The following is an 86,145-nucleotide window of genomic DNA, read 5'->3' as shown; positions in this document are numbered from 1 at the left end:
AAGAGAGGTGCTTACGAAATACGATTACAAAAATGTCAAAGAACTTAAAAATAAACAATTAATAATCAGTGGGTTTTAAGCGCCCACCAATGATATCCAATATTAAAACTAAGCGATTATGGAAAAGTATACTTTGTGGATGGAATTAACATATTTTAATCAAAATTCACACTTATTGCTTAAAAATAAAACCAAAATTTTATGAAAAAAAGAAATCTCATTTTGCTTCTTTTTTTGTTTGTAGGCTTTACTGTGTTTGCCCAAAAAAAGGTGAGCGGGACTGTTTACGACAATGAGAACATGCCCATTCCTGGGGTAACAGTTCTTGAAAAGGGAACCTCCAACGGAATCATTACTGATATGGATGGTAATTATTTAATAACAGTTCCTGGAGACGATGCCGTATTAGTATTCTCTTTCATAGGAATGAAAACTCAAGAAATCACAGTTGGCACTCAAACTACCATTATAGTGAACATGGTACCTGATATGGCCGACCTGGACGAAGTGGTGGTGGTTGGTTATGGTGTACAAAAGAAGAAACTAGTGACAGGAGCTAACCTCTCCCTTGGATCAGATGATCTACAACGTCAGAACTCGACTCAGGCATTAGATGCTATTCAGACGATGTCTCCAGGGGTGAACATTACTCAAGGATCGGGTATGCCAGGTGAAGGTTATAAAGTCAATATTCGTGGTTTGGGTACCATTGGTGATTCAAATCCACTATATGTGATTGATGGTGTTGCTGGTGGAGATATCAATACGCTCAACCCTTCAGATATTCAATCGATCGACGTATTGAAGGATGCGGCTTCTGCTGCTATTTATGGATCCAGAGCTGCCAACGGTGTAATTTTGGTAACCACAAAAAGTGGTAAATCAGGACGCACAGTGGTAACATACGATGGTTTTTACGGTGTTCAGAATGTTTATAAAATGCCTGAATTATTGAATGCTGAACAGTTTATAGAAATTTACAACGAGGAGCGTGTGATTTCAGGAAAAGATCCTCTTGATTTCGCTTCCATGATTCCTGGTATATACCAGGATATTCAAAATGGATGGCAAGGAACAGACTGGATGAAAGAAACCGAGAATAAGAATGCTCCCATCCAAAACCATTCTATTAATATAACCGGAGGATCTGAAAATTCGGTGTTCGCAATGGGATTTTCTTATTCGTCACAAGAAGGTACTTTGGGAAAACCTGTTCAACCCATAAGCGACAGATATACTTTGCGTTTGAACAGCGACCATGTTTTATATGAGAAAAACGGACTGGACATCATTAAAATGGGTCAAACATTAAATTACAGCTATCGCGAAAGAAGTGGTATTGCCATTGGTGGTATGTATTCTAACGACGTTCGTAACATGATGACAGGAAATCCTTTGGTACCTGTATACAATGATAAAGGTGAGTATTATGCTAGACAAGATCTTCAGGCTTCAGGTCTTGAAGGATTATCATCTCGAATATATAATCCATTGGCTTTGATGGATTTAAATCGTGGTCAGAATGAGACCATAAATTATAACCTGAATAGTAATGCCTATCTTCAAATACAACCAATAAATGGCTTGGTTTGGAAAACTAACTTTGGATACAGAATGCATGCAGATTCTTATCGTAGCTACCAACCTGAATATTTTTTGGCTGGTGATGCATTTATGACACCGGGTAGAATTACACAAAATGCAGGTAGCGGATACCGTTGGACTCTTGAAAATACATTGAATTACAGCTTTAAAGTGAATTTGCATAATTTTGATGTGTTGGTAGGACAATCTGCGGAAAAATGGGGATATGGAACCAATATGAGTGCCACCAACGCCAATCCAACTTTTATTGGTTATGAATACGCTTATCTTGACAATACTGATGGGTTAACATCCGGTATAACTAGTATTGGGGGGGCACCCAATGGAAGAGGAGCTCTTGCTTCTTACTTTGGAAGAGTTAATTACGACTTCAAAGAAAAGTATTTGCTTACTTTGGTAATGCGTGCTGACGGATCTTCTAATTTTGCACAAGGTAATCGTTGGGGTTATTTTCCATCAATTTCCGGCGGTTGGGTAATGACCGAAGAAAGTTTTCTGGACGACAATGGCGTGGTTGATTTCTTGAAGTTAAGAGCCAGTTGGGGACAAAACGGTAATGCCAATGTTGATTCTTATCAGTTTTTGAGCCTCATTGGTTTTGATGCTGAAAATAACTACAGATTTGGAAACGATCGCTCTAAAATGCAATTAGGTGGTTATCCAGCTGTACTCCCAAATCCTGCCATTACTTGGGAAACTTCTGAGCAATTGGATATTGGTATGGATGTTCATTTCTTAAGTTCAAGACTTCAGGGATCGTTCGATTATTATGTCAAGACCACCATAGATTGGTTGGTTCGTCCTAATGTTTCGGATATTATGGGTCCTGTAGCTGCGTTTGCCAATGCTGGTGATATCGAAAACAAAGGATTTGAACTGGCATTACGCTGGAATGACAATGTGGGCGAATTTACTTATGGAGCCCAATTCAATATCTCTAAAAATAAAAATGTAGTTACCAAATTTGGTGACAATACTGGTTTTTATGCAAGTGATCCGAGTGTTATTTCACAAGGTACCGACCCGGTTTGGCGAGTTGAAAAAGGAATGCCTGCAGGTTATTTTTATGGATACAAAACAGAAGGAATTTTCCAGAATGAACAACAAATTGCCAACTGGACTCATGGCTTCCTACAGGCTAATCCTCAGCCAGGGGATGTTATTTTCTCTGACGTAAATGGTGACGGTGAAGTGACCACAGCTGATAAAACCATGATTGGTAATCCTCATCCCGATGTTAGAATTGGTTTCAGCGTTAATTTTGCCTACAAAGGATTTGATTTCTCAATGAGTGGTAATGGTGCTTTTGGCCATCAAATACTGAAGTCGTATCGTTCATTTGGTGACAACGAGTTCCATAACTATACCACCGATATATTGGGTCGTTGGCATGGTGAAGGAACTTCCAATAAAATTCCTCGCATGACTGCAGGTAATGGTACCAACCGTTTGAATATATCTGAGCTATACATTGAAGATGGTGACTTTGTTAAAATTCAGAATATAACCCTTGGTTATGACTTTAAGAAGTTATTGCCTGAATTGCCACTGTCGCAGGCTCGCATGTTTGTCGCAGGACGTAACTTATTTACTTTTACCGACTATTCTGGCTTAGATCCTGAAGTAGGTTATGGAGACGGACAAAGTTTTGTACAAGGTATTGATCTTGGTTTTTATCCTGCTCCAAAAACTTATATGGTGGGATTTAATTTGAAATTCTAATAAACTTATTTGAGATGATTATGAAAAAAATAGCATATTTAATCATTGCTGCTGCGATGTTGAGTAGTTGCTCAGAGGATTTTCTGCAATTGGAGCCACTCACTCAAAAAACTTCGGATAACTTTCCTCAGACAGCTGATGATGCCAAACAAATGATGGCAGGTATATACACCACCATGAATAACGAACAGCGTAATGTTGATCAAAGTTACCTGTTTGTTTGTGAAGTAGCCAGTGACGAGAAATTAGGCGGTGGTGGTCTTAACGATATTAAGGCTCAATCGTACGAAGCCATGATGTATTCCGATAACGAAATGTTGTCTCATACATGGGAAGTAACTTACGAAGGAATTCACCGCGCAAATTTTGCCCTTGAAAATATGGATCTGCTCAGTGACAATGTTGTAAGTGCCAATCTGAAAAAACAATACAAGGGAGAAGCCCTTTTCTTAAGAGCTTTCTTTTTTTACCGATTGACAACTCTTTTTGGAAATGTGCCGCTAAAAATTACTACAGAAGCAGTTAACTTGCCAGCTGCCAGCACGGAAGAGATTTACGGACAAATTACATTAGACTTAAAAACAGCCATCGAGCTATTACCGAAAGTGCCTTATTCTTCAACAGAAGAAGGTCGTGTTACTGTTTGGGCAGCTCAAGCCTTGATGGCTCGTGTATGGCTTTTTTATACCGGATTTTACCAAGAGGCTACACTCCCTGGTGTTACCAAGGCTGAAGTTATTGCCTGGTTGGGAGAATGTATCAGTGCCAGTGGTCATCATTTAGTAGATGATTTTCACGAACTTTGGCCTTACACAAATTCATTGACAATTAATGATTATCCTTACATGGTTGATTATATGAACAAGACAGGAAAAGAGCTTCTGTATGCTGCTGACAATGGAGCCGTAAGCCCTGAGACTGTTTTTGCGCTTAAGTTTTCGAACTTTGCCAATTGGGATATACGACGAGGTTATAGTAATACATTTCAATTATTCTTCGGTTTGAGAGGATTGCAATCAGTAGCTAATACTTTTCCTTTCTCAGGAGGTTGGGGACAAGGTAACTCTATCCCTAAACATATTATTGATCAATGGCAGATTGATGAACCTAGCGACATCCGTCTTTGGGCTTCTGTAATTGATATTGAATCTGAGCTTCCTAATTATGCAAAAGGTCAATGGGATTTTGTAATGGAAAGTAATTATTGGGGTAAGAAATACAATGGCGTTACTGCAAAATCTCCTGATGACGGCAGTATTAAGAATGATTATAGTGTTATCATGTATGGTAATCAAGACAATAATCAGTTATCGCATGGTGATGATTTGATTTTCATTCGTTTTGCCGATGTGTTGCTGATGATGTCTGAGTTAACCGAAGATGCCTCATACATGAATGAGGTACGTGGTCGCGTGGGCCTTGGTCCAGTATCTTATTCGTTGGAGAATATTCAAAAGGAACGTCAGCATGAGCTTGCTTTTGAAGGTTTGCGTTGGAACGATATGCGTCGTTGGGGTGCTGCTTATACCAAAACAGCCCTTGAGACTCAGGTGGGAACACCAGTATACAACTTTGGTAATCCTGCTGTATTTAACGGACTTAATAACAAAGGTTATAGTGCTCGTTATGATGAGACCAAAGGTTTCTTCCCTATTCCACAGAGACAAATCGATCTTTCAAATGGATTATTGGAACAAACTCCCGGATTTACAAGTGGTGATCTGTATCCTGGATTTACTAATTAATCTACCCTAACAGTATCCTGTATTCAGGACAAAAACCGGAAGAAGACATGATCCTTTCTTCCGGTTTTCTTTTTGTCATCTTTTGATTCAGCAAATCAGAGTCTCAATTTCCATCGTTCAAAAAGGTAGGGTTCGATTTTAATCTTAAAAATCAGATTGAAAATAAAGATGATTTACATAGTGAAATTTTGAAGCTTGCAGAATTATTTGTGAAGTATTTCTATAGTAAGTTGACTCACATTAAATTAGCTATTGAATAATTTGTAATGTGATTTCCGCTATATCATATCCGGTTCGAAATCTAAAATCAAATATCTAAAATCAAAAAACTCAATGAGTCAAAATCTTTAAGTTTGATTAATGCTGTTAGAATGAAATGCCACAATATTCAAACGCGGTTAAGTTTTTCCTCAAACACCAGGAAGCAATCTGCAAGATAACTCTTGAGGCATCAACCATAATAATTAATGGACAAATAATTGGTTTGTTAAAGGAGTTGCGGATCGGTCATTTTTAATGTGCAAAAAAAGAAACAATGGAGGTGGTAATTGTTAGAAAATCAAAATGTTTTATGGAAAAATTATGACATGTTTCAATTCTAAATATTAAAAACTGCCTAATTGAATGAAATGAATACTATTAGAGTTGGCTTTTATTAAATTACTAATAGATTAAATACAGTCGTATCAGAATATTCCAGATAGTTAATGTAAATTGATAAATAAGAAGATAAATACAAGACCAATGGATCAGCTAACTCGGTTGCTACTTCTACTTCTGGTTGCTCTTTTTTTTACACAAACAAAAGCTCAGAAGATTATTAAACTATACAACAATGAAATAGAAATTCATAAGGTTGGTGAGAAACTAAACTCTGAGAATGAGAATCCGGATGGCCTGATCCGAAAGGTGATATCTCCAAGCATAGAAATGTATTCTCCTGAAGGAAATGTCACTCTTTGTCCTGCTGTAATTATATGTCCGGGTGGAGGTTATAGTGTAATTGTTTACCAGGGAGAAGGGATTACTACTGCAAAAAAGCTAGCTGCAAACGGAGTTGTCGCATTTGTCCTTAAGTACCGACTGCCCGACCCCTCTTCAGATGATAGCGCTATGATACCTCTGCAGGATGCGCAGAAAGCGCTAAAAATAGTTAGGGAAAACGCGTCAGAATGGAATATAAACCCTGAAAAAATTGGGATTATGGGTTTTTCTGCCGGTGGACACCTGGCTTCCACATTAGCTACGCATTATGATCCCGTAATCAATAATCCCGAAGGCACAAATCTGCGTCCCGATTTTCAAATATTAGTTTATCCAGTCATTAGTATGAGCGACAGTCTCACCCATTTGGGATCCAGAACCAAGCTACTTGGAGAAAATCCAGATCCTGATGAAATTATTCAATATTCATCGGAATGGCAGGTAACTAAAGATACTCCACCAGCTTATATTACTCACGCTGCTGATGACAATGTGGTAGATGTTGACAATAGCATCTTCTATTTCGAACAATTAAGACACCATCAGGTACCTGTTGAAATGCATATCTACCCCAAAGGAAATCATGGGTTTATCTTTAAGCAAGAATCCTGGATTGATCCTCTTTTTCTGTGGATGAAGAGTTCAGAAATTCTCTAATTCTACTATTATGAAACCGTTGTTTATGGACCCTAAAAGCAAGTATAAGACTATGAAATTGCAATTCAAAAAAACAGTTACCTTTTTAATGTTTACCTTTTCGTTAATGCAAATCCCACTTTTTGCTCAGAACCACTCATTAGGAAGTTACCGAAATCTCTTTCTTGAAGCCGGGTACAGTCAGAACGAAATTGACAAGAAGGTTGAAAAAGCTTATTTCGATCTGTTTGAAGGACCTGATCGCATCTATTTCGAAGTTGGTGATTCATTGGGGTATGTTTCTGATATAAAAAATAAGGATGTACGCACCGAAGGTGTTTCATATGGTATGATGGTTGCCGTTCAGTTGGATAAAAAAGATGTTTTTGATCGCATTTGGCGTTGGTCAAAAAAGTATCTACAACATCAGGATGGTCCTGGAAAAGGCTATTTTGCATGGAGCTTTGATCCTGAAAAAATGAAGATGAATTCTCCCGGAAGTGCTTCCGACGGAGAATTATATTTTGTCACAACTCTGTTGCTTGCATCTAACCGTTGGGGTAATGACACCGGAATCGACTATTATGCAGAAGCCAGATACATACTCGATGCCATGTGGGAAAAAGACGGGGCTGAATATGTGCAACCTTTTATAAATCTTGAACACAAGCAAATTTCTTTTGTTCCGGGAGGACACGGATACAATTGGACCGACCCCTCTTACCATGTCCCAGCGTTTTATGAATTATGGGCTGAGTATGCCAATGACGGTCACGAACGATTTTATCGTGATTGTGCCGATACGTCGAGGGTTTTTCTGCACCGTGCATGTCACCCTGTTACCGGTCTTAATTCTGACTATACTGAGTTCAATGGTGAACCTCATCCTACTCCGTGGATGAAACCCGGATTTCGTTACGATTCCTGGCGTGTACCAATGAATATAGCAATGGATTATTTGTGGTACGGAAAAGATAAAGAATGGCAGGAAAGTTATGCGGAGCGATTTCAAAACTTCCTCAGATCGAAAGGAATGAATTCGTTTAAAGATCAGTACAATTTAGATGGTTCTGAACCCGAATGGATACTTCCGGCAGGTGATTATGAACCCAAATTAAGACATTCGTTGGGGTTAATATCTACTGCAGCCACAGCTTCACTGATTAATATTAACAACAACGATACTAGTATGGATTTTGTCCATAAACTCTGGGATGCAAAATTGGAACCTTACGATGATGGGTATTTTGATCCCTATTATGATGGGCTGCTATACTTGTTCAGTCTTATGCATCTGAGTGGAAAATATCAGATCATCCTTCCTGATCAGAATTAAAAGCCTTTCAAATGTGCGCAATATTCTAACCGAGAATTAATGATGGCAAAGTTTTATGAAACCGACTCCAATTATACCTGTTTTGCTTATCCAGGAGGCCAAGAATGGCCGAGCTGGTGCAATTACCTTTATCATTTCCTCTTAATTATTTTACCCTTCAAATACCTAAATCTATAACAATGGTTTTAAAAAACATATTCAATCCTTATAAGTTCCTGTTAAGCTTATTGTTCTTAATTAGCACTTCGTCTTTTGCACAAAAACTAACGCTCAACGAAAAAGAGTATTTCGAGACAAAGGGTCTAAACGTCCTGGTTTTTAACAACCAATACAATGGTTTCTTTTTTGATGAAAAAACAGCCGGTATAGAGCTCATCCATCATGGAGTAAGAACATTTACCGGAGGAGCAGTAAGGCTGCAAAATACACCCGAACAATGGGATTTAATCCCAACCCTCATCGAAAAAAGTATTGACAAAGCCAGTAAAAGTATTGAGTTTACGCTCCGATATGAAGATTATGATTTTGATTCAAAGATCACAGTATCTCCTGAAGGAAATGGTTTTCAAATCGTAGTCTCTTTAGATCAACCGGTGCCTGAATCATTGAAAGGTAGGGCCGGATTCAACCTGGAATTTCTACCTTCTGCCTACTTCGAAAAAAGCTATCTGGTTGATGGCAAACCATCCTATTTCCCCCTTTACCCTTCTGGAGATACAACCATTCAATCATCAAAAAGCAAAACTCCTCAGTTTGGAGGGCACAACACCTTTGATGATCGGGGACTTGATGAATTTATTATACCCAAACCACTTGCGCAAGGAAAGACTCTGGTATTGGCACCCGAAGATCCTGAGAGATATGTGAAAATAGAATCAGAATCGGAAATTATGCTTTTCGACGGTCGCAATCTGGCACAAAATGGTTGGTTTATAGCTCGAAGTATTTTACCCTCGAACCAAACCGGAGAAGTCCTTGAATGGCATGTTGAACCCAATGCCATTGAAAACTGGGTGCGTAAACCCAATATTGGTTTCTCACAAGTAGGGTACCATCCTGATCAAAAGAAAGTTGCTGTCATCGAACTTGACAGGAATGACGTTCCACAGAAAGAAGCCTTCATCTACGAAGTAACTGTATCAGGAAAGAAAATAAAACAGCTATCGGTAAACACTGAAGAATGGGGAAATTATTTGCGCTACAACTATCTGAAGGTGGACTTCAGCTCAATCACTAAACCCGGATTGTACTGCATTCAGTATGGCGATCAAACTACAAGTCCTTTCTCAATTGACCCCAATACAATTAAAAATGTCTGGCATCCTACATTAGATGTCTTCCTGCCCGTGCAGATGGATCACATGAAAGTAAACGAAGCTTACCGTACCTGGCATGGCGAACCTTTTAAGGACGATGCATTGCAGGCTCCTGTTAATATCGATTTTTTTGATGGTTACAACATGGATTCAGTAACTGATACCAAGTATAAGCCTCTGGAGCGCATACCCGGATTGGCCGTTGGCGGCTGGTTTGATGCGGGTGACTATGATATCCAAACCGGCACTCACTGCCGTACCATTCAAAGCCTGGTTGATTCATGGGAATACTTCAAAGTTAACAGAGACCAGACTTTTATCAATCAGGAAACTCGCTACGTTGATATCCATCGTCCTGATGGCGATGCGGATATTCTTCAACAAATTGAACACGGTATACTAAATCTGGTAGCACAAATTGAGAATATTGGACATCCTGTACGCGGTATCATTGTTCCCAGGTTGCATCAATACCATCATTTAGGAGATGCTTCAACCGAAACGGATAATTTGCCATACAACCCCAATCTGAAACCATACGAAAGCGATGGAGTTAGCTCTGGTACCTTGGATGATCGATGGGCTTTTACCAACCGAAATTATAGTCTCGACTTTTCAACAGTTGCTGCCCTATCTGCTGCCAACAGAGCATTAACAGAGTACAACAGTGAACTGGCAGATAAATGCCTTAGCCTGGCAAAAACTCTTTATACCGAAGCCAGGGAGATTATGAAAACAGCCAAAACCGACAGATTTTCACGATGGGGACGTTTTAATGAAATACCGGCAACACTTCAGTTGTATATTTCTTCGGGAGACAAGGCCTATGCAGAACGCTATGAAGAATTGATATGGCCTGCTTTGGATGAATCATCCGAATGGACACTATCTATGGCTCTTCGCGCAATTCCTCACATGGAGGATGAATTTAAAGAGAAACTTAAAAAACACGTAATTAAACACAAAACTGAGATTGAACAATTAGAAGCCGAGAACCCTTACGGAGTGCCTATTTCAACCAGAGGATGGGCTGGAAATGCAGGGGTTATAGAATGGGCAAGTACCAACTATATGGCTTACAAAGCATACCCGGGAATCATCGAAAAGGAAGATGTGTACAAAGGGTTAAATTACTTGTTTGGATGTCATCCAGATTCTAACATCTCCTTTGTTTCGGCAGTGGGAACTCGTTCGAAGAAAGTGGCGTATGGAAGCAACAGAGCCGATTTTAGTTTTATCGCCGGAGGAATAGTTCCCGGTGTGCTGATATTGAATCCGGATTTTCCAGAGAACAAGGAGGATTGGCCTTTTTTCTGGGGAGAGAATGAGTACATTATCGATATTGGTGCAGCCTATATTTACCTTGCTAATGCAGTCAATGAACTTTTAATAAAAGAATAGAGATCACTCTTATTTCATCAAAACTAAAAACCAAGTTTAAAATGAATTACAAAATCAAATCGCTTTTAGCAATATTTCTGATTGTTGGTAACTATTGTGTTGCCCAATCGAATGATCAAATAGTGGAAGATTTTGAATCTTCGTCGGTAAACCAACCAGGCCATGTATACCCCATGGTCAATTCCGAGGGACGTGTACGCACACAAGTTTTTGCTCCCGATGCCAAATATGTAAAACTCGACATTGGTGGTGTTAAATACGACATGGTTAAGGATGCAGAAGGAATGTGGACCGGAGAATCGGCTCCGCAGGATGTCGGTTTCCATTACTATCAACTTAATATTGACGGAGCGTCGGTTCCCGATCCGGGAACATTGTTGTATTTTGGTGCTTGTCGCTGGGGAAGTGGTATCGAAATTCCTTCAGATGACCAGGATATTTTTGCTGTAAAAGATGTTCCTCATGGTCATGTTCATGAAATTCTTTTCCCATCAGAAAGTACTAAGACATGCCGTACGGCATTTGTTTATACACCACCCGGGTATGAAAATGAAACTTCAAAAAGTTATCCTGTTTTGTATCTTCAACACGGTTACTGCGAAAATGAAACATCCTGGCCCGAGCAGGGAAAGGCCAATTTAATCATGGACAATCTAATTGCCGAAGGAAAAGCCAAACCTTTCATCATTGTAATGACATATGGCATGACCAATGATATTGAATTCGGAAAATTGCGTGAATTCGATATCATTCCTTTTCAAACTGTTTTGGTTGATGAATTAGTTTCTTATGTTGATGAGAATTATCGAACGCTTTCCAATCAGGAAAGCCGTGCCATGGCCGGACTTTCCATGGGATCGATGGAAACAAAAGCCATTACAACCAACAGGCCTGATGTGTTTTCGCACATTGGTCTTTTTAGCGGTGCTCTTTATGCTCCAGAGGAAGTTAAAGACCAAAGTAATGTGAAACTTATTTTTCAAAGTTGCGGAAGCAAAGAGCGTCCTGAAGCAGTACAAAAATCCACCGAAGCATTGAAAGAAGCCGGTATCAATGCTGTTTGGTATGTGTCGGAAGGCACAGCTCATGAATTCCATACCTGGAGAAGAAGCTTGCATGAATTTGCTCAATTACTGTTTAAGTAATCAGATATATTGTCATTTGTAGTCAACTTCAATGGTGCACTGCCGATGAAGTTGACTAAATTTATGGGTAAAGAGGCATCGAGTATGCTGAATGCTTTTTCAATCACCGATGTCATTTCAACGGATTGACTTTTTCATTTTTTTTGGGGGCAATCCCCAAAGCACAACAATGAATAAATTAAAAATTGGTTGCTGATTTTATCAGTAGCCCATCATAAACCCACTTAACAATGAAAAATTTAAAAACCTTATTATTTCTGCTTTTTGTTTTGGGGATGATCTCATGCAATAGTAAACTTCAACCAGGCCAGTTAAAGGTTGAGGGCAGCATCATCCAGGGAACAGTCATGGAATACATGACCATTTATAAAGGTATCCCATTTGCCGCTGCTCCTGTAGGAGATTTACGCTGGAAAGCCCCACAACCCGTTAAAGCATGGGAAGGAGTTAAACAAACCACTGAGTATGCTCCAGCTCCAATGCAGGGAGGTAATCCTCCTTCAGGCAAAAGCGAAGATTGCTTATATCTGAATGTTTGGACACCGGCAAAGTCAGCAGATGAAAAACTACCTGTTATGGTTTGGATTTACGGTGGGGGCTTTAGTTTTGGCTCAACATCGGAACCTGTATCTGATGGACAAGCCTTGGCTGACAAAGGAGTTGTTTTAGTAAGTATTGCTTATCGTGTGGGGCAACTTGGATTTCTGGCTCATCCTGAATTAAGTGCCGAAAGTCCGGAAGGCGTATCAGGAAACTATGGTTTGCTGGATCAGATAGCAGCATTGAAATGGATTCAAAAGAACATTGCTGCTTTTGGAGGTGATCCGGACAGAGTGACCATTTTCGGCGAATCAGCAGGGGGAATATCAGTAAGTATGTTGTGTGCATCGCCATTGGCGAAAGGGCTTTTTCATGGTGCTATATCTCAGAGTGGAGGCTCGTTTGGACCATCGCGTCCGACTACTTATCCAGGAGAAAATATGAAAACTTTAAAACAAGCTGAATCAGATGGTATTGAATATGTGAAACAACAAGGAGGTACATCAATTGCCGATTTGCGCAAGATGGAAGCTGAAAAATTTATTCCTGCCGGGTGGACCATGCCTGGAGGATGGCCAATTGTAGATGGTGTTGTTATTCCAGATGATCAATATAAGTTATATGAAAAAGGTCAATACAATGATGTACCTGTCCTGATTGGTTATAATTCCGACGAAGGCGCCAGTTTTATGTGGGAGAAGAATCCTGAAAAGGTTAGAAATAGTGTGAATCAACGTTTCGGGAAGCATGCTGATGCTTTGTTGGAAGCTTATCCGCTTGCCGAAAATAGTGTACCAAAAACAGCCCGCGACCTTATGCGCGATGCAGCCTTTGGCTGGCAAACTTGGATTTGGGCAAGGCTACAATCTCAAACAGGCAAGTCAAATGTATACTATTACTATTTCGATCAACATCCTGAATTTCCAGAAGGTTCGCCAATGTATGGATATGGCTCACCACATGGGCAGGATGTGGCTTTTGTTTTTCAACATTTAGATCCGAATAATTCTTCGCAATCGGATATTGATATTTCTGAGGCGATGGGTACTTATTGGACAAATTTTGCAAAATATGGTAATCCCAATGGAGAAAGTATTCCTGAGTGGCCAGCCTTTAGCGATGATAAGCCGGAAGTAATGTATTTGCAGCAAAAGCCTCATGTAGGTCCCGTACCAAGTGAAGAATCATTAAAAGTTCTTGATGAGTATTTTAAATGGAGAAGAACAGAAGAAGGAGCAGAATGGGCTAAGTGATAAATAGTTGTTGTTTAGAGAGCGAAGCGTTGTAAACTCTTGATGAATAATTGAAAACGATGAAATTAATTGTTTTTAAAAAACTCATTAATTCATCTACCCATGAGAATATTGAAAAACGACTTATTCGTTACCAGGTCTTCGATTTGTATTGGAAGATTGAATCTATAAAATAATATCAATCCAGAAATTACAATAATGCATAGAAAAGTAATATTATCAATTATAACTGTTTTTTTATTGGGGATGTCGGTTTATTCGCAAAACCCCATTGTCCAAACCTACTTTACTGCCGATCCGGCACCCATGGTTTATAATGATACAGTCTATGTTTATACCTCTCATGATGAGGATAGTACAAAGGCTAATTTCTTTACCATGTACGATTGGCGTTGTTACTCAACAGCCGATATGGTTAACTGGACGGATCATGGCGCAGTTGCCTCATTAAAATCTTTTAAATGGCTTGAAAAGGATAACGGGGCTTGGGCGCCTCAATGTATTGAACGCAATGGCAAATTTTACCTTTATGTTCCTATTCATGGAACCGGGATTTGTGTTTTGGTGGCCGATTCGCCTTATGGTCCTTTTACCGACCCTTTGGGTAAAAAACTAGTAGAGAGCGATCATTTATGGCAAGATATTGACCCTACTGTTTTTGTCGACGACGACGGGCAGGCATACCTGTATTGGGGTAACCCTAGTGTATGGTATGTGAAATTAAACGAAGATATGATTTCGTATGACAAGAGCATTGGTAAAAATGGAGTTGTATCGGTTGATATGCTTGCTGAATCGTTTGGCGAAAGAGTTAAAAAAGATGGTACTCCTGGCACCAAATATGTTGAAGGTCCGTGGTTTTATAAGCGCAACAACCTGTATTACCTGCTTTATGCTGTCAATGGAATCCCTGAAAGCATTGGCTATTCAACGTCGCATTCGCCAACAGGGCCGTGGGAATACAAAGGTTTAATTATGGAACGTCATCCAAAACTTGCGTTTACCAATCATTCAGGAGTTATTGATTTTAAAGGCAATTCCTATTTCTTTTATCATAACGAAGCACTACCAAACGGTGGTGGTTTCAGACGCTCTACTTGTGTGGAACAATTTGAATATAATGCTGACGGTTCTATTCCCTCAATAGCATCAACGGTTGAAGGTATTAAAACTGGTGTTGCTTACTTAAACCCTTTTAAACGAAATGAGGCTGAAACAATAGCCTGGTCCGAAGGTGTAAAGACTACAGGAGATAGTAAAAATGGGGTATATGTCTCACAAATCAATAACGGTGATTATATAAAAGTCATAAGTGTAGATTTTGCCAAAGGAGCTAAAATGTTCCAAGCAACAGTCGCTTCAATTGAAGGTGGAAAAATTGAAATTCGTTTGGATACTAAAGATGGCCAGTTGATGGGTGTTTGTGAAATTGCAAATACTGGCAGTGTAGATAACTGGAAAAAAATTAGCACAAAGGTAGAAAAGGTAAAGGGCATACACGATTTGTATTTCGTCTTTAAAGGCAAAGAGGGTGAACTTTTCAATTTTGACGCCTGGCAGTTTAGTGAATAATTAGACAATACGAATGAAACGGGTAGTAAGCGGGATCTGGCCAAGTTCGCTTGCTAGTTTCATTTCTTCCGATAGGCGCCTGGTCATTGGAGGAAATTTAAAATGAAATATCTCTATGTTTAATCAATTAGCTTTTATAGTTTATGAAATATAGTTTTTGGAGTTTACTTACATTGGTATTTATTTTTTTTGAAGTATTGGTAGTACAGGCACAGGATGTTGGGCTTATTGAAGATTTTAAGCCGTCTACTGTAAATCAACCCGGCAAGCTTTACCCGCAGGTTAATTCTGAAGGCCGTGTAAGGGTGCAAGTTTCAGCACCTGATGCAAAGATGGTTCAGCTTGATATTGGTGGTGTAAAGTATAATCTGGTAAAAGATAGAGAAGGCATTTGGACGGGAGAATCAGCTCCTCAAGACGAAGGCTTTCATTATTATCAGTTAAATATCGATGGAGCCTCGGTTCCGGATCCTGGAACAAAATACTATTATGGTGCCGGTCGTTGGGGAAGTGCCATAGAAATCCCGGCTGTTGACAAGGAATTTTATGCTTTAAAAGATGTGCCACATGGTTTAGTTACTCAGGTTCAGTATTACTCTGAAATAACCGAGGCATGGCGAAGATGTATTATATACACTCCTCCTGGCTATGAGGAAGATACGCAAAATCGTTATCCGGTATTGTATCTTCAGCACGGAAGCTTTGAAGATGAAACAGGCTGGTCGTCACAAGGAAAAGCGAACCTAATACTGGATAACCTGATTGCCGATAAGAAAGCGAAGGAGATGATTATTGTAATGGATAACGGCTATGCTTTTAGACCTCAAGATCATGAAACTGCCGGTAAAAGGCCTCAAATGGTTTTTGAAGAAATGATTGTTAATGAGGTAATACCAATGGTTGATGGCCGTTTTCGCACTATTGCTGACAGGAAAGCCCGTGCAATTGCCGGGTTGTCAATGGGAGCAAATCAAACTGTGCGGATTATTATGAATCATCTGGATAAGTTTGCGTATTACGGAGGTTTCAGCGGTACGGCTAATTATCCAAATTCCAACGAAATAGATCCTGCGAAATTCCTTGATGGTAAGTTTAAAGATGCTGATGCATTAAATAAGCAACTAAAAGTGTTATGGTTGGGGTTAGGAACTACTGAGCCTGCACCTTTCCCGGGTTCAGTTGGGGCATTTTGTAAGATGTTAGACAAGCAAAAAATCAATTATATATACTACGAGTCTGAAGGAACAGCTCATGAATGGTTAACCTGGCGAAGGTGTTTATATCAGTATGCTCAACAGTTGTTTCTGGAGGATTAAACCTCTGCAGCAACCGTAAAAATAAACTGAGTAAATATTTTCCGGATGATAGGATAATCCCTATTGTTAACTTTGAAATAGAAAGAAAATGAAATTAAAAAAACATAGTAGTGATAGCTATAAGCTTTATTCTACGTGTGTTGATATTCAAGTAGAAACTTTGTTGCATTGTTCCTGCGAATGATATACACTATAATAAAAGAATCCCTTTTTTATGGGATTTATTTAGCTTAAATATCTATCTTTTAACTTCTATGTGTTCAATGTTTGATAAAATTAAATCATATCTAAAATGAAAACAACAGCTTTTTTTATTTGCCTGATACTTGCGGGGAATATTCTCGCGCAAAACAAGTTAATTCTCAAAACAGATTCAACGGGCATTAAGATCAATAAAGAAATTTACGGACATTTTTCTGAACATCTGGGAACTTGTATTTACGAAGGAATTTATGTCGGCGAAAATTCAGACATACCAAACATTAACGGCTATAGAACCGATGTGGTTGAAGCTCTTAAAGCATTAAAGATTCCTGTTTTAAGATGGCCTGGCGGCTGTTTTGCAGACACCTATCATTGGAAAGATGGAATTGGCCCCAAGGAAGATCGTCCGTCGATTGTTAATGTTTTTTGGGGTGGTGTAACCGAAGATAACAGCTTTGGGACACATGAATTTCTGGATTTTTGTGAATTAATAGGTACCGAACCTTATTTAAGCATAAATGTTGGTTCAGGAACTGTTGAGGAAGCAATAGATTGGGTTGAATATGTTACTTCCTCTAATGAAAGTCCGATGACAGAGTTACGTAAAAAGAACGGAAGAGAAGACCCATGGGATGTTAAGTTTTGGGGTATCGGCAATGAAAACTGGGGATGCGGAGGTGATATGAGAGCAGAATATTATGCTGACGTGTTTAGAAATTTTTCATCTTACATAAGAGGAGATGGTTTTCAAAAAGTCATTTGCGGTCCAAGTGCAGACGATTTGGAATGGACAGAAAATATTCTTGAGGTGATAAAAGATAAGCTAAATCTGGCACAAGGTCTGTCAATGCATTATTACACCTTACCAACAGCAAATTGGGAAGGGTCAAAAGGTTCTTCCATTGATTTTGATGAAGAAATGTGGTTTGCAACCATACGAAATACAATGTATGTAGAAGATTACATTCAGTCTCATTTGGCGATTATGAACAAGTATGATCCTGATGGTGGTATCAAACTTATTGTTGACGAATGGGGAACATGGTACGATAAATTAGAAGGTACACAAGAAGGTTTTTTACAACAGCAAAATACTTTACGCGATGCATTGGTAGCTGGTATCAATCTGAATATTTTTAATAACCATGCCGACAGAATCAGTATGGCCAATATTGCGCAGATCGTTAACGTATTGCAATCTGTAATCATGACAAGAGGCGCCCAAATGGTAAAAACACCAACTTATTATGTTTTTCAAATGTATAATGTTCATCAAGATGCTGAACTGATTCCAATTGAATTGATATCAGAGGATTATGATTATAATGGTGAGCATATCCCGGCAATTACAGCTTCAGCATCGAATAAAAATGGAGTGACCAATATAACCATTACCAACTCAAACCCTAATCAATCTTTACCTGTTGATTTGCAACTTGGCAAGGATTATAAAAACGTTAGAGGGAAGATAATAAATGCGAAAGCCATAACCGATTATAATGATTTCGGTAAAGATGAAAAAGTTGTAATAACCGATTACTCAATAGGCAAAGTAAAAAAAGGAGAATTACATGTTACTATGCCTGCACATTCTGTAGTCTTAATCCAGTTGGAAGATTAAATGTAGTTCAAGATGTTTGATATTTGGTTAGTGAGCAAGATTCTGATTCTTTAAATTATTGAAAAATTTTGTGATTATTTAAGCAATAAATTGATCAGCAATTTAGTTCTTTTTTATACTTGTCGAACAATTATTTTGCGGATAGGTTTTTTATAAGGTGTTGAAAAAAAGGAGTTTGTTTATAATGATCACATGGTTTAAAGTTTATGTAATTAACAACCGACTTGAGCATTAGAAGATATTTTAAAATTTGACAAAAGTGCAAATTGCACACTAAATAAGGATGAAGAGGTACTAAATAAAGACCAATTAAGTTTTGGTCAAAATTGGTCTTTGTATAGTATAAAATACTGTTGTTTAATTGGCTTATTTTGATTGGCTTTTAACTTGTTATTGTGACCAATATATGATCGAGAAGAGTAAATTAAGGAAAAATAAATTGGTTTACAGAAATACAAATATGAACAAGCAAAAGCAATGGCAAATTAACCGCATACCTATGAATGAGTTAACTCTTTAATTAAAATTTGAAAGTCATGTGTTTTTTTAGGTGTTGTCGATATCTTTGTTCCTTTATGCCAATTAAGCGCCCCTACAGTAGAAAATTAATGCGAATTTATATGTGTAGAAAAGGAGTAAGATCTTGATAAAGAGGTTTATGTCTTTAATTATTGATATTTAATTTATAATATACTCTATATATGTGCTATAAATATTATTTTTCTTGATAGTCCTTCCCCTTAATGAATTTGTTGCTATGCTCTATTAAGACAGTGACTGTTAATGTTATATTTAAATTCATTCACCGCTAATTTTATTAAGAGTCAATGTTTACTTCTTACTTTAACGAACTATTGTAATTTGGTAGCTTATTAAAAATGTGAAGGTATTTGCTCTTTCGGAATTATGCCTGAATGTGATAATTGCAACTAATTAAAAAATATATAAGTTTGAATGTATGTCTTGCTTAAAACAGTTGTTTAATGAATTATGATTTGAGTCGTTATTTTTTATCTGATTAAAGAAATTGATTGATAGAGCCAAATGAAAAAATTAGGGAATACGGGTTTGATTTGTCCTCCGATAGTATACGGAACCAGTTACCTCGGGAATTTGTACCAAGAGCTTACTGAGGAGGAGAAGTTGGCCTTGATAAAGGAATGGTTCAATGTGTCGTATGGGAATGTAACTATAGACAGTGCAGGTAAATATGGTGCTGGTCTAGCCTTGGAAGTTATCGCGCATGGTTTGAAGAAGTTGGGTTTTTCGCCAAAAGATATAACTATTAGTATCAAGTTGGGATGGTATCGCGTCCCCCTTGAATCATCAGAGCCAACATTTGAGCCGGGAGCCTGGGTTAACTTGCAGTATGATGCTGTCCAAAAAATCAGTTATAGTGGTATTTTAGAATGTTGGGAACAGGGCTGTCGTCTCTTGGATGGTTTTAAACCTTTATTGGTTTCAGTTCACGATCCTGATGAATATTTACAGAGTGCTCACAATGAAGAGGATAGATTATTAAGGATGGATAATATTTTGGGCGCATACAAAGCATTGTTTGAACTGAAGGAGAAAGGAGAGGTAAAGGCTGTGGGTATTGGTTCTAAAGACTGGTTAGTAATTAAGGAACTTTATGATAAAGTGCATTTTGATTGGGTGATGTTTGCCAATAAATTTACCCTTTATCATCACCCGGCAGAAATCCTTCATTTCTTTGAACAACTGCATAAAGATGGCGTTGTGATTATCAATTCTGCCATATTTAATGGTGGTTTTTTAACGGGAGGGCAATATTTCGATTATCGTAAAGTTGAAGAATCGGATCTCAATAATCTTCATTTGTTCGAATGGAGAAAACGTTTTTTTAAAGTGTGTAAATACTTTTTTGTAGATCCGGGTGATGCTTGCCTAAAATTTGCCTTATCTGCACCACAAGTAAATGCCGTGGCTTTAAATCCGAGTAAACCACATAGGATGCTACATAATAAGCATGTAGTGGATTCTGAATTTACTGGTGAATTCTGGAATGCATTAAAAGCTGAGGCTATTATTTTAAATTATTATCCATATGTATAGATACTCTTTATTATTTTAATTAATACATATCGTGATTTCTGGAATTGTTATCCAAATAATTTGAATAGATTGATGAGGAATTGACTTTTATTAAATAATGTTTAGGCCTGAAGATCTTAAAGAGGTGGTAGATCAGGTGGGGGATGACAGTGTTATTTGTGTTCTCGAAAGGCATACAGTTGAAGAAGCGGAGTGGTTGCTATCCTTGAAAGCAGACCATGATTTTTAAGAGGTTTAGTTGGGTGGTGAATTTTGGAGACAGGGAAAACATGATAAAGCCGGTATTCTTACCTCATTAAGGTCTTTTACTGAGTGGTTGTTTGTTTGCAGTAAAACAACCCTAATGACATTGATTTCTCAGTTTTCTCGAAGTTTGAAGCAATACGCTATGGTATCGGCCAGATCACTAAGTCTGCGTTTTGCCATTGAAGGTTATGGAGTAATCAGCCAGTACAGTACTCAGTCTTTTAAATATACATCAGGAGGCTATTTGCCAAACGTTTATTGCTTTGATGATGTGGGGACAGAAAGACCAATGCAATACTATGGCAATGATTGCAATGTTATGGGAGAGATTTTATTGGGACGTTATGATCATTTTGTCAAAAAAGGCATGCTGACCCATATTACCACCAACCTGTCGGCTTCAAAGCTGGAAGAACTGTATGGCAACCGTTTAAGAAGCCGGATGAGGGAGATGTTCAACCTGGTGGCTTTTTCGGTTGATTCCAATGATAAAAGACAATGAATAACCCTTAAAAATGTTTGTATTTTTACCCCATGAGTAAGACAAAAAAAGACATTAGTGAGCTTGTAAGGGAATATATTCAGTCCATTGATCCTAATGCAGAAATCGTGCTGTTATTCCCCCAGGGTAAGAATATGCATGAAGAAGTGCAGGTATTTGTGCTATTGCCTAAAAAAGTTGATTATGCCACAGAACAGGAATATATAGAAACAAAATATAAGGTAGAACTGGAATCAGGTCTGTCATTATTTATTTATGTTTATAACAAAGAGAACTGGAATAAGCAGTTTAAAAATACCCCCATATATAAGAAAATTCAGAGTGAAGGAATTGTCTTATAAGACTTCCCTCCGGCACATTTGCCAAACACAAGATACTTAAAGACTATTACAGGAAACACAGGATAACAGTTTGCCAAAAAAGCCATCAACGCACCACCTTCCCTTAAAAGCCTTACAAAACAGATCATCCCAAATATCCTGGCCCGGAGCCCCACCAAGCCGTTGATATTTGGGCTTCCTGTTTTACAAGGCTGGTTTTATAAGCTATTTTTCAATTCTTCTACTATACCGTAATAGCTATCAATAATTTGCAGATAAGGCTTTTTCAGTTACGCTTAAGCCAAGATATAGCCGGTCTGTCAGGGCGCAAAAGTGTTCGGCATAAACCCGCTGATTGATGCGCATTGATCCGGTTTTTGACCAAAACACATGTGCTTTTATTCATACCTATTTACAGATTAAAAACAATGATTTAAAGCCCGCAAAAAGCACATAAGTTTGTAAGTCAAATAAGTAATGCCCATCAATCATTGGCCTGCCCACAGTCCATTTATTCCCCTTCCTTTTGCATCCTGACAGCCCTTAAATGAAAGGTGGCTTAAGCGAACAAAAAAGCCGACAAATGTACCTGAAATATGTTTTGATGACAGATCATATCAAAGCGAACTATTTAGTTAATAACCTTAAAATGGAAAAATCACAACGAACTAAATCCATCTGAATAGCTCTGGAATAGACCAAATCAACACAAATACTATCGATTTTTCATATGGATCGAATATCAAATCTATACAAATCACACCCTAAAAATTAATCTATATCAACTTGGGAACAGGTTGGAAGAGGTACCACTGGATAAACTCGAAAAGGTGGCGATCAAAAAGGATTTTATTGAAAAGATGGATCAGCGAGAACTGAATGATTTTCTGAACGGATTCCGGTCTCAGAAACTCTATACCGTCAATGCCAGCATCAATGATGAAAACTATCGTATACCTGCCAAGATTCGTTTACAGCAGGAAGGCGATGAGATCAAAGTCAGATTGCATCCTATTCAGCGTCTTCATATCCCGGATCAGTTTATGGGGCATACTTTCAACAATGACGAAAAAGCAGCTTTGCTGAATGACCGCAATATTGGTAACGTGATTGAGCTGCAGGATCTGAACGGTAAGAAAGACAATTATTTTATTGGTGTCGATACTAAGACCAACGAGATCATTCCATTAAAGCAAAAGAATATTACCCTTTCAGATTCTATTAAAGGGGTTAGTTTGAGTGAATCGCAAAAGAAAACCCTGATGGAAGGGGGTAAAGTCAGCCTGGATGGTATGACCGGAAAGAACGATAAAAAATTCTCAGCTACACTCCAGGTTGATCCTGCCGGACGTACCATCTCGTTTTCTGATTTTAAACAAGAGAAAGCACAAAATCAGAAACAGGACAAAACCGAAACGGTAAAAAAAAAGTAAAGGGGTCAAAGTAGGTTGAAAACCATTCAACCTTCAGCTAAAAAGGGAAAAGTTAAGGGATGACTTTTCCTTTTTTTATCCACTGAAAAGGATGGCATATTGACAGCTAAGAAGTAAATGCAAGATGTGTTTTTCAGTACCTGAAAAACGGATGTCTTGCTCTTCGAGGTGAATTAATATTTTGAAGCGAATAATACATCTTAGATCTATTAAAACATACTTTTCAACTTTTTCATATCCTTACTTATTTTAGAGTCTATTATTTTACCGTAAATCTGTGTAGTTTTTAGCGAGGTATGCCCTAACATTTTAGAAACAGTTTCGATAGGAACTCCATTGGCAAGCGTAACAGTAGTTGCAAAAGTGTGCCTAGCTATATGCATTGTAAGATCCTTATTAATTTCGCAAATGTCAGCTATTTCTTTAAGATAAGTATTCATTCTTTGGTTTGAGTTTATAGGTAGAAGTTTACCTTTGTTTTCGTTCTTTGGATAGTTTTCGTATTTGTAAAGAATAGCTTTTGCTTTGGGTAAAAGAGGTATTCTGCAACGACTTAATGTTTTAGTTCTATCAATTATTATCCACTCTTCACCGTCATCACCTTTAAATATATGTGATTTAGTTAGCTTTTAGATATCAGAATAGGATAAGCCGGTATAACATGCAAATATAAAAATGTCCCTAACAGTTCGTATTCTTTCAATTTCAATTTTCTTGTTTTCAACCTTCTTAATCTCATTAAGAGAGAGGAAATCTCTATTGGGTTGATAACGTTTAACCTTAAAATTTATGTATGGATTCTTATTGATTAAACCTAAGGCAATTGAATCATTTAATACTTTTTTCAATTTTTTATGATAGTGCCCAATTGTATTAGGACCGACTCCATGATGTATTTTTAAGAATGAGTCAAATGAGGCTATAAACTTGTAATTGATGCCTGATAAAGGGATATCTGTTTTTTTATAGGTTACTTTAATAAATTCCTTGAGTCTCCCAAAAATGGTTTTATAATGTTTGTAGGTCCCATAAGAATAGTCATATCCAACACGCCTATGAATATCATCAAGAATGGTTTGAAAGGTAACAACAATGAAATGTTGGGGAGTGTTGGTTAAACATTCTTTTAGGCTGTTGATGTCATATGGATTTCCAAGAGATTCTAATTGGTAATATTTATCAAAAATGGTATTTGAAAAATTATTTAGTTTTTTGTTCAAATTCCTTGAATTCTCAGCTAGAGGTGCAACCTTCTGAGCTAAATTATCCCAATCGCATGAATTTAAATACACACCTGTTGACAATTCTATCCTTTTTAAATCAATTGTACATCGAATGTAAACAGGATATTTACCATCTTTTCTGCGTTTTGATTTTTTTAATAAAAAGTTAGTAATGAGCCTCATAATTCAATATTTTAAAATTATTTATCAATAATTGGTCTCGATAGGTCTCGGCAAATTCGAATTTACACACTTGAATTATCGAAATAAAACCCAAAATGACCTAAATTGAACCAATATAAATTTCAAAATATCAGAAGGTTATGATTTGCTGAGACCTGTTTTTTAAAAAAATGAATAGGTCTCGGTAAAGTCTCTTTTAAGAGGGTATTTTAAGCGATTTTTTGGTATTTGAGGGAAAAACAAAAGCGCTTAAAACCTTCATTTTAAGCGCTTTTTGTTGTTTATGATGTTCTTTTCAGTGATTCCGACGGGATTCGAACCCATGACCCACAGCTTAGAAGGCTGTTGCTCTATCCAGCTGAGCTACGGAACCATCCTTGAATGCCTTTTTCTAAAAGCGATGCAAAGATAATCATTCAAGTCAATCTGTCAAAAGTATTTTCTTAAAAAATAACGATAGAAATAGTTTTGTGTTGGTATAAGTGATGTAGTTGTTTGGTAACTAGGATGATTGTGTTGTTTGGGTAAAATCAATATTTATTAACCTTTATTGATTTTGCTTTTAGTAGCTTTGCACCAAAATTGAGAGGAATGTCTGAAAGGAATGTAAGAGAGCTGGAAAGTGAGAAAATATCAAAACTACTTTATAAATACTTTATGCCTGCTTTTGCAGGAGTAATTATCAGTTCGCTTTATAATATAGTCGATCGTATATTTATTGGTCAGGGAGTAGGCTCATTGGCTCTTTCGGGATTAAGTGCCATTTTTCCAATTATGGTTATTATGGTTGCCTTTGGCATGCTAATAGGCGTTGGTGCAGGTGTAAGGGTGTCATTTAATCTAGGGAAAAAGGATTTCGACAGGGCAGAGAAGGTGTTGGGAAATGCATTTGTGTTAATGGTGCTTGTGTCTTTATTTATTACCCTTATTGGGTTCCTTATTAAACATCCGTTATTAACGTTCTTTGGAGTAAATGACGAGACATATGATTATGCCAACGATTACCTTGATATTATATTATCGGGAACGGTTTTTCATATCGTTGGTTATTCGCTGAATAATCTTATTCGATCAGAAGGAAGTGCCAAAATAGCCATGTTTTCAATGCTCATTGCGGCCGGGCTAAATATTATTCTGGACCCTATCTTTATTTTCTGGTTTGATATGGGAGTGAAGGGAGCAGCTTATGCTACAGTTATTTCACAAATAGTATTGTGTTTTTGGGTACTGGCTCATTTTCGTAGCGAAAGAGCAGTGATTCGTTTACACTCCAGAAATTTCAGGATAAAAAGAGATATTGTATGGTATATTATTACCATTGGTTTTTCTCCTTTTGCCATGCAGCTGGCTTCCAGTCTGGTATTTGTACTTTTAACGTGCAATTAGTTGAGTATGGAGGTGATATTGCTGTAGGAGCCATGGGTATTATTTTAAGTATTGCCATGCTGATGGTGATGACTGTTATTGCCATTAATATGGCAGCACAACCAATAATCAGTTTTAATTTTGGAGGTAAAAACTTCATCAGGGTGAAAGAAACACTGGTGATTAGTTTAATTGCAGCTACTATCATATCGGTTATCGGATTTCTGGCAGGTGAATTATTCCCGCGAGCTATCATTAAGCTCTTTAATACTGACGATAGCCAGTTGTTGGAGATAGGTGTTAAAGGTTTGCGAATATTTCTTCTGGCTTTGCCTCTCGTAGGATTTCAGATTATTACGGGTAATTATTTTCAATCGACAGGAAAAGCCGGTTTAGCAGCATTAATTTCCTTACTTCGTCAGGTAATTGTTTTATTGCCTGTTTTGCTTATTTTACCCAAATATTATGGTCTGGAGGGTGTATGGTTTGCAGGTCCTATAGCAGATACCATTTCAGCTTTTGTAACATTCTTCTTTTTACTTAGAGAGATGCGTAAGCTTAATGCACAAATTGCTGTTTACAATTAATAAGTTTTGGATGTTTAAATACAAAAGCCGAACATTAAAAAAAAATGTCCGGCTTTGCTTTTATCACTATTATACTGTGGTAGGAATCTTCTAATGTTCCAGTTTATCCAGATTCTTTTGTATTTTTTTGATGGCTGTTTCAATTGATTTCTCAGGTTCTATAACATTGTATTTTCCCCAGAAATTATCATCTGCAAAACCCAGTTGAGCATCAGTCATAACAATATTCATTTTCATTCTGTCTGATGATTTGAAAGGTTTTTCATTTGTTGCTTTCCAGTCGGTTACTGCCATCTCAATTCCGGTGTGATATACAGAGTTGAATAAACGCTTATTCCATTTTACTTTAAAGGTTAATTCGCCTCTTGAATAACCATAGATCCATTTACCATCTTTTTCACGATAGGATACCATATAGCTGGCTTCGGTAGGATAGACTTGTGCTCCGGCAGGTTTACGCTTAATGAACATGCGCGCAACAGCAGCCTGATCTTCGGTGTTAATGTTGTATGTTGCATTTACAATCGCCAGACTTTCGGCATCGATATATAATTTACCATAGAATAATGGTTCTTGTACCCATTCGCGTTGAGCAAATTCAAGAACATAAAGTAATCGGTTATCCTCACGGGTAATATTGGCAATACTAAAAGTATAATCTTCAAGTACATCATAATCCAGAATCATATACGGATTTTTCATTATATCCAGCATTATGGTTGAGTATGGGCCTCCCTGAAGCTTAAAAACAAGAGTGTCAAGTTTCGAATAATCGGCACTTTTTCGACCTTTCATCAGTCTGATTACATCTTGTCGATCGTTACCATACGAATGCTTGTAAACTTCAACTACTGCTTCTGAAAGGGATGCATATTGTCGTCTGTTTTTGATGGTTTCTCTATAGAAGGCTGTCATAAGACTTTCCTCCTGGATGTAGTTCTCATTACGGCGCTGAATAACAGCCTGTATTAATAAGTATGGGTCTTTAGGAAAAACATTAATAGCATCAAGAGATACTGTTAATAGTTCGAGTTTAATTTTGTTTTTATCACCCTTTAAATCTTTTATGTCGACCATTTTGCTTTTGTAACCAATGTAAGAAACGGTCAGTTTTTTGTTAAGCATTTCTTTAGGAATCTTCAAACTGAAATCGCCCTCCGAATTGGATACGGTTGCAATGTTGGTATCTTCAACGGTTAGGTTGGCAAATATTAATGGAGATCCATTGTCTGAATCCATTATAGTTCCTTTAACAAGCTTATAAGATAGCGTATCATTCTGATCCTGTTTTTTCAGAAATGTACTTCCCAGTATATTTCCCGAAATAAAAAGAGCAATAATTAATAGTGTAAACACACGATTAATTTGGGCTGAGAAAAAAGGATTTGCTTTCATGGTATATAGCATTAATTGATTTTACTTGTGCTTTCGGATTAAGGACAAGCAATCAATTAAAATACCCTTACTCAGAATTGATTTTTTTTACAGAATTGAATTGGGATAGTTTAGTTTTATAGTCTGATACCCATTACCAATATGTCATCTATCTGATCATTGGATCCTTTCCAATCAATAAAATGTTTTTCCAGTTGGTCTTTTTGCTCTTCCATAGGAAGCGGATGTAGCTCTGAAATTATCTGACGAAAGCCTTTTTGCATCAGTTTCTTATCGTTCGGACCTCCAAATTGAGAAGCATATCCATCAGAATACATGTAAAGGCAATCACCATTCTCATAATTGATTGTATGATTACGGAAAGACCGGTCAACTTCACCATATGATACAGGCATATGATCAGCCGGATAAATATTCAGGAAATTATTTCTGATGAGAATAATTGGATTAAAAGCACCTGCAAATTGTAGCTCTTTCTTTGTTTTATCTATGGTTACGATGCTAATATCCATTCCATCCTTAATCTCACTTTTTTCGTCCTGCTGTAATGAGTCTATCACTATTTCTCTCAGGCGATCGAGAATTTTGGCGGGTTCTGTTTCTCCTCTGTTATTAATTATTTCGTGAAGGTAAGCAACGCCAAACATACTCATGATGGCCCCCGGAACTCCATGGCCTGTACAGTCTGCTGCAACAATAATCACTTTGCTATCAATTTCACTGACCCAATAAAAGTCACCACTTACAATATCTCGTGGTTTTAGCATGACAAAATATTCAGGTAGCAAACGATCCATATCTTCTTTTTTTGGAAGGCTTGCATTCTGAATCTTCTTTGCGTATTCGATGCTGTCGGTCAGTTTTTTATTGATCGCCTCAATTTTCTGTATCAACCGCTTGTTCTGATCACGTGCCATTTTAATAGCAACCTGCGTTTTAACACGAGCTTTGAGCTCCAGTATATTAAATGGTTTTGAAATAAAATCAACTGCTCCGGCTTCAAAACCTTTTATGATACTGTCCATATCGTTCTGGCCGGTTATAAAGATGACAGGAATTTCTCTGGTTGCTTCGTTACTCTTCAGAATTTTGCAGACTTCAAATCCATCAATCCCAGGCATGATAATATCCAATAATATCAGGTCCGGTTTTTCTCTTGATAAAGCCAACTCCAAAGCCGAGTCACCATCCATTGCCGAATAAGTGACATACTTTGATAACGCATCTTTTAATATCTCAAGATTAACCTGAGAGTCGTCAACAAGTAATATTGTTGGTTTTGTATTTATCATAGATGTATAATGGATATATACAAGTTACGGAAAATGTTAGGGAAAAGTTTGATGTTATGATAAAATGTTAAAATTTATTTTATTTGAGTTTTGACGCAGCTTCTGAATCAAGCAACCAGGTTGTTTGTTTATTACTGACGAGCGAGGCAGGATAGTTTTTATAATTGCCTGATTGATTTATTATTTCTTCAGCTTTTTCAGCCTTGTTAGCCCCTGTAACTAAAAAGAAAATCTTTTCCGAATTATTGATGGTTTTGCCTGTAAGACTAACTCTTACCTGACCACTTAACGGATGCTGAGCCAAAGTGCAGATCTCATCTGATTTCCATAGTTCGATTTGATGTGGAAAAATAGAAGCTGTATGCCCGTCGTCTCCCATTCCCAGTAACATAATGTCAAATTGCGGCAGGTGATTTGAGTAAGGAACATTTTCTTCAATACATGAGATATAATCTTCTAAAGCCTGCTGATTAGTTAATTCTCCTTTAACCCTGAAGATATTAATACCCTTGGTGCCTACATGATCAAAAAGGTATTCTTTGGTCATGCCAAAGTTGCTTTCAATATCATCTGGGGGCACGCAACGTTCATCGCCCCAAAAAAACTTAATGGAAGCCCAATCTATGCTTTTGGCATATTCTTGTGCCCAAATTTTAAAGATGGTTTTGGGTGTGCTTCCACCTGAGAGAGCAATGTAAAGTTCACTCTTTTGTTGCTGTTGTTTTTTTATATAATCGGCAAGATAGTGAGCAATGGCATCTTTGCTATCAAAAATTTCAATGTTTGCTTTCATGGCATAAAAACAAAGTGTTTAATTAATTACCCATTACAATTAAACGGGGTAAATACTAAAAAGAATCGCTATAATTCACAGTAATTTCCATCATTGGCAAGATTCTTACATGGGTATCGCCAGGTAATGTTATCACCATCTATCAAATCATCTGATATATCTGGTCCCCATGTTCCAGCCGGATAACCATGTACTTTTATATCGTTATTGTTTTTCCAGGCTTTCAGAATCGGATCAACAAACCTCCAGGCTGCTTCAACGGCATCACCCCTGTGGTACAGGGTGCTGTCACCTAACATACAATCCAGCAATAATCTTTCGTATGCACTTGGTAAATGAACACTGTCCAGATCACTGTAATGAAAATCCATATTTACATTCTGTACTTTAAATCCGGCTCCGGGTACTTTCATTCCAAATTTAAACAGCAGACCTTCATCAGGCTGTATGCGAATTACCAATTGATTATGGTTATTGACAATGCTTTCGTTATTGAGAAAAAGGTGATGAGGCGTTGATTTAAAATGTATTACAATTTCGGTTACTCTTGTTGGCAGCATTTTACCACTTCTAATGTAGAAAGGCACATCAGCCCAGCGCCAGTTATCGATGTAACATTTCATTGCCACAAAGGTCTCAGTCCTTGAATTAGGATCAACTCCTTTTTCATCACGATAGCCTTTAACTTTCTCACCTTTAATATTCGATGCAATATATTGACCTCTTATTACATATTTCGAAACTTCTTCTTCTTTAATAGGACGAAGTGAATGGAAGACTTTTGCAATTTCGTTTCTTATATTGGTTGAATCAATAATTGTTGGAGGTTCCATGGCAACAAGCCCAACCAGCAATAATAAATGATTCTGAATCATATCCCGCATGGCACCAGATCCCTCATAATAGCCTCCCCGGTTACCTACGCCAATGTTCTCAGCAGAAGTAATTTCAACATGGTGAATGTAATTTCTATTCCATAGTGGTTCGAAAATACCATTGGAGAAACGAGTCACCAATAGATTTTGAACAGTCTCTTTTCCAAGGTAATGATCAATCCTATATATCTGTTCTTCAGCAAAGTGTTGCAATAATTCTTTGTTGAGCTTTTGAGCTGTTTCCAGATCATAACCAAATGGTTTTTCAACAATAAGTCTTTTAAAACCATCGGTTTCGGAACTTAATCCTTGTTTGGCCAGTTGAGCTGGAATAACGTTATACATGCTTGGTGGAGTCGCCATGTAGTAAATCAGGTTGCCATCAGTACCACATTTTTCATCCAATTCGCGCAATTGCCATTTTAGCAAGGCATATTCATCGGGTGATTGAGTGTCAAAAGAAAAATAATAAAGTTTCTCTACAAATGTTTCAATGGCATCTTTACCGGCAGGCTTAGTCACAGAAAATTGTTCTATTCCTTCCATCATTTTATTTCGGAAGTCTTCGTTTTCCATTTCTGTTCGACCTATACCTAAGACTGCAAATTTTTGAGGTAACAGATCTTGATTAAATAAATCAAATACGGCTGGAATCAACTTGCGATAAGTCAAATCGCCTGAAGCTCCGAATATAACTAAGATATGGTTTTTAGGTTTTTTCACGGCAAATATGTTTCAATAATAAACTCCTGAAATGCTTTATTGTTCTATAGCAGTTCGTTTAAAGAAATGTTTTGAATCACCCCACTCATCATAGCCAATTTTTCGATCGGCCATCTCTACTCTGATGCTTAAACAATTTGAGCAATCATCAGCACCTTCGTCAGTGCAGGGCTTATTCTGATATAGTGTATAGTCTTTTCGATGGATGGTTGGCGTTATGTTTGGCATTATCACATTAGCTCCGAATTTAAGGGCTTTTTCTCGTCCCATTGGATCGATAGCCTGTAGTGCGGTTGCTGCAGCTATGTTAATATTTGGAAGCAAGAGACGCAACGCAGCAATCATATTAATAGCCACTTCAAATCTTCGTTGAAGTGACCATAACTGATCCTTGTATTGATATAAAGGTGTTTCTGTGTGTTCAATAAATGGTCCCATACCAACCATGTCAATGTTCATGTCTTTAAAAAACAACAGATCATCGGCCAGATCTTCGTAGGTTTGAAATGGAAGTCCAATCATTACGCCGGTACCTGTTTGGTATCCTGTCTTTTGTAGTAAATTCAAACAATTGATTCGGGTTTCAAAGTCATGATGTGAGTCATTGGGATGTATCTTCTGATACAATGATTTATTTGAACTCTCTATTCTTAACAGATACCTGTGAGCACCTGCATCAAACCACTTCTGATAAGTATCTTCAGTTTGCTCTCCAAGAGAAATTGTAATGCCCAGTTTTCCGTCAGTTACCTCTTTGATTTTCTTTAATAACTCGGTTATCCGGTCAATGAATCTTTTGTCGTCACGCTCGCCGGATTGCAGCACTATTGAACCGTAATGATTGTCGTAAGCAAATTTGGCCGCTTTTAAAATCTCAGCATCATCAATGTCGTATCGTTCAGATGAGGTGTTACTTTTTCGGATTCCACAATAGAGACAATCTTTGGTGCAGTAATTCGAGAACTCAACCAATCCTCTGAAATAGACTTTGTTCCCAAGGTTCTGAATATATTTATTACTGGTTTCTTTCAAAAAGAAATCTCTTTCTTCTCCTTCAAGTGAAATGAGATGAACAAGATCTTCTTTCGAAAATGTTGATTGATGAACTATTTTGTATGTTTTTTCAAACACTTTGAATGGCTTTTTTAGAAAGGGTAAAAATAAGAAAAAAAGAATATTTGTCAGTTTGAAAGTACAATCATTCGTTTATTTTTATGTCGTTACAATTTGTTATTAAAATGTATTTTAATTTGTTATTATTGGGTTGTAAATAACAGAATATTAAATTAATGGTATTTGTTATAAATTGAAAGAAGAAATGAATCTATAATAAACTGGTATGATAAACGAACAGCTGATTAACCCGAAAAGTATAGTTGTGGTCGGAGGATCTGATAATATTCAGAAACCGGGAGGTAAGATTCTTAAAAATATTATTGATGGAGGATTTGGGGGTAAATTGTATGTTACCAATTTGAATAGTGCTTCAGTTCAGGGGGTTAGTGCTTTTGGTGATGTTACTGATCTTCCTGAAAAAATAGATTTGGCCGTTATTGCTGTGGCAGCCAAATATTGTCTTCATACGGTTGAGGTTTTGGCTTATCAGAAAAGGGTAAAAGCTTTTATTATTATATCTGCAGGGTTTGGAGAAGAGAACGAGGTAGGTGCCGCATTGGAAAAGCAGATTGTAAAAGTGGTTAATGAGGTTGGTGGATGCTTGATAGGGCCTAATTGTATTGGTGTTCTAACCACGCACCATAATAGTGTTTTCACTACGCCTATTCCGCCATTAGAGAAAGAAGGGGCTGACTTTATCTCAGGTTCAGGAGCAACCGCAGTATTTATTATGGAGGCTGGTGTTTCAAAAGGCCTGAAGTTTAACAGTGTTTTTTCGGTAGGAAACAGTGCTCAGATAGGTGTTGAAGAGGTATTGGAATATTTGGATATAACTTTTGATCAGGAGAAAAGTTCCAAAATAAAATTACTTTATCTCGAAAGTATAAGTAATCCAAAGAAGCTATTGAAGCATGCTTCATCTTTAATCAGAAAAGGCTGTAAGATAGCTGCAATCAAAGCAGGTGCATCAGAAGCGGGTAGTCGGGCAGCTTCCAGTCATACGGGAGCCATGGCAAATAGTGACCTGGCAGTAGATACCTTGTTTCGAAAAGCAGGTATTGTTCGATGCTATGGACGTGAAGAACTGGCCAATGTAGCTGCTGTTTTTATGGGGAAGCCATTGGTGGGCAAAAATATTGCAGTAATTACACATGCTGGTGGACCTGCGGTTATGTTAACGGATACTCTTTCAAACGGAGGGTTGATGGTTCCAACAATCGAAGGAGATAGAGCAGATGTGTTATTAACAAAGCTGTTTCCGGGTTCCAGTATTTCAAATCCCATTGATTTTTTAGCTACCGGAACAGCTGAGCAACTGGGGTATATCATCGATGCATGTGAGCTGGATTTTGATCATATTGATGCAATGGTAGTTGTATTTGGAAGTCCGGGTTTGTTTCCAATAAATGAAGTGTATGATGTGCTTCATCAGAAAATGAGCACATGTAAAAAGCCTATTTATCCGGTTTTGCCATCTGTTGTTAATGCAAAAGATGCTATTGATGAGTTTTTATCCAAAGGAAATTTTGGCTTTTCAGATGAGGTGAATCTTGGGCAGGCTTTGGTGAAAGTTTATAATACCACTTTTTCTCAAGAAATAATTGATCATCAGCAATATGTAAATTGCTATGATGTTCGTCAGATAATTGAAAATCAGGTTTCAGGATATGCAGCTCCTGAAGTTGTTCAGGCATTATTAGATGCAGCAGGTGTTTCAAGGGTTCAGGAAATAGTAAGTGATGATGTTGATCAACTTTTGAGTGCTGTCAGTGAAATTGGCTTTCCGATTGTGATGAAAGTTGTGGGGCCAGTTCATAAATCAGATGTGGGTGGTGTTGTATTAAATGTTGAAAACGAAGCGCAATTAATAGCTGAGTTTAGACGCATGATGCAAATAAATGAGGCCGTAGGCGTAATGATTCAGCCAATGTTAAAGGGTACTGAATTATTTGTAGGGGCAAGTTATGAGCCCGGGTTTGGACACATTGTTTTATGTGGTTTGGGTGGTATTTTTGTTGAGGTTTTAAAAGATGTTAGCTCTGGTTTGTGCCCTGTTTCGCACACAGAGGCTCTTGCAATGATTCAAAAACTAAGAGGTTATAAGATAATACAAGGAGTAAGGGGTAATATAGGAGTTGATGAAGAGGTTTTTGCTGATATCATCGTTCGAATATCTCAAATGTTAGAGTGTGCACCTGAAATAAAAGAGATGGATATAAATCCTTTACTAGGAGAAGATGAACGGATTGTTGCGGTTGATGCACGGATCAGGATAGAAAGATGATTTGATGGCTTTTATGGACTGACTTTAGTTGGGCTATGTTTGGTGGATAAACGAAAATTAATTCAGAAAAGATTGAAAACTTGATTTATATCATCCGGTATAATGCTGTTAAGTTTTAAAATCCTCTTAAATTTGTTTGTACTTACAAATCGAAAATTGGGAATACCCAACATTTGAAAAGGAATTCTCTGGAAAATAATTCAGTTAACCTGGAGAAGACCCAATTCTTTAAAAGTTCTTGATTGAACTCTATTAAGTGAGTTATTGGTTGTTGTATGCTTAATGAATATTGCAGACTTAGGTGTAAGTTGCATATCTCACATAAAAAAAGCATATTTGAATTAACAGAATTAGTAAAAACGCAAACTATGTCTCAGATTGGAATCTTTTATGGTCCGCAACTTGGAAGTGTTGAAAAAGTTGCCAATTTAATTGCGGAACGTCTTGGAAAAGATCGGGTTGAACTTATTCCTGTAAAGAATTGTGAGGCCGAAGTCATTAATAAATTCGACAATATTATTTTTGGTGCCTCTACGATTGGAAAAACTAATTGGGATTCAGAATATAAAGATACGGATTGGGATGTTTTTGCAACCAAACTTGAAAACGCCAATTGGCAAGGAAAGAAAGTTGCAATTTATAGTCTGGGTGACCATATACAATACGCAGAACACTTTGTTGATGCCATTGGCTGGATCTATGAAAGATTGGAAAAGCTGAATGTTGAGGTGGTTGGTTTTTGTCCTGCTGAAGATTATGATTTTATTGAATCAGAAGGTGTTCGCAATGGTCAGTTTATGGGGCTTCCTGTAGATGAAGATACTGAACCAGAAATGACTGATCTCAGAGTGAAAAATTGGGTGAAACGACTCATTAATGAGTTTGGTTTCTAAAATATAAAATTGGGTGGTGTACTGTATGCCACCTTTTTTGTGTCATTATTCCTGATTTAGTAATTGGGTCTGATGAATTAATCGTAAAGCAATGCAACAAAATAGTAACACACCAATAGCCAGGTCAATAGTTGACAGGGTGTTGGAAAAATATCAAATAGAGGACCTTAATAGAGCCACTATTCGTGAAATTGTTTCTGTTGTAAACGATATTGAAGAAGAATCGGGTCAGAAATACATTCGGATGGAGATGGGGGTTCCCGGATTACTTCCGTCTGAAATAGGAACACGAGCTGAAATTGAAGCACTTAAAAGAGGTGTGGCATCAAAATATCCAATGCTTGAGGGGATAAAACCTTTGAAGATGGAAGCCAGTCGCTTTGTGAAAGCGTTTGTTGATTTAGATGTTTCTGCAGAGTGTTGCGTGCCTACCGTTGGTTCGATGCAAGGTTCGTATGCCAATTTTCTGGTTACCGGACAGTTATTTGCAGAAAAAGATACGATTCTGTTTATTGATCCGGGATTTCCGGTGCAAAAACAGCAGCTGGATGTACTAGGATACAAATATGAGTCGTTTGATGTATATGATTACAGAGGTGAGGCTTTGCGCGAAAAACTGGAGTCGTATTTTGTTACAGGAAAGATTGCATCTGTTATCTATTCAAATCCTAATAATCCAACGTGGATTTGTTTTACAGATAAGGAGTTACAGATAATTGGAGAGTTGGCAACAAAATATGATGTGGTAGTTATCGAAGATCTCGCTTACTTTGCAATGGATTTCCGAGAGGATTTATCTAAACCTTTTGAGGCTCCGTTTCAATCGAGTGTCGGGCGTTTTACCGATAATTACGTTTTATTGATCTCGAGCTCAAAAGCCTTTAGTTATGCTGGTCAACGGACTGGTTTAATGTGTGTTTCGGATAAATTGTTTCATCGTAAATATGATCATTTGCAGAAACGATTTGGATTACCTAAATACGGACAGGTTTTGGTGTCCCGGGTATTATACAGCTTGTCATCCGGCGCCAGTCACTCTGCTCAATATGCTTTAGCTGCCATGTTAAAAGCTGCTTCTGATGGAGAATTTAAGTTTCTGGATGAAGTAAAAGAGTATGGAAGAAGAGGACATTGGATGAAAGAGTTGTTTTTAAATAATGGATTTGAGTTGATATACGATAAGGATATGGATGAGCCCTTGGCTGATGGGTTTTATTTTACTATCCGATATGGCCAAATGAGTGGTGGTGAATTATTGAAAGAGCTGTTGTATTATGGTGTAAGTGCCATAACACTTGGTAAAACAGGTAGTAAACAAGAAGGGTTAAGAGCTTGTGTATCACAAACCGGCAAAGAACGCTTTGTTGAGTTAAAAGAGAGATTAGAGTTGTTCAGAAATAATCATACATAAAAGGCAAAGTGTGTGACGATTTGTAAGTTGTCTTTATGTGTTTAAAAACAAGTGGATAGTGATACTAATCATGTTGTTTTTAGTGAGTGATGTGTAAATTTGAAATTAAACTAAAAGACTCAAAAATTATGGCAAAAGCGAAAGGTGCAATAGTTGTTGACACAAAGGCCTGTAAGGGTTGCGGAGTGTGTGTAACTGCTTGCCCTACAAAAGTAATTGAATTGGCTGCCGAAGTAAACGGTAAGGGGTATCATTACGCCTACATGGCCAACCCCGATTCGTGTATCGGTTGTGCCAATTGTGGGATTGTTTGTCCCGACACATGTATTACTGTTTATCGAGCTAAAGCAGATGCTACTGCTTAAAAATTAAAATTGAATGGAAATTTAGTCACACATGAGAGAACTAAAATTAATGAAAGGTAATGAGGCAATAGCCGAAGCTGCTATCCGCTGTGGAGTAGATGGATATTTCGGATATCCTATTACACCTCAGTCGGAAGTAATGGAAACCCTCATGGACCAGGCGCCTTGGAAAACAACCGGAATGGTTGTGTTGCAGGCCGAAAGTGAAATAGCTTCAATTAATATGGTATATGGCGGTGCCGGTTGTGGTAAGCGCGTAATGACTTCTTCATCCAGTCCGGGTATCAGTTTGATGCAGGAAGGAATAACTTATCTGGCCGGGTCAGAGTTGCCTTGTGTCGTTGTTAATGTTGTTAGAGGAGGACCTGGATTGGGTACAATTCAACCTGCTCAATCCGATTATTTTCAATCTGTTAAGGGTGGTGGTCATGGCGATTATAAATTAATCACATTAGCGCCAGCTTCAGTACAGGAAATGGCTGATTTTGTTGAGTTAGCATTTGACTTAGCTTTTAAATATCGAAATCCGGCATTGATTCTGTCAGATGGTGTAATTGGCCAGATGATGGAAAAAGTTGAGCTGGGAGAGTACAAGCCTCGATGGACCAATGAGTATATTGAGGAGAATTATCCGTGGGCTACCATGGGTAAAAAGAATCGCGAACGTAATATTATTACTTCTGTGCAGTTGGAACCAAGTGTTCAGGAGGCATTCAATCACAAGCTTCAGAAAAAATACAGAGAGTGTGAAGAGAATGAGGTTCGCTATGAAGAATATATGTGCGAGGATGCAGAATATTTGTTTGTTGCCTATGGCTCCAGTGCCCGTATCTGTCAAAAATCTGTGGAGATAGCACGATCTAAAGGAATTAAAGTAGGATTACTTCGTCCGATTACCTTATGGCCGTTCCCAACCAAGCAAATTGCACATTATGCTGATAAAGTGAAAGGTATGTTATCGGTTGAAATGAGTGCCGGTCAAATGGTGGAGGATGTTCGCCTATCGGTTTGCGGTAAAGTGCCGGTTGAGCATTATGGACGTTTCGGAGGTGCTATTCACTCACCAGGTGAGGTAGTAGAGGCATTGGAAAATAAACTCTTAAAAGTGTAAGACATGTCAGAAATAAATTCTATTATATCTCCTGAAAACATTGTTTATCAAAAAACACCTCTTTTAACGGATGCAACCATGCACTATTGTCCTGGTTGTAGCCATGGAACAGTTCATAAGTTACTGGCTGAGGTTTTGGAGGATTTAGGTCTTCAGGAAACAGCAATTGGAGTAGCTCCGGTTGGGTGTTCAGTATTGCTCTATAACTATATTGATATTGACTGGCAGGAAGCAGCTCACGGAAGAGCACCTGCTGTGGCTACAGGAATTAAGCGTCTTTTGCCCGATAAAGTAGTGTTTTCATATCAGGGTGATGGTGATTTGGCGGCTATTGGTACTGCAGAAACCATACATGCCTGCAACCGTGGTGAAAATATTGTAATTATTTTCATTAACAACGGTATCTATGGAATGACAGGTGGGCAGATGGCTCCGACAACTTTGCCTGGAATGAAAGCAGCAACCTGTCCGCAAGGGCGTGATGTAAGTCATGATGGTATGCCAATAAAAATTTCTGATTTATTGGCTCAATTACCAGGTACTTGTTATGTAACCCGTCAGGCAGTTCATACACCTGCCAACGTGCGTAAAACGAAGAAAGCTTTGCGTAAGGCGTTTGAAAATCAAATGGCGAATAAAGGAACCTCGTTGATTGAGGTTGTTGCAACCTGTAACTCGGGCTGGAAAATGAGTCCTGTACAGTCCAATCAGTGGATGGAAGAGAATATGTTTCCAATGTATCCGTTGGGAGATTTAAAAGACGAATAGTAACCTTGATTAAAAATTAATAAAATGAAAGAAGAAATAATCATAGCCGGTTTCGGTGGTCAGGGTGTACTTTCAATGGGTAAGATTTTAGCTTACTCAGGCGTAATGCAAGGTCAGGAAGTAAGCTGGATGCCATCATACGGTCCTGAAATGCGCGGAGGAACAGCGAATGTAACTGTTATTCTCAGCGATGAAAGAATTAGTTCACCTATTCTTCATGAATTTGATACAGCTATCATTCTGAATCAGCAGTCGATGGATAAATTCGAAAAGGATGTAAAACCAGGTGGAACATTAATATATGATGGTAATGGTATTACCCGTCATCCAGAGCGCACTGATATAAATGTTTACAGAGTTGACGCCACAGAAGAGGCTGCCCGCATGCATTCGGTTAAAACATTTAACATGATTGTACTGGGTGGTTTTTTGAAGGTTAAGCCGGTTGTTGATATGAATAATGTTATCGAGGGTTTAAAAAAATCATTACCTGAGCGTCACCATCATCTTATTCCAATGAATGAGAAAGCTATTGAGCGTGGAACTCAGATTATAAAAGACGTTTCATTGGTGGTTTAATCAAAGAGATAAGCATATAAATCCAATAGTCATAGCTGGCAATGGATCGACAGCATTAAAAAAAGCGCGACTACATAAAAGTTGCGCTTTTTTAATGAAATAAAACCGGAAGAGTCTTTTTACAATTGGGAATTTAGTAACTCTTCCGGTTTGTTGCTAAAACTTGATTTTGTAACCTATATCTATGATATGTCGGTTTCTGGCTTCGTTTAAATAGTAATCCAAATTATAGGATAAGCTTATGCTGTTCTTTTTAAATAGCTTATAACTAAATCCTAATCCGTATCTTATTTTGTACCAATCAGAGTTGGTTAGGTCGTGATAGGCCTGAATGCTTGCCTCGGGTGTAAGTTTACTGTTCTTTATATTATATTCTAACGAACCTTTATACCTGAAAAAAGCCGATCCATCGTTGTCGTCATTATAATCAGTATAACTTAATCGAAAACCAGGTGTCCAGCGATCAAAGCTCTTCTTGTATGAGGCACTCAACATGTACCGTGGTAAATACTCCGTATCTTTATTATCTCTGTAATTGATAATGTACTGGTATCGTGCAGCAAATGAGATATTTTTAAAGGCCTTGTATTCTAATTCGGCTTCCAGTTGAGTACGATCGAGTTTAAACTGGTCTTCAAAGCGAAATTCAGGAGAAAGCTCCAGCTTTAATTTCTTAGCCAGTTTAAATTGAGCAGTAAAGGCAGTGCGGGTTTGCCATTCGTTTTCAGCATTCTGCGCAGATAATGGTAGTACCATCAACAATAGAAGAATGACCGAAAAGTATCTGAATATAAATAATTTAAACTTCATTAATTTCCTGTTATAATGATTAATCGTTACCATTTACGTTATAAAACAGTGTGATTTCAGCAATGTCTCTCAGGAAGTCTATCTTCTGAATCTCGTAGCGTTTGATTGCAATTCCTGTTCTTTCTTGTAAGTCTGCTAACAATTCACTTTTTCTCATGGTATTAATATTCTCAATCTTCTCATAAATTAAAGTGATGCTATTTTCCTGTTTCAGGCTTAAGCGTTTTTCGAGAAACCATAACCCTAGTAAGATGATGCCGTTTGTGAACATCAATTCAGTATAACTTACTTTTTTATTGGCCAAAGCGTTGATAACGGAGATTCCGATAACGATGAACAAGTAAGTCATTTCCTTAATTGGAATAGCGTCTGTTCGATAGCGTATAATACCAAAAATGGCGAAGAGCCCCATCGCAAATCCTAATTCGAGTTTTACACTACTTAGTAGAAAACACATTAAGAATACAATTACACCTATTGATAAATAGCTGAAATAAAAATCTTTGCGTTTGCTGTTTCGGGCGTACATGAAATGTACAATGATAAAAATGAGCAGTAAGTTAAGTGCAAAGCGAACTACCAATTCGGTGAAGTCACCAATGTTTATCAGTTTAATATCTAAAAAACGGATATCCTCCTCCCATGAAAATGTTTTTAATAATTGAGAAAACATGGATGTGATGATTGCAAAATATGTATTCATTAATTCGATGTTAATTGATGAGTTAAAAATGATATTCTTGAAAGTTTGTAAAGATTACGTAATTGAGGTCTGATGGCATTCGACTTAATTTGTTCATCAACGAGAGATCTGCCCATTGCGTATTTGCTGAAACCAGAAGGTCTTATACGAAGTTCACGCAAAGCCAGGCCCAATTCAGATTGATTATTTCTGTCACCAGTCTTCAATTCAATAATGGCCAGATCCTTCAATAAAACAGTTTCGTCTTTTCCTGTAAATTGAAGATTAAAATCAATGGTACACCTTTCTTTAAAGTTCTTATTTACCAATGTGATTCTAAGAAAACTGTTCTGTAATCCTGGTTTTAGATAAGTTGGATCAAAAGGTGTGTTCTGAGATAAAAAGTTTTGTTCATTACCACTTAATTTATCAAATGCAACGGGTGTAGAAATTCTTTCCTTGATTGTTCTACCCTTGTTGTTTTTAAATTTGATTTCCAGGAAATGAATCCCTGTTGACAAGTAGGTTCTGCGTCGTATTTTATATCGATTCTTCTTACCTCTAACATGATTGGAATACATGTTTGCAGAAGGAGTATCAAAATAGGTTGTTTCGTATGGAAGTTGATTTTCACCATCCATCGTCAGGGCATAATAATGTGGCTGGATTTTTTGAAACAACTCGTTAAGCTGGTCCATGGTGGCACAGAATTTTGTATCGGTGCGACTCATTAACTTTACTCCATCCATTTGTTCGAGAGATATGGGACGGAAACATGAAGTGTCCAATATTTTCATTGCTCCTGCTTAATTTTATATTCAGTTTTAACCGAACAGATTTATACTTATTTACCTGTGTGTGGAATGAGCGAAATACTCATTTCTTTAATCTCTTTCCATTGCGATTTTACCCTAAATGAAGGAAAAAGTATAAGCCTTTGACTATTAAGCAACCAATTTGGCAGGTGAACTAGGAATTTTCAGGAGCTTAAAAATGGAGTTAATTTTGCATCAACCATTTTTTAAATGAGGATACCCTTGCTTTACTAATTATAATTCGTTCTTGAGTAGCAACTGTAAGTATGGCAGAAAGACGATTGCCAAACCATACTGCAACTTCTTTTATAGCCTGGTGAGCAATGATAAATTGCCGGTTGGCTCTAAAGAAGTTTTCCGGATCAAGTTTACTCATTAACGTGTCTAATGATTTATCCATTGGGAAGGTTCTGCCGTCAAGGGTTGTGACTGAAACAGCTTCGTTAGTAGTATAAAAATAGGCTATCTGTGAGGTTGGAACCGGAATTAATTTGTCTTTATGTGGAATAAGAAAAGTTTTGGTATAGTTGGTGCGATTAGAGATGAAAGTTTCCAGCCGATTGGCATACTCATCTTTATCGGCATTGGTCAGCTGTTTTAACTTCTTGATGGCCCGACTGACATCTTCAGGTTCGATCGGTTTTAAAAGATAATCAATGCTATTTACTTTAAATGCCTCCAGAGCATACTCATCATAAGCTGTGGTGAAAATTACCGGACAGGTTAATTCGACTTGTTCAAAAATTAAAAAAGATTGTCCGTCAGCAAGGTGGATATCCATAAATACGATATCCGGCATATCATTATTATTGATGTATTCAACGGAAGCCTGAATGCTATCCAGAACGCCTATAAGTTCAATGTCGGGTTCAACTTCATGCACGATGGCTTTCAGGTTTTCTGCAGCCGTGTGTTCATCCTCAATTATCAGTGCCTTCATGATGTTCTTGATTCACGTGTGTTAAAGGTAATTCTACAACAAATATTTCATTTGAAATATTTGTACTTATATCCTTTGAAGAGAGTAATTTATATCGATTGCTAAGGTTGCTTAAGCCAATGCCGGTGCCGGGTTCGGTTTCAATTTTACTTTGAATGGGATTGGAAACCACCAGTGTATCTTCGTTTTTTATATTTATTTTGATTGTCATCGGATGAGTACTGCTAATAGTGTTATGTTTAATAACATTTTCAATTAAGGGTTGAAGAGAAAGATAGGGCAGACGGTATTTGCTATAATCGTCACTATTAACATCAATGTCAAAATCAAGTCGATCGCCATACCTGATTTGAAGTAGGTAGCGGTATGCACATAAAAAGTTCATCTCATCCTGAAGAGGAACCAATTCTTTCCAGTTACCCTTTAATACATATCTAAAGATGAGTGATAATTCGTTGATGTATTTAAGTGCATTAGTATTGTCTTTAATCCTTACAAGGCCAGATAAAGCATTAAGAGAATTAAAAAAGAAATGCGGATTAATTTGTGAGGTTAATGCATCAAAACGGTTACGCAGATTTTCAGAACGTAATCGTTCCATTTCAAGTCTTATTTCCTGTTGTTTGAATAATACCTGTATTAATTGACTGAAAATAACTGTGATGATACCTACGAAAAAGCATTTAAACATCACCATGCCATTGAATATTCCCAAATCAGGTCCCCCTCCGGGCATGCTGTTAAACCCTTTTAATCCGGCATACAGAAACTGAGCCAATATGCATATAATCAGCGTTAATACTATAAAAATTGTTAATCGGTGGCGTGTAAAAAAAGGAAAATAATTTAGATACAATGCTCCACCATTGTTAACATAGAGTAGTATTAACGCGAGAAAGAAAAAATAGATGAATTCTATTAAAATTTTTGCTAATGAATGTTTAGAGCCCGGCATCTGAAGACTGAAATCCATGTCTCGGGGAGGCATCTCAAATGAATGATCATTGGGCGAGATATGATCAGGATTCTGACCGGGAGGCGGAATTCTGAATTGTTCCATGCGTTCAGGTATGATATCATCATTTTCAAGGTTTCTTACTACATCAGGAAAAATGATGAACAGGCCAATAATTACAGCTGCCAGCCAATTTATTGATTTAGTATTGAGTTTAAAAGGTGAATCTGTCACTTGGTATTAATTATTAGAATAGTAAATATATGATTTTTAACTATCCTTTTGCTTAGGTTAGTAAGAAATAACATAGCCCCTTGCACTTATGCAAGAGACTATGTTCAGTATGAAAGAAAAACAGTTAACGTCCTGGACCACCCCCTCCACTTGAACTACCTATTGTGGTTGTTATGCTGGAGGCTGTAAAACTTGTATATTGACTTCCTGATGTGTATGTACCATTTGTATATAAGCCTTCGTTTTCGGTTCCGCTATGAGAACCATTTATATAGGCCTGATATGTTGATCCAACTGAAAGATTTGGAGAAGAAACTACAATTGACTGAAAAGTCTTACCTGGTTTAAAGGTTACAATCTCTTCACCTGAACTGGTTTGCAGATTAAATAGCGTGCCAGCCGAATAACTTGAAGTGAATTTAATAAGTACTGATGGTTGTGATGAGGATGAGCTAGGAGCCTCAGCCATGCCTGAACTTCCTGCCGCTACCAGAATACCTCCTGTTATTTTGAAGGTACCGTCATAGTCGAGAGCACCATTGCCGCTGCTGATTGGACCATGAACAAGAACTGTTCCATTTGTCATTGTAACAGATCCGTTAGAGTCAAGCCCGTCGCCTGATGCATATACAGCTATAAATCCACCATTGATTGCCAGTAGAGAGTTTGTTGCAGACATACTTCCTGATCCGTTAGAAGCATTGAATCCATCATCGCTTGAATGAAGAATTACAGTACCACCATTCATGGTTATACTATTACTCTCAACACCTTCATAGCACTTGGTAATTTCTATATAACCATCCTCTATTTCTATTGAATTATCAGCATGTAACCCATCATCTCCTGCTGATATGGTTGCTGTACCCCCAATGATTGTTAATGCATCATCGGAATGAATTGCGTCATCTGGGGTGTTAATGTTGAATGTACCTGCATTAATTTGTAAGGTAGAACCAGCTTTTAAAGCTTTGGCTGATGCACCAGAACTCAAATAACCAGATGAACCACCTGCACAGGTAATGGTAAAGTATCCTTCTGAAATGGTAAGATCACTGTAGGCCTGAATACCATCGCCATCGGCAACAATATTACAATCGCAATAATCAATTTCGATATAGCCTGTACCTGAATCTTCATTATCTGATTTAAATCCGTCTCCTCCGGCATCAAGATCGAAAACACCATCCTTAATAATCAGGTAATCCTTACCTCTGATGGCGTCGTCTACAGAAGTTATATTATAATTGCCACTTGAGATGATTAATCCATCTTTACTGGCTATACCGTCGTTGTACTTTGCATTTATGATTAATGTACCGTTACCATATAATGTCAGGTCTGATTTGCTATACAAGGCAGCATTGGCTTCTGCTTCACTTCCATAAGATGAACCATCGGTTAAACTGTTGGAGGTGTCATCAGCCAGCATTATTACTGTTTTTTCTGAATCTTCGATGTAGATAGCTGCATTGTTTGAGCAATTGATGTTCGCTCCATTCAGTTGAATATGAACGCTCTCGCTATCGGAAGAATTTACTCTCAACTGACCATCATTTAGTGTGCCTGTTACTGTGTAATAGCCACTGCTATCAATGGTTGCAACGGTTCCGGAAACAGTAACGCCTGTGCCTTCCACATGAATAGATGTTCCTTCAAGGGCAATTAGGGTACCGTCAGATTCATCCCAATTATAGTCAATTTCTTCATCATGACTATCACCGCTTGCTGTGTCATCATCATCCTCAATGGATTCGATATCTGAAGATCGATCGCAGCTATATTGAACAGCTCCAAATGCCAGCAGTATTAAGATATAAAATAAAAATTTTTTCATATTTTCCTCCTATTGTAATTCATCACGATTTTACTTATAAAATAAGAATGGTGTGTCGCTTTGAATTGCCAATGGGAAAAAATGAGAGGTGAAGTGGGTTTTTATTTAGAAGATTAAATTATAAATTGAATTATTTCAGTTGTCTTATTGATTTATCCAGTCAATATCTTTTTTTAGTAAAGCCTGTGTTTCTGCCTCTTTTGAGCCTTCTTCGGGCATGTGCATATATTCCCATGAAGCATCGGGTGGCATACTCAAAAGAATGGCTTCTGTATTTCCTCCGGAAACCAAACCGAATTTGGTTCCACGGTCATGAACAAGGTTAAATTCTACATATCTTCCTCTGCGTAATAATTGCCATTTTCGTTCTTGTTCTGTAACTGATTTATCACCATGTAGTTTAATTAACTCAGAATAGACCTCAGGATATAATTTGCCCAGATTCAGACAAAAAGTGAGCAAATCATTTATATTGAGGTATTCTCCTGGTTTAATCCTGTCGAAAAATATTCCGCCAACACCACGTGTTTCATTTCTATGACTTAAGAAGAAATAGTCATCAGCCCATGGTTTAAATTTGCTGTAGAAATCAGGATGAGCGTTATCGCAAACCTGTTTTAATTCTTTATGAAACCATTTCGCATCTTCTTTTATAATATAGTGTGGTGTCAGGTCAATACCTCCACCAAACCAACTAATGCCATTGTCGAGTTCAAAATAGCGAACATTCATATGTATAATGGGCACATGAACATTAACAGGGTGCAGAATGGAAGAAACTCCTGTTGCAGTGTAATGGTTTGCATCTTCACCTAATAGCCCGGCCATTTGTTTCGTGTATTTGCCACTAACTTTAGAAAAATTAACAGCAGCTTTTTCAATGTATTTGCCATCCTGCATCACACCTGAAATACCATGACCAATATCTTTTTGCCAGGAGTTCATTTCAAATAATGCTTTACCATCTGCTACGTTTAGAACCTGGCAAATATGTTGTTGAAGATTTTCGAATTGTTCTGATATATATTTGGCGTCTGTCATTTTCAATTGTTTTTCGGATAAAACGATTAAAAGAGAAGGATGTTTAAATAAAGGTGATCAAGAAGGTAATTCTGCGTTGCAAATGCTTTGAAAAGTTTTCTTTTTTGATTACATTCCATGTGTATAACTTCTAATGCCAGTGTTATGAGAAACGGAAAGATAAATCTGGTGGATCTTGATTTTGAATACAAGATGTGGAAAAACAGATTGACCCTATTTGTTCAGGAGATTGACATTTTGAAAAACAGGAATGAAGAAGTAAAATCGGAAAAATACATTGATGAATTAAATACTGTTGAATTGATGGTGCTCGATCAGCATGTTGATCAGCTAAATAAGCTGCTCAATCTTATTAAAGTTCAGGAGAATGAAATGCAGTTTTACAATAAGGATTTTCCGATAACGATGGATCATAAGTACTTTAAAGAACATGAGACTCTGCGCAAACAAATGGTCAGTATCTCTAAAGTGCATTTATCGAGGGTGGCAGATTTGATTGATGCTTTAGGTATTTAAGAAATATATCAGAAACTGGTTTTTGGATTTTGGTCTTGTCAATTGGGGCAAGGCCATTTTTTTCGTTTCTTTGCAAAAATATTCAAATATGCCTAAGGATTTTAAAACACGCGTTAAGATAAAAGCTGAGTTGGAAGATGTATTTGCTGCTTTCACCAATCCTTTTACCATTGAGTTATGGAGTGGTTACCCTGCAGTTATGAGTACAGTTCCGGGATCGGAGTTTTCACTTTGGGAAGGAGATATTGCCGGCCATATTCTAGAAGTTGAAGACCAGCAGCGAATTGTACAGGAGTGGTATTTTGGTCCGCAGGAAGAGCAATCGATCGTTACCATTAAGCTTTTCCCGCAGGGAGGAAATAAAGTGCAGGTAGATGTTTTTCATACCAACATTCCCGACGAAGCTTTTGATGAAATAGTAGAAGGGTGGAACGAATATTATCTTGGGCCAATAAAAGAATTTCTAGAGATAGAATAGGCTATCAGCCCATTCTACCTTTATAATCTTCATATCCGAATTCGCGAACAATGTTCAGTCCCTTTGTATCATTCCATATAGCTATGGCAGGATGAGGTACACCATTAAACATGGTTGTCTTTACCATAGTATAATGTATCATATCTTCGAAAATTAGCTGATCACCTGTTTTCAATTCCTCATCGAACGACCAAAGGCCCATAAAATCACCGGCAAGACAACTGTTGCCACCTAAACGGTAAGTCGGTTTATCTTTTTGAGGCTCGTGATAAGCACCTGTTATTCGAGGCTTGTATGGCATTTCAAGACAGTCGGGCATGTGTGCTGTAAAAGAAACATCCAGAATAGCAGTTCTTATTCCGTGATCCAGAACAATGTCAACAACAGATGCAACAAGATCACCTGTTTGCCACATAAAAGCACTTCCCGGTTCAAGGATAACCTTTACATTCCACTTATCTTTAAATGCTTTCAGTATTTTAATCAGATGTTCGGTGTCATAGTCTTTGCGAGTCATTAAATGACCACCGCCCATATTAATCCATTTGGCCTTTTGCAGGTATGAAGCGAACCTTTTTTCAATTGCCTGCAGCGTTTTTTCCAGATCATAAGAAGATGATTCGCATAACGAATGAAAATGCAGGCCTTCAATTTCAGATGGAAGTTCAGCTGGAAGATTGCTGGCTGCAACACCTAAACGTGTTCCCGGAGCACATGGATTGTACAGGTCTGTTTCAACATCACTGAATTCAGGATTGATGCGTAAACCTGCAGAAATTGCTGTTGGGTGTGCAGCTAGCGCATCTTTATGCATTTCAAATTGAGTGATAGAATTAAAGGTAATATGGCTGCTGTATTTTAAAATTTCAGCAATATCCTTCTGAGTAAATGCCGGAGAATAAGTATGAGCCTTGGTTCCCATTTCTTCAAAGGCCAAACGAGCTTCATGAATAGAGCTGGCAGCTGCTCTTGGAATGTATTCGTTAATGATTGGGAATGCACTCCACATGGCACAGGCTTTAAAAGCCATTATTATTTCTATTCCGGCTTTGTCCTGAACTGTTTTTATTAGTTCAAGATTCTTTCTTAAACGTGTTTCATCTAAAACGTAACAGGGAGAAGGTACTTGCTTGTAGTCAATAGCCATTGTTTCTATTTTTTTGCAAATAAAAATAAAAAAGCCGAAATGCTCAATGCATTCCGGCTTTTTCGTGGTTAATGTATTTTATGGCTAATGTTTTGCTAAGTATATTTTAGCTGCCGCTTGCACCGTAGTTTGGTAATACACGTGCACTAGGATCGTTAACATCACAATTTTCCCAAGTCTTGTTTGGCATCCAGAAGTCAACAACAGTTTCACTTCGTCCAGGGAAATGAGATTCAAATATTTCGCGATACATTAATGATTCTTTTGAGATTGGAGTAGCATGTTTGTATTTAAACTGTGCTTTCTGCAAATCTTCATCAGAATACATTTCTTCAGCGTAAGCCTTTAAATAGTCAACACAGCTATGTCCAACTGCATCAGAGAAGGCAGCCTTTTCGCGGTATAAAATATCATGTGGTAAATAATCACCTTCAAAAGCTTTTCGTAACAAGTATTTACCTACACCAGTGAAATTCATCTTCTTTTTAGGGTCGATACTCATTACATATTCAACAAAGTCAAGATCACCGAAAGGTACACGAGCTTCTAACCCGTTACATGATATGCTCCTGTCGGCTCTCAATACGTCATACATGAATATTTCCTTGATTCTTTTTTCTGCTTCTTCCTGGAAAGCTTCAGGTGATGGAGCATAATCGGTGTATTTATATCCGAAAATTTCATCACTGATTTCACCGGTCATCAATACTTTGATATCGGTGTTTTCAGCTACGTATTTCGTTACCATATACATACCCATCGATGCACGAATTGTGGTGATATCGTATGTTTCGATGCAATATATAAGGTGACTTAATGAGTCGAAAATATCCTGACGTTTAAATAATACTTCTGTATGATCTGCTCCCAGGTAATCTGCAACCTGACGGGCATATTTAGTATCAATAGGATCGTCTTCGATACCAACAGCAAAGGTTCTGATTGGTTTATTAAGCATTTTAGCACCAACGGCACATACAATACTTGAATCCAAACCACCGCTTAATAGGAATCCTACCGGTACATCGGCATGAAGTCTTTTTTCGATACCTACTGTAAGTTTTTCGTTGATGTTTTTGTAAATCTCTTCTAAATCATGATCAACAAAAGCTTCAACTTTTGAAATGTCGCGATATTGTTTGATGCTCTCACCATCGTAGTAGTGTCCCGGAGGGAATGGCTTTACATCATCACACAATTCTGTTAAACTCTTCATTTCGCTGGCGAACATGATGTTGCCATCTTTTGAATATCCGTAAAACAAAGGACGTATTCCGATAGGATCACGTGCTGCGAAATATTTTTTAGCTACTGAATCATAAATAACAAATACGTACTCTGCATCCAGGGCCTTGGCAGTTTCTTCAATTCCTTTTTCCAGGAATAATGGAATAATTACCTCGCAATCGCTGCTTGATTTAAATTCGAAAGATGATTCGTATGTTGCTTTAAGCTCATTATAATTGTATACTTCTCCATTACATACCAAATTAATGTGCTTATAAACTAGCGGTTGATTACCGGCTGCTGAAACATCCATAATGCTTAAACGATGGAATCCCATCCATCCATCATCATCAAAATCTCGGGTAATTGAATTATCTGGTCCACGGTACTGGATCTTTTTAAACTCTCTGGCAAACTTAAGTTTGTCCATCATGTCACTTCCTGTATACACTGCAAATCCACACATGTCGTTCTACTTTTATAATTGTAATGGAGTAATTTGATTTAAATTTCTAATTCAAAAGTAATGAATTAATATTTAAAAGCAATAAAAACTATCAAAAAATAAGATAAAGGCTATTTAAACTATCAAATCAACACAAATTAAAAGTGGGGGTATGTCTGTTGAAAGTCTCAAAAAATGAGTTGGTTTGGTTCTGGTTTTGGGGGTGGTCAAGCATTTTGATTAAAAAAAATATTTATTGAAGTGATAAATGGGGGAGGTGTTGAAAAAAATAAAAAATGATGATTTATTAGAAAAAAAATCAATAAAGTTTCGATTTGAAAATATAAGAGTGTTTACCTTGTAAAAGGGAAATTAATAAAAGAAAAAAACCGCTAATGTAAGTATTAGCGGTTTCAGATTATAAAATGGTTATTTTTTACAATTCAAGATCAACATTGTGTAGTTCGTGCCAAGGTAATCCCAATTTATTTAATTGTTCCATAAATGGATCCGGATCAAATTCCTCAACGTTGAATACACCTGGTTTTTTCCAGATACCTTGTAAGTACATCATTGCTCCAATGGTAGCAGGAACGCCAGTAGTGTAACTAACTCCTTGTGTGCCTGTTTCATTAAATGCATCCTGATGTTTACAGTTGTTATAAACGTAATAGGTTTTTTCCTGACCGTCTTTCAAACCTTTAATGCGACAACCAATTGATGTTTCACCTGTATAATTTTCACCCAGATCTCCAGGATTAGGCAAAACAGCTTTCAGGAACTGGATAGGTACAATCTCTTTTCCTTCGTACATGATAGGCTCAATACCGGCCATTCCAATATTTTGAATTACTCTAAGGTGAGTAAGATACTCTTGTCCGAAAGTCATCCAGAAACGGGCACGTTTAATACTTGGATAATTTTTCACCAACGATTCCAGTTCTTCGTGATAGATGACGTATGATTCCCGATCGCCAATATTTGGATAGTTTAATGGCTTATGAATTTCGTGTGGTTCTGTTTCAACCCATTGTCCGTTTTCCCAATATTTACCTTTTTGGGTAACCTCTCTGATATTAATCTCAGGGTTAAAGTTAGTAGCGAATGCTTTACCATGATCACCACCATTACAATCTACAATATCAAGATACTGAATCTCATCGAAGTGATGTTTAGCTGCATAAGCTGTATAAATACTTGTTACTCCCGGATCGAAGCCACATCCCAAAATAGCAGTAATACCAGCCTCTTTGTAACGATCCTGGTACGCCCATTGCCATTTGTATTCAAATTTAGCTTCATCAATAGGTTCGTAGTTAGCTGTGTCGAGATAAGCTGTTTTAGTCTCCAGACAGGCATCCATAATGGTCAAATCCTGGTAAGGAAGAGCTACGTTAACCACGATATCAGGCTTATAAGAGTTGATCAATTCAACCAACTCAGGTACATTGTCTGCATCAACCTGTGCAGTTTGTACCCTGTTATTTCCAATTTTATTGGCAATGGCATCGCATTTATTTTTTGTACGGCTTGCCAACATTATTTCAGTAAACACCTCCGGCAAGGATGCCATTTTATGGGCTACAACGGTTCCTACACCGCCAGCGCCAATAATCAGAACTTTACCCATTCTTCTTTTTAAATTTATAATCTGTTAAAAGTATTAAGGTGCAAATAGACAAAAAAATAGCATGATGTCAAATGGATAGGTTCATAATTAATGATTTTTTGGTAATTTTTTTTCAGTTGAGATTATTATTACTGTAAATAGCATTTTGAAGTCTAAATATGGAAGATGTCAAATGACTTTAAATGAGGATCCGATCTGATTAATGAACATTGTTAATCAGATCGGATACTTCTTTCAGAGATGATAAAGATTAAAAAGGCCGCGCTCTGTAATTAGAACACGGCCTTTTGATTTATTGGTTGGAAAAATTATTTCTCAAAACAATTAATGTTATCAACTTGCCAGGTTGTTGTTTGGCTTGTGCTTCCTGAATATTTAAATGCAATATGTATTGTTCCTGAATATGATGATAAATCAATATCACCTGAATTTTCGAAAGTTGCATAATTGCCTGATGGCACGGTAGGTAGTGCAACGTCAAGTTTAGTTGCCGTTGCATCCCAAGGATTTGAACTGCCATCGTAATCTGTTAATACATATACTTCCAATGTAGCACCGTTATCATAACCGCCGTTAATATCGCAGTTGAAGTTTGGATTGGTTTTACCATCCAAACTAATTGAAGGAGTTACTAGCCAGATGTCGTTTGTAGCATCACTTGAACTATATGCTGTGGCTTGTGCATATTTGTTATTGTTATAAGTTTTACCTTGCCATAAACGTTCTCCGGTTTCTGCATAGTTGCTCATGCCAGTAATAAAGATATCCATACCATCTGCTGCATTTTCGAAATTTTCATAGTAGAAGCTACCAGCAGGATAATCAGCTTCAGCTGTAGGATCATCTTCTGAACGATTGTCTGGATCTATTCCAGCTCCATCAATCCAGTATCCGGTTAAGCTTTTAACACCTTTAAATCCATAATAATATTCCAATGAACCCAAAACTAATACTTCTTTACCAAGATTAGACCCATTGTCAACCAGGTTAAGAGCTGTTCTTATATCACCACTTGGTAATTGAACAGAAACCATATTTGCAACGTTAGTTTCGCTGGCAGATTCTGCTATCAACATGTTGGTTGCCACGTCAAAAGGACCAGTAAGAGTAGCTTCACTGGTATTAGGAATAGTACCAATAATATAACCTTTAACCCATCCTGTAATGGATCCATCATCAGCTGCTGATAAAACATAACTAACATCGTATGGATCTTCTTTGGTACCGGTACCACTGCCAGAGCCACCTCCATTTGAACAACGTTCTCCTGTCATATCTAATTCTGAAGGATCGCGTAATAATATTTGTGCACTGTTGTAGTAAGAAGCAATACCAATTAAAGTGCCATTACCTTCTGGTAAAGATTCACTGGCAAAACCAGATGCGCTTCTTGTATAAACTGCAATACTATTAGTACAATCAGTTATAGTTTGAGATCCACTGAAAGTGCCAGGAACATTTGAAAATTGTACGTCACTAATTTGGACTAATTCCGACTGATAAGTTCCATCGGTGATGTCTGCAATAGTAACAGTCCTTGGAGTTACTTCAGAACCTGTTGGAAGCAGAACCTCTACCATAGTAGAATAATCCACGCTTCCAAACTGAAGCAGACCATTGTATTCGGTCAAAGTTAATCCCTGACAGTTTATTTTTATTTTGCTGCCTTCAGTGAAGGAATTTGTACCTGATTCAGTTAAAGTGATGGCAGCGGTTTCATCTTGTATATATGCTACAAAATCAGGAATGTTTCCCTGGCTGGGAGTAAATGTGACAGTCCCTTCGATGTAAACATCATCTGAAACACTGATGTCAGAACCGGTATATAAAGCCCGAAGCTGACTGATTGTTAATTTTGTACCTTCCGGAGTTTCCGGAGCTGAAGGATCTTCAGTACAACTAAATGTTGCAAAAGCAATTAAAAGCAGATAAAGACCAGATTTAAATAATTTCATAGTGTTCTTCTTATGGTTAGTTTATAACAATATTATCAATACGCATAGATGTACTCTCAGTGTTTGAGCCATTATATATAAAGGCAATAACTATAGGATTGTTCGATGTTGGTAATGCAATTGCTCCTGATTCAACCCAGGTATTTTGCGCATCCACTCCATCTGTAGCCATAGTTGCGTCTAACTCAGTCCAGGTTGCAGAGTTAACATCTCCACCTGTATAATTGGTAGAATAAACCACTTTCATCGGCTTGTTTCCTGAAAGATGTTCCCAGTAGGCAAATTGTGATTCAAACGATAATGTTTTCGCTGAATTAGCAGTAACTGGTGGCAGCATTAACCATGATTCAATAGATGCTTCTCCTGAATTATAACCAGTTGCCTGTGCGTAAATCTCTGTATTGTAAGTTTTTCCTCTCCAGGTTCTGCTTCCGGCAGTTACAAAGTTATTCCAACCTGTCAGATTAATATCGGCATTATTAGTTTGAGAACTGAAATCCTCATTAATTGTATCCACCGGATCACCTAATGTAATATCAATTTCATTGCTGCAACGATCACCCGACAGATCGATTTCATCAAAGCTACGAATTACAATTTGTGTGGTAGTGGTTGAGCCACTTGTAAATTTGGTAACAATTCCTACAAATGTTCCCTTCCCTTCTGGTAGCAAAGTGCCGGCAAACGAAGAGTAACCACTGGAACGAACAATGATTGAATTACCATCGCAGTCGACAAGTGTTCTGTTGGCTGATGCTGCGTCCTGAGTATCTGTTTCAGGAATAGCATAAGTTAAACCTAACTGACTATCGGCGAATTGAACATCATTAAATTGTACCAGCATGCCCATGTAATTTTCATCAGCCTGATCAATAGTTATGATGGCAGGCTCCTGAACCTGACCTTCTACATAAGTACGTTTGATGTAATCGTGTTTGTCGATTCCGGTTAAACGATAGTTGTTACTGTCATCAAAATAGGGTACTCCGCCTAATTGAATAAAATCACCATAATCGCTTAAGTATAATCCTTTAAGATTAATAGTAACTGAATCGTTTTTGTAAATGCCTCCGGTCGACAGAAATGTTATACGTAAACCTCCTGTTTCATCCTGAACATAAGCTTCTTTGTATAAATTGCCGTTTGATGTTTTGTCATCGCCTATGATAATTCCTTTGATACAGATATCTTCTGTAATTTCAACCGGAACTCTTTCTGTCCAATATTTGGCCAGCTCTTCAGCATATAATGATTTTACATATGAGATTGTACTTAATTCACCTTCTACAAATTCTTCGTAAGGGGGAGCATCTTCGTTATTGAAGTCACAGGCAACAAATAACGATGAGGTAAGTACGGATAAAATGATAAATATGGTGTTAAATCTTTTCATCATATCGAGTTCTTAGAAGCTAACGCTTAGGTTTAGGAAATAGTTAAAGCCATAGTAGTAATAATATTTAGGTGCGAACAATTCAGGACGTTCCGGATTGTATCGTAATTGCTCATAACCACCTGTTATAAAACTTTGGTTATTGGTTATATTACTTAAATTGGCACTTAATGAAATATAGTAACCGTCAATTCTCCAGCTTTTACCTGCAAATGCATCTATTGTATAGGCTGCATCCAATTGTTCTGGAGTACTCCAGTACAAATAAGATGTTCGGGGAATTGGGTTGTAATCCATGTAAATCTGATCGAAATACGAAGCTGTAACACCAGCCCACCAATATTGAGGAGAGTTATATTTTACTCCAACCGAATAAGCTGTTTGAGGCGTTCCGCTTATTTTAAATCCTTGAGAGTAAACAGTATTGGTTTCTAAAACTTCCTGACTGTTGTCCTGAGAAATGATAACACCAGGATTTGACTGGTAAGTATACTCACCAATTGATGCCACAGCATTAACGGTAATGGTATTGGTTAGTTTATACTCAGTACCAAATTCAAAACCAATGTATTGTTTATCTATGTCGTACATTGAATAGTTTACAAATGTACGTAGCTCTTCATGATAGAAATTCATGTTTTTAACCTGGTCATCAATACGGGTAAAGTAACCGGTTGCTCTCAGTGTTAGGTTAGGAGAACTGAAATAATATCCTCCGTCAACAGACATGTGTTTTTCTTCTTTCAGGTTCGAAACAAGATTATCTCGGGTGCGAGGCGAAACGTAAGCATTCCTGAAAACGGGAGGTTGAGTACTGTAGCTGGCATTAGCCTTAACAATATGTCTTCCGGTAAATCTATAATCTCCACCTATTTTAAAACCATAGGTGTTAAATTGTTGCTTTTCAGAGTCTCCATATGAATTATCAGGGAATAAACCTTTTCTCATTAATCCTTCACGCCAAAATTCATTGTATTTATAATGACCTCCTAGGTATACTGAGTAATTGTTTCCTGAATAATGAGTAATCAACCAGGCGTTGTAACTGTTAATATGCGGTTTATAATGATGTGAGTAGATATCACCTTCTTTCACAATTCGGTTTGGGTTATTCAAATCGTTTTGGATCACATTGTTATCATCCGGAAAATCGCGTTCAGCAAACTGATCAATATCCAGCCAGTAATCACCACCCAATAAGTCATCTACTACATTATAAATGTCTCCGGTGTACATATCTAAATTAATACCTCCGTTTACTTTCCAATTGTCGTTAAATGTATGTTCTAAGTTAGAGTTGAATTGGAATTGTGATATATCGTTTCTTCTATCTTCTACAATATAGAATGAGCGGTTGCCACTATATGATTGAGTGCTGCCGTTTGCGTTTTCAACAACAAAGTATCCGTTGTTACGGTTGGCACGGTAGAGCGCATCCCAGTCTATTTGTCTGACAGAAGGATCTGTTTTCCACATTTCAGTTATTCTTTCCTGATCAACTGAGTTGGTATAATAGCTTGGTAAATATCTGTAATAGTCTGGTCGGGGATCTTTTGCATTATTCCAGTTTAAAGAGGTATAACCACCTTTACCAAACCAATAACCGGCTGTTGATTTTATTTTAGTTGATGGGGTAGGTGTCCAGGTATGCTGTAAGGTAAATAATGGTTTGTTACCACTTCTAACTCTTGAATTACGCTTTTGACCATTTTGATAACCCCAGTAAGGATTATAGTAATTATCATCAACCAGATCATATACCTCCTGCATGGCCCCTCCACCAACTCCGCGCTCGTACATGGCAGTCAAAGCAGTAAAATTTAATCGATGTTTTTGATTAATAATTTTCTCAGCTGATATAAAAAAACTATTGGCATCATAAAATGTAGCTTCTTTATATCCTTCCTCGCTCCATCTTCGTGATCCGGATACGGTAAAAGCCCAGTTATTATCCATTAAGCCTGTTGAAGCTGTTACCATAGCTCTGTTTCGGTATGAGCGGTTGGAATTAGAATAAACTACTTTTACACCGGGACGGTATTGAGAAGCGGCAGTAATAACCTGAGTTAATCCTCCAAGAGGTTCGTTCATAGCGCCTGTGGGAGCAGCATCGGTTGTAATAACTGTATTTCGCATTACATCATTTAGTCCACCCCAATTACTCCAATACGGTTGGCCGCTTTCTGCTTCATTCATGATGAAGCCGTTGATCATCACTTTTTGCTGATCAGAATCGTATCCTCTCATTCTAAAACGTGCAGGTCCGAATGTATAAGCAGCAGCTGATACAAAAACATCACGCGATGAGCTTAACAAACCGTGAATAGTTTGTGATTCCAGAGAATTTTCACTATCAGAATCGGTAATGGTTATGGTTGGTACATCCTGATTGGCTGTTGTAAGATTAACTAGGAAAACATTACCCAAATCAGTTATTTTATCCTGAAGTACCGAAGCGTACATAGTTAAACTACGGTAGCCTTCTTTTGAAAATGTAACCTGATAATCGTTACCTGTGGCAATTTTTAGGGTGAACTGGCCTTGCAGATCAGAGTTTGTTGTGGTGTTGGCGATTTCAACCATTACACCTTCGAGAGGTTGGTTCGAATCGGCATCTTTCACTACACCTTGAATGGCCGAGTTCTGGCTTAATGCGTTGAATGCAAGTAATAACAAGCTCAGAAGCCATGCGAATTTAAGTTGCATAAGTAGATGGTTTTTTACAGATTTTAAGTCAGTATTAAATATCGGTTTTAATATTCAATGCTACAAATTAAATAAAAATAATTGTACAGACCGGACGGTCTGGCTTTAAATTTGATGAACTTAACATCTTATTAAAATTGATAGTTGATGCTTAATCAAAATTTAACTGTGTTTAGTCATGTTATAGGTTGGTGAGATGAGTGTGTTTTGATTAAAAAATACTAACTTGCTCACAAAAATTCAATAGTAGTATGTTAAATAGAATAATTTGGAGCTTTCTAGTACTGTTTGCTTTTGGCTTTTCACAGGTAGAAGCACAAACGTACAAGGCGGGAGTAATAGCTTTTTATAATCTTGAAAACTTATTTGATACGATAGATACTCCGGATGTAAGAGATACTGAATTTACACCAGAAGGAGATAAGAAATGGGATGACACCAAATATTGGAAGAAAATCAGTAATATGGCCGAGATTATTTCTGAACTGGGACAAGAAAAAGGTTTGGGAGCTCCGGCAGTTGTTGGCTTGTGTGAAATGGAAAATAAGGCAGTAATTGAGGATCTTATTAATGATCCGAAATTAAAGCCATATAATTACCAGATTGTACATTATGATTCTCCTGATAAAAGGGGAGTGGATGTGTGTTTGATTTATCGACCTAAATTTTTCCAGGTTACAAATTCCAAATCAATTCCATTAATGATTTTTGACGAAAATTCTAAAGAAAGAATTTTTACACGCGATCAGTTAATGGTCTCTGGTATTTTCGATGGTGAACCGATGCATTTTATCGTTAATCACTGGCCATCGCGTTATGGAGGAGAGGCACGAAGTGCACCCTTGCGCAATGCTGCCGCAAAGCTTAGTCGCTCTATAGTCGATTCAATTCAATCAGTGGATGCAAAAGCAAAGGTTATTCTAATGGGCGATTTAAATGATGATCCAATAAATGAAAGTGTTGGTTTGTATTTACGCGCCATGGGTAAAAAGAATAAAATGCGTGAAGGTGACATGTTTAATACTATGTATAAACATTATAAAAATGGTATAGGTACACTGGCATATCGCGATAAATGGAATCTCTTCGATCAGGTAATGATTACCGAATCATTATTGGGTAATAATTACTCTACTTACCAATTTAAATCATCGCATATTTACAATAATCCTAAGATGTTAGTGCCTGAAGGACAATATAAGGGGTATCCATTGCGTACCTATGTTGGTAATCGTTATCAGGGAGGTTATAGCGACCACTTTCCGGTTTATATTATTTTATTAAAGAAGATATAGTTATTTGATATTTGTTTGAACCTTACTTTTCCTTAATCAAAAGACCAGTCATTCGATTGGTCTTTTTTATTGATAAAGCTTATTTAGTTCGATGTATTCCAATACAACAGGAGTAATGAAGTAAGGCAATTGTTTGCCTTCTTTTAGCCAGGTTCTTATTTTCGTTGACGAAATTTCAATAACTGGGGCGTCTGTATATTTTACGCTAAGAGGAACCTCAAGATTTTCTGTTGAGTAACCAGTTCGAGGATAAACCAGAATACAATAATCAGAAAGGATGCGATCACCATCTTTCCAACGCTGGATGTTCTGAATGTTATCGGCACCCATTATTAAATTGAAGATGCAGTTCTTATGACGCTTGTGTAATTCTGTTAAGGTGTCAATAGTGTATGATGGAATTGGTAATTGCGTTTCAATATCCACTACTTTAAACTTACTGTATTCCGAAGTTGCCAGTTGGGTCATGTTTAAGCGGTGGTTGGTATCAATTAAATCAGCTTTTGATTTGAAAGGATTTTGAGGGCTGACCACAAACCAGACTTCGTCCATTTCCTCAAATTCACACATGTAATTCGCCAATGCCAGATGGCCTGCATGAATTGGGTTGAATGATCCGAAGAAAAGTCCGATCTGCATCATCTTATTGTAAGAAATTAGTTAATAAGTTCTCAGCTTCTTTGATAGCTTCTTCCAGATTGTCGTTGATAACAATCTTATCAAATTTAGAAGCGAATCCTAACTCATATTCAGCTTTTGCCAATCGTTCCTGTATTTTTTCAGGTGAATCGGTAGCACGATTAATCAATCTTTCTTTTAGAGCCTCAATGGATGGTGGCTGAACAAAAATGCTTAAGGCAGTATTGCCAAACTCTTTTTTAATATTTACCCCACCAACCACATCAACATCAAAAACTACATTATTTCCCGCATTGGTAATGCGTTCCACCTCGCTTCGTAAGCTTCCGTAATAAGTATCAGTGTATACTTCTTCCCATTCCAGGAAAGCATTTTCTTTAATCTTTTGCCTGAACTCCTCAGGTGTTAAAAAGTAATATTCTTTGCTGTGCTGTTCTTCTCCTCTGGGAGCCCGACTGGTGGCTGAAATAGAGAATTCGAGGTTAAAATTCTTTTTTAATAACGCCTGAACAATGGTACTCTTACCCGATCCTGAAGGAGCAGAAAAAATAATTAATTTGCCTTTTTTTGTCATATTACCTTCTTTGATGGTTAAAGAATATTTAGGATTTGCTCCTTTATTTTCTCTAATTCATCTTTCATTCTAATTACAATCTTTTGTAAATCAGCATCATTAGCTTTAGATCCCAACGTATTAATTTCTCTTCCTATTTCCTGACTTATGAAACCAAGTTTTTTACCAACGGCTTCACCAGCTTCCATGGTTTCGATAAAATACTTCAGGTGATTGGCCAAACGAACTTTTTCTTCTGTGATATCCAGTTTCTCGAGATAAAAAATAATCTCCTGTTCAAAGCGGTTTTCATCAACCTGAGTTTGCATTGAAAGCTCTTCCAGATTTTCTTTTATACGATTACGAATCTTTTCAATACGTTGAGTTTCGTAATTTGGAACTTGCTGAAGTAGTTCGTCAATGGTAGCTATGCGTTCTCGAACATCAGCCTCTAACGCTTTACCTTCTCTTATCCTGAATGAAATAATGTCTTCAATTGCAGCATCAATGGCTTTGGCGATGGCTACCCATTCTTTTTCGTCCAATTCTGCCAGTTCAATCTTTACAGTGTCTGGTAGAGGCATAATTACCTTCAAAAAATCTGTATTTTCCGAAAAGCCCAAATCTGCCGATACCTCTTTTAGCTGCGCATAATAATCTTTAATAACCTGCTGATTAACCTTGGTTATTTTATCAGAAGAAGCAGCTTCAACAAAGAAACTTACATCCACTTTACCACGAGTAAGTTTTTTTCCTACGGTATTACGTATTTCTATTTCTTTTTCGCGATATAAATTAGGGATACGTGTATTTAAATCAAGCTGTTTGCTGTTGAGTGATTTGATTTCGATGTTGATTTTTTTATTGGGAAGTTCGCAAACCCCTTTCCCAAAACCTGTCATTGAATGAACCATGCAAATATTTTTACTTTGAATGCAAAGTTAAGCTTTTTATTTAACTATGGTTTAGTCACTTTAAAGAGATATGGTTTAATGAAATATTAAAAAAGATGAACAAAACAATAAGAGTGTAATTGGCAGATATTCAGCATTTAACTTATTGCTTGCTAAATAAATGTTTAATAATAATTAAAAAACATTAAACAAAAAATTCAACATGCGGTTTACCTACTAAAGATTTAATTATTAATCAAAATTTGAAATCATGAAAGCATTAAAAATGAATTATTGGGTACTGGCACTTTTTGTGGGTTTAATGTTTGTAACAGTTTCATGTGATGATGAAGATGATAAAACAATGGAAGACAATCCTATTGAATCGTCACAGTCTATTACTGCTATAGCAGCTTCTAACAATGATTTTAGTATTCTGGTATCAGCATTACAAAAAGTGGGATTGGATGATGATTTAGATCAAAGTGGAGATTTCACAGTATTTGCACCTACTAACTCAGCATTTAATTCTTTACTGGATGAATTGGGCGTCTCCAGTTTGGATGATATTTCAGATGAAGTGTTAACTGAAGTTCTACTGTATCATGTAATGTCAGGAAGTAAAATGGCTTCTAATTTACAAACAGGTTATTATAATTCTTTGTCGGCAGGACCAATGGATGGTTATATGCTTTCATTTTATGTTGATATGAGCACTCTGAAAATTAATAACAGGGCAATGATATCGCAAACAGATATTGAAGCAGCCAATGGTGTGATTCATGTAATTGATAAAGTGATTTTACCGATGAGTATAACTGATCATGCTATTTCCAATGAAAACTTTTCATCTTTAGTATCTGCAGTAGTTAAGGCTGAATTAGCAGAAACATTGGATAGTGATGAGAATCAATTTACTGTTTTTGCACCTGTTAATAGTGCATTTGATTCATTTTTGGAATCAAATGATTTAACTTTTGATGCACTTACAAAAGAAACACTTACTCCAATACTGCTTTATCATGTTTTGGGTAATGTAATACCTGCTTCAATGGTTGAGTCAGGCTATGTTTCGACATTAGCATCCGCATTTGATAATAATATTAACTTAAAAGTAGATGTTGCTGATGCGGTGATGCTAAATTCATCAGCTAAAGTTATTGTTACCGATGTGGTTGCAACCAATGGAATTATACACGCGATTGATCAGGTGATTGTACCACCTACCATTGTTGATATTGCTTTGCAAAATTCAAATTTCAGTATATTGGTGGATGCTCTTATAAAAGCTGAATTAGTGGATGATTTATCAGGAGATGGACCTTTTACCGTGTTTGCCCCTACCAACGATGCTTTTGAAGACTTATTTGAAGCTTTACAAATTAGTAGCCTGGATGACTTGTCAAAAGAAGATCTAATACCTGTTCTACTGGCACATGTTGTTAGTGCTAATGCAGTATCAACAGGTTTAACAAATGGTACTGTCCCCACTTTAAATGCAGAGAAAGAAATAATGGTGAATGTTGATAATGGCGTTATAATAGATAATAGTATAAAGGTTGTAGCCGCCGATATTCAGGGCTTAAATGGAGTAATACATGTAATTGATCAGGTAATAGTGCCATAAGGCATGATATTACTCATTATAACTTCTTCTTGGGAGGCTTTGCCTCCCTTCATTGTATATAAAAGTTGAAATAAAGTTGAACATTAAATGCAAATTGCCTGTTTAAGAGGCAACCTAATTATTAAAACATTATTTATTCAGTATGGCTGTCTACTCAATTAAAGATCTTGAAAAAATTTCTGGAATAAAAGCACATACTATTCGTATTTGGGAACGACGCTATAAACTGATTGAGCCACAAAGAACTTCAACAAATATCAGGCTTTATAGCGATGATGATCTCAAACGAATATTAAATGTTTCTATTCTAAATCAGAATGGGATTAAGATCTCAAGGATAGCCGACTTAACTCAGGACCAACTGCGTCAGAGAGTGATTGACTTATGTCTGGACACAAGGAATATTGATGTTCAGATTGAGAGTTTGCTGGTTGCAATGCTGGAATTGGATGAAGGAAAGTTTACCAACGTGCTGACCAATTCTATTATTAAATTAGGTTTTGAATCAACCGTTGAATCTATTCTATTTCCATTTTTAGAAAGGATTGGAATACTTTGGCAGGCAGGAACGGTAAATCCTGCGCAGGAACATTTTATTTCCAATCTCATCCGTCAGAAATTGATTGTTGCGATTGATAATGAGATGCAAAATTTTATCCCTAAATCTGATAAGAATATTGTTTTCTTTCTTCCTGAGAATGAACTCCACGAAATTGGGTTGTTGTTTTATAGTTTGATTGCCCGTAAAGAAGGCTATAACGTGGTTTATTTGGGCGCATCGGTACCCATGAGTGATTTAAAGATTATTGTTGATGTGCGCAAGGTAGATGTGTTTTTTACCTCATTCGTTTCAGCCCAAACTAAGGAAGAACTTGACGAAATACTGAACGATTACTCCAAATCGATTCCAAATACCCCTTTCTTTATAATGGGTCTTCAGGTTAAGGAACTGGAACCAAAAATGCCTGATCACTTTGTGAAGGTGTTAAATGCCAGAGAATTTAAGCAGGAAATGTCAAAATTCTAGTAGGTTAACTCTATTTTTTTTAATGATGTTGGTAAGTCAGTGGTTTCTTCATTACTGATAACCATTCCGTTTTTGCCCAGGCAAATTGCTTCTGTTTGTTCTCCGTTTATCTGAGATAGTTGAATACGTGTTTCTTTACGTTTTGATTCTTCAGAAAAATCAGTGATCATCAGAAAGAATGGAAGTTGGGTCTGGTTGATATACTGATAACCTATCAATAACATTTTATCTTCTTCTTTTACGTATTCGGCTCCGGTTATTAATCCAAAAGAATTGAATGTAAACTGGTGTTTTGCGATCTTCGTTTGAGGGTCAATCAGGTAGAAATTTGTTTTACCATCAGCCCAGTTTTTGGTAAATATACCCAATTGATTATTGAGGGTGACAAGTGCTTCGCAATCAAAATTATGCGCATATGGTTGAAGATTCTCAGGCTGATCTTCATATCTGAAATGAATGGCTTTAGCTAAAATGCTTTTGTCTGCCAGATTTTCGGGTATATCACTTTTATAGATCTGATAGATGGTGAAATCATAACGATTCCCGTTGTTATTGCCAGTGTCACCAATATAAATGTGTTTGTCATCTTGGGCTATATCTTCCCAGTCAATATTTTTCCCGTTGGCAATGGATATGGTTTGATTGATGTCTCCTTTTTCATCTATTCTGTATAACAAGGCAGAATCACCACTATCATTGATGGTCCAGTAGCTGTTGTCATAATAAATGAGACCCGAAGTTTCAATCAAGTCATCACAAAGCTTTGTTATTTGAGTAATATTAGCTTTTTGACAAAGACCTGAGACTGAAATCAGGATTGATACTGTTAGGATGGTAATTCGGGTCATGAGATATTAATTAATAATTACTTTACTTTTCCATTTACCGCTAAAATAATATAGAATAGATCCGACTAGCCCCATTGACCAGCCTATGGGTATTGCCCACCATATACCATTGATTCCAAAATGTTTGGATAAGAATATGGCAAATGGTATTCGTATAATCCATAACGAAAACAAGGTGATAAACATGGGTATCAATGTAGCACCGGCTCCACGTAAAACACCATGGATTACAAACATGGTTGAAAAGATAAGATAAAATGAACTGACAATGATTAAGTAGTTGTTACCATATTGGATCACATTGGCATCGGTTGTAAATAAACGCATAATATGATCACCAAAGAAAATAACCACGATCATAACGATTAATGAAAGACTCCATGCCATTCCTAAGGTAGCCTTTAAGCCTTTTTTGATACGGTCTATTTTTTTAGCTCCCAGGTTTTGTCCAACAAAGGCAGATAGAGCGCTTGCCAGGTTAAGGGCTGGCATGGCAGCTAATGCATCCACACGACTGGCTGCTGTAAAGGCAGCCAGAGCATCAGTATCGAAATTGTTTACAATACGGATCAATGCCATAATTCCCAGTGCAACAAATGTTTGCTGAAAGCCTGTTGGAAGACCTATTTTGATGCTCTTAATAAAGAGTTCTTTATCAAATGTAAACTGGAATATATTGAATGAAATAATCTGATGTTTTCGGGTAAGGTAAATTGCTCCTGCAATAAAAGCTGTTGTTTGTGCAATAACTGTTGCAAATGCTACACCTTCAATGCCCCAATTGAAAATAACGATAAAAACGATATCCAGTACAATGTTGATCACAGTTGCAATGAGCATGAAATAAAGAGGAGTCATTGAGTCTCCCAGTCCTCTTAATACCGATGATGTGGCACTGAAGCCAAAAAAGGCTATCATACCCAGCATAAAAACATTAAAATAGCTTGTAGCCATTGGTATTACAGCTTCATCAACCCGCAAGAGAGTAAAAATTTCTTCACTGAACGAAATGCCAATCGTTGTAATTACAATTGAAGCCCAGAATAAAAAGATGAAAATTGTATCGATGGCACGTTTTACTTTGTCAAGCTCCTTGGCACCAAAATATTGACTGATTACAATAGTTGCGCCACTACCAATTCCAATTATAAAAGCTATCAAAGCATAAAAAATAGGGGAAGAGGCTCCCAGAGCAGCCAGTGCTTCTTTACCAATAAAGCGACCAACTATTACACTATCGACAAAGTGATACATTTGCTGAAGCAGATTGCCGAAAACCATAGGTAAAGCAAACCTGAAAATTAATTTGGCTTCGTTTCCTACAGTTAAATCTTTCATCTATTCAGCTTGTTGTTGATTATATAAAGGTGTTTTCAAATTATCAGAGCAACGATCCTTTGAGGACTACAAAGCAAGTTAAAAAAAGGCTGCTATCAAACAGAAAAAAGAAAAAGGTTGTGCCGAATGACACAACCTTTATCGTTGAATTGGGGATAATTATTATATGTTGGCACTTTGCTTGACAGCCGGAGCTAATTCAACAGTAAAGTGCCTCATAATAGGGGCTTCTGTAATTATTCTGTAGCCGTTTTTTATTTCATGTCGGCGATCGAATACATTCTTTAATGCAACAGCAATAACATTCATGTGATTATTGGTATAGGTTCGTCGTGGTATTGCCAGTCGCAGCAATTCCAGGGCCGGATACCTGTTTTCTCGGGTGTCAGGATCTCTGTCAGCCAGTAGTGTTCCTATTTCAACTCCTCTGATACCTGCTTCTTTGTATAATTCAATAGCTAAGGTTTGAGCCACGTATTCTTCTTTAGGTATGTTAGGAAGAAATTTTTTAGCATCGACAAAAATTGCATGACCTCCTGTAGGTTCCTGAATGGTAATGCCAAATTCTTTTAATCGATTACCCAGGTATTCAACTTGTTTGATACGAGTCTCAAGATAATCAAATTCGGTACCTTCATCCAAGCCTTGAGCCAAGGCATTCATATCCCGGCCTGACATACCTCCGTAGGTAATAAAACCTTCAAAAATAATATTGAACTGGCTGGCTTTCTTAAAAAGATCTTCCTCTTTTAGTGCAATGAAACCGCCCATGTTAACGATGGCATCTTTCTTACTACTCATGGTCATACCATCAGCATAAGAATACATTTCTTTAACAATTTCCTTAATGCTTTTATCTGCGTAACCTTCTTCGCGCACTTTAATGAAATATGCATTTTCGGCAAAGCGAGCCGAGTCAAAAATAACCCTGATGCCGTATTTCTTTGCCATACTATATACCTCCCGAAGATTTTCCATCGATACAGGTTGCCCTCCAGACGAGTTGCAGGTAACGGTAACAATAATCATCGGAATGTTTTCCTTGGGGTGAGTTACCAATACATGTTCCAGTTTGTTCAGGTCAATATTACCTTTAAATGGATGATTCAGTGTTGTATCGAAGGCTTCGTTGATAGTACAATCTATGGCTCTGGCTTTTCTGAATTCGATATGCCCTTTGGTTGTATCGAAATGTGAGTTGCCGGGAACCACATCTCCTTCTTTTATCAAAGCAGAAAACAATACATTTTCCGCTGCTCTTCCCTGGTGTGTTGGTAGAAAGTAATCAAAACCCAGAATGTTTTTAATGGCATTCTTTAAGTTGTAGTATGATGATGCGCCTGCATAACTTTCATCACCTAACATCATTGCAGCCCACTGTCTGTCGCTCATTGCTCCTGTTCCACTATCAGTAAGCAGGTCGATAAATACCTGATCGCTTCGCAAGTTAAACAGGTTGTATTTAGCTTCTTTAATCCAGCGTTCGCGTTCTTCTCTTGAGCTTTTTCTAATAGGCTCAATCATTTTTATTTTGTATGATTCAGAAAATGGTAATTCCATGTTAATTTGATTAATGTCAACATCAATGCAATTACATAGCTCAATTTATTGAGGTGTAATTAAAAATAAAATAAAATTGAAATCAGATTTGATTTGCTGCAAATAGCAGCTAATTAACAGGAGAACTCGTCTCTGTTTTTGATGTTGAGGTAAACACGGGATGACAAAGCAGATTTTATAATATAATTAACCATCATCAGAACTTTTATCCGGATACAAAGTTAATAAAATTGAGATTGAGATAAAAATTCATTTACTGACATTAATCACTTACAATTGGAACAATAATTGTAAGGTAGCATTAATTAAACTATTTAGTCTCAAATTAATTATATAGATCATGTTTAAAGTATAAGTTTTTAAAAAGCGCTTATTTAATTGAGTATTCTTGTTTTAATTGTTTTTCAAAATCGTATTTCATGCTATTTTTGTCATGAGAAATTCATAAAAGCTACCTTACTGTGCAAATAAAAAATCTGGGGACGGATTGTCTGTATGTTGTTGTCTTATTGTTTCTTTTGAATTTAGGTGGTGTTCAAGCCTTAAATGGGCAGGTTATGTCTGGGCGGTTGCTGGAACAAATCTGGCATAACAAGATGGATAAAGAAGGTTATAGTACTGAAGATTCAATCAGTTGGGATTTTCACGAAGGGTACCTGACCAAATATATACGTAAACAGATATATGGTGGAAGTATGTTGCGAAGATTGGAATTTTCGAGTAATCTTCAGTCTAAATATATGCCACATACTTTTAGTTTAAAGTATCAATTGCCACATTATAAAAAGATTAAGTATCATTCGGTTTCATATTCCAGGAAGGCTTTAAAAAACTATCAGGAGTTTATTGGACTACACAAATACGGAGGATATTATTCAAAGTTGGTGAATTTGGATAAGAGGCCTATTTATCATGTTATGGCAAAGGCTGCTATCAATACTCCTTATCATGTTGATTATTTATGGAATGATATTCCGGATGTATCCAATGTAGGAAAGAGAAGATTATCGCGTCGTGCTGTTGACAAATCAATTAGTACCCTTTTACCTGATACTTTTAACACAAAGCCGAATCTTGAGCAGATTGTTATTAAAAAAAGTCCGTGGAAGTTTGAAGGAACAGAGAACGTACAACTTTCTCAGGGTTATCTTGAAAATTGGACAAAAGGGGGAGAAAACAATATTGCATTAAGTAGTGATTTGCGATTTAATGCCAACTTTACAAAAGACAAGCATAGTTGGGAAAATAATATTATCCATAAGGTTGGTGTTATTTCAACTGAGTCGGAGAGTGGTAGGGTAAATGACGATCTTCTTGAAATAAATACAAAGTATGGTTTAAAATCATCGAAGAAATGGTATTATAGTTTCTTGTATAATTTTAAAACACAGGTGTTTTACGGATATGAGAAATCAGATAAAGAACATGAGACACCTATCTCAGGTTTTCTGGCACCGGCTTATATGTCATTTGCTGTGGGTATGGATTTTAAACCCAGCAATAAATTCACTTTACTGTTATCACCTCTGACATCAAGATTAACAATTGTTTCAGATACAGTTAAATTTGATCAAACCAGATATGGTATAGATAATGATAAAAAGACGAATACACTGAATGGTTTGTCAATTGTAAATAATTTCAGCTATCGGATTTCAAAAGAAATTAATCTGAATTCAAAGCTTGATATTTTTTACCAGTATTTGAGCGATGATAGTGAAAATCAGAAACAAATAGACTGGGAAATTATTGTTGATATGAAGATTAATCAGTTCCTATCTACTAGGTTGTTAGGAAATTTAAGATATTTTACGACTGAATCAGATAAGGTGCAAATCAAGGAAAATTTTAATATAGCATTCAAATACCACTTTTAATTATTTAATTATATGAAGATAAAGATACGTTAACATTTGGATTAACAAAAATTAACAATTATATTTATGTAGTGTAATGAAAAAGGGTGTATTTTTGCAGTGTAAGATAAGAGGGAAAACAACATCTTACAATTTGAAATGATAACAAAGCACTATGTGCTTCAAGATATTGAGTAAGTTTTCTCATAGTTTAGGGTTAGGTTTGGTTAAAAGTTGAAAGTCGTCTTAAAGAATGCTTTAAGGCGGCTTTCTTTTTGTATATACTTGTACAGGTAATCCCGGTTGTGTATTTTGGTAGCTAAATACTTATTTCATGAAACAAGAAGAAGCTGGGTATAAAAAAGATTTACAATTTTATAAATTCTGTGCATACGGTTTTTTTAAGAATCTTCGTTTTTTTGATCCTTTTCTTCTGTTATTTTTTTTAGAAAAAGGGGTTTCGTATGCTCAGGTAGGTATTTTGTATGGAATCCGTGAAATTAGCATTAATATTCTGGAAGTCCCTTCTGGAATGATAGCGGATATCGTGGGTAGAAAACGATCAATGATTTTTTCATTTGTCGCTTATATTTTAAGTTTCCTGATGTTTTACTTTCTAAGTGGCTTTGTGGGATTTGTTGTCGCATTTATTTTTTACGGAATTGGTGATGCTTTTCGAACAGGTACACATAAGGCAATGATATTGGCTTATCTTAAAAAGAAAGGTTGGGAGGGAGCAAAGACAGCTTATTATGGAAATACACGTTCATGGTCGCAACGAGGTTCGGCATTGGCTTCAATAATCAGTGCAATACTGGTGTTTTATAGTGGATCGTATAAGTATGTTTTTTTACTTTCAATTATTCCTTATTTAATCGATCTGTTTCTGATGATGTCCTACCCATCTTATTTGAATGGTGATAATATGCAGTCGGACATGAGTGTTGGTAAATTGTTTAAAGAGCATTTTCTTTCGGTTAAGAATGCTTTTTCAAGCTGGAAACCTTTCCGGTTAATTGTGGAAACCAGCAGTTATACGGGTTATTATAAAGCTGTCAAAGACTATATTCAACCTTTGCTGGTGTCTTTGGCAATTTCGTTGCCTTTTTTAATGGATATTGCAGAAAAGAAGAAGACTGCTTTAGTAATAGGAATTATTTATTCGGTACTCTATTTGATAAATGCTTTTGTAAGTAAAAGAGTATATAAAATTGAATCTGTTTTTAGTAGTATTAAATCAGGCCTTTCAATTATTCAACTTGTCGGATGGGCTGGAGGTGTAATTGCCGGAATCATGTATGCTTTGGAATTGGAAATTCTTGCCATCTTGTTTTTTTCATTGATTCTTGTGGTTCAGAATGCCAGAAGACCGATGGCTGTTAAATATATCAGTGAAAGTTTTGATGATAAATTAATGGCGACAGTCTTGTCTGCAGAATCACAGAGTGAAACAATTTTCACTTCACTTTTTGCTGTTGTAATTGGATTTTTGGTTCAATATATGGGAGTTGGATATGGACTGGTTGTTATTTCGGGCACTTTAATTTTATTAAATACTGTAATTTTTGCGGTAGGTAAGAAAAGTTGAATTTGAACAAAATGTTGATTAAATTTAATTATTTAGCAACATTTAAATGGTTAAATTATTCTTATCAGATTCGCCATTTTTAAGACTTGTTTTACCTTTAATTACAGGTATTTGGTTATCTGGTAAAACTCAATTGCCTTCCTTTTATTTAACAGGTATATCAATCCTTCTATTTATTTTGTTTGCAGGGTTTTATTATTATTATCAGTTAAAGCCTACTTTTCGACTTGGTTTCGTTGCCGGCCTGCTTATGACTATCTGTATGTTAAGTTTTGGTGCAACACTGCATGCTTTACGAAAACCATTATTTATCGATAGTAATGAAATGGCTGTATTTAAAGTGCAGGTAATCAGTTTTGTTGGTGAAACAGATATAAATAATAAGTACGAAGCTTCAATAATTGATGTATCAAAGGATACTTTAACATCATACATCAAAGAAAGTGGTATTATTTATTTATCAAAGAACAGCCAAAAACAAGAAATTAAGGCTGGTACCAATTTATATATTTCTGGTCAGCTTTTATCTTTTGAGCCACCCACATTGCCTTTTCAGTTTGATTATTCAGATTATCTTAAGAACAATCGTGTAGCTTTTCGAATGATTGTAAAAGATTATCAGGTTCTGGTTGATGAAGGTGAATTTATTAGTTTGAGATTATATCTTGAGAAGTTCAAGGAATACCTTAATAAAAGATTCATTGAATATGGGTTGGGTCAGGAGGAGTTAGCCATCTTAAATGCTATGTTTTTAGGTGATAAGTACCAATTATCGCTAGAGCAGAAGCAGGCATTTACCCAGGCTGGCGCCATGCATCTGTTAGCTGTTTCTGGTTTACATGTAGGAATTATTTATTTGATTGTATCATGGCTCTTTCGTTTAATGATCAGGAACAAGGTGGCGGTATTTATTTGTGTATTTATAATGTTGTGGTTGTATGCTTTGCTAACGGGTTTCTCGGCCTCTGTATTGAGGGCAACCATCATGTTTTCTGTTATTGAAATTGGAAAGTTTAGTCAACGTCGAATCACCATTGTAAATTTGCTATCGGCTTCCATGTTCATCATTTTGCTTATTGATCCTCTTTTTATCTATAGTATTGGATTTTGGCTAAGTCACTGTGCTGTTGCAAGCATTGTTTTGTTCTATCCATATGTTAACCGGCTCGTATACTTCAGTTTCCCACCATTTCGATGGTTTTGGTCAATACTGGCTTTGTCAGTCACGGCTCAGCTGGGAGCTATACCAATAAGTCTTGTTACTTTTCATCAGTTTCCTGTCTTTTTTATTTTTACAAACTGGTTGTTGATTCCTGTAGTGACTCCTGTCTTGGTTCTGGCATTACTCAGTGCATTATTGAGCCCAATTGGTATTTTATTAAGTGTTATCGTTCCAGCTTTAAATGATTTGTTGGGTTTTATGAATAATATAACTCATTTAATAAGTAATTTGCCTTATTCTTCCATTACACAAATCCCTTTTACCTGGTGGCAAATGCTGTTTTTTTATAGTTTCCTGGTTGTATTGATAATTCGCCTGGAAGTTCAAACCCTAAAGAGTCTTCGATTGTTATTATTAATGGCAATTCTATTTGTTATTTGTCTGCATGTGAATAGGTTTTTGGTTCCTGATGAGGGATTAATAGCGGTGGAAACTGAAAAGGGAACGTTTGTCAATTATTTCAATCCAAATGTAAACGAAGTCTATATGGTTTCTGAATTAACTGATAAAGATATAGATTGGTTTTTGTCTGGTGTATGGCAGAGTTATGGTATTCATTCAAAGCCTTTGTATTATAAAGATTGTATGGAGATTGACTCTTTGTGTATTGTGAAAGTAATTGATGGTAAATCAATACTAATTGTCAGAAATGGCGTTGAAGAGGAGGTTGATAAAGTAAAGATGAATTTTGATTTTATTGTAAATCTTTCTCCCAAAGATAGAATAATTAACAACGAGGATAATGGGTTTAAGAGCATTATGTTATATGAGAAACCTTATTTGTGCTTCTATGAAGAAAAAAAATATGAGCTAAAACCCTAGTGTTTCTTTACTATTGAAGATATCTCTATGGTTGGGGCAGTGATTTCTGTCAATATTATTTGGATTTATTCCTTTATTATATCTTAATTTGCGGTGTTTTTTGCCCACGGGTAAAACGGGAAAAAGAATTGAGTCATCATGAGGATTTTTATTGCAGGAGCAGGAGAAGTCGGTACGCATTTGGCAAAGATGTTTTGTAATGCTAACCACGACGTCATTTTAATGGATGAAGATGAAGAGAAGCTTAAGCAGGTAGACTCTCACTTTGATCTTATGACCATTGTTGGTACCATCTCATCTATCGAAGATTTAAGGGAAGCCAATGTGAAATCATGTGATTTGTTTATTGCAGTGCCTCCATACCAGGATATGAGTATTCTTTCATGTATTCTTGCCAAACAGTTGGGAGCTAAAACAACAGTAGCCAGAGTTAATAATCATGAGTACCTGATGGAAGAAAATAAGCTTTTCTTCAAAAGACTGGGTATTGATGAATTGATATATCCTGAGCAATTGGGAGCCAAAGAGGTGAGTGCTTCATTAAAGCAGGTAGGTACTCGTCAGATGTTTGAATTTACTGGTAGTAAGTTGGTGATGTTTGCCTTAAAAGTGCGTGACAATGCCTTGATTGTGGGTAAAACACTGGCTGAGATTTCTGCTATGTACGAGAAGCAGGAATATAATATAGTTGCCATTCTTAGAAGTGGTGAAACAATTATACCTCGTGGTCAGGATGATTTAAGACATAACGATTTGGTTTATGTTATTACTACTAAATCAGCCGTTCAGCAGGTTATGGTAGATGCCGGAAAAAAGCAGTTTGAAATTAAAAATGTGATGATCCTTGGAGGTAGCAGAATTGGAAAGAAAGTAGCTGAAAACCTTGAAGGAAACTATAATATAAAACTGATTGAGATCGATAAAGAGAGAGCTGTTCGATTGGCTGATCAATTATCGAATACCTTAGTGATTAATGGTGATGGTCGTAACCTTGAGTTGTTGAAAGACGAAGGTATTAAAAAGATGGATGCTTTTGTTGCCGTTACAGGTAATTCAGAAGTGAATATTCTGGCTTGTCAATTGGCGAAAAAGATGGGTGTACCTAAAACTGTTGCTGAGGTTGAAAACATCGACTACATCGATTTGGCAGAGAATATTGGTATTGGAACATTGATTAATAAAAAATTAATTGCAGCCAGCCATATTTATCGATATACACTTAGAGCAAATGTATCGCATGTAAGGTGTCTGACTGCAACTGATGCTGAAGTGTTGGAATTAACAGCTCAACCAGGTTCGAAAATTACCAAAGGTCCTTTACATAAGTTGGGCTTACCTAAAGATGTGAATATCGGAGGTATTATTCGTGGCGAATCTGCTATTATTGCTACCGGAGATACCATTATAGAACCCAATGACAAGGTAGTTATGTTTGCTATGCCAATGGGTATTGCCAAAGTTGAAAAAATGTTTAGCTAGGATATCACTGGCATATTGTGTGCTTAACTCATGTTGAATAAAAAATTTATCATCAATATTTTAGGTCTTGTTCTTGTGTTCGAGGCCTTGTTTATGCTTATTTGTGCACTGGTCGCTTTCTTTTATGATGAAGGTGATACTATGGCCTTAACATACTCAGGATTAATAGCTTTAATAATTGGAGGAGGTGCCTGGATGTTAACCCGTAAGGTGCCTAAAGATATGATTAAGCGCGAAGGTTTTATTGTTGTTACCTGCGTTTGGATCGTTATTGCTTTGTTTGGTAGTCTGCCTTATATTTTAAGTGGGACAGTTCCTCGTTTCAGTGATGCCTTTTTTGAATCTATTTCCGGTTTTACAACTACCGGAGCTTCTGTTATTACTGATATTGAAAGCTTGCCTCATGGAATTCTGCTCTGGCGTAGTGTAACACATTTGCTTGGGGGAATGGGTATTGTGGTTTTGGCTGTAGCTATATTGCCTTATTTCGGTTTTGGTGGTATGCAGCTTTTTAATGCCGAAGCTGGAGGTGTTACCAATGAGCAGTTGCATCCACGAATTGCAAAAACAGCTAAGAGTCTATGGGGTATATATGTATCACTGATTGCTATTGAAACTGTTTTTTTAGTCTTTGGTGGCATGCCACTTTTCGATGCATTATGTCATAGTTTTGGTACTATTGCCTCAGGTGGTTTCTCAACCAAAAATGACAGTTTGATGGGCTATTCTCCATATATTCAGTATGTGGTGATTGTATTTATGTTTTTTGCCGGAACCAATTTTACCTTATTTTACTTTTTGTGGAAAGGGAAATTTAAAAAGGTAATTGAAAACAAAGAGTTGCAATTATATGCTTTGCTGGTGCTGTTTTTTGCATTGCTGATTGCCGGAACTCTTGCTTTGTACGATCATTTTCCTGCAGAACCATCTTTTAGAGCTGCGCTTTTTCAAGTGGTGAGTATTGTTACTACTACCGGATTTGTTTCGGCAGATTATACAGCCTGGCATCCTTATTTTACTTATGCAATCTTTCTGCTGATGTTTATGGGAGCCAGTGCCGGAAGTACATCGGGAGGTATTAAAATAATGCGTCATCATATTTTGATGAAAAATACCATGCTTGAATTCAAGCGTTTAATTCATCCATTAGCGGTTTTTTCATTGAAGATTAAGGGTAAATCCATTTCAAATGAGGTGGTTTATAAAGTGATGGCTTTTGTAATCCTTTATTTCTTTGTTTTTACCATTGGTTCTTTTACGCTTACCTTTTTGGGTATGGATATGAGTTCAGCTATGGGGGCAGCAGCCACCACCATGGGTGGTATAGGTCCCGGGTTGGGAACTGTTGGACCCATGAATAATTTTCTTCTGGTACCCGAAGGCGGTAAGTGGGTTTTATCCTTTCTGATGTTGTTAGGTCGTCTGGAATTATTTTCAGTTTTGATACTTTTTTCTCCTCATTTCTGGCGAAATAAATAAGTCTGTGTATTTTTGAGATTCTAACATTGAAAATAAAGCATGCTTAATTCTAGGTTTATTTTACTGGTACTTGGACTGCTTTTGGTAGTTGAAGGTGTTTTTATGTTGCTTTCAGCAGGAATAGCAGCCTTGTATAATGAGTATGATTTACCTTATCATCTGATTTCTTCGGGTATTTGTATCTCCATTGGTGGAATTATTGCAAGTATCTTTTTTAAGGCACCTAAAGATATAGGTAAACGTGAAGGATATCTGGTGGTGACACTTGTTTGGTTAGTGTTCTCGTTGTTTGGATTACTTCCATTTTATATTAGTGGAGCTATTCCTTCGTATACCGATGCTTTTTTCGAAACCATATCTGGTTTTACAACCACTGGTAGTAGTATTCTAAATGATATTGAAGCCTTACCACATGGCTTATTGTTTTGGCGAAGTCTGATTCAGTGGCTGGGTGGCATGGGTATTATTGTGCTTTCTCTGGCTATCTTGCCCTTGCTGGGAGTAGGTGGAATGCAGATGTTTGTGGCTGAAGTGCCGGGTCCTGTGCCTGATAAGTTGCATCCCCGTATCAAGGAAACTGCCAAACGATTATATGGTATCTATGTTTTATTTACCCTGGTTGAGGCTTTGTTACTAGTTTTAGGAGGAATGACACCCTTTGACGCTATTTGCCATTCATTTACAACCATGGCAACAGGTGGATATTCAACCAAACAGGCAAGTATTGCATATTACGATTCATCTTACCTGCAGTATGTAATGATTTTCTTTATGTTTCTGGCGGGAGCCAATTTTACACTTTCGTTTAGTGCCTTAAAGGGTAGATTTATGAAGGTGGTGAAAGATGAAGAATTTCAGTCGTATTTGGGTATTGTGGTTGGTATGAGTGTGGTGGTTGCTGCGGTGTTGTATTTTACAGGTGGTGCTGATGGAGTTGAACAAAGTATCAGAGAAAGTTTGTTTCAGGTGGTTTCCATTATTACAACTACCGGATATGCTACAGCCGATTATTTATTGTGGGCTCCTTTTTTAAGTATCATCATATTTCTATTAATGTTTTTTGGTGGTTCGGCAGGATCAACTGGTGGAGGTATCAAGATTGTACGAATCGTATTGTTGATGAAAAACAGTTACTACGAATTAAAGCGATTGGTGCATCCAAATGCGGTTATTCCGGTAAGATATAATGATCGTGCCGTAGGACAAGGAATCATCACAAATGTGCTGGCCTTTATTGTTATCTACATGATGATCGTTGGGTTGAGTATGATTGTAATGAGTATGATGGGATATAATCTGGACACATCACTTGGGGCAGTTGCAACATCTATTGGTAATATTGGTCCGGGTCTGGGTGAAGTAGGACCAGCATCAAACTTTTATACAATTCCTGCTTTTGGTAAATGGTTCTTGTCTTTTCTGATGTTAATAGGGCGTTTAGAGATATTTACAGTTATACTCATCTTTTCACCTTATTTCTGGAAAGAATAGTTTTTTTATAGATCGATGATTCCTAACCCCTGACGGGTTATTACCATGTCGCTGCCTGTGCAATCAATGATGGTTGAGGGTTCGTTGCCTCCATAACCGCCGTCGATAACCACATCAACCAGATCGGCAAATTTTTCGTGAATTAGTTCCGGGTCAGTACTGTATTCCAATATGTCATCATCATCTTTTACTGAAGTCGATAAGATTGGATTACCTAGTAAATCAACCAGGGTGCGAATAATGTTATTGTCAGGAACTCGAATTCCTACTGTTTTTTTATTGTTTTTGAAAATTTTAGGAACGTTGCTGTTGGCATCCAGAATAAAGGTGAATGGACCGGGTAAACAGCGTTTCATTACTTTAAAAACCTGATTATTTAGAGGCTTGGTAAAATCAGAAATATGACTGAGGTCGTAACAGATAAATGAAAGGTTGGCTTTTTTTAAATTAATATCTTTGATACGGGCAACTTTTTCTACGGCTTTTGAATTGTAAATATCACAACCAATTCCATAAATGGTATCTGTTGGATAGATTACCACGCCACCATTCTGCAGTATCTCTACTACTTTTCGAAGTTCGCGCTCATTCGGATTGTCTTCATAGATTTTTAGTAACATGACGCCTGCTTTGTTTCACTCCTAAAGTAAGCTTTTATTTATTTACATGGTAATTACATTGCAATAAAAACAGTTTATAATACAAAGGAGTTTTATTTGAGGTGTAGGATTGAACAAAAAGTTTTATCAAATGTATATTTTTTGTACTTGTCAGTTGAAATTAAACAATAGTTTTGTGTGACATTTAAAATTAAAACAAAGAGAATAAAACATCCTGAATGAAAACAATAAATCAAGCCATTATTTTATTTGTAATTACTCTGTTTTCTGTTCAAAATGCTTTTTCCTGGGGGAGTACGGGACATAGAGCAATTGCAGAAATAGCTTACCATCAACTTTCGAACGATACTAAAATTAAGATTAAGGAAATATTAGGTAACGACTATCTTCCATTGTATGCCAATTGGGCTGATGAAATAAGATCGGAAAAGGATAATCCTTACAATAAATTGCCTCATTATGTAAATATGCCTTTGGATGAGAAATATGAGGATGCGGTTAAAAATCAGAAAGGAGATATTGTCACTGTTTTGGAGCAGATGGTTAAAATGCTAAAAGACAATAAATCGTCTAAAGAAGAAAAAGCAATTGCTCTTAAATTTATTATTCATCTGGTAGGTGATGCTCATCAACCCATGCATGTGGGACTCAAAGAAGATTTGGGAGGTAACAGGCTTGAAGTGCAATGGTTTGGCGAGGAAAGCAACCTGCATAAAGTTTGGGATGAAGAGTTGATTGATTATAGCCGATTGAGTTATACCGAATTGGTGAGATTTGCAGGAGAGCCAGAAAAAGAAACTTTAATGCAATGGGCAAAGTTGACTGTTGTTGACTGGATAGATGAAACACATGCTATCACCCGGGATATTTATGATAATCTGGGTGACAAAAAGTATAGTTATAAATACAATCACAAATACAGCCCTGTTGTATATGAGCAGATTCAAAAGGCAGGCTACAGGTTGGCAATATTATTAAATGATCTACTGGACTAACAAGGTTCTTTTGATAAAGTAAAGCACTTATTGTTTCTGCGATAAGTGCTTTTTTTATGATGAGTTTCTTGTAATGTAATGATTAAATGGTAATAACAAAAAACGATCCTGAGAGAATCAGGACCGCCTTAAATGTTTTCACAACGGAATAATCCTTATTGTGAATTGCTCAAATTGTACTCAAATGTAACTAAAAATTATAATTATTAAAAGATAATTAAATATATGATTTACCTAATTATTTGATTTTTATAAATAACTTAATAAATTTATAGTAATATAAACTTTTAACTATACAATCATGCCTATTAAATTTAAAGTTATTGAAAAAGGACAACCGGGGGTAGCCGGAGGTGGAACCAAAAAGTTTTATGCCAGCGCATCTTCAACCGGAGAATTAACACTTGAAAAACTTACCAAACGAATTGAACAAAACAGTACTGTTAGCGGGGCAGATATCAGAGCAGTTTTATATGCGATGGTCGAAATGATGCAGGAATCATTAGAAGAGGGACAGATTGTACGTTTGGGAGATTTAGGAAGTATAAGAGTAAATGTTAGCAGTAATGGTGAAGAGGAAGCAGACAAGGTGAATGCTCACTCTATAAAAGGAGCAAAGGCTGTATTCACTCCTGGTCAAAGATTAAAGGATATGCTTAAGAATCTAAAGTATGAAAAGGTATCTTAATGCATTTTTATAGTGGTTAAATAGAATGTGTAGCGTGGTTGTTGTATAAATCACGCTACATTTTTAATAAAAACACACGTCTTTTTTCAAAAAACACACGTGTTTTAAAAAAAAAGACGTGTGTTTTTTTGATTGAAAAAGTATCGCTTGCAAAAACATTGAATAATGAAAAAAATATTAGGTCTGGATTTGGGAACTAACAGTATTGGTTGGAGCCTTAATGTGGTATAAAAATAGCCCCACGGAGTACGCAGAGCTTAGAAATTTCTTCGGCTTATAGCCTTGTTGTGAATTGTCTCTCAAAACAAATATAGTAAAAAATACAATTATGAGTAAAACTCTAGGAATAGATTTAGGAACAAATTCAATTGGATTGGCAATAAGAAATGAAAATGAATTTGATTGGTTTGGAGTTTATACTTTTAAAAAAGGTGTTGGTTTTGGTAAAACTGGTGAGTTTTCTTTTGCTGCTCAAAGAACTAAGCATAGATCCTCGCGCAGGTTATATAATGCCAGAAGATACAGAAAATGGACAACTTTGAAAGTATTAATTGAAAATGATTTTTGTCCACTCCACAAGGAAGAACTTCATAAGTGGTCGCATTATGAAAAAGGTATTGGAAGAATCTTTCCAATACATAGTATAGCATTTAATAATTGGATTAAACTTGATTTTAATGATGATGGAAAGGTTGACTATTCAAGTCCCTATCAGTTACGACGAGAATTAATAAATAATAAATTAGACTTAAATAAAAGTGAAGATAGGTATAAAATAGGGAGGGCATTATATCACATTGCACAGCGAAGAGGATTTAAAAGTAGTAGAAAAAGTGGGGATAGTGAAAAAACATCAGTTAACAAAGGTAGCAATGAGACAAGAACGATTGGGTTAGATGAATATAAAGAGCTAATAGTTGCAGAAGGTAGCTTAGGAGCTGCCTTTGCAACACTTGAAGACAAAGGAATTCGAATAAGAAATAGATATACGCTAAGAAACGATTATTATAAGGAGGTAGAATTAATTGCAAAAGAACAGCAATTAGGAAAAGATTTTACTGAGAGTATTTTAAAAGCTATTTTTTATCAAAGACCATTACGATCGCAAAAAGGACTTGTTGGTAAATGTACTTTAGAAAATAATAAATACCGATGCCCAATTAGTCATCCGAAATTTGAGATTTTTAGAGCATGGTCATTTATTAATACTATTAAATATAAAGATGAAGAAACTAGTACATTCGAGCCAATACCTTATGATTTAAAAGAAAGTATTTTTTCAGAATTATTCTTTCGAAAAAGCAAAGCCCATTTTAAGTTTGAGGACATCAGAAATTTTATTGAAAAAAATGGAGGTAAACAATGGCAACTCAATTATAAAAAGAAACTTGATAATACAAATATTGAAGGTTGTCCGGTGTCAGCCAGGTTGAAAGCTGTATTTGGAGATAACTGGGAAACAGTTTCAATTAATAAAGTCAGGAAAAACAAAAGAGGGGAGACCAAAAATGTAAAGTATAAGCTTGATGATATTTGGCATATATTATTTACATATGAGGATGAAGAGGTTTTTCAGGAATTTTTAATAGATATTCTTGAACTAAATGATGAGCAATGTAAGGAAATGATGACCTTATGGAATTCTTTTCCTGTTGGATATGCTTCACTTAGTTTACATGCTATATGTAATATTTTACCTTTTCTTGAACAAGGACTGATATATACAGAAGCTACTTTATTGGCTAAAATCCCTAAAATTATTGGGATTGAAACTTTCAATAAGAATAAAGAATTATTATTAAAAGAAATAAGGAATGTTATTAATATAAATCGAGCAAAAAAAGATGTTGTAAACATTACGAACAACCTTATTTCAAAGTACAAATCGCTTGATTGGGAATACAAATATGCTTATAAGGATAATTCTTATAAGATTGATGAATTAGATTTAAAGGATATAAAACAGACTGTAATAAGACATTTTGGCAAGAAGAAATGGGATAGTTTTAGGATTGAATATCAAGAAAGCATTATAAATGAAGTAGGTGGAAATTATCAGGAGTTTTTTTATAGCTCTAATCGTGATTATATAAAGCAACCTCATTTATTAAATCAAATTAAACATTTCTTGAAGGAAAAATTTAATTTGTCAGATGAGAAGCTTCTTGATATGTATCATCCTTCTCAAATTGATATTTATCCTAAATATGATGATCAAGTTTTTCTTAAAAGTCCTAAGACAGCAGCATTTAAAAATCCAATGGCATATAAAACATTACATCGCTTGCGTGAAGTAATTAATTATTTGATAGAAGTTGGGAAAATTGATAATGAAACAAAAGTAATTGTAGAAGTTGCCCGCGAACTAAATGATGCGAATAAAAGAAATGCAATTGAAACTTATCAAAGAAGACGAGAAGCAGAAAATAAAGAATTCGCAATTGCAATTTCAGAATTAACAAAAGATCCAGACTTTGAAGGAAGAGCAGACCCGAATAATAAAGATGACAAAGATAAATTTCGATTATGGACAGAGCAACTTGAAAATAGGGAAGAAGTTTTAAGATCAATAACAACAACGAAAGAGGATGTTAGAAAATATCGATTGTGGAAAGAGCAAAATTGTCAATGTATTTATACCGGTCGGGTTATTAATATTACCGATTTATTTAATCCTAATGTAATTGATTTTGAACATACAATTCCAAGGAGTAAGTCTTTTGACAATTCACTTGCTAACTTAACAGTTTGTTATGCTGATTACAATAGAAATATTAAGAAGAATCAGATTCCAACAGAGTTACCAAACTACAAAGTTAGTTCAAACGGTTATCCTGCTATTGAACCTTGGTTAGAAAAATGGAAAAATAAAATTGAATCATTAAATGATAGGATTGCAACACAAGTTCGAAATTCCAAAATTGCGAAAGATAAAAAAGCCAAAGATGAAGCAATTGTAAGAAGGCATATATTAAAGGAAGAATTAAAATATTGGCAAAATAAAGTAGATAGGTTTACAAGGGAAGATATTCCACAAGGGTTTGTGAATAGTCAACTCAGAGATACGCAGATAATAACAAAATACGCTTATCACTATTTAAAAACAGTATTTAATAAAGTCGAAGTTCAAAAAGGCAGTATTACTGCTGAGTTCAGAAGAATTTATCAGATACAGGAAAAAGATGAGATAAAAAGTCGAGATAAACACCATCATCATGCAATTGACGCTGCTGTACTCACTTTAATTCCTGATTCTGCAAAAAGGGAAGAGATTCTCAAAAGGGCATATGATTATGAAGAATTAACAAAAAAGCAATATCATGAAGAACCTTTTAAGGGTTTTAAACAAAATATAATAACTGGTATTGATAATACAATTTTAATTAATAATATGGCAAATCAAGACCAAGCTCTCTCAAAAGGAAAGAAAGTTGTTCGAAGTCGAGGAAAAATAGTTTGGTTAAGAGATGTGCAAGGAAAAATCAGATACAATGTAAATGGAGATAAAATACCTAAGATAGCACAAGGAGATAGTATTAGAGGACAATTACATCAAGAAACATTTTATGGAAAAATAAAAGTAGTTAAAAGAGAAGATGATGGTAAACCCATTAGAAATGAAAATGGTGATTGGTTGTATGAATCAAAAAATGATGGTTTTAGATATGTCGTAAGAATACCTATTGAAAAACTCTCAAAACTAGACCAATTAGTTGATCCATATATTGCTAAAATGATTGAGAAACAATTAAACGGCAGAAAACTTTCAGAAGCTATTTCAGAAGGTGTTTTTATGCTTGATAAGAAGGGGGAAAGGCAGAACCGGATAAGAAGAGTTAGGACTTGGGTTAGGAGTACATCTTTATTAAGCATAAAGAAGCAGACATACCCATCAAAAAGTGATTACAAAAATTATTATTGGGCAGATACGGGTGATAATTATGCTTTTGCCTTATATGTATCAAAAGATGGGAAAAAGAAAATAGTAGCAAGAAATCTTTTTGAAATTTCTGGTTTTTCTTCAGGAACTAAATTGATGGAACTATTTGAAAAAAGCATTGATTTAACGAAGTCTAAAAAAGCAAATTTACATCATGTTTTTCAAGTAGGTCAAAAAGTAATTTTTTATGAAAAAGATAAAAATGAAATAAAGGAATTAGATTTATTTTCAAATAGGCTCTATTATGTACATACTTTATTTAGTTCTGATGATGGAAGAATTAGATTTCAACATCATTTAGAATCGAGAAACGATGAAAGATTACAAGAAGCTTTTCCGAAAGAAACATTTGGCGTAAAAGGAAAGAATGGTTTTTCAAAGTTTTCAACAGATTTTATTCAACCAAGATTGCTAATTAGTCCTGCAAACTTAAACTGCATTATTGAGAATGTTGATTTTAAATTTCATCTTGATGGTAGTATTGAGTTTTTATATTAAGGTTGACCGCTTTGGAAATATTATAAAAGTAATGCCTAACTAAACGAATCAAGGTGTCGCAATTAGCGACATTGTGATTAAATGGAGATCAATGCAATTCGAATCAGGGCAGTTATATCATATCTACAATCAGGGTAATAACCGGCAAAAGATATTTTTTAACAGGGATAATTATTTATTCTTTTTAAAAAAAAATGCGGATTTATCTGCTGCCTTATTGTGATATAATAGCATACTGCCTTATGCCGAATCATTTTCATATAATGGTAAAGGTAAATGTTCTAACCGTCGGTGTCGCTTTAAGCGACGCCGACGGTAGCCATGGAAAAGAACGAAACCTTAATGATTCAATAGGAATTATGCTCCGTTCGTATACAAATGCAATTAATAAACAACAAAAAAGAACCGGAAAACTTTTTAGAGAAAAAACCAAAGCTGAATGTCTCACAGAAACAAATGGGATAACACCCTCATTTTATAATTCGAAGTATGGAACCATTATTCGGGTTGATCAACCCGAAGATCATTACCCACAAGTGTGTTTTAATTATATCCATCAAAATCCTCAAAAGGCAGGTTTGGTAAAGTTGTTTACAGACTGGGAGTTCTCATCTGCTAAAGAGTATGCCGGGCTCAGGAATGGAAGTTTGGTAAATATTGAGGTCGCCAAAGAATACTTATCTGTGGATAAAATAATATAAAATCAAACCCCAATTATCACCACTTTTTAACAGTGTTATTGTAAGTAATGTTGAACTGTTTTTTAATTAATCATCACTTTATTCTATTTGTCTGTCAATTGATTAGTATTGTAAATCAATAAAAATAGTGAATTCTATCTGTTGTGGCTATTTCGGAGTGACCATGCCACCATTATCGGTCAAACTGTGCCACTTTGAGAGAAGTTGCAATGATAGTAATTTTTTACTCAGTTTTTAAA

At 36.6% G+C, this 86,145-nt stretch carries 66 protein-coding genes and 1 tRNA gene; 39 read left to right on the top strand and 28 right to left on the bottom strand.

Annotated elements, in window-relative coordinates; genetic code table 11:
- Window positions 1-201: 201 nt before the first annotated feature.
- The 15 genes from ACRD62_RS12890 to ACRD62_RS12820 all read left to right on the top strand — a co-directional run bounded on the left by ACRD62_RS12890 (window position 202) and on the right by ACRD62_RS12820 (window position 22,973).
- Window positions 202-3,327: a SusC/RagA family TonB-linked outer membrane protein gene (locus tag ACRD62_RS12890; RefSeq protein ID WP_430820522.1), complete on the top strand. Its 3,126-nt coding sequence runs from the start codon at window positions 202-204 to the stop codon at window positions 3,325-3,327.
- Between the two features lie 20 nt (window positions 3,328-3,347).
- Window positions 3,348-5,072 carry a RagB/SusD family nutrient uptake outer membrane protein gene (locus ACRD62_RS12885; RefSeq protein WP_430820521.1) on the top strand — a complete coding sequence of 575 codons (1,725 nt, stop codon included), beginning with the start codon at window positions 3,348-3,350 and terminating at the stop codon, window positions 5,070-5,072.
- Between the two features lie 744 nt (window positions 5,073-5,816).
- The gene (locus ACRD62_RS12880) at window positions 5,817-6,713 is read left to right on the top strand and encodes an alpha/beta hydrolase (RefSeq protein WP_321408643.1); all 897 of its coding nucleotides are present in this window, start codon (window positions 5,817-5,819) and stop codon (window positions 6,711-6,713) included.
- A 10-nt stretch (window positions 6,714-6,723) separates the two neighbouring features.
- Window positions 6,724-8,028: a family 8 glycosyl hydrolase gene (locus tag ACRD62_RS12875; RefSeq protein WP_321408644.1), complete on the top strand. Its 1,305-nt coding sequence runs from the start codon at window positions 6,724-6,726 to the stop codon at window positions 8,026-8,028.
- A gap of 179 nt (window positions 8,029-8,207) precedes the next feature.
- The gene (locus ACRD62_RS12870; protein WP_430820520.1) at window positions 8,208-10,745 is read left to right on the top strand and encodes a glycoside hydrolase family 9 protein; all 2,538 of its coding nucleotides are present in this window, start codon (window positions 8,208-8,210) and stop codon (window positions 10,743-10,745) included.
- Window positions 10,746-10,786: 41 nt separating this feature from the next.
- On the top strand, window positions 10,787-11,890 hold the full coding sequence (locus ACRD62_RS12865) for an alpha/beta hydrolase-fold protein (RefSeq protein WP_430820519.1): 1,104 nt from the start codon (window positions 10,787-10,789) through the stop codon (window positions 11,888-11,890).
- Between the two features lie 230 nt (window positions 11,891-12,120).
- Entirely contained in the window at window positions 12,121-13,683 is a 1,563-nt protein-coding gene (locus ACRD62_RS12860) for a carboxylesterase/lipase family protein (protein ID WP_430820518.1), read from the top strand.
- Between the two features lie 198 nt (window positions 13,684-13,881).
- Window positions 13,882-15,255, top strand: coding sequence for a glycoside hydrolase family 43 protein (locus ACRD62_RS12855; protein ID WP_430820517.1), 1,374 nt, complete (start codon window positions 13,882-13,884; stop codon window positions 15,253-15,255).
- Between the two features lie 143 nt (window positions 15,256-15,398).
- Window positions 15,399-16,571 (top strand): alpha/beta hydrolase-fold protein, encoded by a 1,173-nt coding sequence (locus ACRD62_RS12850; RefSeq protein WP_430820516.1) that lies wholly within the window; start codon window positions 15,399-15,401, stop codon window positions 16,569-16,571.
- A gap of 292 nt (window positions 16,572-16,863) precedes the next feature.
- Window positions 16,864-18,396 carry an alpha-N-arabinofuranosidase gene (locus tag ACRD62_RS12845; protein WP_430820515.1) on the top strand — a complete coding sequence of 511 codons (1,533 nt, stop codon included), beginning with the start codon at window positions 16,864-16,866 and terminating at the stop codon, window positions 18,394-18,396.
- Window positions 18,397-19,440: 1,044 nt separating this feature from the next.
- A complete protein-coding gene (locus tag ACRD62_RS12840) occupies window positions 19,441-20,472 on the top strand; it encodes an aldo/keto reductase (protein ID WP_430820514.1) in 1,032 nt (343 codons plus the stop codon).
- A gap of 97 nt (window positions 20,473-20,569) precedes the next feature.
- Complete coding sequence (locus ACRD62_RS12835) at window positions 20,570-20,701, top strand: hypothetical protein (protein ID WP_430820513.1); 132 nt, start codon at window positions 20,570-20,572, stop codon at window positions 20,699-20,701.
- A gap of 114 nt (window positions 20,702-20,815) precedes the next feature.
- Complete coding sequence (locus ACRD62_RS12830; RefSeq protein WP_321408657.1) at window positions 20,816-21,220, top strand: P-loop NTPase family protein; 405 nt, start codon at window positions 20,816-20,818, stop codon at window positions 21,218-21,220.
- 32 nt (window positions 21,221-21,252) lie between these two features.
- Entirely contained in the window at window positions 21,253-21,561 is a 309-nt protein-coding gene (locus ACRD62_RS12825) for a hypothetical protein (RefSeq protein WP_321408658.1), read from the top strand.
- Window positions 21,562-22,337: 776 nt separating this feature from the next.
- Entirely contained in the window at window positions 22,338-22,973 is a 636-nt protein-coding gene (locus ACRD62_RS12820) for a DUF3945 domain-containing protein (protein ID WP_430820512.1), read from the top strand.
- A 209-nt stretch (window positions 22,974-23,182) separates the two neighbouring features.
- Here the strand turns inward: ACRD62_RS12820 and ACRD62_RS12815 are convergent, their stop codons facing one another.
- The 3 genes from ACRD62_RS12815 to ACRD62_RS12805 all read right to left on the bottom strand — a co-directional run bounded on the left by ACRD62_RS12815 (window position 23,183) and on the right by ACRD62_RS12805 (window position 24,752).
- Entirely contained in the window at window positions 23,183-23,548 is a 366-nt protein-coding gene (locus ACRD62_RS12815) for a site-specific integrase (RefSeq protein WP_430820523.1), read from the bottom strand.
- Between the two features lie 54 nt (window positions 23,549-23,602).
- On the bottom strand, window positions 23,603-24,379 hold the full coding sequence (locus tag ACRD62_RS12810) for a phage integrase SAM-like domain and Arm DNA-binding domain-containing protein (protein ID WP_430820511.1): 777 nt from the start codon (window positions 24,377-24,379) through the stop codon (window positions 23,603-23,605).
- Between the two features lie 299 nt (window positions 24,380-24,678).
- Window positions 24,679-24,752: transfer RNA gene (locus tag ACRD62_RS12805), tRNA-Arg, on the bottom strand.
- Between the two features lie 218 nt (window positions 24,753-24,970).
- Here ACRD62_RS12805 and ACRD62_RS12800 point away from each other — a divergent pair.
- Window positions 24,971-25,765: an MATE family efflux transporter gene (locus ACRD62_RS12800; RefSeq protein WP_430820510.1), complete on the top strand. Its 795-nt coding sequence runs from the start codon at window positions 24,971-24,973 to the stop codon at window positions 25,763-25,765.
- Complete coding sequence (locus tag ACRD62_RS12795) at window positions 25,756-26,331, top strand: MATE family efflux transporter (protein ID WP_430820509.1); 576 nt, start codon at window positions 25,756-25,758, stop codon at window positions 26,329-26,331. The genes ACRD62_RS12800 and ACRD62_RS12795 overlap by 10 nt, the downstream gene beginning before the upstream one ends.
- 90 nt (window positions 26,332-26,421) lie before the next feature.
- On the opposite strand, the gene ACRD62_RS12790 is transcribed toward ACRD62_RS12795, so the two are convergent.
- The 5 genes from ACRD62_RS12790 to hydE form a co-directional block, all read right to left on the bottom strand.
- Window positions 26,422-27,726: a carboxypeptidase-like regulatory domain-containing protein gene (locus tag ACRD62_RS12790; RefSeq protein ID WP_430820508.1), complete on the bottom strand. Its 1,305-nt coding sequence runs from the start codon at window positions 27,724-27,726 to the stop codon at window positions 26,422-26,424.
- A gap of 116 nt (window positions 27,727-27,842) precedes the next feature.
- Complete coding sequence (locus ACRD62_RS12785; protein ID WP_430820507.1) at window positions 27,843-29,018, bottom strand: PP2C family protein-serine/threonine phosphatase; 1,176 nt, start codon at window positions 29,016-29,018, stop codon at window positions 27,843-27,845.
- A 79-nt stretch (window positions 29,019-29,097) separates the two neighbouring features.
- Window positions 29,098-29,811: a 6-phosphogluconolactonase gene (gene pgl, locus ACRD62_RS12780; protein WP_430820506.1), complete on the bottom strand. Its 714-nt coding sequence runs from the start codon at window positions 29,809-29,811 to the stop codon at window positions 29,098-29,100.
- 68 nt (window positions 29,812-29,879) lie between these two features.
- On the bottom strand, window positions 29,880-31,409 hold the full coding sequence (zwf, locus tag ACRD62_RS12775; RefSeq protein ID WP_430820505.1) for a glucose-6-phosphate dehydrogenase: 1,530 nt from the start codon (window positions 31,407-31,409) through the stop codon (window positions 29,880-29,882).
- 36 nt (window positions 31,410-31,445) lie between these two features.
- Window positions 31,446-32,540, bottom strand: coding sequence for a [FeFe] hydrogenase H-cluster radical SAM maturase HydE (hydE, locus tag ACRD62_RS12770; RefSeq protein ID WP_430820504.1), 1,095 nt, complete (start codon window positions 32,538-32,540; stop codon window positions 31,446-31,448).
- Between the two features lie 208 nt (window positions 32,541-32,748).
- On the opposite strand from hydE, the gene ACRD62_RS12765 reads away from it, so the two are divergent.
- The 7 genes from ACRD62_RS12765 to ACRD62_RS12735 all read left to right on the top strand — a co-directional run bounded on the left by ACRD62_RS12765 (window position 32,749) and on the right by ACRD62_RS12735 (window position 39,936).
- Complete coding sequence (locus ACRD62_RS12765) at window positions 32,749-34,809, top strand: acetate--CoA ligase family protein (RefSeq protein WP_430820503.1); 2,061 nt, start codon at window positions 32,749-32,751, stop codon at window positions 34,807-34,809.
- Window positions 34,810-35,177: 368 nt separating this feature from the next.
- The gene (locus ACRD62_RS12760; protein WP_430820502.1) at window positions 35,178-35,702 is read left to right on the top strand and encodes a flavodoxin; all 525 of its coding nucleotides are present in this window, start codon (window positions 35,178-35,180) and stop codon (window positions 35,700-35,702) included.
- A gap of 91 nt (window positions 35,703-35,793) precedes the next feature.
- Entirely contained in the window at window positions 35,794-37,113 is a 1,320-nt protein-coding gene (locus ACRD62_RS12755) for an aminotransferase class I/II-fold pyridoxal phosphate-dependent enzyme (RefSeq protein ID WP_430820501.1), read from the top strand.
- Window positions 37,114-37,241: 128 nt separating this feature from the next.
- Entirely contained in the window at window positions 37,242-37,478 is a 237-nt protein-coding gene (locus ACRD62_RS12750) for a 4Fe-4S dicluster domain-containing protein (RefSeq protein ID WP_321408680.1), read from the top strand.
- A gap of 31 nt (window positions 37,479-37,509) precedes the next feature.
- Window positions 37,510-38,589: a 3-methyl-2-oxobutanoate dehydrogenase subunit VorB gene (locus ACRD62_RS12745; protein ID WP_430820500.1), complete on the top strand. Its 1,080-nt coding sequence runs from the start codon at window positions 37,510-37,512 to the stop codon at window positions 38,587-38,589.
- A gap of 3 nt (window positions 38,590-38,592) precedes the next feature.
- Window positions 38,593-39,357 (top strand): thiamine pyrophosphate-dependent enzyme, encoded by a 765-nt coding sequence (locus ACRD62_RS12740; protein WP_430820499.1) that lies wholly within the window; start codon window positions 38,593-38,595, stop codon window positions 39,355-39,357.
- A gap of 24 nt (window positions 39,358-39,381) precedes the next feature.
- Window positions 39,382-39,936, top strand: a complete 555-nt coding sequence (locus tag ACRD62_RS12735; protein WP_430820498.1) for a 2-oxoacid:ferredoxin oxidoreductase subunit gamma family protein — start codon at window positions 39,382-39,384, stop codon at window positions 39,934-39,936.
- Between the two features lie 156 nt (window positions 39,937-40,092).
- On the opposite strand, the gene ACRD62_RS12730 is transcribed toward ACRD62_RS12735, so the two are convergent.
- The 7 genes from ACRD62_RS12730 to hemF all read right to left on the bottom strand — a co-directional run bounded on the left by ACRD62_RS12730 (window position 40,093) and on the right by hemF (window position 47,250).
- Window positions 40,093-40,746 (bottom strand): DUF2490 domain-containing protein, encoded by a 654-nt coding sequence (locus ACRD62_RS12730; protein WP_430820497.1) that lies wholly within the window; start codon window positions 40,744-40,746, stop codon window positions 40,093-40,095.
- A 19-nt stretch (window positions 40,747-40,765) separates the two neighbouring features.
- Window positions 40,766-41,449 (bottom strand): DUF4956 domain-containing protein, encoded by a 684-nt coding sequence (locus tag ACRD62_RS12725; RefSeq protein WP_430820496.1) that lies wholly within the window; start codon window positions 41,447-41,449, stop codon window positions 40,766-40,768.
- Window positions 41,449-42,225 carry a polyphosphate polymerase domain-containing protein gene (locus ACRD62_RS12720; RefSeq protein WP_430820495.1) on the bottom strand — a complete coding sequence of 259 codons (777 nt, stop codon included), beginning with the start codon at window positions 42,223-42,225 and terminating at the stop codon, window positions 41,449-41,451. Before ACRD62_RS12720 ends, ACRD62_RS12725 begins: the two co-directional genes overlap by 1 nt.
- A gap of 202 nt (window positions 42,226-42,427) precedes the next feature.
- Window positions 42,428-43,183 carry a LytR/AlgR family response regulator transcription factor gene (locus ACRD62_RS12715; RefSeq protein ID WP_430820494.1) on the bottom strand — a complete coding sequence of 252 codons (756 nt, stop codon included), beginning with the start codon at window positions 43,181-43,183 and terminating at the stop codon, window positions 42,428-42,430.
- A complete protein-coding gene (locus ACRD62_RS12710; protein WP_430820493.1) occupies window positions 43,164-44,372 on the bottom strand; it encodes a sensor histidine kinase in 1,209 nt (402 codons plus the stop codon). Before ACRD62_RS12710 ends, ACRD62_RS12715 begins: the two co-directional genes overlap by 20 nt.
- A 124-nt stretch (window positions 44,373-44,496) precedes the next feature.
- Window positions 44,497-46,209, bottom strand: coding sequence for a carbohydrate-binding domain-containing protein (locus ACRD62_RS12705; protein ID WP_430820492.1), 1,713 nt, complete (start codon window positions 46,207-46,209; stop codon window positions 44,497-44,499).
- 144 nt (window positions 46,210-46,353) lie between these two features.
- Entirely contained in the window at window positions 46,354-47,250 is an 897-nt protein-coding gene (hemF, locus tag ACRD62_RS12700) for an oxygen-dependent coproporphyrinogen oxidase (RefSeq protein WP_430820491.1), read from the bottom strand.
- A gap of 144 nt (window positions 47,251-47,394) precedes the next feature.
- Between hemF and ACRD62_RS12695 the strand changes: the two genes are divergently transcribed.
- Window positions 47,395-47,766, top strand: coding sequence for a hypothetical protein (locus tag ACRD62_RS12695; protein ID WP_430820490.1), 372 nt, complete (start codon window positions 47,395-47,397; stop codon window positions 47,764-47,766).
- Window positions 47,767-47,854: 88 nt separating this feature from the next.
- Window positions 47,855-48,244, top strand: a complete 390-nt coding sequence (locus tag ACRD62_RS12690; RefSeq protein ID WP_430820489.1) for an SRPBCC domain-containing protein — start codon at window positions 47,855-47,857, stop codon at window positions 48,242-48,244.
- A gap of 4 nt (window positions 48,245-48,248) precedes the next feature.
- Here the strand turns inward: ACRD62_RS12690 and nspC are convergent, their stop codons facing one another.
- The 6 genes from nspC to ACRD62_RS12660 all read right to left on the bottom strand — a co-directional run bounded on the left by nspC (window position 48,249) and on the right by ACRD62_RS12660 (window position 58,747).
- Window positions 48,249-49,391 carry a carboxynorspermidine decarboxylase gene (gene nspC, locus ACRD62_RS12685; RefSeq protein ID WP_430820488.1) on the bottom strand — a complete coding sequence of 381 codons (1,143 nt, stop codon included), beginning with the start codon at window positions 49,389-49,391 and terminating at the stop codon, window positions 48,249-48,251.
- Between the two features lie 106 nt (window positions 49,392-49,497).
- Entirely contained in the window at window positions 49,498-51,084 is a 1,587-nt protein-coding gene (gene asnB, locus ACRD62_RS12680; RefSeq protein WP_430820487.1) for an asparagine synthase B, read from the bottom strand.
- Window positions 51,085-51,499: 415 nt separating this feature from the next.
- The gene (locus ACRD62_RS12675) at window positions 51,500-52,693 is read right to left on the bottom strand and encodes a saccharopine dehydrogenase family protein (RefSeq protein ID WP_430820486.1); all 1,194 of its coding nucleotides are present in this window, start codon (window positions 52,691-52,693) and stop codon (window positions 51,500-51,502) included.
- Between the two features lie 308 nt (window positions 52,694-53,001).
- Window positions 53,002-54,648 (bottom strand): DUF5689 domain-containing protein, encoded by a 1,647-nt coding sequence (locus ACRD62_RS12670; protein ID WP_430820485.1) that lies wholly within the window; start codon window positions 54,646-54,648, stop codon window positions 53,002-53,004.
- Between the two features lie 16 nt (window positions 54,649-54,664).
- Window positions 54,665-56,044, bottom strand: coding sequence for a DUF5689 domain-containing protein (locus ACRD62_RS12665; RefSeq protein ID WP_430820484.1), 1,380 nt, complete (start codon window positions 56,042-56,044; stop codon window positions 54,665-54,667).
- Window positions 56,045-56,053: 9 nt separating this feature from the next.
- Window positions 56,054-58,747 carry a TonB-dependent receptor domain-containing protein gene (locus ACRD62_RS12660; protein ID WP_430820483.1) on the bottom strand — a complete coding sequence of 898 codons (2,694 nt, stop codon included), beginning with the start codon at window positions 58,745-58,747 and terminating at the stop codon, window positions 56,054-56,056.
- 251 nt (window positions 58,748-58,998) lie between these two features.
- Between ACRD62_RS12660 and ACRD62_RS12655 the strand changes: the two genes are divergently transcribed.
- Window positions 58,999-60,042, top strand: coding sequence for an endonuclease/exonuclease/phosphatase family protein (locus tag ACRD62_RS12655; protein ID WP_430820482.1), 1,044 nt, complete (start codon window positions 58,999-59,001; stop codon window positions 60,040-60,042).
- 66 nt (window positions 60,043-60,108) lie between these two features.
- Here the strand turns inward: ACRD62_RS12655 and nadD are convergent, their stop codons facing one another.
- The 3 genes from nadD to ACRD62_RS12640 are packed head-to-tail and all read right to left on the bottom strand — an operon-like array spanning window position 60,109 to window position 62,148.
- A complete protein-coding gene (gene nadD, locus ACRD62_RS12650) occupies window positions 60,109-60,684 on the bottom strand; it encodes a nicotinate (nicotinamide) nucleotide adenylyltransferase (RefSeq protein WP_430820481.1) in 576 nt (191 codons plus the stop codon).
- 1 nt (window position 60,685) lies between these two features.
- Window positions 60,686-61,255 (bottom strand): guanylate kinase, encoded by a 570-nt coding sequence (gmk, locus tag ACRD62_RS12645; protein WP_430820480.1) that lies wholly within the window; start codon window positions 61,253-61,255, stop codon window positions 60,686-60,688.
- 17 nt (window positions 61,256-61,272) lie between these two features.
- Window positions 61,273-62,148 (bottom strand): YicC/YloC family endoribonuclease, encoded by an 876-nt coding sequence (locus ACRD62_RS12640; protein WP_430820479.1) that lies wholly within the window; start codon window positions 62,146-62,148, stop codon window positions 61,273-61,275.
- Window positions 62,149-62,398: 250 nt separating this feature from the next.
- On the opposite strand from ACRD62_RS12640, the gene ACRD62_RS12635 reads away from it, so the two are divergent.
- The gene (locus tag ACRD62_RS12635) at window positions 62,399-63,754 is read left to right on the top strand and encodes a fasciclin domain-containing protein (RefSeq protein WP_430820478.1); all 1,356 of its coding nucleotides are present in this window, start codon (window positions 62,399-62,401) and stop codon (window positions 63,752-63,754) included.
- A gap of 142 nt (window positions 63,755-63,896) precedes the next feature.
- Window positions 63,897-64,781: a MerR family transcriptional regulator gene (locus ACRD62_RS12630; RefSeq protein WP_430820477.1), complete on the top strand. Its 885-nt coding sequence runs from the start codon at window positions 63,897-63,899 to the stop codon at window positions 64,779-64,781.
- On the opposite strand, the gene ACRD62_RS12625 is transcribed toward ACRD62_RS12630, so the two are convergent.
- The 3 genes from ACRD62_RS12625 to tnaA all read right to left on the bottom strand — a co-directional run bounded on the left by ACRD62_RS12625 (window position 64,778) and on the right by tnaA (window position 68,527).
- Window positions 64,778-65,629 carry a hypothetical protein gene (locus ACRD62_RS12625; protein WP_430820476.1) on the bottom strand — a complete coding sequence of 284 codons (852 nt, stop codon included), beginning with the start codon at window positions 65,627-65,629 and terminating at the stop codon, window positions 64,778-64,780. The genes ACRD62_RS12630 and ACRD62_RS12625 overlap by 4 nt on opposite strands.
- A 6-nt stretch (window positions 65,630-65,635) precedes the next feature.
- Window positions 65,636-66,967: an MATE family efflux transporter gene (locus ACRD62_RS12620; RefSeq protein ID WP_430820475.1), complete on the bottom strand. Its 1,332-nt coding sequence runs from the start codon at window positions 66,965-66,967 to the stop codon at window positions 65,636-65,638.
- A 162-nt stretch (window positions 66,968-67,129) separates the two neighbouring features.
- Window positions 67,130-68,527: a tryptophanase TnaA gene (gene tnaA / locus ACRD62_RS12615; protein ID WP_430820474.1), complete on the bottom strand. Its 1,398-nt coding sequence runs from the start codon at window positions 68,525-68,527 to the stop codon at window positions 67,130-67,132.
- 557 nt (window positions 68,528-69,084) lie between these two features.
- Here tnaA and ACRD62_RS12610 point away from each other — a divergent pair.
- The 6 genes from ACRD62_RS12610 (at window position 69,085) to ACRD62_RS12585 (ending at window position 78,464) form a co-directional block, all read left to right on the top strand.
- Window positions 69,085-70,404 (top strand): DUF3078 domain-containing protein, encoded by a 1,320-nt coding sequence (locus tag ACRD62_RS12610; protein ID WP_430820473.1) that lies wholly within the window; start codon window positions 69,085-69,087, stop codon window positions 70,402-70,404.
- Window positions 70,405-70,717: 313 nt separating this feature from the next.
- Window positions 70,718-71,971, top strand: a complete 1,254-nt coding sequence (locus tag ACRD62_RS12605; RefSeq protein ID WP_430820472.1) for an MFS transporter — start codon at window positions 70,718-70,720, stop codon at window positions 71,969-71,971.
- A 46-nt stretch (window positions 71,972-72,017) separates the two neighbouring features.
- The gene (locus ACRD62_RS12600; RefSeq protein ID WP_430820471.1) at window positions 72,018-74,015 is read left to right on the top strand and encodes a ComEC/Rec2 family competence protein; all 1,998 of its coding nucleotides are present in this window, start codon (window positions 72,018-72,020) and stop codon (window positions 74,013-74,015) included.
- 138 nt (window positions 74,016-74,153) lie between these two features.
- Window positions 74,154-75,494: a Trk system potassium transporter TrkA gene (gene trkA / locus ACRD62_RS12595; RefSeq protein ID WP_430820470.1), complete on the top strand. Its 1,341-nt coding sequence runs from the start codon at window positions 74,154-74,156 to the stop codon at window positions 75,492-75,494.
- 30 nt (window positions 75,495-75,524) lie between these two features.
- Window positions 75,525-76,973, top strand: a complete 1,449-nt coding sequence (locus ACRD62_RS12590) for a TrkH family potassium uptake protein (protein WP_430820469.1) — start codon at window positions 75,525-75,527, stop codon at window positions 76,971-76,973.
- Window positions 76,974-77,012: 39 nt separating this feature from the next.
- The gene (locus ACRD62_RS12585; RefSeq protein ID WP_430820468.1) at window positions 77,013-78,464 is read left to right on the top strand and encodes a TrkH family potassium uptake protein; all 1,452 of its coding nucleotides are present in this window, start codon (window positions 77,013-77,015) and stop codon (window positions 78,462-78,464) included.
- A 5-nt stretch (window positions 78,465-78,469) separates the two neighbouring features.
- Here the strand turns inward: ACRD62_RS12585 and ACRD62_RS12580 are convergent, their stop codons facing one another.
- Window positions 78,470-79,084, bottom strand: coding sequence for an L-threonylcarbamoyladenylate synthase (locus ACRD62_RS12580; RefSeq protein WP_430820467.1), 615 nt, complete (start codon window positions 79,082-79,084; stop codon window positions 78,470-78,472).
- A 218-nt stretch (window positions 79,085-79,302) separates the two neighbouring features.
- On the opposite strand from ACRD62_RS12580, the gene ACRD62_RS12575 reads away from it, so the two are divergent.
- The 4 genes from ACRD62_RS12575 (at window position 79,303) to ACRD62_RS12560 (ending at window position 85,906) form a co-directional block, all read left to right on the top strand.
- Window positions 79,303-80,079, top strand: coding sequence for a S1/P1 nuclease (locus tag ACRD62_RS12575; protein WP_430820466.1), 777 nt, complete (start codon window positions 79,303-79,305; stop codon window positions 80,077-80,079).
- A 301-nt stretch (window positions 80,080-80,380) separates the two neighbouring features.
- On the top strand, window positions 80,381-80,767 hold the full coding sequence (locus ACRD62_RS12570) for an HU family DNA-binding protein (RefSeq protein ID WP_430820465.1): 387 nt from the start codon (window positions 80,381-80,383) through the stop codon (window positions 80,765-80,767).
- Between the two features lie 328 nt (window positions 80,768-81,095).
- A complete protein-coding gene (cas9, locus tag ACRD62_RS12565) occupies window positions 81,096-85,205 on the top strand; it encodes a type II CRISPR RNA-guided endonuclease Cas9 (RefSeq protein ID WP_430820464.1) in 4,110 nt (1,369 codons plus the stop codon).
- Window positions 85,206-85,447: 242 nt separating this feature from the next.
- A complete protein-coding gene (locus tag ACRD62_RS12560) occupies window positions 85,448-85,906 on the top strand; it encodes a hypothetical protein (RefSeq protein WP_430820463.1) in 459 nt (152 codons plus the stop codon).
- The last annotated feature ends 239 nt before the right edge of the window (window positions 85,907-86,145 follow it).

The sequence above is a fragment of the Carboxylicivirga caseinilyticus genome (genome assembly GCF_050589785.1).
GTDB classification, from domain to species: Bacteria; Bacteroidota; Bacteroidia; order Bacteroidales; family Marinilabiliaceae; genus Carboxylicivirga; species Carboxylicivirga caseinilyticus.
The sequence above is the reverse complement of the archived record's forward strand: the minus strand, read 5'-3'. Positions and strand labels throughout refer to the sequence as shown.

Bases quoted from the DNA above. Each gene is read 5' to 3' on its own strand.
- ACRD62_RS12810 (WP_430820511.1), bottom strand. From the start codon at position 24,379: ATGAGGCTCATTACTAACTTTTTATTAAAAAAATCAAAACGCAGAAAA.
- ACRD62_RS12655 (WP_430820482.1), top strand. From the start codon at position 58,999: ATGTTAAATAGAATAATTTGGAGCTTTCTAGTACTGTTTGCTTTTGGC.
- cas9 (WP_430820464.1), top strand. From the start codon at position 81,096: ATGAGTAAAACTCTAGGAATAGATTTAGGAACAAATTCAATTGGATTG.
- asnB (WP_430820487.1), bottom strand. From the start codon at position 51,084: ATGTGTGGATTTGCAGTGTATACAGGAAGTGACATGATGGACAAACTT.
- nspC (WP_430820488.1), bottom strand. From the start codon at position 49,391: ATGGCTATTGACTACAAGCAAGTACCTTCTCCCTGTTACGTTTTAGAT.
- ACRD62_RS12880 (WP_321408643.1), top strand. From the start codon at position 5,817: ATGGATCAGCTAACTCGGTTGCTACTTCTACTTCTGGTTGCTCTTTTT.
- ACRD62_RS12675 (WP_430820486.1), bottom strand. From the start codon at position 52,693: ATGGGTAAAGTTCTGATTATTGGCGCTGGCGGTGTAGGAACCGTTGTA.
- ACRD62_RS12860 (WP_430820518.1), top strand. From the start codon at position 12,121: ATGAAAAATTTAAAAACCTTATTATTTCTGCTTTTTGTTTTGGGGATG.
- ACRD62_RS12590 (WP_430820469.1), top strand. From the start codon at position 75,525: ATGTTGAATAAAAAATTTATCATCAATATTTTAGGTCTTGTTCTTGTG.
- ACRD62_RS12690 (WP_430820489.1), top strand. From the start codon at position 47,855: ATGCCTAAGGATTTTAAAACACGCGTTAAGATAAAAGCTGAGTTGGAA.
- ACRD62_RS12870 (WP_430820520.1), top strand. From the start codon at position 8,208: ATGGTTTTAAAAAACATATTCAATCCTTATAAGTTCCTGTTAAGCTTA.
- tnaA (WP_430820474.1), bottom strand. From the start codon at position 68,527: ATGGAATTACCATTTTCTGAATCATACAAAATAAAAATGATTGAGCCT.
- ACRD62_RS12725 (WP_430820496.1), bottom strand. From the start codon at position 41,449: ATGAATACATATTTTGCAATCATCACATCCATGTTTTCTCAATTATTA.
- ACRD62_RS12670 (WP_430820485.1), bottom strand. From the start codon at position 54,648: ATGAAATTATTTAAATCTGGTCTTTATCTGCTTTTAATTGCTTTTGCA.
- ACRD62_RS12625 (WP_430820476.1), bottom strand. From the start codon at position 65,629: ATGACCCGAATTACCATCCTAACAGTATCAATCCTGATTTCAGTCTCA.
- ACRD62_RS12750 (WP_321408680.1), top strand. From the start codon at position 37,242: ATGGCAAAAGCGAAAGGTGCAATAGTTGTTGACACAAAGGCCTGTAAG.
- ACRD62_RS12740 (WP_430820499.1), top strand. From the start codon at position 38,593: ATGTCAGAAATAAATTCTATTATATCTCCTGAAAACATTGTTTATCAA.
- ACRD62_RS12610 (WP_430820473.1), top strand. From the start codon at position 69,085: ATGTCTGGGCGGTTGCTGGAACAAATCTGGCATAACAAGATGGATAAA.
- ACRD62_RS12715 (WP_430820494.1), bottom strand. From the start codon at position 43,183: ATGAAGGCACTGATAATTGAGGATGAACACACGGCTGCAGAAAACCTG.
- ACRD62_RS12570 (WP_430820465.1), top strand. From the start codon at position 80,381: ATGCCTATTAAATTTAAAGTTATTGAAAAAGGACAACCGGGGGTAGCC.
- ACRD62_RS12785 (WP_430820507.1), bottom strand. From the start codon at position 29,018: ATGATAAATACAAAACCAACAATATTACTTGTTGACGACTCTCAGGTT.
- ACRD62_RS12600 (WP_430820471.1), top strand. From the start codon at position 72,018: ATGGTTAAATTATTCTTATCAGATTCGCCATTTTTAAGACTTGTTTTA.
- ACRD62_RS12705 (WP_430820492.1), bottom strand. From the start codon at position 46,209: ATGAAAAAATTTTTATTTTATATCTTAATACTGCTGGCATTTGGAGCT.
- ACRD62_RS12560 (WP_430820463.1), top strand. From the start codon at position 85,448: ATGCCGAATCATTTTCATATAATGGTAAAGGTAAATGTTCTAACCGTC.
- ACRD62_RS12835 (WP_430820513.1), top strand. From the start codon at position 20,570: ATGTTTAGGCCTGAAGATCTTAAAGAGGTGGTAGATCAGGTGGGGGAT.
- ACRD62_RS12765 (WP_430820503.1), top strand. From the start codon at position 32,749: ATGATAAACGAACAGCTGATTAACCCGAAAAGTATAGTTGTGGTCGGA.
- hemF (WP_430820491.1), bottom strand. From the start codon at position 47,250: ATGACAGACGCCAAATATATATCAGAACAATTCGAAAATCTTCAACAA.
- ACRD62_RS12800 (WP_430820510.1), top strand. From the start codon at position 24,971: ATGTCTGAAAGGAATGTAAGAGAGCTGGAAAGTGAGAAAATATCAAAA.
- ACRD62_RS12745 (WP_430820500.1), top strand. From the start codon at position 37,510: ATGAGAGAACTAAAATTAATGAAAGGTAATGAGGCAATAGCCGAAGCT.
- ACRD62_RS12720 (WP_430820495.1), bottom strand. From the start codon at position 42,225: ATGAAAATATTGGACACTTCATGTTTCCGTCCCATATCTCTCGAACAA.
- ACRD62_RS12890 (WP_430820522.1), top strand. From the start codon at position 202: ATGAAAAAAAGAAATCTCATTTTGCTTCTTTTTTTGTTTGTAGGCTTT.
- ACRD62_RS12695 (WP_430820490.1), top strand. From the start codon at position 47,395: ATGAGAAACGGAAAGATAAATCTGGTGGATCTTGATTTTGAATACAAG.
- ACRD62_RS12885 (WP_430820521.1), top strand. From the start codon at position 3,348: ATGAAAAAAATAGCATATTTAATCATTGCTGCTGCGATGTTGAGTAGT.
- pgl (WP_430820506.1), bottom strand. From the start codon at position 29,811: ATGAAAGCAAACATTGAAATTTTTGATAGCAAAGATGCCATTGCTCAC.
- ACRD62_RS12640 (WP_430820479.1), bottom strand. From the start codon at position 62,148: ATGGTTCATTCAATGACAGGTTTTGGGAAAGGGGTTTGCGAACTTCCC.
- ACRD62_RS12730 (WP_430820497.1), bottom strand. From the start codon at position 40,746: ATGAAGTTTAAATTATTTATATTCAGATACTTTTCGGTCATTCTTCTA.
- ACRD62_RS12635 (WP_430820478.1), top strand. From the start codon at position 62,399: ATGAAAGCATTAAAAATGAATTATTGGGTACTGGCACTTTTTGTGGGT.
- ACRD62_RS12845 (WP_430820515.1), top strand. From the start codon at position 16,864: ATGAAAACAACAGCTTTTTTTATTTGCCTGATACTTGCGGGGAATATT.
- ACRD62_RS12830 (WP_321408657.1), top strand. From the start codon at position 20,816: ATGACATTGATTTCTCAGTTTTCTCGAAGTTTGAAGCAATACGCTATG.
- ACRD62_RS12630 (WP_430820477.1), top strand. From the start codon at position 63,897: ATGGCTGTCTACTCAATTAAAGATCTTGAAAAAATTTCTGGAATAAAA.
- ACRD62_RS12790 (WP_430820508.1), bottom strand. From the start codon at position 27,726: ATGAAAGCAAATCCTTTTTTCTCAGCCCAAATTAATCGTGTGTTTACA.
- ACRD62_RS12760 (WP_430820502.1), top strand. From the start codon at position 35,178: ATGTCTCAGATTGGAATCTTTTATGGTCCGCAACTTGGAAGTGTTGAA.
- ACRD62_RS12620 (WP_430820475.1), bottom strand. From the start codon at position 66,967: ATGAAAGATTTAACTGTAGGAAACGAAGCCAAATTAATTTTCAGGTTT.
- ACRD62_RS12865 (WP_430820519.1), top strand. From the start codon at position 10,787: ATGAATTACAAAATCAAATCGCTTTTAGCAATATTTCTGATTGTTGGT.
- ACRD62_RS12585 (WP_430820468.1), top strand. From the start codon at position 77,013: ATGCTTAATTCTAGGTTTATTTTACTGGTACTTGGACTGCTTTTGGTA.
- ACRD62_RS12840 (WP_430820514.1), top strand. From the start codon at position 19,441: ATGAAAAAATTAGGGAATACGGGTTTGATTTGTCCTCCGATAGTATAC.
- ACRD62_RS12580 (WP_430820467.1), bottom strand. From the start codon at position 79,084: ATGTTACTAAAAATCTATGAAGACAATCCGAATGAGCGCGAACTTCGA.
- ACRD62_RS12660 (WP_430820483.1), bottom strand. From the start codon at position 58,747: ATGCAACTTAAATTCGCATGGCTTCTGAGCTTGTTATTACTTGCATTC.
- trkA (WP_430820470.1), top strand. From the start codon at position 74,154: ATGAGGATTTTTATTGCAGGAGCAGGAGAAGTCGGTACGCATTTGGCA.
- ACRD62_RS12665 (WP_430820484.1), bottom strand. From the start codon at position 56,044: ATGATGAAAAGATTTAACACCATATTTATCATTTTATCCGTACTTACC.
- ACRD62_RS12850 (WP_430820516.1), top strand. From the start codon at position 15,399: ATGAAATATAGTTTTTGGAGTTTACTTACATTGGTATTTATTTTTTTT.
- ACRD62_RS12575 (WP_430820466.1), top strand. From the start codon at position 79,303: ATGAAAACAATAAATCAAGCCATTATTTTATTTGTAATTACTCTGTTT.
- gmk (WP_430820480.1), bottom strand. From the start codon at position 61,255: ATGACAAAAAAAGGCAAATTAATTATTTTTTCTGCTCCTTCAGGATCG.
- nadD (WP_430820481.1), bottom strand. From the start codon at position 60,684: ATGATGCAGATCGGACTTTTCTTCGGATCATTCAACCCAATTCATGCA.
- ACRD62_RS12735 (WP_430820498.1), top strand. From the start codon at position 39,382: ATGAAAGAAGAAATAATCATAGCCGGTTTCGGTGGTCAGGGTGTACTT.
- ACRD62_RS12605 (WP_430820472.1), top strand. From the start codon at position 70,718: ATGAAACAAGAAGAAGCTGGGTATAAAAAAGATTTACAATTTTATAAA.
- ACRD62_RS12875 (WP_321408644.1), top strand. From the start codon at position 6,724: ATGAAACCGTTGTTTATGGACCCTAAAAGCAAGTATAAGACTATGAAA.
- ACRD62_RS12855 (WP_430820517.1), top strand. From the start codon at position 13,882: ATGCATAGAAAAGTAATATTATCAATTATAACTGTTTTTTTATTGGGG.
- ACRD62_RS12825 (WP_321408658.1), top strand. From the start codon at position 21,253: ATGAGTAAGACAAAAAAAGACATTAGTGAGCTTGTAAGGGAATATATT.
- ACRD62_RS12755 (WP_430820501.1), top strand. From the start codon at position 35,794: ATGCAACAAAATAGTAACACACCAATAGCCAGGTCAATAGTTGACAGG.